Here is a 112673-nt window from a genome sequence, read left to right as displayed (position 1 = left end):
ACGGCCTGCACGTGACGCTGGGCACGATCATGCTGGCGGTGATCTGGTGCCGCGTGCTGAAGGGTCACTTCAACAAGGAACACCACTTCGCCTTCGAGGCGGTGGCGTGGTACTGGCACTTCGTGGACGTGGTGTGGCTGGGCCTGTTCCTGTTCGTCTACATCCTGTAATCAAGGGCTTCAGGTCCTGACTGATTCGCCTGGATTTCGCTGAAGCAAGGCGCAGTGCCCTGGCACGAAAAGGCTCGATGAAGGGGGAGCCCGATGGAACGAAGTGCGTCACGATGGGTGTGGCTGGGAGTCTGCGCGTCGATGGTCTGCGCAGGCGCGGTGCAGGCCGGCGAGTGCAAGCTGGCCAAGTACGGCACCTTGCCGGTGGAGGTGGTCGGCGAGCGGGCCACCACGCAGATCAAGATCAACGGTGTCGATACGCGCCTCATCCTTGATACGGGCGCGGAATTCAACTTCATGTCGCGTGCCAATGCGGATGCGCTGGGGCTCAGGCTCTATCCCGCGCCGTTCGGGTTCCACATGGGCGGTGTCGGTGGCAGCGCCAGTGCCCAGATTGCCAAGATCAAGGACTTCGGCCTGCTCGGTACGGATTTCCATGACATCCCCTTTTTGGTCGGCGGGTCGGACTCCGGAGAGGGTTTGCTGGGCGCCAGCTTGCTTGACGTGGTGGATCTCGAAATCGATCTGGCTCAGGGCAAGTTGACGCTGTTCAAGTCGGACGGCTGCGGCAAAACGGAGTTGGCCTACTGGGCCACGGGTCGTAGTTACAACGTCGCCGATTTGCAACCCAGCGCCAACCGGTACGACAACCGCAGCTTTGTCGACGTAACGATCAACGGCAAGGTGGTGCACGCCCTACTGGACACCGGGGCTCCGGTCACCGTGCTCGGCCGGCGCGCCGCCGAACGTGTGGGCATTGATCTGAATGGGCCGGGCGTGAAGGCGGGCGGCGGCACCCACGGCATCGGCACCAAGACCTACCGGACCTGGATCGTGCCGATCGACACGTTCTCGGTAGGCACCGAAACGATCCAGCACAGCCAGATGCAGGTGATGGACGGCAATATCGGCAACGGCTCGACCGACATGCTGCTGGGCATCGATTTCGTCCTGGCCCATCACATGTATATCGCCAACAGCCAGGGAAAGATCTATTTCACCTACAACGGCGGCCGTGTGTTTGCGCTGGACACCAAATCGATCGGCGCCAACGAGCCGGCCGATGCCGCGGCGAGCGACGCAGGCGACGAACCCAGGACGGCGGCCGACTATGCGTTGCGTGGGCAGGCGCGACTGGCGCGCGGTGAATTGGCGAATGCGCAGTCCGACCTGGATGCGGCGATACGGCTGGCCCCGAGCAGTGCCGACGACTATCTGATACGCGCCCGCATCCTGCTCGCCGAGAAGCACCGTGACGCGGCGTTGGGCGACCTGGACAAGGCGCTGGACCTCGACCCGAAAAATCTCGATGCGTTGCTGCTGCGGGCCCGGCTGCGGTACGGGAAAAAGGACGAAGCTGGCGTCGAGGCGGACATCGCGGCTGCGCGCCAGCTCGCGCCGTCCGGCTCGATGCAGTCCTATGCCATCGCGTCCCTGTATGTGGCCATCGACCAGCCGGCCAATGCCCTGCCTTTGCTGGACGACTGGATTAGTGCGCATAACGCTGACGCTACGCTCGGCGGTGCGCTCAACGCGCGCTGCTGGGCGCGTGCGCTGGCCAACCAGGCGCTGGACGATGCCCTGCGAGATTGCCGCAAGGCGATCAAGCGCGATGGCAATCGTGCGGCTTACCTGGATAGCCTCGGCATGGTCTACCTGCGGATGGGCAACAACGCCGAAGCGATCAAGGCATATCAGGAGGCCCTCGCCCAGTCGCCGCACGAGGCATGGTCGCATTACGGCCTAGGCCTGGCCGAGTTGCATAACGGCCAGGCCGATGCTGGCAAGGCCGATCTGGCAACGGCGCGCTCGCTCGACTCGCAGATCGATGCGAGTGGCGCCAGGTTCGGCCTGGTTGCGCCGGACATGCCATCGGGCAACCGGGCTTCCGGCGAGCAGCCTTCCAACTAGCCTAGCGTTGAGCCGTACCGGCATCGACCGTCCGTCTGGGTCGGTCCTTGCGCGTCCTGTCGATGAGCAGGGGTACTGGCATCCTTCCATGCCAACGCTTCAGATCATATGGCCGGTCGATGCCAGACCTTGGGAGTGCAGACGAGTCGACCGTCGTCGCGGCCGCTACAATCAACCAGCACCGCCTACGTCGTGCGGTTGCAGCCAGCCCATCCAGATGCCGAACACGACCATGCCGATCAGCAGCAGCGACAGCGCGATGCGGCGGGTCAGCGCCCAGGCCATGCGCTTGTCGTCGTGCTTGTCGGTCATCATGTAGTACAGCGCCTGGCCGAGGCTGAAAATCACCACCAGCAACACCACCACCACCGCGTATTTGTAGATGGGGCCCACGTGACTGATCCGGTCGATTCTGTTGCAGCGAGTATACCGACCGGGGGCCGTACGTCGTGCTAGGCGGATTCCGCCGCCCGCCGTGGTGGGCCATCGCGCTGACCGTCGCGGCTGCCGTGCTTTTCGTGCGGCTGGGTTTCTGGCAGCTGCATCGCGCCGCGTACAAGGACGACCTGCTGCGACGCTATGCCGCGGCCGCCGTGGCGCCGCCGCAGCCATTCGACCTGGTGGCGCTGCAGCCGCCGCCCGATGCCTACCCGCGCGTGCAGGTGCAGGGCAGTTACCTCGCGGACCGCGTCTACCTGCTCGACAACCCGAAGCACGACGACCTCGGCGGCGTGGAGGTCTACGTGCCGTTCCGCCCACGAGGCGGAGACCGCCTGCTGCTGGCGGATCTCGGCTTCCTGCCAGGCAATGGCACTGGCGCGGCACCGCAACTGCCGCCACTGCCGCAAGGCATGCAGAGCTTGCGCGGCCTCTACCTGCCGTCGCCGGGGCACGGCATCGAGATGGGCGGCAACGCGTTGCCGCGGCAGGCGCATTGGCCGAAGACCACGATCTATCTGGACATGGGCCAGATCGCCGCCGACCTCGGCGACAAGCTCTATCCGCGCGTGCTGGCACTGGATGCCGATCCGTCGTCGATCTACGTGCGCGTGCATGCGCTGGATTTCGGCGACATGCCGCCGGCGCGGCACCGCGCCTATGCGTTCCAGTGGTTTTCCTTTGCGATTGCCGTGGTGGTGATCCTGCTGGCGTTGAACCGCAGGCGCGGTTCGCGTCGTCGTTCCTGACTTTCCGGATGTCCCTATGAATGCTGTCGATCCCGTCGCGTTGCGCAAGAGCCGCATGAAGCTGTTGCTGGTCGCCTCGATCTTCGCCGCGCCTCTCGTTCTGGCGATGGCGCTCACGCTGGCCGGCTGGCAACCTACTGCGAAGGGCAACGGCCTGCCGGTCACGCCGCAACGCAATTTCGCCCAGGAACAACTGCCGGTGCACATGGCGGACGGCGGTACCTGGGCATGGCATGACAGCGAACCGCGGCTCACCCTCGTGGCGCTGCCCGGGCCAGGTTGCGCCGCGCATTGCTACGAAGTGCTGACCGCGATGGCCAAGGCACGCGTGATGCTCAACCGCAACCAGTCGAGGCTGCGCTTGCTGTACGTGGGTACGCCGCCCGCCGATGCCGCGCAACGCGGCGGCATGGCGAACTACTGGAAGCTCGGTACGGACACGGACGGCAAGCTGGCGCAATGGCGTCCGCAGCAGCCGGACAGCGTCGGGGCGTTGCTGGTGGAGTCCGATGGCACGGCGCTGGCGAGTTATCCTGCCGGTTTCGATGCCTCCGGGCTGGCCCAGGATCTGCAGAAGGTCGTCAAGTGAAGTCGTTGCACGTGCGGAAAATCCTGCGCTGGCTGTCGTTGCTGGCGGCCGTGTTCGCGTTCGGACTGGTGATGTTCGGTGCCTTCGTGCGCCTGTCCAACGCCGGCCTATCCTGTCCGGACTGGCCCACCTGCTACGGCCAGGCGACCTGGCCGCAGCACGCGCAGGCGGTGGCCAAGGCGGATGCCGCCTTCCCCGACCGCCCCTATGAGGCGCACAAGGCCTGGCGCGAGCAGGTGCACCGCATGCTGGCCGGCACGCTGGGCGTGCTGGTGCTCGGGTTGGCGCTCGGCGTGGCGTGGCGCGACCGGCGCATTCGCATGCAGGTGATCGCGGCTGCGGTGTGTGCGGCACTGGGCGTGACGCTGTACATGCGCGGCGAGTACGCGGTTTCGTCGATGCTGTCCGCCCTGGCAATCCTGCTGCCCATGCTGGGCGCATGGCGATTGCACGCCGATGGCGCGCGCCGCGTGGTCGTGCTTGCGCTGGCGGTCATCATCTTCCAGGCCATGCTCGGCATGTGGACGGTGACCTTGCTGCTGAAGCCGATCGTGGTGACCGGGCACCTGCTGGGCGGCATGACCACGTTCGCCTTGCTGGGCTATGCCGCCGTGCGTTTTGCCGGCGTCGGTGCAGCGGACGACGGCTTGGCGGAACTGCGCAAGCTGGTGGTCATCGGCATCGTGCTGCTGGCTTGCCAGATCGCGCTGGGCGGCTGGACCTCGTCGAACTACGCGGCGCTGGCCTGCGGCTTCGGCGATGCGGCGTTCCCGCAATGCCTGGGTCAGTGGTGGCCGCCGGCCGACTATCACCAGGGCTTCGTTCTTTGGCGCGGCATCGGCGTGGACTTCGAAGGAGGCATCCTCGACCAGGACGCGCGCACCGCGATCCAGATGGTGCACCGTATCGGCGCCCTGGTGGTGTTCTGCTATCTCGGCTGGCTGTCGCACCGGCTGGCACGGCGCGGCCTGCGCTGGTGCGGCATCGCGATGGGCGTGGCGCTGGTCTGCCAGGTGCTGCTGGGCATCAGCAACGTACACTTCGGCCTGCCGCTGCCGGTGGCCACTGCACATAACGGCATGGCGGCACTGCTGCTGTTCACGCTGGTGGCGACGCTGGCGCGTACGCAGCGCAGGCCGACCGCATTCGGAGCGATGGCATGAGCGTGCTGGGCGAATACCTGCAACTGACCAAGCCGCGCGTGGTCGCGCTGCTGGTGTTCTGCGCGGTGATCGGCATGTTCCTCGCGGTGCCGGGCATTCCGCCGTGGCGCGCGCTGGTGTGGGGCACGCTGGGCATCTGGCTGGCCTCCGGCTCCGCGGCGGCGTTCAACCACCTGATCGACCAGCGCATCGACAAGCTGATGGCGCGCACCGCGCGGCGGCCGCTGGCCACCGGCCATCTCAAGCCGTGGCAGGTGCTGGTGTTCGCCGTGGTGATGGGCGTCGTGTCGATGCTGATTCTGGCGTTGCTGGTGAACGGCCTCACCGCATGGCTCACCTTCGGCGGCCTGATCGGCTACGCACTGGTGTACACGGCTTACCTCAAGCGCGCCACGCCGCAGAACATCGTGATCGGCGGCCTCGCCGGCGCTATTCCGCCAGTGCTGGGCTGGACCGCGGTGACCGGCGCGCTGCATCCGTTCGCGCTGCAGCTCTGCCTGATCATCTTCGTGTGGACGCCGCCGCACTTCTGGGCGCTGGCGATTTTCCGCCGCGAGGATTACGCACGCGCCGGCGTGCCGATGTTGCCGGTGACCCATGGCGTGGCGTACACGCGTTGGCAGGTGCTGTTCTACACGGTGCTGCTGGTGCTGGTGACCCTGCTGCCTGCGATCACCGGCTGCAGCGGCTGGCTCTACCTCGGCGGTGCGGTGGTGCTGGGTGCGGGCTTCCTGTACTACGCGATCCGCCTGCTGAACCCGCCGGACGAGTTCTTCGCCATGCGCGTGTTCAAGTACTCCATCGTCTACCTAATGGCGCTGTTCGCTTTCCTGCTCGTCGACCACTGGGTGACCGAGCCGTTGCGGCAGGGGCTGGCGTTCCACCGATTGGGCTGACCGATTCGTCTTTCATGCGTTGACTCGGTCGCCGCCACCCCGCAAAATAGATGGGTCGCGCGACTGTGCCATCGTCGCCGGCATCCTGTCCTGACTAACCAAGGCATATGGACGTTTACCCTAGTCGCAACGTCGACATCCGCTCGCATCGGGTGCCGGCAATGCATAACAAGCTGAACGCCTGCGGCAGCCGCCAGCGGTCGGCCGGTCTTTTCCTCGACTAGGAAACGCCGGCCCATCCTCGACGGCGTCGCACGCCGCAACCGAGGAGATGGGCCCATGAAGCTCCTTCGCGATTTCTTTCGTCTGCGGACTCCCCGCCGCAGCCTGTCCGTCGCACGTCGCGATGCGCGTCGCCGTGTCTACGTGGTGACCGTGCCGGCGCCGCTGGCCGCGTCGGCCGCCGAGCCGCAACGCAAGGCCGAGGCGCGCGCCGCCGCGCCGTTGTCGTCATCCCGTCATCTGCAGCTGGCTCACTGATGCACGCGCGCGTGCCCCGCAGGTGCTGGCCTCCGCCAGTGCGTCGGGCGCACGGTCTGCGTCCGGCGGCCTGCCTGGCCGCCGCGAGCCACCCATCCGGCGTTCCGTCCAGCTAACCCGGCCCTTGCGCCGACACGCTGCCGCGGCGCGCGACACCACCAAGAACGGTAGCGATCCATGAGCAAGTCCTTCTCCCGCTCGACCGTCAAGGCTGCGGCCGCGGCGCATGTGCCTGCGGCACAGGAAGCGTTCCGCGACAACGACAGCCTGCTGGTCATGCTCGAGACTTCGCTGCACGGTCTGGACGAGGAGAGCATCACCGAGCGGTTGGACCGCGACGGCGCCAACGAGGTGTCGCACGAGAAGCCGCCGCACTGGTCGGTGCAGCTGCTGCGCGCCCTGAAGAACCCGTTCATCGTGGTGCTGGTGATACTGGCGATAGTGGAACTGGTCACCTCGCCGGACGATCCTTCCGGCCCGATCATCATCGGCGTGATGGTGGCGATCAGCGTGGTGCTCAGCTTCACGCAGGAATACCGTTCCTCGCGCGCCGCGGAAAAGCTCAAGGCGATGGTGCGCAACACCGCCACCGTCACGCGCCGCGCCTCGGACGGGCACAGCGAGCGGATCGAAGTGCCGGTAGGCGAGCTGGTGGTGGGCGACATCGTGCATCTGGCCGCCGGCGACATGGTGCCGGCGGACCTGCGCCTGCTGGCCGCGAAGGACCTGTTCATCAGCCAGGCCATCCTCACCGGCGAATCGCTGCCGGTGGAAAAGGCAGCCCCGGCGCAGGCGCACGCGGTGGAGGGCGGCGCGCACGGCACGCAGCAGGGCAATCCGCTGGATTTGCCGACCGTGGGCTACATGGGCACCAACGTGATCTCCGGTACCGCCACCGCCGTGGTGGTTGCCACCGGTGCGCGCAGCTACCTCGGCTCGCTGGCGCACAGCATGAGCGGGCAGCAGGTGCAGACCAGCTTCGACCTCGGCGTGCGCAGCGTGAGCTGGCTGCTGATCCGCTTCATGCTGGTGATGGTGCCGGTGGTGCTGGGCATCCAGTGGTACAAGCAGGGCTTCCTCAACGCGCTGACCTTCGCGCTGTCGGTGGCGGTGGGTCTGACGCCGGAGATGCTGCCGCTGATCGTCACCGCGAATCTCGCCAAGGGCGCGATCGCGATGTCGAAGCGCAAGGTGGTGGTGAAGCGCCTCAACGCGATCCAGAACTTCGGCGCGATGGACGTGCTGTGCACCGACAAGACCGGCACGCTCACGCTGGACAAGATCGTGCTGGAGCGCCACCTCGACCTCGACGGCGAGGATTCGGAAGACGCGCTGGAATACGGCTACCTCAACAGCCACTTCCAGACCGGCCTGAAGAACCTGATGGACAAGGCCGTGCTGTCGCACCGCGACCTGGAGCCGATCGTCGCGCGCTACCGCGTGGTGGACGAGATCCCGTTCGACTTCCAGCGCCGCCGCATGTCGGTGGTGCTGGCCCAGGGCGACGACGGCAGGCATCTGCTGGTGTGCAAGGGTGCGGTGGAGGAAATGCTCTCCATCTGCTCCACAGAGCGCCGCGGCGACGAGATCATTCCGATGACCGACGCGCGCCGCCAGGAAATCAAGGCGATGACGCGCCACCTCAACGAGGATGGCCTGCGCGTGCTGGTGGTGGCGATCAAGCAGGAGGATCCGCACAGCCGCGCCTACGGCGTGGCCGACGAAGCCGGCCTCACCGCCGTGGGTTGCCTGGCCTTCCTCGATCCGCCCAAGGACACCGCGGCCACCGCGATCGCCGCGCTGCATCACCACGGCGTCGAAGTGAAGGTGATCACCGGCGACAACGAAGCGGTGACGCGCAAGATCTGCCGCGAGGTGGGCCTGGACGTGGAGCATTCCGCGCAGGGCCGCGATGTCGAGCCGCTGGACGACGATGCGCTCGACGAACTGGTTAGGCGCACCACGGTGTTCGCCAAGATGTCGCCGCTGCAGAAGGCGCGCGTGGTGAAGTCGCTGCGCCGCCAGGGCCACACCGTGGGCTTCCTCGGCGACGGCATCAACGATGCGCCGGCGCTGCGCGAGGCCGACGTGGGCATCTCGGTGGATACCGCGACCGACATCGCCAAGGAATCGGCCGACATCATCCTGCTGGAAAAGAACCTGATGGTGCTGGAGGAGGGCGTGCTCGAGGGCCGCATCACCTTCGGCAACATCATCAAGTACATCAAGATGACCGCCAGCTCGAACTTCGGCAACGTGCTGAGCATGATGGTGGCGAGCGTCTTCCTACCGTTCGTGCCGCTGCTGCCGCTGCAGATCCTGGTGCTCAACCTGCTGTACGACATCTCGCAGCTGTCGATCCCGTTCGACCGCATGGACGAGGAATACCTGCGCAAGCCGCGCAAGTGGGATGCCAGCGACATCGGCCGCTTCATGTTCTGGATCGGCCCGACCAGCTCGATCTTCGACATGACCACGTTCGCGCTGCTGTGGTACGTGTTCGGCGCGAACGGCCCGGCGCACCAGGACCTGTTCCAGTCGGGCTGGTTCATCGAGAGCCTGCTGACGCAGACGCTGGTGGTGCACATGATCCGCACGCGCAAGATTCCGTTCCTGCAGAGCGTGGCGGCGGCGCCGGTGCTGGGACTGACCACGGCGATCATCGCGATCGGCATGATCATTCCGTTCACGGCCGTGGGCGCCAAGCTCGGCATGGTGCACCTGCCTGATGCCTACTTCGGCTGGCTGGCCGCCACCGTCGTCGCCTACTGCGCGCTGACGCAGCTGGTGAAGGTCATCTACATCCGGCGCTTCGAACGCTGGCTTTGACTCGACTCTCGCCCCTTCGAGGGTGAGAGTCGCCCTCGCCGTTCGCCCTGGACCGAGTCCGGGCAAATCTCTGCGCGGGCTCGCAAGGGCGCCGCGGGGGTACGGCATCCATGGCGCTTTCCTGCGCACGCCTGCCGATGCAAGCTACGGCAGGCGTGAACGCCGCGCAGGCGCCGTGCCCGTTCCGCTTCGGCGTGGCGCAAGCCGCGCCCCGATTCCATTCGGAGATCATCATGAAAGGAACCCTGATCCTGCTGGATATCGCAGGCTACGTGGCCCTGCTGCTGTGGGGCACGCACATGGTCACCAGCGGCGTGCTGCGCGGCTACGGCAGCGCGCTGCGCCGCTGGCTGGGGCGCTACCTCAGCCATCGTCCCGCCGCGTTCTGCTTCGGCCTGGCCATGACCGCGCTGCTGCAGAGCAGTACCGCCACCGGCATGATGGCCACCTCGTTCGCGGCGAACGGTTTCCTCGGCCTGGTGCCGGGGCTGGTGGTGATGCTGGGCGCGAACGTGGGCACCACGCTGGTAGTGCAGCTGCTGTCGTTCGACGTCGCGCTGGTGGCGCCGGTGCTGGTGCTGCTCGGTTTCCTGGTGTATCGCCGCAGCGACGATGCTCGCTTCGAGAACCTGGGCCGCTGCGCGATCGGCCTGGGCCTGATGCTGCTGGCGCTGCACATGCTGGTGGTTTCGATGGCGCCGGTGGAGGACACCGCGCTGCTGCGCACGGCACTGCACAGCCTTGCCAGCGAACCGGTGATGGCGGTGCTGGTGGCGGCGCTGCTCACCTGGGCCTGCCATTCCAGCGTGGCGGTGGTGCTGCTGATCGTCTCCCTGGCCACCACCAACGTGGTCGATGCGCAAGGCGCGCTGGCGCTGGTGCTGGGCGCCAACCTCGGCGGCACCCTGCCGGCGCTGCTCGACGCCAGCACGCCGGTGGCGCGCCGCCTGCCGCTGGGCAACCTGCTGGTGCGCGCCTTCGGCTGCGTGGTCTGCCTGCCGCTGCTGCAGCCGCTGACTACATTGCTGGCTCATCTGGGCGATTCGCCGGCGCGCATGGCGGTGAACTTCCACACGGCGTTCAATCTTGTCCTGGCGCTGCTGTTCATCCTGCCGGTGCAGCGACTGGCGCAATTGCTGGTGCGTCTGCTGCCCGATCCGCCGAAGCCGGCCGACGCCGGGCTGCCGCAATACCTGGACGAGGGTGCGCTGGACGCCGCCAACGTGGCGCTGGCCAACGCCGCGCGCGAAGCGATGCGCATGGGCGACATGGTGGAGAACATGCTCAAGGGTCTCGTCGAGGTGTTCGGCAAGGACGACCGCGCACGCGCGGCGGCGATCGGCCGGATGGATGCGGTGCTCGACCGCCTCGGCGTGGCCATCCGCGAATACCTCGCCGAGCTGGGCAACGAGGCGTTGAACGAGGAGGACGGCGAGCGCAGCCAGGAGATCCTCGGCTTCGTCATCAACATCGAGCACGTGGGCGACATCACCGCCAACAACCTGATGGAGTTCGCGGCCAAGAAAGTCGCGAGCGGGCAGGACTTCAGCGCCGACGACATCCAGGACCTGGCGCGCATGCACGCGCAGGTGATGGAAAGCCTGCAGCTGGCCTGGGCGGTGTTCCTGCGCAGCGACGTGCGCGCGGCGCAGCAGCTGGTGGCGCGCAAAGAGGTGCTGTGGCGGCTGGAGAACGAGATCTCCGAACGGCACATCCGCGCTCTGCGCGAGCGCCGCGACGACGGCGGTGCGGGGGATGTCTACCTGCGCATCCTGCGCGACCTCAAGCGCATCCACTCGCATCTCGCGGCGCTGGCGTATCCGGTGCTGGAGCGTGCCGGCCTGCTGCAGGACCGCCTGCGCGATGCCGCGCAGGCGGGTGCCGCATCGCGCTGAGCGCTCAGCCTGCGGGACGCACGTCCAGCGTCATCGCGTGGAAGTCCATCGTCACCACGCTGTGCGCGAAGAGCGGGTTGCCCACGGTGGCCTCGAACAGGCCATCCGGCTGGTGCACCGGGTTCTTGCCCGAGCCGACGAAGTAGACCGTGGGGTTCGTGCCCAGCAGACGACGGTCGGCGAAGCCCAGGCTGCGGGCCGTCGAAGCCAGCATCTCGACCCCGCTGTCGGTGTATTGGAACAGCTTGGGCGTGCCCTGCTTGTGCAGATCGAGCCCGGCGAGCGCGGCGTCGTAGACCACCATGGTGCCGGTATACATGGTGTCGATCTGCGCATGCACCGGATGGCCGTCGACGGTGAAGGGTCCGCCGACCACGATGGGTGGCCCGTAATGGCCGAAGTGGATCAGCTGCAGCGTACCGGTGCTGTGCGCCGCGACAGTGCCGGCAGCGACGGGCGCGGAGATCCGCAGCAGATGATGCGGATAATCGATCTGCAGGACGCGGTCCTTGAACGCGGTATAGGCCAGCGTGCCGTCGGCTGGCAGGGGGGCGGGGCCGAAATTCGCCGGGCCGGCCACGGCGAATTCCACCGGGAGCGACGCCTTGCCGAGCATGAGCACGTGCCGTCCGCCATCTTGGAAGTCCGGCAACGGCTTGCCGTCGCGTAGTACCGGCGTGGTCTGCCATGCCATCGACTTGGCGGCGTCGGCCAGCATGAACGAGTCGGTGTCGCCGGTATCCAGTACCAGCGTGCGCGGCGATCCGCCGTCGATGCCGGCCTGGAAGCAGATCATGCCGCTGCAATCATGGAAGGGCACCACGGCGGCGAATTGCGGCGCGGTCTCGGCGGCGCAGAGCGAGGTCACCAGGGGCGTTGCGGCGAGTGCGGCGAGGGCAAGCAGAACCTTTCTGGACATGACCAGTACTCCTGCATGGGGAGTGGACAGTTCAGTGCGGCGGCGGCGGCGCTACCAGTGCGGGAAGTCATCGGCAGCCGTGCGACGGCGTCGCCGGCTGGATTCCGAGCGATTGGGGATGCCCTAGACGAAGCTCAATCGTCCTGGCTGATGCGTTGGCGACTGTGCCGCCACCACAGCCACAGCACGCACAGCAGCACCAAACCGACCAGCAGCCACAGGCTGTTCTGGCCCCGGTGCATCCATTTCATCAGCCACACGTGGTTGTCGGCGCCGAAGTAACCCAGGTACACCCATACCGGCACGCTGATCAGCGCGGCCAGGGTGTCGATCAGCAGGAAGCGCAGCAGCGACACCTGCCGCGTGGCGCCGGCCGTGGCGTAGATGGTGGTACGCATGCCGGGCAGGAAGCGGGCGACGAACAGCACGCGGTTGCCGTAGCGCGCGAACTTGTGCTTCACCATCTCGTAGCGTTCCGGCGGCAGTACGCGCGCCACCCAGCGCCACTTGAGCATGCGCGCGCCGTAATGGTGGCCGAGCATGAACACGGTGGCGTCGCCCAGCAGCACGCCGACCATGCACATCGCGAACATCACGTGCACGTTGGCGTAGCCCAGCCCCGCGATCACGCCGCCGGCGACCAGGGTGACGTCTTCCGGAAGCGGCAGGCCGAGGCCGCAGATCATCAGTGCGATCCACACCGCCACGTAGCCGTTCTCGGCGAAGATCGTGATCAGTCGTTCAAGCAGATCCATCAGCGTCCCAGAGATGCGTGGGCCTGCATGTTCCCATATTCGGCGTGACGGACGGCATCGGCATCAATCGGGGGATGCGGCCGTCGGTCGGACGCGCGCGGCCAGCAGGTCGCGCAGTTCGGTCTTCTCGGCATCGTCGAGCGGGCCGCCGCGCATCTTCGCGACCAGCGCTTCGCGGCGCAGGGCCACGGCCTGTTCGTCCATGCGCGCCAGCGCCTCCATGAACTCGGTGCGCTGCGCTTCCGGCTCGCCCACCACGGCGGCGGCCATCAGTTTTTGCAGCGCGGGATATTCCGTGCGCTCGGCGAAATGTTCCACCAGCCGCGCCGGGTTGATGCCGGGGCGGCTGCGGGCGAGGTCGAGCAGTTCGGCGAGCAGGGGGACGCCGGGCTTGTCCAGCCGCAGGAAGCGATAGGGCTTCTCCACCTGGTCCGCCATGCCGGGCTGGGCCAGCAGCAGGGCGATGGCGCTGCGTACCAGCGAGCGCTGCGCGGCCACGGGCCGCTGCACGGGTGCGGCGGCATGGGCTGCGAGGCGTGCGCTTGCGCCGCTGCGCCGTTCCAATTCCTGCGCCATGAGGTCGCGGAACGCGCCGTCGGGCAGCCGCGCGATCTGCGGTCGCGCACGCTCGGCGAGGCGCGCGCGGCCGTCGAGGCTGGCCATGTCCACGTCGCGCGACAGTTCGTCGAAGAAATAGTCGGAAAGCGGCGTGGCGTTCTTCAGGCGCTGCTCGAAACCGCCCTTGCCCTCCTTGCGCACCAGCGTGTCCGGGTCCTCGCCTTCGGGCAGGAACAGGAAATAGGCCTGGCGTCCGTCGCGTAGCCGCGGCAAGGCGGCGTCCAGCGCTTTCCAGGCGGCCGCACGGCCGGCACGGTCGCCATCGAAGCAGAACACCACGTCGGGCGCGGCGCGGAACAGCAGCTCGGTGTGCTCGGGCGTGGTGGCGGTGCCCAGCGTGGCCACCGCGATGGGCAGGCCGGCCTGGTGCAGCGCGATCACGTCCATGTAGCCCTCCACCACCACGATGCGCTCGAGCTTGGGGTTGGCCTGCTTCACCTGCCACAGCGCGAACAGCTCGCGTCCCTTGTGGAACAGCGGCGTCTCGGGCGAGTTGAGGTATTTCGGCGACTGCTCCGAACTCAGCACGCGGCCGCCGAACGCGATCACGCGCCCGCGGCGGTCGAGGATGGGGAACATGAGGCGTTCGCGGAAGCGGTCGTACTTGCTGCCGCGCTCGCCGGTGGAAACCATGCCGGCCTCGGTCAGCAGCTCCATGCGCCGGGGGCTGTTGCCCAGCGCCTTGGTGACGCCGTCGTAGCCGGCCGGTGCCCAGCCGAGGCGGAAGTGCGCGATGGTGTCCGCGTCCAGCCCGCGCTTCTTGCAGTACGCCTGTGCCTCGGCGTTGCGCGGCAGCTGCTCCTGGTACCAGCGCGCGCTGGCGTCGAGCAGGGCGTAGAGGTCGGTCTTGTCCTCGCGCGGGCGGTCGTCGCGGCCACCCTCGCGCGGTACGGTGAGGCCCACCGACTGCGCCAGTTCCTCCACTGCGTCGGGGAACTCCAGCCGCTCGTAATCCATCAGGAACTTGATCGCGCTGCCGTGCGCGCCGCAGCCGAAGCAGTGGAAGAACTGTTTGGCGGGGCTGACGTAGAACGAGGGCGTGCGCTCGTCGTGGAACGGACAGCACGCTGTCCACTCGCGTCCCGCTTTCTTCAACGGCACGCGCCGCTCGATCACGTCGACGATGTCGACACGGGCGAGCAGTTCGTCGATGAAGCTGTCGGGGATGAGTCCGCGCATAGATTGCCTAGTTTAGGCCATGGGGGCTAAGCGGCCACGCATGGGTGGCGGGGCGGCCAATTCGCGGGGCGGGGCAGGGCAACGCCGGCATCGCTGGTTAGCATGGGCAAGGCTTCGGCGGGGAGACGGATGATGGGGGACATTCCGGCAGTGCGCTTCCGCGCAGCCACGGCCCAGGACGCGGCTGCCGCGGTACCGCTGATCCACAGTTCCGGCCCCGCCGCATTCGACTACGTGTTCGCGGTACCGGGGCGCAGCACGGCGCAGGCCTTCCTGCACCGCGCCTTCGCCGATGGTGCGGGCGAGTTCGGCTGGCGCAACCACATCGTGGGCGAACTGGAAGGCGTGGTGGTGGCGGCCGGCGCGGGTTTCGGCGCCGAGACGGCGCTGGCGTTCACGCTGGCGGCGGCGCGGCAGATCCTCGCGCATTACGGCCTGCGCCATGCGCCCGGCGTGATCGTGCGCGGCCTCAGGGTGGAACGGGTGATCCCGCCGCCGTCGCGCGGCATGCACTATCTCGCGCACCTTGGCGTATCGCCCATCCTGCGCGGCCAGGGCATCGGGAAGGCCTTGATCGACGAGTTGATCCGGCGCGGCGTGCAGGCCGGCCGCAACCGCATGGTGCTAGATGTGGCCGTCAGCAATCCGCGTGCGCAGGCGCTGTACGCGCGGCAGGGGTTCGAGGTGACCGGCGAGCAGGCATCCGCCCTGGCCAACGCGCAGGGCGCGGTGCCGGGACATCGGCGCATGGAGCGCGTGGTGGACCGGTAGCGTCCACCCCTTCTTCCTTCCTGGAGGAGAAGGAGCGGACGAACCGATGGATCGCACCGCCGGCATGCGGCGGTGCGATGGTGTCTCCGGCCGGGTGCTACAGGATGTGGAACACCCCGATCACGGCCAGCACGGCGATCAGGAACAGGATCAGGAAGATCGCGAACAGGAATTTGGCGATGGTGGCGGCCGCGCCGGAAATGCCGCGGAAACCGAGCATGCCGGTGACCAGCGAAACGATGGCGAAGATGATGGCCCACTTGAGCATGCATTCCTCCTGCGGCCATGGGCCGCGCGCGAAAGGGTGCCGGGCGATGCCCTGACCCTTCCGCTTGTAACAATGCATTCGTGAACGCGGTGCATGTGGATGGCGGGCGATGGCCCGCCATCCACATGCAGCCGCAGTCACCGTCGCGGTATGGCGGCAGTTACGGCCATTCGCGCGATCGATGCGCGGCGCCGCGACGGTTATCGGTGCTTCAGCCGGCCAGCTTCGCCTTGATCAGGGTCGAAACCTTGCCCATGTCGGCGCGGCCGGCGGCCTTCTCCTTCACGGCGGCGACCACCTTGCCCATGTCGCGCGGCGAGCTGGCGCCGGTGGCGGCGATGGCCTCGGCGATCAGCGCGTCCAGTTCGGCGTCGTCGAGCTGGGTGGGCAGGTAGGTCTGGATCACCGCCATTTCGGCGCGCTCGACCTCGGCGAGGTCCTCGCGGTTGCCGGCGACGTACTGGCTCACCGAATCCTTGCGCTGCTTGAGCATCTTCTCCAGCACGGCCAGGGTCTGGGCGTCGTCCAGTTCGATGCGCTCGTCCACCTCGCGCTGCTTGACCGCTGCGAGGATCAGCCGGATCACGCCGAGGCGATGCTTGTCGCCGCCGCGCATGGCGGCCTTCATGTCGTCGGTGAGTTGCTGCTTGAGCGTCATGGCGAGGGTCCCGGTGGGTGGATTGGCGATTCTACGGAAACGACAAAACCGGCGTTGCCTTGCGGCAACGCCGGCCAGTCGAATCCGGATGCGTGCGGCGGCAGCGGAAGTCGCGCCAGCCGCGTGTCCTGCCTGTGCGGCGCGCAGGCGCCGCAGCAAACTCAGTACAGCCGGGTCTTGCGCGAAACGTCGCGCGACAGACGGCGCAGGTGACGCTTCACCGCGGCAGCACGCTTGCGCTTGCGCTCCTGGGTCGGCTTTTCGTAGAACTCGCGCTTGCGGGTTTCGGCCAGGACGCCGGCCTTTTCGCAGGTACGCTTGAAACGACGCAGCGCGACTTCGAACGGCTCGTTCTCGCGGACTTTGACGTTGGGCATGGATACTCCGGGTGTTAATCTGTCCCGCTTCCGGGACTGTTGAATACAGCGAGCCGCGAAGTATACCGTGACGTACGAGAAATTTTCAAAGCCCCAGCCAGAAACCGAGGCCCGGCTGCCCGTGACGGGCAAGCCGGTGCTTGGCATCGAGACTTCCTGCGACGAAACCGGCGTGGCGATCCTGCGCTGGGAGCCGGACGCGCCGGGCCAGGGCCTGCTGGCCCACACCCTGTACAGCCAGATCAAGCTGCACGCCGACTACGGCGGCGTGGTGCCGGAACTGGCCAGCCGCGACCACGTGCGCAAGCTGCTGCCGCTGGTGCGCGAGGCGCTGGCCCAGGCCGGGATGACGCCGGCCGACCTCGGCGGCGTGGCCTACACCGCCGGCCCCGGCCTGGTCGGCGCCCTGCTGGTGGGCGCGGCGGCCGGACGGGCGCTGGCCTGGGCGCTGGGCGTGCCGGCGATCGGCGTGCACCACATGGAGGGCCACCTGCTGGCGCCCCTGCTGGAAGAAGACCCGCCAAAGCCGCCCTTCGTCGCCCTGCTGGTTTCCGGCGGCCACTCGCTGCTGGTCCAGGTGAAGGCCATCGGCGAATACACCATCCTCGGCGACACGCTGGACGATGCCGCCGGCGAGGCCTTTGACAAGACCGCCAAGCTGATGGGGCTGCCGTATCCTGGCGGCCCGGCGCTGGCCAAGCTGGCCGAGCAGGGCCGGCCCGGTACGTTCCGCTTCTCGCGGCCGATGACCGACCGGCCGGGGCTGGATTTCAGTTTCTCCGGGCTCAAGACGCAGGTGCTGCTGGCCTGGCAGCGTTCCGACCAGAGCGATCAGACCCGCGCCGACATTGCCCGCGGGTTCGAGGAGGCCATCGTCGACACCCTGGTCATCAAGTGCCGCCGTGCGCTGGAGGCTGCCGGTGCGCAGCGGCTGGTGATCGCCGGTGGCGTGGGCGCGAACCGCCGCCTGCGCGCCGAGCTGGCGGCGGCGGGCGAAAAGGACGGGTTCCGCACTTATTTCCCGCGTCTGGCGTTCTGCACCGACAACGGCGCGATGATCGCGCTGGCCGGCGCGATCCGCCTCGCCAGCGGCCAGCATCAGGGCGAGGCGGTCGAGGTGCGTCCACGCTGGAACCTGGAAGACCTGCCGGCGGCCTGATACCCGCGTTGTAGGAGCGCATCCTGTGTGCGATTGCCTTGCGCTTGCTTCGATCAGGGCAAAAGGCAGTCGCGCCTAGAGTGGGCTCTTAATACGTGCCTGGGCTCGCGGTTCACCACTGCGTGCGGCCGGGCAGCAGGCCCTGCAGTTCCGCATCGGTGAGGTTGCGCCACTGGCCCGGTTTCAGGTGCCCGAGCTTCACATTGACGATGCGCACGCGGCGCAGCTGGGTCACGCGGTAGCCGAACGCCGCCGCCATCAGGCGGATCTGTCGGTTCAGGCCCTGCGTGAGCACGATGGCGAAGCCGAACTTGGCGATCTTGCGCGTGCGGCAGGGCTTGGTCATCTGGCCGTGCACGCGCACGCCGCGCGCCATGCCGGCGAGGAACTCCTCGGTGACCGGCTTGTTCACCGCCACCAGGTATTCCTTCTCGTGGTTGTTCTCCGCGCGCAGGATCTCGTTGACGATGTCGCCGTTGCTGGTGAGCAGGATCAGTCCTTCCGAATCCTTGTCCAGCCGGCCGATGGGAAAGATGCGCTGCGCGTGGTCGACGAAATCGACGATGTTGTCCTTCACCGTGGCGTCGGTGGTGCAGGTGATGCCCACCGGCTTGTTCAGCGCGATGTAGGTGGCCTTCTTGGCGGCGGGCGTGGCGGCGAGGATGCGCGCCTTGACGAGCTCGCCGTCCACGCGCACCTCGTCGCCTTCCAGCGCTTTGGCGCCGGTGCCCACGACTTCGCCGTTGATGGTGACGCGGCCCGCCACGAGCCATTCGTCCGCTTCGCGGCGCGAGCAGAGGCCCGCTTCGCTGATGTATTTGTTCACGCGCATGGAGCAGTGCTTTCCTGTGGCAGCCGTCCCGCTCGCTTCGCGGCTCGCGGGCAGGCCGGTCTCGCCGGTCTGGTCTGCCTATTGTGGATGCAGGCAGGTTTTCCTGCATGGGTGCGCGGTGCGGCCCTGTCGCCGAAGTGCGGGCGGTGCTAGAAAGAGCGCTCCAATCGCATGGGAGACAGGGGATGGCTGGCAAGTTCGCCCGCAGTTGGGCACTGATGAAGGCAAGCACAGGGGTGTTGCGTTCGGACAAGTCGCTGCTGGTGTTCCCGCTGCTGGCGGGCGTGTGCAGTGTGATAGTCGCGGCGAGCTTCCTGGTTCCCGTGGTGCTGGCGATGGTCGGCCATCACGCCGATGTGGACGAGCGCCATTTCTCGCCGCTGTACTACGTCGTGCTCTTTGCGTTTTACCTTGTGCAGTATTTCGTGATCGCTTTTTTCAATACCGCGCTGGTCGGCGTGGCGCTTGCGCGTTTGCGTGGGGAGCCCGCCAGCATGGCCGACGGCTTTGCGTTGGCGCGCTCGCGGGTGGGCAGCATCTTCGGTTATGCGCTGATCGCCGCCACCGTGGGCCTGCTGCTGCGCATGCTGCAGGAGCGGCTGGGCCTGATCGGCCGTTTCGTGGTGGGCCTGCTCGGCCTGGCGTGGACGGTGGCCACGTTCCTGGTGGTGCCGGTGCTGGCCAGCGAAGGCATCGGCCCGATGGACGCGGTGAAGCGCAGCGCCGAACTGCTCAAGGGAACCTGGGGCGAGAACCTGATCGGCAACGCGGGGCTGGGTGTGGTGTTCGGCCTGGTGATCTTCCTGGTGGTGCTGCTTTTCGGTGCGCTGATGGTCGGCGCGGCGGCCACCCAGTCGGTCGTCGCCATGGCGCTGACCGGTGCGCTGGCGGTGGTCGCCTTCATCCTGCTGGGCCTGGTGCAATCCACCCTGCAAGGCATCTACTCCGCCGCGCTGTACCGCTATGCCGAGGCGGGCGAGGTGGGCGGCGGTTTCGATCAGGCGCTGCTGGAATCGGCATTCCGGCCCAAGCGCTGATTCACACCGTGAGCGTGCGCCCGCCGTCGACGCGGATGATCTGACCGGTCACGTAGGGTGCGTCGCGCAGCAGCCACAGCACGGCGCCGGCCACGTCTTCGGGCGAGCCGGCGCGTTGCATCGGGGTGCGCGCGAGCATGGCCTGCTGGTCATCGTACGGCTTGCCGTCGCTGGGCCACAGCACGGCGCCGGGCGCCACCCCGTTGACGCGTATTTCGGGGGCGAGGTCCAGCGCCAGCGCGCGCGTCATCGCCGCCAGCGCGGCCTTGGCCATGCAATAGACCGGATGGTTCGCCAGTGCGCGCTCGGCGTAGATGTCCACCAGGTTGACGATGGCGCCGCGCGATGCGCGCAGCGCGGGCATCGCAGCTTGCGCGAGGAAGAACGGCGCCTGCGCGTTCGACGCGAAAAGTTCGTTCCACTGCGCGACGCTGACTGTGCCCATGGGTGTGGGGAAGAACGCCGAGGCGTTGTTGACCAGCGCATCGAGACGGCCGAAGTGCGCGAGCGCGGCGTCCGTCAGCATAGCCGGCGCCTGCGGATCGGCCAGCTCGGCCTGCAGCACGAGCGTGCTGTGGGTGCGTCCGCGTTCCAGTTCGGCAGCCAGCGACTCGGCTTCGGCCCGCGAGCGCCGGCAGTGCAGCACGAGGTCGTAGCCGGCGGCATGCAGGGTGCGCGCGATCACCGCGCCCACGCGCTTGCCGGCACCGGTGATCAGGGCGACGGGGCGTTCGTGGCGAGGCGGCATGCGGTGGGTCCTGCACGAGTCGGATGGCGAGAGCTTGCCGGATAGTCGCCCGCGCGTCACTCACGCATCGTCGGAAGGACGGCGTTTGCGCGTGACGGCCTTGCGCGCCGCGCCGGCCAATTTGCGGGCACGCGAGGGCGGCCGTGGCGCCGCTACCTCGGCGGGTGCGTCGCCGCCTTCGTGCTCGATGCCGTGGCTGAACAGTTCGATGGTGGTGGCGGCCACCTGTCCGGTGTCGTAGTAGGCGTAGGCGCCCACGCCCAGCGCACCGATCACCGGCAGCCAGCGCGACATGCCTTCGCCCAGGGCGCGCTGGCTGAGCTTCACGCCGAGCTGCTTGGAGATGCGCTCCACCACGGCGAACGACATGCGGCGGAACAGCAGGCGATCGCCCATGCGCACTACCAGGTCACGGAAGGCCTGCGCGGCCGTGTGGCGGAACAGGCAGTACAGCATCTGTTCGCGGCCCAGTTCGGTGTGCCGGCCGTAGGCGGCGGCGATGTCGCTGACCATCTGCGCCTGGATCTTCCAGATCGCCATCAGCTCCGGCAGCACGGTGAGCCAGCCCAGCGGCCCCGGTGGCAGCGCCAGCGTGCCGGAGGTGAGTGCGGCGCGCTGCGCTGCGCGGCTGGCGATCTGGCGCGCCTTCGCCTGCGGGTCGTCGGCGCCTTCCACCTTGCTGACCGGGATGCGACTGATGAAGTCGAGGATGGCCTGGGTGATCCGGTTCGCCTCCTCCTGTCCACCGATCACGGCGGGAACCTGGCGGCTGCCGCTGGACTTGTCGGACTCGCTCATGGCGCAACTCCGTGTAGTGCTGAGCGGCCAGTCTAGGGTGGCGGCATGAAGCCCGGATCAATGGCCGCGTGTCGACCATGACTTGTGGCCCGTGTCGGGCTGGGTTCCATCTAGGTAATGTTATAACATTACAGTTCATAACCCGGCCGCCCAGCCGGATCGCCGCCTCCCCGGAATCGGAATCCCGACCCATGAAGTTTTCCCCGCTTGCCCTGAGTCTTGCTGCTGCGCTGTGCGCGACCTCCGTCCACGCGCGTGCCGATGACGTCACGCTTGTCCCTGCTCCTGCCACCACCGGCGGCACGACCACCAGCGGTACGACGGACGGCGACGACAGCCAGCAGGCCACACGCAACAAGCGTGCGCCGAAGGTGCAGAACCTTGGCGCGATCAGCGTCACCGCGGCGCTCGACCAGGCGCGCAACGCGCTGTCGCCGGATACCGGCTCCAGCCAATACGTGATCGACTCGAAGGACATCCAGGCGCTGCCGCTGGGCGCCTCCACGCCGCTGAACCAGGTCGTGCTGCAGGCGCCGGGCGTGGTGCAGGATTCCTACGGCGGCCTGCACGTGCGCGGCGACCACGCGAACCTGCAGTACCGCATCAACGGCGTGATCATCCCCGAATCCATCTCCGGCTTCGGCCAGACGCTGGATGCGCGCGCGATCCAGAGCGTGAGCCTGCTCGACGGCGCCCTGCCCGCGGAATACGGCCTGCGCACCGCCGCCGTGGTCGACATCACCACCAAGAGCGGCGCCGACCTCGGCAACGGCGGCAGCATCGGCGTCACCGGCGGTTCGTTCGGTACGTTCAATCCCAACGTTTCGCTGTGGGGCAACAGCGGCAACTGGAGCGCGTACTTCACCGCGAACTACCTGCAGAACGATGTCGGCATCGAGAACCCCACCGCCAGCCGCACGCCGATCCACGACCACACCAACCAGGTCAAGGGTTTCGGCGACATCACCTACCTGATCGACAACGACACGCGGCTGAGCTTCATGTTCGGCTTCGCCAACAACCGCTTCGAGATCCCGGACAACCCGGGTCAGACACCGCAGTTCGGCTATCTCGACGTGACCAACTTCAACTCCGCCGACTTGAACGAGCAGCAGGACGAGCAGACCCGTTTCGGCGTGCTCTCGCTGCAGGGCAAGCTGGGCGGCACCGACTACCAGGTCTCGCTGGGCCAGCGCTACAGCGGCCTGCAGTACCTGCCCGACGACATCGGGGACCTGATGTTCAACGGCGTGGCTGGCGCCATCAACCAGGCCGATCGGCAGAGCACGCTGCAGGCGGATTTCTCCACGCCGCTGAGCGACACCCACATCCTGCGCTACGGCATCTACGGCAGCTACGACCGCGCCGCCACCAACACCAACTCGCTGGTGTTCCCGGCCGACGCCGATGGCGCGCAGACCAGCACCACGCCGCTCGGCATCTTCACCAGCGACCAGATCGTCGCCAAGACCTGGTCCGCCTATGTGCAGGACGAATGGAGCATCGGCCAGAACTGGACGGTGAACTACGGCCTGCGCGGCGACGAATACAAAGCTTTCAACACCACCCAGAGCCAGCTCAGTCCGCGCATCGGCGTGGTCTGGCAGGCCGGCGAGAACACCACCATTCATGCCGGCTACTCGCGCTACTTCACGCCGCCGGCCACCGAGATGATCACCGCCGCGAACATCGAGGCCTTCACCGGCACCACCAATGCGGTGAAGGACTATGGCGACAACGAGCCGCTGGCCGAACGCTCCGACTATTTCGATGCCGGCATCTCGCAGAACATCGGCAGCGACTGGACGCTGGGTCTGGACACCTACTACCGCAAGGTGAATCGCCTGCAGGACGAAGGGCAGTTCGGCACCGCGCTGATCTACTCCACCTTCAATTACCGCCTGGGTCGCGTGGCCGGCACGGAGTTCACCGCCAACTTCAACGACGGCCCGTGGTCGGCCTACTTCAACTTCGCCTGGAGCAAGGCGATGGGCAAGGACGTGATGACCAGCCAGTACAACTTCGACCCGGCGGAGCTGGCGTACATCGCGGCCAACTACATCTACCTGGACCACGACCAGAAATACACTTCTTCCGGCGGCATCAGCTACACCCTGGGCGACGGCACCAAGTTCGGCGCCGACTACCTGTTCGGCTCGGGCCTGCGTCGCGACTATGTGTCGCCGGACGGTAGCAGCATTCCGAATGGCGCCAGCATGCCCGCCTACTTCCAGCTCAACCTCGACGTCTCGCACGACTTCACCTTCGACCACTTCGGCAAGCTGCACACCCAGCTGGCGCTGATCAACGCGCTGGATCGCACCTACGAGCTGCGCGATGGCACCGGCGTCGGCGTGGGCGCACCGCAGTACGGACCGCGCCGCGGGCTGTACCTAAGCCTGCAGAAGGATTTCTGACGCAGCGGGGCGGCGCCGTAACCGGACTCCGGTTACGGCGTGCTTGACCGTTCGGTCGCGCCGAACGCGCGGCCTGCCTTTTCCTGCGCCACTACGTCGCGCCACCAGCGGCTACCGGTGCGCGGCGCATCGATGTCGAAGCGTTCGCCCATCACCGGCGTGGCGATGCGGATGCCCTGTGCGTTGCCCAGTTCCAGCACGCGCTTGAACGGCTCGAACCATGCGTGCATGGACAGGTCGAAGGTGCCGTTGTGAATCGGCAACAGCCAGTTCCCGCGCAGATCCGCGTGCGCCTGCACCGTCTCTTCCGGTTGCATGTGCACGTAGGGCCACTCGACGTTGTAAGCGCCGGTTTCCATCAGGGTGAGGTCGAACGGTCCGAAGCGCCGGCCGATCTCGGCGAACCCCGCGAAGTAGCCGCTGTCGCCGCTGAAGAACACGCGACGTTGGCCATCGTCGATCACCCACGAGCACCATAGCGTGCGGTTGCCGTCGTGCAGGCCGCGTCCGGAGAAGTGCTGCGCCGGCGTGGCGGTGAAGCGCACGCCATCGACTTCGATGCCCTGCCACCAGTCGAACTGGCGCACCTTGTCCCTGGGTACGCCCCATTCGACCAGCCGGTCGCCGACACCCAGCGGCGTGAGGAACACGTCAACCTTGCCCATCAAGGCCTTGATCGCGGCATGGTCCAGGTGGTCGTAGTGGTCGTGCGAAAGGATCACGCCACGGATCGGAGGCAGCGCGTCGATGGCGATCGGCGGCGCGTGAAAACGCTTTGGCCCTAGCCACGAAAAGGGCGATGCGCGCCGCGAGAACACCGGATCGGTCAGCCACCATTGGCCGCGCAGCTTGAGCAGCAGCGTCGAGTGGCCCAGCCGATACAGGCTGCGATCCGGCGCTGCATCGAGCTCCGCCCGCGTCAGCTTGCGCACCGGGATCGGTGCTCGCGGACGCGTGTTCGAGGGCTTCTCGAAGAAAACCTCCCACATCAGTTTCCAGCGCGATTTGCTGTGCGCCAGCGCCGGCCGCGGAGCGAGGTTGCGGAAACGGCCATCGGCGGAGCGCAGCGATGCGGTGCCGTCATTGCCTGATGCGAGCGAGCCGGTGGAATCGGTCATGGCGATCTGTCCTGCGGGTTTTCGGCGCAAGCCGCGCGAGTGGCGGATTTGCCGATGCGTCGATGATCACGTGGGGATGGATCCGGACGATGCAAGGCAGCCGCGATGCCGCATGGGCATTCCGCCTGCGTACCGCTCGAGGCTCACTCGCGACGTGCGGCGCGCGGACTGGTTCCTGTCCATCGCTTGAACGCACGCGAGAACGCCGCCGGTTCGGCGAACCCGACCAGATAGGCCACCTGGTTTACCGAGGCCTTCTTTCCGCTCAGATAGTGAAGCGCCATCCTATGGCGCAGTTCGTCGAGTAGTTTCGTGAAAGTGGTGTCTTCCGCCTTCAATCTGCGGAACAGGGTCTGCCGGCTCAGTCCGAGCATCCTGGCCACCCGGTCGATGCCGATGTCGCCGGTATGAAGCATGGGGATGAGCAGGCTTTCGATGTGCCCGCGCAGGGTGGTCGAGCTTTCAAGGCGATCGAGCAAGGCCTGGGCGCGTTCGCTGAGAATGCCGAAGACGTAGCGCGACGGCTGTTCGATGCGCTCGGACAACCATGCATCGCTCGCCATCACCACCGCGTTCCGGTCGCTGTCGAATGTCACGGGCACCTGAAAGATGCGTGCGTACTCGTCACGATATGCCGGCGCGGAGTGCGTCACGTGAATCGCCTCGATGAGCGGCTTCTCTCCCTGCGTGCGACGTGCCATGCAGACCAGGCGCGCAAAGCTGGATTCGGTGAGTTCGGGGAAGTCGTTGGGATTGCCTCGCGTATCGATCAGCCAGAGCCGGCCGGCCTTGCGCTCGAGGAGGTGGCGGCTCCCTTTGGTCAATCCGTCCACATCCACGACGAGCCGTTCGTAGCGGTTCCACTGCGCGAAGGCTTCGGCCCCTGTTTCGCTGGCCATGCACAGCAGGCCGACGATGGATATCTCGGCTAGGTCGAACGTCTCGCCGAAGTGCAGCGCGAGCGCGGGATCACCGCTGAGTGTCTGGCCCGCGCGCATGAGGGCCACGTAACTGGCTAACGGCAAGCGGTTGTCCGGATCCTGCAATTGCTGCGGATCGATGCCGCACGCTTGGGTCAGCGCTTTCCGATTGGCGCCTTTCGACACCGCGAGATTCATCAGGGCATGCGCGATTCCCGCAGCAATGGTGGCGCTGGCCATGGCCCGTACGTCCCGGATGGAATGCCGCGATGTTACCCAGGATCACGTTCCTGATTCATGCGGCCATGTCTGCGCGAAGGGACGCTGCATAAGATCGCCACATCCGGGCGAGGCAGCAGGCTCCGCCCATGACGCAACCTCGATGCGCGGAGACGGGGGCTGGGACATGAGCGATCGATACGGTGCCGCAGTGCAAATCCGCTATGCCCGGACCGCCGGGTTTGTCTACCTGCTGCTGATCGTGCTCTACATGGGCGGCCAGTACTTGATTTCGCATGTCGTGGGATCAGGGGATTTCGCCGAGCGTCTCGCACGCATCGCCGAAGGGCAAACGCTTTATCGGGCTGCGCTGGTGCTGCAGTTGCTGGCATCCGTATTCACGGTGCTGCTGGCGTATGCCTTGTATGTGGTCCTGAAGCCCGTGAACGAACGCATCGCGCGCATGGCGCTGTACTGGCGGCTTGGCGAGGCCTTTTGCTGCGTGACCGCGTTCATCTCTTTCGGCACGCTCAGCCTGCAGGCCGATCCCGAATACCTGCGGTCCTTTGGCTCGGCGAAGCTGCAAGCCGCGGTCGACCTGGCCAGGGCTGCGGATTTCGCATCGTTCAATATCGCGACCCTGCTCTTCGGTTTCGGTTCCACCCTCTTCTTCTATCTGTTCATGCAAACACGCTATATCCCGCGCCCGCTTTCCGCGTTTGGGGTGTTTGCGTCGGTCGTCGCCTTGCTGACCAGTCTCGGTGATCTTGTATTTCCTGCCTGGTCGCACGCGATCCAGATGGGCTGGCTGCCTATCTTCCTTGCAGAGATCACGACTGGCATCTGGTTGCTGGCGCGTGGCGTGAAGGTCGCCTCGTCGCCTGTAGCCGCATTTGAATCTTCGGTACCAGGATAGAAGGCATGGACTGGCCCTGAATCGGCTAGTCCGCCTCGAATGCCCCGCGCACCCATTGCATGCATGCGCTGGCGGCCGGGCCGTCGTAGCTGACCACATCGAAGCGGCAGGAACGCTGCGCGTGTTGCGGGTGGGCGGCCAGCCACAGTTGTGCGGTGCGGATCAGTTTGTCCTGCTTGCCGCGCGTGACCGAGGCGAGCGCATTGCCGTGGCCGGCCCGCACGCGGTAGCGCACCTCGACGAACACCACGGTGTCACGGTCCAGCATCACCAGGTCGAGTTCGCCATGGCGTGTGGTGTAGTTGCGGGCGAGGGGTTTCAAGCCGGCGCGTTCGAGCTCGACGCTGGCGCGTTGCTCGAAACCGGCGCCGGTAGCGCGCATCAGTGGACGGAGGATGCAGCCGCCGGTTGCGCGCCGCTGCCGGCGGGCGCGGGTGTGCTGCCGGACGAAGCCGGCAGGTCGTCCACCTGCAGGTCGCCGCTGAGCGGGCGGGCGACCCCGTTCTGGAATTTCGCCCAGGTCAGAACGCGGCTGATGCGGCCGAACTGGTCGGCGGTGAGCTGGCCGCTGGCGCCAGGCAGGTAGCTGCCCGGATGGTCGTGCAGCCAGTCGAGGTAGGGCAGCAGATTCCATGCGTCCATGCCGAACGCGAACAAGCGTGCGTTGCCGTCGCGCGCGGTGGGCAGCAGGGTGGCGACGTCGTCATGGTTCGGCAGTCCGGGCTGGGCATTGAACAGCCACGGGGCGTCGCAGAACTCCACGCCGTTGAGGTCGCCGTCGGCGGTGGGGTTGTCGTTGCCGGCATAGATGTGCGAGGTGCCGAACACCGGCAAGGTGATCTTGGCGAGCTGCAGCTGCGGCATCAGCAGACGCGCCTGCTCGGGACGCATGCTGATGAAGATGCCGGCGTCGCTGCCTGCGCCAGCCAGGCCCAGCTGGGCGATGGTGGCGGCGTAGTTGGCACCCCCAGTGGGCAGGGTGGCCATGCCGGTCACGTTGCCGCCACGGGCCTGCAGTTCGGCCTTGAAGGCGTTGGCGGCGCGCTGGGCGAAGTCGTCGCTGGAGATCACCACGTAGGCTTGGTGCAACCCGCGATCGACCATGTGGTCGGCAGCCTGGGCGCCCTCGGTATCGGGCAGCAGGCCGAATTCGCTGGCGCCGCTGGCAGGGAGCTGCTTGCCGTCCGCATGGTTCAGCGCCAGCACCGGCACCGGCAGCGTGGCTTGGGTAAACACCGCGGCGACCGCGCCGCGAGTGAGCGGACCGACCACGAGCTGCGCGCCGTCGCTCACGGCTTGTTGATAAGCCTTGGTCGCGCCGTTGGCGGTGCCCTCGGTGTCGTAGATGTGCACCGAGGCGCGCGGAGCATGGGTGCGCGCGCTCTCGGCGTAGGCGGCGAAGAAGCCCTCGAGGATCGCGTTGCCCGCGCCGGCATAGGGGCCGCTCTGCGGCAGCAGCAAGGCCACGTGGGCGGGCATCTTGTAGCCCTCGCGCACATCGGCGTTGGCGCCCGGCAGCAGGGTGCCCACCGGCTGCTGCAGGGAAGGCGTGGGCTGCGCCACGGCGACGCCGAGCTGACTCAGCGCTTCGTTCGTCCAGGACAGCATGGGATCGCCAGCGCTCATCGCGGCAGCGCGCTGTTTGAGCGAGGCCACGTTGAGCTTGGTCAGTTCGGCCAGGATCTGCTTGCGGTTTTCCGCGCGGTCCAGCCCCTGCAGTTTGTCGTCCATCTGCACGCGGGTGCGGGCGGCGCCCCAGTGGTCGCCGGTGGCGGCTTGCGCGCGAGCGCGCAGTTCGTACATGCGCAGTTGCAGCGCGTTCGGCACGGCGACGGTGGGTTGGGTGGTGAGCCGCAACGCGGTGGCGTCGTCGTGGTGGCGCAGCGCGAGTTCGGCGCGCAGCAGGTCGAAGCGGACGGTGTCGTCGCCCTGCAGGTTTTCGCGCTTGATCAGCGCCAGCGTGGGTGCGGCATCGTCGATGCGGCCTTCTTCGCGCCACGACTCCGCGGCGAGCAGGCGGTAATGGTCGGCGCGGTCGCCGTATTGCGATGCCAGCGCGAGCCAAGCCTGTGCGGCCTGGTCGAACTGGCCCTGCTGCACCAGGGATGCAGCGCTGTCCGCGGCGGTGGTTTCGGCGGCCGAAGGCTTCGTGTTGCCGGGGACGCAACTGCTCAGGACCAATGCGCAGGCCAGCAGCAGGACGGGGCCAAAGGTCGACAGGGAAGGCCGGGGGACGGGGCGCAGGCGCATCGGTACTCTCAATGTCGGCATGTTTGCGTCGAGTGTGCGCGATGATAGCCCATCGTTTCCGTGATCCGGGCCAGCAGGAGCTTGCGCATGTCATCCGTTCAACCCGGCTGCCTGTGGGTGGTCGCCACGCCGATCGGTCATCGCGACGACTTCTCCGCGCGCGCCATTGCCACGCTGCGCGAGGTGGCGGTGATCGCCGCCGAGGACACGCGCCACAGCAAGCCGCTGTTGCTCCATCACAACATCGCCACGCCGATGGTCGCCTTGCACGATCACAACGAGCGCGAGGTGGTGGACGCCATCGTGCGGCGCCTGCAGGGCGGCGAGTCGGTGGCGCTGATTTCCGATGCGGGCACGCCGCTGATTTCCGATCCCGGGTTCCGGCTGGTGCGCGCGGCGCGTGCCGCCGGTGTGCGGTGTGCGCCGGTGCCCGGCGCCTGCGCAGCCATCGCGGCGTTGTCGGTGGCAGGGATGCCCAGCGACCGCTTCGTATTCGAAGGTTTCCTGCCGCCGAAATCCGCGGCGCGCCGTGCGCGCCTGCAAGAGCTGGCGGGCGAGCCGCGCACGCTGATCTTCTACGAATCGTCGCATCGCGTGGCGGAGAGCCTTGCCGATATGCGCGCGGTATTCGGCGACGAACGCGAAGCGGTGCTGGCGCGCGAACTCACCAAGATGTTCGAGACGGTGATCGGCGAGCCGCTGGCGCAGCTTGCGGAACGTGTGGCGAACGATCCCGATCAGCAGCGCGGCGAATGCGTGCTCCTCGTCGCCGGCCGTGGCGAAGAAACCGATGCGAAGCTGGCGGAAGGGCAGCGCATCTTCGCCATCCTGCGCGAGGAATTGCCGCCGGCGAAGGCGGCGAAGCTGGCTGCGGCGATCAGCGGCGCGCCGCGCAAGGCCTTGTACGAATCCTGAGGCGGCGCATGCAGCGCGCTTTTCGGCGCGCCGGCCACTACAATGGGAGGCGGAGTCGGCCGGACAGTCGCGTCGCACGCGAGTGCGTCGAGGAAAGTCCGGGCTCCACAGGGCAGAGTGCCAGGTAACGCCTGGGCGGTGCGAACCGACGGCCAGTGCAACAGAAAGCAAACCGCCGATGGCCCGCAAGGGCACAGGTAAGGGTGAAACGGTGCGGTAAGAGCGCACCGCGCGCGGGGCCAACGCCGCGTGGCACGGTAAACCCCACTCGGAGCAAGACCAAATAGGGGAACGATAACGCGGCCCGCGTTGTTCCCGGGTAGGTTGCTGGAGCCAGGCGGCGACGCCTGGCCGAGAGGAATGACTGTCGCGCCGCAAGGCGTACAGAACCCGGCTTATAGGCCGACTCCACCCTCTGATCTCCCCTAACCCCCGGCGCATATGTGCGCCGGGGGCTGGATACGCACGCGCATGGAGCGGGATGAACGACGGTTCATGCCCTGGCCGGCCCGGTCGGTTGTCCGGAAGGGTTTCAACCCTCGTCGCACCAAATACTTTTTGGAAAAATTTCCCTGTATTCAAATACCTTGGGAATGTTTCTCAGAAAGTGCTGGAAACACAGTCACAACTTCGCCTTTCTCCTTGATTCACAAGCAAAAATCCCTTGACAGTCTCAGGGGGCGAGACTATCGTGGATTTCAGTGTGAAATCGTGGGTAATCGTGGAGTCTGTTCGTGTTTCAGGGCGAAACCGCCATCACTGTCGACGACAAGGGCCGGCTGGCCATACCGACCGCATACCGCGAGTTGGTGGCGGGCGCCTGCGCGAACCGGCTGGTGATCACCTACAACCCGTTCGAGCTGGGCTGCCTGTGGCTGTTCCCGCATGACGAGTGGGCAAAGGTGCGCGATCAGGTCAATGCGCTGCCCAAGGTCAAGGCCGCCCATCGCGACATGCAGATGAAGCTGGTGGGTGCCGCGACCGTGGTCGAACCGGACAGCGCCGCGCGAATCCTGCTGCCAGCCAGCCAGCGTTCGGCGGCGGGCATCGAGAAGAAGGCGGTGCTGCTGGGCATGGGCAACAAGTTCGAGCTTTGGAGCGAACAGGCCCACCTGGCCAAGATCCGCCAGACCATCGGCGAAGACGAAATCACCAACGACATGGCCGCGCTGCAGCTGTAAGCGCGGCACGCGGATTGGCGGACGGGCAAAGGGACGGGAGGTGCGGCATGGCCGAATTGCGGCACATCCCGGTAATGCTGGACGAAGCGATGGAGGGCCTTGCCGTGCAGGCAGGCGGGCGTTATTTGGATGGCACGTTTGGACGCGGCGGTCACGCCCGCGCCGTGCTGTCGCGCCTCGGCCCCGACGGTCGCCTGCTGCTGATGGACCGCGATCCGCAGGCGATTGCCGAAGCACGCAAGTCGTTCGCCGGCGAACCGCGCGTGACGATACGCCACGCCAATTTCTCCAGCATGGCCGAGTGGGACGAAACCGCCGCAGGGCTGGACGGCGTGCTGCTCGACCTCGGCGTGTCTTCGCCGCAGCTGGACGAAGCCGCACGCGGCTTCAGCTTCATGGCCGATGCGCCGCTGGACATGCGCATGGACACCAGCCAGGGCGAAAGCGCGGCGGATTTCCTCGCGCACGCCAGCGAGCGCGAGATCGCCGACGTGCTGTGGCAGTTCGGCGAAGAGCGTTTCAGCCGCAAGATCGCCCGCGCCATCGTCGAGCGGCGCGCGGAAAACCCGATCGCGCGCACCGGCGAGCTGGCCGCGCTGATCGAGCGCGTGGTGGGCCGGCGCGAACCGGGCAAGCACCCGGCCACGCGCAGCTTTCAGGCGCTGCGCATCCGCGTGAACGGCGAGCTGGATGCCGTGCAGCGCGGCCTGGATGCGGCGCTGTCGCGGCTGAAGCCCGGCGGCCGGCTGGCGGTCATCAGTTTCCATTCGCTGGAAGACCGCATCGTCAAGCAGTTCATCCGCGATCACGCCGGCCGGGTGCAGGGCAGCCGCCGCGGGCCGCCGGTGGCGGCGAAACCGGCCGAACTGGCTGCGGTGGGCAAGGCCCAGTTTCCTTCCGACGCGGAGCTGGCGGTGAATCCGCGCGCCCGCTCGGCCGTACTGCGGGTGGCCGAAAAGCTGCCGACGGCAGGTGACGCATGAAGGCGATCCAGACCGTCCTCATGCTGGCCCTGCTGGCCGCCACGATCGCCAGCGCGATCAGTGTGGTGTGGGCGCGCCATGAAGGCCGCGTGCTGTTCGTGCAGCTGACCGCGCTGCAGAACGAGCGCGACGCCATCAACATCGATTACGGCCGGCTCGAACTCGAGCAGGCCACGTTCGCCGAGCCGCGCCGCATCGACGAAGAAGCCCGGCAGCAGCTGGGCATGGTCGATCCCAGCCCGCAGAACATACGGTTGCTGCGCCGATGACGAAGTGGCGCGACCGCATCCGTCCGCAGCCGCAGCGCGCCACGTCGCCGAGCCGGCGACGCGGCGCGGGTCCCAGTGCGCGCAAGCGCATGGTGCTGGTGGTGGGCGTACTTGGCCTGATCTCGCTGGGCCTGGTGGCGCGCGCGTTCGATCTGCAGGTGGTGCGCAAGCAGTTCTACCAGAAGCAGGGCGATGCGCGTTTCCTGCGCGAAGTGCCGATCCCGGTATCGCGCGGCACCATCTTCGACCGCAACGGCGAACCGCTGGCGGTGTCCACGCCGGTCACCTCGATCTGGGCCAACCCGGCCGTGCTGCTGGCGAATTCCGACCGCATTCCCGCGTTGGCCAAGGCGCTGGGCGGCGATCCGCAGCAGATCGAGCAATACCTGGAGCAGCGCTCCGACCGCGAGTTCGTCTACCTGCGCCGGCAGATGCCGCCGGAGGCGGCTCAGACCGTGCTCGACCTGGACATTCCGGGCGTCAACGGGCAGCGCGAATTCAAGCGCTTCTACCCGTCGGGCGAAGTGACCGCGCACGTCCTCGGCGTCACCAACATCGACGATCACGGCCAGGAAGGCCTGGAGCTGGCGTACGACGACTGGCTGGCCGGCAAGCCCGGCATCAAGCGCGTGATCCGCGACGGCAAGGGCCACGAGGTGGAAACCCTGGAGCAGGTGCGCGCACCCAAGCCGGGCCAGAACCTCACCCTCAGCATCGACCGCGGCATCCAGTTCCTCGCCTACAACGAACTGAAGAACACGCTGGACAAGTTCAACGCCGCCTCCGGTTCGATGGTGGTGATGGACGTGCACACCGGCGAGATCCTGGCGATGGCCAGCCTGCCCACCTACAACCCGAACGCCCTGGCCGGAAGCAAGCCGGTGCAGCGGCGCAACCGCGCGGTCACCGACGTGGTGGAGCCGGGTTCCACCATGAAGGCGTTCACGCTGGCCGCGGCGCTGTCCAGCGGCAAGTACACGCCCACCGGGCCGGCCATCGATACCGGCAACGGCCACTGGTTCTTCTACGGCCACGACATCCACGACGACGATCCGAACGGCGTGCTCACGCCCACCGGCGTGCTTACCCGTTCGAGCAACGTGGGCGCGGCGAAGATCGCGATGACGCTCGACACGTCGCTGATGTACAACACCTATCGCGCCTTCGGCTTCGGCAACAGTACCGGCAGCGGCTTTCCCGGCGAATCGTCGGGCTTGCTCCGCGTGGGGCGCGACTGGCGTCCGCTGGAAAAGGCCATCATGGCCTACGGCTACGGCCTCAACGTCACGCCGCTGCAGCTGGTCACGGGCTACGCCACCATCGCCGACGGCGGCGTGATGCACACGCCCACCTTCATCAAGGGCGACGACAGCCCGGGCAAGCAGATCATCTCGCCCACGGTGGCGCACGAACTGGTCAGCATGCTGGAGACGGTGACCGGTCCCAACAGCACCGGCGCGAACGCGCGCATCGCGAACTACAGCGTGGCGGGCAAGACCGGCACCTCGCATCAGGCGATCGCCGGCGGTTACGCCAAGGACACCTACAACTCGCTGTTCGCCGGCATCGTGCCGGCCAGCAATCCGCAGCTGGTGGCGGTGGTGGTGATCAACGGCACCACCAAGGGCGGCTATTTCGGCGGCACCGTATCGGCGCCGGTGTTCGCGTCGGTCATGAGTGGTGCGGTCCGTCTGCTCGACATTCCGCCGGACAACATCGGCCGCTGGTACGTGGGCGGTCCGCTGCAGGGCAATGGCGGCCTGGTCGGCAGCCAGACGCCGGCGCCGCCGCCTTCGGCCAACGACGTGCCGGTGCACGAGGCGCCGGTCGACGAAGCGCCGGTGGAAGGAGGCGCGCCATGAACATCGGCCACCTCGACCAACTGCTGCTCGGCATCGCGGACGCGCCGCTGGCGGCCAACCCGGGCGCCTCGCGCATCGTGGTGTCCGGGCTGACGCTGGACTCGCGCAAGGTACGCCGCGGCGACGCGTTCTTTGCCTTGCGCGGCACGCAAGGCCATGGCATCCAGTTCGCCGCCAGCGCGGTGCAGCGCGGCGCGGCCGTGGTGCTGGCCGAGGCGCCGGCCGTCGAGACCGCGCCGTTGGACGTGCCGGTGCTGTGGATCGACGGCCTGCACGGGCAGGTCGGCGAAATCGCCTCGCGCTTCCATGGCCGTCCGTCCGAAGAGTTGCGCGTGGTCGGCGTCACCGGCACCAATGGCAAGACGTCCACCGTGCAGTTGCTGGCGCAGGCGTTGGAATTCCTCGGCCATCGCGCCGCCACCATCGGCACGCTGGGCGCGGGTCTGCATGGCCGGCTGCGCGAAGGCGAGCGCACTACGCCGGATGCGATCAGCGTGCATGGCCTGCTCGCCGAATTCCGCGATGCCGGTGCTACCCACGTGGCGATGGAGGTGTCCTCGCACGCGCTGGAACAGGACCGGGTCGGTGCGGTGGATTTCGAAGTCGCCGCGTTCACCAACCTCACCCGCGATCATCTCGACTACCACGGCAGCATGGAGGCCTACGGCGAGGCCAAGGCCAAGTTGTTCGCGTGGCCGGGTCTGCGCGCCGCGGTCATCAACGGCGACGACGCGTTCGGCGCGCAGTTGCTGGAGCGGCTGCCCGCGGAGGTGCGCGCACTGCGCGTCAGCGCGAAGGGCGATGCGGCGGCGGACGTGGCGGCGAGCAACGTGGTCAGTTCCGCCGAAGGCCTGGCCTTCGTGCTGCGCACGCCTTGGGGCACGCATACGTTGAAGAGCCACTTGCTTGGCTTGTTCAACGTGGCCAACCTGCTCACTGTCGCGGCCTGCCTTGGCGCGCTGGGCGAGCCGTTCGAGCGCATCGTCGCCGCGCTGGAAAAGCTGCAGCCGGTCAATGGCCGCATGAGCCGGCTTGGCGGGCGCAACGGGTTGCCGCTGGTGGTGGTGGATTACGCGCACACGCCCGACGCGCTGGAGCAGGTGCTGAGCGCCGTGCGCGCACACTGCCGCGGGCGGTTGATCTGCGTGTTCGGTTGCGGCGGCGAGCGCGATGCGGGCAAGCGCCCGCTGATGGGCGCCATCGCGGCGCGTCTGGCGGATGTAGCCATCGTCACCGACGACAATCCGCGCGGCGAGAACGGCGATGCCATCGTGGCGCAGATCGTGGCCGGCATGGGCGGGGCGCGCGAATACGGCGTGCAGCGCGACCGCGCCGCCGCCATCGGCCAGGCGCTGGACATGGCCGCGGCCAACGACGTGGTGGTGATCGCCGGCAAGGGCCACGAGACTTATCAGGAAGGCGCCGGCGGCAAGCGCCCGTTCGACGACATGCTGGTCGCGCGTGCGGCACTGGAGCGTCGCGCATGATGCAACTCGGCACCATCGCGATGTGGACGCATGGCCATCTGCTCGGCGACGACGCCGCGGTGAACGGCGTGGCCATCGACACGCGCAAACTCAAGCCGGGCGACCTGTTCGCCGCCTTCAAAGGCGAGCACGTGGACGGCCACGACTATCTCGCCCAGGCCCACGCTGCCGGCGCTGCCGGTGCGCTGGTGGCGCGCAAAGTGGACAGTCCGTTGCCGCAGGTGCTGGTGGACGACGTGGAAGTGGCGCTGGGCGATCTCGCCAGCGCGGTACGTGCGCAGCGCCACGCGCGGGTGATCGGCATCACCGGTTCCAACGGCAAGACCACGGTGAAGACGCTGACCGCCTCGATCCTGTCGCTGCACGGGCGCACCCACGTCAACACCGGCAGCTACAACAACGAGATCGGCCTGCCGCTGACCTTGCTGGCGATGCCGGAGGACACCGAATACGCGGTGCTGGAGATGGGCGCGGGCAAGCCGGGCGACATCGCCTACCTCGCTGCCATCGCGCGGCCCGATATCGGCCTCGTCAACATCATCGCGCCCGCGCACCTTGAGCGCATGGGCAGCGTGGAAGGCGTGGCCGAAACCAAGGGCGCGCTGTACCAGGCGCTGCCCGCGGACGGTGTGGCGATCATCAATGCGGACGATGCGTTCGCCGGCTTTTTCGCGGGCCTCGCGGGAGGGCGGAACGTGCTGCGCTTCGGCCTGGAACATCAGGTCGACATTGGGGCGGAGGATGTGCAGCCGCGCGCGGACGGCTCGCGCTTCGTGCTCGTCACCCCGCAAGGCAAGGCGGCAGTGAATCTGACCTTGCCCGGTCGCCACAACGTGGCCAATGCGCTGGCGGCCGCGTCGATCGCGCTGGCGCTGGAAGTGCCGCTCGCCACCATCGTGGCAGGGCTGGAAAAGGCCAGTGCAGTCGCAGGCCGCCTGCGCCGCATCGCGTTGCCGGGCGGCGGCATGTTGGTCGACGACAGCTACAACGCCAATCCCAGCTCGATGGCCGCGGCGATCGACACGCTGGCGCTGGCGCAGGGCGAACGCTGGCTGGTGCTGGGCGACATGGCCGAGCTCGGTGCCGATGCGCGCGCGCTGCATGCCGGCGTGGGCGCGAAGGCGCGCGAACGGGGCATCGAGCGCCTCTTCGCGGTCGGCCCGCTGGGTGAGGCGGCAGTCGAGGCTTTCGGCGTCGGCGGCGAACACTTCGCGGACAAGGCGAACCTGATCGCCGCGCTGAAGGCCGGCCTGCACGGTGGCGTGACCTGCCTGGTCAAGGGTTCGCATTCGGCGGGCATGGAACACGTCGTGAAGGCGCTCGAAGGCGCGGTCAAGAAGGAGGGCGCATCCGATGCTGCTTGAACTCGCGGACTGGATGGCGCGGCACTTCACCACGCTGCATCTGTTCCAGTACATCACCTTCCGCACCATCATGGCCGCGCTTACCGCGCTGGCGGTGTCGCTGCTGCTGGGCCCGGCACTGATCCGCAAGCTCGCCGCGCTGAAGGCGGGGCAGGTGGTGCGCAGCGACGGTCCACAGTCGCATCTGTCCAAGGCCGGCACGCCGACCATGGGCGGCGTGATGATTCTGCTCGCGGTGAGCGTCGCCACCCTGCTGTGGGCCGACCTGCACAACCGTTACGTGTGGGTGGTGCTGGCGGTGATGGTGAGCTTCGGCCTGATCGGTTTCTACGACGATTACCGCAAGCTGGTGCTGAAGGACAGCCGTGGCCTCGCCTCGCGCTGGAAGTATTTCTGGCAGTCGGTGTTCGGCCTGGGCGCGGCGCTGTTCCTGTATTTCACCGCGCCGCACGCCGTAGGCAATGTGCCGGTGGCGGAGACGGCGCTGTTCGTCCCCCTGTTCAAGCACGTGGCGATTCCGCTGGGCGTGCTGTTCGTGGTGGTGGCGTATTTCATCGTGGTGGGTTTCTCCAACGCGGTGAACCTCACCGACGGCCTCGACGGCCTCGCCATCATGCCCACCGTGCTGGTGTCCGGCGCGCTGGGTCTGTTCGCCTATGTCGCCGGCAACAAGGTGTTCTCCGAATACCTCGGTATCCCCTCGATTCCCGGCGCGGGCGAACTGGCGATCTACTGCGGCGCGCTGGCCGGGGCCGGGTTGGGTTTTCTGTGGTTCAACACGTATCCGGCACAGGTGTTCATGGGCGACGTGGGCGCGCTGGCCATCGGCGCGGCGTTGGGCTGCATCGCAGTGATCGTGCGGCAGGAGATCGTGCTGCTGGTGATGGGCGGCGTGTTCGTGCTGGAAACCGCCTCGGTGATGATCCAGGTGGTCAGCTTCAAGACCACCGGCAAGCGCGTGTTCCGCATGGCGCCGATCCACCATCACTTTGAGTTGAAGGGCTGGCCCGAGCCGCGGGTGATCGTGCGCTTCTGGATCATCAGCGTCGTGCTGGTGCTGGTCGGCCTTGCCACGTTGAAGGTGCGCTGAGATGTTCGGCTTCGGCACGGAACAGGCGATCAAGCGGCAGGGTCCGCGCGGCAGCTTCGACCCGTGGTTGCTGGTCGCGCTGGTCGGGCTGGTCAGTGTCGGCCTGGTGATGGTGACGTCCAGTTCCATCGCGGTGGCCGACACCAGCCACATGGGCGCGTTCTATTACCTGAAGAAGGATCTGCTGTTCCTGACGCTGGGCGTGCTGGCGGCCGGCCTGGCGATGCGCACCGAACTCAAGCTGTTGGAGAAGAACGCCTTCCCGTTGCTGGCGTTGGCGTTCGTGCTGCTGCTGGCCGTGTTCGTGCCGCATTTCGGCATGCGCATCAACGGCGCGCGGCGCTGGCTCAACCTGGGGATCACCAGCTTCCAGCCGGTGGAGGCGGTGAAGCTGATCCTCGTGGTGTACATGGCGAGCTACCTCGTGCGCCGCCGCGACGACATCGAGACGACCTTCCTCGGCCTCATCAAGCCGATCGCGGTTGCCGGCATCCTCGTGCTTTTGTTGCTGGCGCAGCCCGACTTCGGTTCGGCCACGCTGGTGATTTCGGTGACCATCGCGATGGTGTGGCTGGGTGGCGCAAAGCCGATCTATCTGTGCGTGATGGGTCTGCCGCTGATGCCGCTGCTGTACATCGCGGCCACCGGCGAAAGCTACCGCGTGAAGCGGCTCACTTCCTTCATGAACCCGTGGGAGCATCCGTTCACCGACGGCTTCCAGCTCACGCAGTCGCTGATGGCGATCGGGCGCGGCGAGTGGACGGGCGTGGGCCTAGGTTCCAGCGTGCTGAAACTCTCCTACCTGCCCGAGGCGCACACCGACTTCATCTTCGCGGTGATCGGCGAGGAGCTGGGCCTGGTCGGCGTGATACTGGTGATGGGCCTGTTCGCGCTGGCGGTGGGCCGCGGCCTGGTGATGGGCCTGAAGGGCGTCGAAGTGGGCCAGCGTTTCGCCGGCTATGTCGCGTTCGGCATCTCGCTGATGCTGGCGATGCAGGCCATCGTGTCGGTGGGCGTGAACCTCGGCGCGTTGCCCACCAAGGGCCTGACCCTGCCGCTCATCAGCTACGGCGGTTCGTCGATGGCGTTGACTTGCGCGATGGCCGGTGTGCTGCTGCGCGCCACGTACGAAATCAACCGCGCGCTGGACGCGCGCGAGTCGGTGCGCCGCCGCCCGGATGCGCCGCTGGCGGCCCAGGCCGGCGAAACCGCGTCGCTGCCGGTGGGAGAGATGGCATGAACGCCGACTCCCGTCCCGTGCTCATCATGGCCGGCGGCACCGGCGGCCACATCTTCCCCGGCCTCGCCGTGGCCGAAACGCTGCGCGCGCAGGGCGTGCCGGTGGCGTGGCTGGGCGCGGTCGGCGGCATGGAGACGAAGGTGGTGCCGGCGCACGGCATCGAGCTGCACGAAATCCGCGTGGGCGGCTTGCGCGGCAAGGGCTGGAAGACGCGGCTCGCCGCGCCGCTGATGCTGGCGCGCGCGCTGTTGTCCGCACTCGGCGTGCTGCGCAGGCTGAAGCCGCGCAGCGTGCTGTCGATGGGCGGCTATGTGGCCGGCCCCGGCGGCCTGGCTGCGCAGCTGTTGCATCGCCCGTTGCTGGTGCATGAGCAGAATCGCGTGGCCGGTTTCACCAACCGCAAGCTCGCCGCGCGTGCGCAGCGCGTGCTCGCGGGTTTTTCCGATGCGCTTCCCGATGCAGAATGGGTAGGCAATCCGGTGCGTGCCGCCATCGCTACGCTGGCGGCGCCGGCGCAGCGGTTCGCGGGGCGTAGCGGACGCACGCACCTGCTGGTGCTCGGCGGCAGCCTCGGTGCCCGCGCGCTGAACCTCGCATTGCCGCAGGCGCTGGCACTGTTGCCGCCGGAGCGGCGTCCCGAAGTGCTGCACCAATGCGGCAACCGCGGCATCGACGAGGCGCGCGAGGCTTACGCGAAAGCCGGTGTCGAAGCGCAGGTGGTGCCCTTCATCGAAGACATGGCAGGCACCTACGCCTGGGCCGACCTCGCCGTCTGCCGCGCCGGTGCGCTCACGCTGGCCGAACTCACCGCGGCCGGTCTCGGTGCGGTGCTGGTGCCGTTCCCGCACGCGGTGGACGACCACCAGACCCGCAACGCCGAGGCACTGCTCGCCGCCGGTGCCGCCGAATTGATTCAGGAACGCGATTTGAACGTGGAACGACTTGCGCAGCGTCTGGACACGCTGCTCGCCGACCGTGCGCAACTGCTCGCCATGGCCGAGGCCGCGCGCACGCTGGCCAAGCCCGACGCGGCGGACACCATCGCCCGCGCCTGCATGGAGGTGGCCGCATGACGCCGCGTCGCCTCCTAGCGCACGAAGACTTGATGTCGACCTTCCGCCGCGTGCATTTCATCGGCATCGGCGGCGTGGGCATGAGCGGCATCGCCGAGGTGCTGCACAACCTCGGTTACGCGGTGTCGGGTTCGGACAAGTCCAACTCGCCCACCGCGCAGCGCCTGGCGCAGCTCGGCCTGGTGGTGCACGTGGGCCACGATGCCGCGAACGTGGGCGACGCCGACGTGGTGGTGACTTCGAGCGCGATCCACGCGGACAACCCCGAGCTGCGTGCCGCGCGCGCAGCTCGTATCCCGGTGATCCCGCGCGCGGAGATGCTGGGCGAGCTGATGCGCTTCCGTCGCGGCATCGCCATCGCCGGCACGCACGGCAAGACCACCACCACCAGCCTGGCCGCCAGCGTGCTGGCCGAGGCGAATTACGATCCCACCTTCGTGATCGGCGGCCAGCTGAATGCCGCGGGCGCCAACGCACGGCTGGGCACCGGGCAGTACCTGGTCGCGGAAGCCGACGAATCGGACGGTTCCTTCCTGTTGCTGTCGCCGGTCATCGCGGCAGTCACCAACATCGACGCCGATCACCTGGAGAACTACCACGGCGATTTCGCCGAGGTGAAGAAGGCTTTCGGCGATTTCCTGCACCGTCTGCCGTTCTACGGTCTCGCCGTGCTGTGCGTGGACGACGCCGAAGTGGCGCAGCTGGCGAAGACCACCACGCGCCGCGTGATGACCTACGGCATCGCCAGCGCGGATGCCGACGTGCGCGCCTCGAACGTGGTGCAGAGCGGCTTCCAGATGAGCTTCGACCTGCACCTGCCGGGCCGTGCGGAGCCGCTGCCCGTGACGTTGAACCTGCCGGGCCGGCACAACGTGCTCAACGCGTTGGCCGCCGCCAGCATCGGCTGGCAGCTGGGTGTCGGTGCGGAAGCGATCGCGCACGCACTGGCGAATTTCCAGGGTGTGGGTCGGCGCTTCCATCGCCGCGGCGAACTGGCGTTGGACAAGGGCGCAGCGCTGCTGGTGGACGATTACGGCCACCACCCCAGCGAGCTGGCTGCAGTGTTTGCCGCGGCACGCGGCGGCTGGCCGGAGCGCCGCCTCGTGGTCGGTTTCCAGCCGCACCGCTACAGCCGCACACGCGATCTGCTGGACGACTTCGCCAACGTGCTGGCCGAGGCTGACGTACTGGTGCTGACGGACGTCTATCCGGCCGGCGAGGCGCCGATCGCCGGCGCCGACGGCCGCGCACTGGCGCGTGCGGTACGCGCGCGCGGCAAGGTCGACCCGGTGCTGGTCGATCACCCGCGCGAACTCAAGGACACCTTGCCGGCGCTGTTGCGCGACGGCGATCTGCTGCTGCTGCTCGGCGCCGGCGACATCGGCGCGGCGGCCGTGGAACTGGCGCAGCTGGGCCAACTCAAGACCAAGGGCGCCGCGTGATGGCAACGAATTCCCAAACCCGCATTTCCAACCCCGTCGAGTTCGGCCGTGTCGCCGTGGTGATGGGCGGCAGCTCGGCCGAGCGCGAGGTGTCGCTGGACTCGGGCCGCAACGTGCTGGCGGCGCTGAAGGCGCGCGGCGTGGACGCGCATGCCATCGACGGCATCCCCGCGCTGCTCGATGCGCTGCGCGCGGGCCACTTCGCACGCGTGTTCAACATCCTGCACGGCCAGCACGGCGGCGGCGAGGACGGCGTGCTGCAGGGCGCGCTGGAATCGCTGAAGGTGCCGTACACCGGTTCGGGCGTGCTGGGTTCCGCGCTGTCGATGGACAAGACGCGCTCCAAGCGCGTGTGGCAGTCGCTGGGACTGCCCACGCCGAAGTTCGTGGCGCTGCCGCGCGGTGCCGATGCCGTGGCGGTGCACGCTGCGGCGCGCGAGATCGGCTTCCCGCTCATCGTGAAGCCGGCTTGCGAGGGTTCCAGCGTGGGCGTGACCCGCGTGTTCGAGGAGGCGCAGCTGGACAGCGCGGTCGAACTGGCGGCGAAGTATCCCGGCGATCTGCTGATGGAGACGCTGATCGAAGGCGACGAACTCACCGTCGGCATCCTCGGTCGCGAAGTGCTGCCTTCCATCCACATCGTGCCGAAGGGCGCGTTCTACGACTACAACGCGAAGTACATCGCCGAAGACACGCAGTACCTGTGCCCCGGGCTGCAGGGCGACGCCGAAAACGCGCTGCGCACGCTGGCGCTGACCGCGTTCGACGCGCTGGGCTGCGCCGGTTGGGGCCGCGTGGACGTGATGCGCGACCGCCAGGGCCGCAACTGGCTGCTGGAAGTGAACACCGCACCCGGCATGACCTCGCACTCGCTGGTGCCCAAGGCGGCCCGCACCGCCGGCATCGACTACGAAGCGCTGTGCTGGCGCGTGCTGGAAACGAGTTTCCGGGAGGGTGCATGAGGGGAAGCGCCCGCCTCGTTGCCTGGTGCCTGGTCGCTGCCCTGCTGGCGCTGCCCATCGTGGGCGTGCTGAACGGCTGGTTCGCGGCCAACCGCTGGCCGGTGACGCAGCTCACCGTGCAGGGCGAGTTCAAGCACGTGGGCATGGAGCAGATCCGTGCCGCGGTGCTGCCGCGCCTCGGCAAGGGCTTCTTCGCGCTGAACCTCGACAACGTGCAGCAGGCCGTGGCGGCGCTGCCCTGGGTGGAATCGGTGGAGGCGCGCAAGCGCTGGCCGGACACCCTGCAGCTGCGCGTGATCGAGCGCCAGCCGTTCGCGCGCTGGAACGAGAAGCAGCTCATCAGCCGGCAGGGCAAGGTGTTCGACGCGCCGGTCAATGCCGCCGACACCGCCACGCTGCCCGACCTGCAGGGGCCGGACGACCGCCTGGCCGAGGTGGTGAGTTTCTATGCCGACGTGGGCAAGGCCTTCGCCGGTACCCATCTCTCGATCAACGGCGTGGCGCTGACCGCGCGCGGCAGCTGGAGCGTCACCACGACCAGCGGCGCGCGCATCGTGATCGGCGACCGCGATCTCGCCGGCGACCGGTTGCGCCGCTTCCTCGATGTCTATCCGCAAATGATGGCCGGTCACGACCAGGGTTTCGTCTACGCCGATCTGCGCTACGCCAACGGCTTCGCCGTGCGCTGGCCGCAGCAGGCGCCAATCACCACCAAGGCCGCGACCACGCGCCGCTCATGAGAACGCTGCCTATGAAGACGCGCAACGACAAGCAACTGGTGGTGGGCCTCGATATCGGCACCTCCAAGGTGACTGCCATCGTGGGCGAATACGAGCCGGGCGAGCCGATCACCGTGATCGGGATGGGCACCCACGTCTCGCGCGGCATGCGCAAGGGCATGGTGGTGGACATCGAATCCACCGTGCACTCGATCCAGCACGCGGTGCAGGAAGCCGAGCTGATGGCCGGCTGCGACATCCGCGCCGTCACCGCCTCGATTTCCGGCAGCCATCTGGAGACGCGCAACTCGCACGGCAATGCGGCGATCCGCGACCGCGAAGTGACGCCCAACGACCTCGACCAGGTGCTGGAGGCGGCTAGCGCGGTGGCGATCCCGGCTGACCGCGAAGTGCTCTACAAGGAGTCACAGGAATACCGCATCGACGGCCAGGACGGCATCCGCTCGCCGGTGGGCATGAGCGGCGTGCGGCTGGAGGCCAACGTGCACCTGGTCACCGGCGCGGCGACGGCGGTGCAGAACATCCGCAAGTCGATCCAGCGCTGCGGCCTGTCGGTGGACGAACTGGTGCCGTCGGCGGTGGCCAGTGCGCGGGCGGTGCTCACCCCCGACGAGCGCGAGCTGGGCGTGTGCCTGGTCGACATCGGCGCGGGCACCACCGACATCGCGATCTACACGCAGGGCTCGATCCGCTACACCGCGTCGCTGCCCATCGGCGGCGACCAGATCACCGGCGACATCACCTATGCCGTGCAGACCCCGACCGCGCACGCGGAGGAAATCAAGATCAAGTACGCCTGCGCGCTGACCGGGCTGGCGCACGCCGACGAGACCATCCAGGTCCCCAGCGTGGGCGACCGGCCGCCGCGCCGGCTGGCGCGGCAGGCGCTGGCGCAGAGCGTGCAGGCGCGCTACGAGGAAATCTTCGAGATGGTGCAGGACAAGCTGCGCAGTTCCGGCTACGACAGCCTGGTGGCGGCCGGCGTGGTGCTCACCGGCGGCGCCTCGCAGATGGAAGGTGCGCTGGAGCTGGCCGAGGAGATCTTCCACAAGATGGTGCGCCTCGGCGTGCCGCAGGAAATCAGCGGCCTCGGCGAAGTCATCAGCAGTCCGCTGCATGCCACGGGCGCGGGCCTGTTGCTGCACGGCTCGCGCCACAACGCGCCGGTGCGCGGCAGCGGCGGGTCGCTCGGTCAGGTCGGCGGCGTGATCGGCAAGTGGAGCAGCTGGTTCAAGAAGAACTTCTAGCGGTACGCCGGCGGGCGTTCGGCTGGAAGCGGCAGGTTTTTGGCGGCGCAGGAGGCGCAGCCGCGGGCGACGGGATAGTTGCCCACCACCGTGGAGCGGCAGGAGCCGCCTCCCGCGGTTACAACGACAACAACTCTGGAGGACGGGAAATGTTCGAACTGATCGAGAAACTCGCACCAAACGCAGTCATCAAGGTCATCGGCGTGGGCGGCGGCGGCGGCAACGCCGTGGCGCACATGATCAACGCCAACATCGAAGGCGTGGAGTTCATCGTCGCCAACACCGACGCGCAGGCGATGAGCAGCTGCAACTCGCGTACCCACCTGCAACTGGGTGCGAACGTCACCAAGGGCCTGGGCGCGGGCGCCAATCCCGAGGTCGGCCGCCAGGCAGCGCTGGAGGACCGCGAACGCATCGAGGCGATGCTGGAAGGTGCCGACATGGTGTTCATCACCGCCGGCATGGGCGGCGGCACCGGTACCGGCGCCGCGCCGGTGGTGGCGCAGCTGGCCAAGGAGAAGGGCATCCTCACGGTGGCCGTGGTCACCAAGCCGTTCCCGTTCGAGGGTCGCCGCCGCATGCAGGTCGCCCAGAAGGGCATCGAAGACCTGTCGCAGCATGTCGATTCGCTGATCACCGTGCCGAACGAGAAGCTGATCAGCGTGCTGGGCCGCGAGGTCACGCTCGTCAACGCGTTCAAGGCCGCCAACAACGTGCTGCAGGGCGCGGTGCAGGGCATCGCCGACCTCATCACGGCGCCGGGCCTCATCAACGTCGACTTCGCCGACGTGCGCACCGTGATGAGCGAAATGGGCCTCGCCATGATGGGTACCGGTGTCGCTAGCGGCGACGACCGCGCCCAGGCCGCGGCCGAGCAGGCGATCAAGAACCCGCTGCTGGAGGACGTCAACCTCAACGGCGCCTGCGGCATCCTGGTCAACGTCACCGCCGGCCCCAACCTCACCATGCGCGAATTCGACGAGATCGGCCGCGTCATCAACGACTTCGCCAGCGAAGACGCCACTGTGGTGATCGGCACCTCGCTCGATGCGGAGCTGAAGGACGAAGTGCGCGTCACCGTGGTCGCCACCGGCCTCAACCGTGCCCCCTCGCGCCAGAGCGTGCGCACGGTGGAGCAGCGGCAGGTGGAGATGCGTGCGCGTCCGCGCCCGGTGGTGCTGCGTACCGGTACCGGCAACGAAGTGGTGGACTACGCCCAGCCGGAACAGGTGTTCAGCGCCAATCCGCGCAGCGACGCGCCGGTCAAGGGCCAGGATAGCGGCCCGGATTACCTGGATATTCCCGCCTTCCTGCGCCGTCAGGCCGACTGAAGTGGCAGGTGCCTGAACCTGGCACCCACTACTTGTTAAAAGGAATTGAACGAACGCCTGTCAAATGGGTCAGAGTTGAAACATGCAGGGTGGATTCGGGGCTGGTGTCACGATTCGACGGCTTGGCTGTAAGCGAACCGTCGTTTGGTGCGTTCGGGCTTGAATTCCGCAAGACGATGCGACAAGGAAGCGCATGATCCGCCGTTCCGGGCTCCGGCCCCGAGCTGCGGTCCATCGCCCCGGCGCCGGAAATCCCGTCCCGGCCCGGGGTGATGTGTCGTCTCCGCTCGCTGATCGGGCGGCCGCAGGGACATGTTTCATGGTGCGTGCCCGGCTGGGCGCGCAATGGCTCGACCAGACTGTACGGTACGGTTTGCTATTGCAGCTGGTTAAAACTGTGTTAGCATCCGCCCCGGAATGGCTGCTACTTGGCAGGTACCAACAACAATGATCAAGCAGCGCACGCTCAAAAACATCATCCGCGCCACCGGCGTGGGCCTGCACACCGGCGACAAGGTGTACATGACCCTGCGACCCGCCGCACCCAACACCGGCATCGTGTTCCGCCGCACGGACCTCAATCCGCCGGTGGACATCCGTGCCCGTCAGGACAACGTCGGCGATACCCGTCTTTCCACCACGCTGGTGAACGGCGACGTGCGCGTCGCCACGGTCGAGCATCTGCTCTCCGCGATGGCCGGCCTCGGCATCGACAATGCCTACGTGGATCTGTCGGCTCCCGAAGTGCCGATCATGGACGGCAGTGCCGGCCCCTTCGTATTCCTGCTGCAATCCGCGGGCATCGAAGAGCAGAACGTCGCCAAGCGCTTCATCCGCATCAAGAAGCCGGTGAAGGTGCAGGAAGGCGACAAGTGGGCCAGCTTCGAGCCGTTCGAGGGCTTCAAGGTCGGCTTCTCGATCGAGTTCAACCACCCGATCATCAGCAAGCGCACTTCGCGCGCCGAGATCGACTTCTCCACCACCTCGTTCGTGAAGGAAGTGAGCCGCGCGCGGACCTTCGGCTTCATGCGCGACATCGAGATGCTGCGCGAACACAACCTCGCGCTGGGCGGCTCGATGGACAATGCCGTGGTGCTGGACGATTACCGCGTGCTGAACGAAGACGGCCTGCGCTACGAGGACGAGTTCGTCAAGCACAAGATCCTCGACGCCATCGGCGATCTCTACCTGCTGGGCCACAGCCTGATCGGCGCCTACCACGCGCACAAGTCCGGCCATGAGCTCAACAACAAGCTGCTGCGCACCCTGATGGCCGACGCCTCGGCCTGGGAAGAAGTCAGCTACCAGGACGATCCGGCGACCTCGCCGATCTCCTACGCCCATCCCGCTCAGGCGATCTGACCGCTTCGTTTCGCCGCGGACCAACCGGTCGGCAAGAACAGAAAGGCCGCCGTATCGTGAGATGCGGCGGCCTTTTAACTTGTAGCGTGGCCAGCATCCGGTGCCCGTTGGATTCCGGCGATCGAGATGACTGTGGACTCAGTGCGAGGGTTTGCCAGGTTCGGCCAGCGCAGCCAATTGCCCGAACAGTTCCTTCCATTCGGGGTCGGTCGTGGCCGCTGCAGCGGCGCGCAGATGGCTGGCGGCGGTAGGCGACAACGTACGCGTGCGTTCGGGCTCCAGCTCGATTTTCGGAAGCGGGCTTACCTTTATGCCGATGGTTTCCGCGCGGATGTCGAGGCTGCGGGCGGCGGCGAGAATCTGCGCCTGCAGCAGGCGCAACCGCGTGGCCCAGGCAGGCGTGCTGGCCAGGAACAGCAGCCGTCCGCCACGCAGGTTCGCGAAGCGCACCTGGTCGCGCAGCGGCAACGGCAGCGTCTGGCGCAGTGCGCGGTCCAGCGCGTCCAGCGCGGCGGCCTTGTTGGCGAGGCTGGCGAAGGAGCCGCAGGCATCAAGCGCCTGTGGGCCGCGGGATGGGGTGGCGCGGGACATGGACCGATGGTTCCGGGTAGGGCGTGCTTCGATGATACCCGCGCGCCACCCTTGAATCCTCCGGCCGATGCCGCCATGCCGGGAGTCGGGCGGGTTGGCCATGCTGCCTGCCGTCCGAGCCCCTGTAGTAACATGTCCGTTTGGTCTGCGCCAAGGCGCGGCCTCGTGTCCACGTCATCCGGAAGATCGATGTTCAATCGCGTCCTCACCAGCATCTTCGGCAGCCGCAACGAGCGCGTGCTGCGTCAGTTGTCGCGCATCGTGACGCGCATCAATGCGCTGGAACCCGAATACGAGAAGCTGGACGACGAGGCGCTGCGCGGCAAGACCGTCGAGTTCAAGCAGCGCGTCGCCGGCGGCGAGTCGCTGGACAAGCTGCTGCCCGAGGCGTTCGCGGTGGTGCGCGAGGGCGCCAAGCGCGTGCTCGGCATGCGCCACTACGACGTGCAGCTGATCGGCGGCATGGTGCTGCACCAGGGCAAGATCGCCGAGATGCGCACCGGCGAAGGCAAGACCCTGGTGGGCACGCTGCCGGTGTACCTCAACGCGCTGGAAGGCAAGGGCGTGCACGTGGTCACGGTGAACGACTACCTGGCCCGCCGCGACTCGGCGCAGATGGGCAAGCTGTACAGCTTCCTCGGCCTCACCACCGACGTGGTGTGGCCGGGCATGGACCATGCCGACAAGCACAAGGCCTATGCCGCCGACATTACCTACGGCACCAACAACGAGTTCGGCTTCGATTACCTGCGCGACAACATGGCGCTCAGCAAGGAGCAGCGCTACCAGCGCGGCCTCAACTACGCCATCGTCGACGAGGTGGACTCGATCCTGATCGACGAGGCGCGCACCCCGCTGATCATCTCCGGCCCGGCCGAGGATTCGCCGCAGCTCTACATCGCGGTGAACAAGATCGTGCCGCGCATGATCCGCCAGAAAGAGGAAGAGAGCGAAGGCGACTTCTGGGTCGATGAAAAGCAGAAGCAGGTGCACCTCTCCGAGGACGGCATGCAGCATGCCGACGAGCTGCTGCGCGAAACCGGCGTCATCAGCGAAGACAGCGGCCTGTACGATTCCAAGAACCTTGCGGTGGTGCACCACCTCAACGCCGCGCTGCGCGCCAACGCGATCTACCAGCGCGACGTGGACTACATCGTGCGCGATGGCGAAGTCATCATCGTCGACGAATTCACCGGCCGTACCCTGCCGGGCCGCCGCTGGTCGGATGGTCTGCACCAGGCGGTCGAGGCGAAGGAAGGCGTGCCGATCCAGCGCGAAAACCAGACGCTGGCCACGGTGACGTTCCAGAACCTGTTCCGCATGTACAAGAAGCTGGCCGGCATGACCGGCACGGCCGACACCGAGGCGTTCGAGTTCCAGAGCATCTACGGCCTGGAAGTGGTGGTGATCCCCACCCACAAGCCGATGATCCGCAAGGACAACGCCGACCTGGTCTTCCTCGGCCAGCAGGCCAAGTACAACTCGGTGATCGAGGACATCAAGGATTGCCACAAGCGCGGCCAGCCCGTGCTGGTGGGCACCACGTCCATCGAAGTGTCCGAGCTGCTGTCCAACCAGCTGCGCGCGCAGAAGATCCCGCACGAAGTGCTGAACGCCAAGCAGCACGAGCGCGAGGCGCACATCGTTGCCCAGGCCGGTGCGCCGGGTTCGGTCACCATCGCCACCAACATGGCCGGTCGCGGTACCGACATCGTGCTCGGCGGCAGCCTCGAGGCCGCGCTGGCCGCGCTGCCGGCCGAAGCCACGGATGCCGACCGCACCCGCGTCAAGAGCGAGTGGAAGAAGCTGCACGAGCAGGTGCTGGCCGCCGGCGGCCTGCACATCATCGGCACCGAACGGCACGAGTCGCGCCGCATCGACAACCAGCTGCGTGGCCGCTCGGGCCGCCAGGGCGATCCGGGTTCGTCGCGCTTCTTCCTTTCGCTGGAAGACAACCTGCTGCGCATCTTCGGCGGCGAAGGCCTGATCCGCTGGATGAAGCGCTTCGGCATGAAGGAAAACGACGCGCTCGAAGACAAGATGATCAGCCGCCAGATCGAGAAGGCGCAGCGCAAGGTCGAGCAGCACAACTTCGACATCCGCAAGCACCTGCTCGAATTCGACGACGTCGCCAACGACCAGCGCAAGGTGATCTACCGCCAGCGCGACGAGCTGCTGGAGGGCGAGGACGTTTCCGCCACCGTGGCCGACGTGCGCAACGACGTGGTGGAGAGCATGGTGCGCGACCACGTGCCGCCGGACAGCATCGATGAGCAGTGGGATATCCCGGGACTCGACCGCAGCCTGGAAAGCAGGTTCGGTCTGTCGATGGATCTGCCGCACTGGCTGGAGCAGCAGAAGGAAGCCGACGCGGGGATCATCCTCGAGCACGTGCGTGGTGGCGTGGATGGGTTGTTCCAGGCCAAGGAAGCCCAGGTCGGCGCCGAGACCATGCGTGCGCTGGAGAAGCACATCATGCTCACCGTGGTGGACAACGCCTGGAAGGAGCATCTGGCCAACATGGACTACCTGCGCCAGGGCATCTACCTGGTGGGTTACGCGCAGCAGGATCCCAAGCAGGCGTTCAAGCGCGAGTCGTTCCGGCTGTTCTCCGACATGCTCGACCGCATCAAGGGCGAAGTGGTGCAGATGCTGGCGCGCATCCGCATCCGCAGCGAGGAGGAAGTCGCTGCGATGGAAGCCGAACAGCAGCGCCTCGCCGAGAATCTGCAGCGCCAGATGCTGGCTAGCGGCGGTGGCGCACCCGGTGGCGGCCTCGAAGCCGCTGCGGCTGCCGGTACGAGCGGCGCGCCGCAACTGCAGCAGCCCGACGGCGCGCGGGTGGGTCGCAACGATCCCTGTCCTTGCGGATCGGGCAAGAAGTACAAGCACTGCCACGGTCAGCTGAACTGATCGCGCGGGGGCGCGCACACAGAAACGGCCGGGGCGACCCGGCCGTTTTTGTTTGTAGGAACGACTGGATCAGTCCGATCGCCGGGCCACGAACATCGCCGATTCGAGCCTGAAGTCCAGCGTTGCCGGGTCGATTTGATAGTAGGCACGCACCTCGTCGGGCGCATGCGCGAACAATTGCCGTATCGCCGCTTCCAGCACGGGCGGCGTGCGCATGCGTGCGAGCCAGCTGGCGAAGCCGATGTCCAGGCGCCAGTCGTGCTCGTCCTGCAGGTCGAAGCCGGCATCGGCGAGCATGGCGCGCCATTCGGCGCGGCCGTAGTCGCGCACGTGCGAGGTGTCGCGCAACAGTTCGACGGCCTGCAGATGGCTGTCCAGCAGTGCCGCATGCGGGCCCTGCGGGCCCACCACGTCGATCAGGCACAGCGTGCCGCCGGGAGCGAGTACGCGCGCGGCTTCGCGCAATGCGGCCGCCGGATCGCCCCAGTGATGGGCGCTGTAGCGGCTGGCGACGAAGGCGAAGCTGCCGTCGGCGAAGGGCAATTTTTCGGCGGAGCCGTGCTGCACGCGTACCGATGCCAGGCCGCGCGCGGCGGCGGCCTGCGACACCACGTCGAGCATCTCGCGAGAGAGATCGTAAGCCACCACTTCGGCGGCGTGCGGCGCCATCGCGAAGCTGGCGTGGCCCGCGCCGCAACCGAGGTCGAGTGCGGTGGCGCCGCCGGCCACGCGGGCGGCAAGCTCGGCGAGCTGGACGAGGTCGCGACCCTGCGCGTGCACGCTGCTGGTCAGGTAGGCCTGCGCCTGCGATCCGAACTGCTGGACGACGGCACCTTGGTGTTCCATCGGGACGGCTCCTGCGGGTGGGGAGCGATCACGCTAGCACGCGTAGTCAATCCGCGCCGGGTACCCGCTTGCGTTCCGGTTCGGCGGCGACGGTGGTGTATTGCGGCTCCTCGCCGTCCAGCCGCAGCGCGGTGAGCTGGCCGCCCCACACGCAGCCGGTGTCGATCGCATACACGCCGAGACCGGCAAAGCGACCGAGCGCGGACCAGTGGCCGCAGACGATGCGCGTCTCGCGCCGGCGCATGCCGGGCACCTCGAACCACGGATACAGCCCGGGCCGTTGCGTGCCAGGCTCGCCCTTCGCTTCGAAGTCGATGCGCCCGTTGACGTCGCAATAGCGCATGCGGGTGAGCAGGTTGATCGTGGCGCGGTGGCGGTCCAGGCCCTGCAGGCGGCTCGACCAGCCGGCCGGGCGGTTGCCGAACAGGTTGCGCAGGATGCGCGGATGGCGCGGGCTGGAGAGTTCGCGTTCGACCTCCTGTGCGGCCCGCTGTGCCTGGCGCAGCGTCCACACGGGTGCGAGGCCGGCATGGATCATCGTCCAGCCGAGCGCCTCGTCGTGATGCAGCAGTTTCTGCGAACGCAGCCATTCGAACAGCACCGGCGCGTCGTCGGCGAACAGTACTTCGCGCAGTTCCGGATTCACTTTGGCCTGCGCCTCGGGCTTGCGCAGCGCGATCGCCAGCAGGCTCAGGTCATGGTTGCCTAACGTGACGACGCATTGCTCGCGCAGGCTGTGGATCAACCGCAGCGTGGCCAGCGATTCGCCGCCGCGGTTCACCAGGTCGCCGCAGAACCACAGCCGATCGTTGGCCGGGTCGAAGCGCAGCTTGTCGAGCAGGCGCTGCAGTTCCGGGTAGCAGCCCTGCACGTCTCCGATTGCGTAAGTGGCCATCCTTGCTCAGCCGTCAGTGCAGCGTTCGGGGAATGGATAGCGTGAACGACGGAATCGGTGCCTCGAAACGGGTGCCGTCGTCGGCCACCATCTGGTAGCTGCCGCCCATGATCCCGACCGGCGTCTCCAGCACGGCGCCGGAGGTGTACTCGTAATCGTCGCCCGGCCGCATCCAGGGTTGTTCGCCCACCACGCCGTCGCCGCGCACCTCCTCCACCTTGCCGTTGGCGTCGGTGATCACCCAGTGCCGGGCCAGCAGCTGCGCGGGCACGCTGCCGGTGTTGCGCAGGGTGATGGTGTAGGCAAACGCGTAGCGGTTGTCGTCGGGTCGGGACTGGTCGGCGACGAATCGGCTGCTGACCTGCACGTCGATCGTGTAGGGATTGTTTTCGCTCATGCGACGATTGTACGGGCGAACGCCGGTTCGCGCAGCGTCGCGAACAGGTGAAGGTCAGCGCGCGGCGAGCCGCTTCGCCAGTCGCACGAAGTCTTCCGGCGCCAGCGTTTCGGCGCGCGCCTTGGGGTCCACATCGGCTTCACGGATGGCGTCGCTGTCGAGCAGCGGCTTGAGCGCGTTGCTGAGCGTCTTGCGGCGCTGGCCGAAGGCGGCCTTCACCACGTCGTACAGGAGCGCGGGATCGGCGTCGTGGCGTTCGTGCGGCGCCAGCGGCACCACGCGCACCACCGCCGAATCCACCTTCGGCGGCGGACGGAACGCCTCCGGCGGCACTTCGAACAGCGGCACCACGCGGCAGGCCAGCTGGAGCATCACCGACAGGCGGCCATACACCTTGCTGCCCGGCTCCGCGGCCATGCGGTCGACCACTTCCTTCTGCAGCATGAAGTGCATGTCCTCGATGGCGGACGCGTGCTCCACGCAATGGAACAGGATCGGACTGGAGATGTAGTAGGGCAGGTTGCCGGCGATGCGCAGGCGCTCCACGCCTTGACGATGCGCCAGCGCGGCGAAGTCCACCTTGAGCACGTCGGCGTGGATCACGGCGAGTTCGCCCACGCTGGCCGCACGGTCTTTCAGTGCGGGGATCAGGTCGGTGTCCAGCTCGATCGCGGTGAGCGAGTGCGCGGCCGCCAGCAGTGGCAGCGTGAGCGCGCCTTCGCCGGGGCCGATCTCCACGAGGAAATCGCCGGCGCGCGGCGCGATGGCGCGCACGATGTCGTCGATGTAGCGGCGATCATGCAGAAAGTGCTGGCCGAAGCTTTTCTTGGGGCGGGCGGGAGCGTGGTTCATGCGGAATGGGCGGCGAGTTCCAGAGCCATGTTCGCGGCGGCAATCAGGCTGGACGGATCGGCGCGACCCGTGCCGGCTAGATCGAGCGCGGTGCCATGGTCGACCGAGGTGCGGATGAAAGGCAGGCCGAGGGTGAGGTTGACGGTGCGGTCGAAGGCTTCGCTCTTGAGCACCGGCAACGCCTGGTCGTGATACATCGCCAGCACTGCGTCGTAGCGTGGGCGCTGGGCGGGCACGAAGGCGGTATCGGCCGGCAACGGGCCGATCAGTGCCATGCCTTCGGCGCGCAGCGCGTTCAGCAGCGGGATGATGGTGTCCAGTTCCTCGCGGCCGAGATGGCCACCCTCGCCGGCGTGCGGATTGAGGCCCAGCACGGCGATGCGCGGCGCGGCAATGCCGAACTTCGCGCGCAGTTCCGCGTGCACGATGCGCAGCGTGCGCTCCAGCGATTCGCGCGTGATGGCGGCCGGTACCGCGCCCAGCGGCAGGTGCGTGGTGGCCAGCGCCACGCGCAGTTCGGGGCTGGCCAACATCATCACCACGTCGGCGTTGGCGCGTTCGGCGAAGAATTCGGTGTGGCCGCTGAAGCGGATGCCGGCTTCGTTGATCGAGGCCTTTTGCAGCGGCGCGGTGACCACGGCGGCGTAGCGGCCGGCCATGCAGCCGTCGGCGGCTTCGGCCAGCGTGGCGAGCACGTGATGCGCATTGCGTGGATCGGGTTGGCCCGGAACCTCTTCGGTACCCAGCGGCACATGGTGCACGCGCAGGCTGCCAGGCTCGCGGTACTCCCGCTGAGTGCCGTCATCGTCGATCAGTGCGATGCGCAGGCCGCAACGGGCGGCAGCGCGGGCGAGCAGATCGCGATCGGTGATGGCCACCAGGTCGGCCGCCAGCGGCGTGGCGGCCAGTCGCGCGATCAGTTCCGGACCGACGCCTGCCGGCTCACCAGCGGTGACGGCGAGCCGGGGGAGCGCCATGCCGGCGGCTCCCGGTCAGGAGGATTTTCCGGCGCCGGCCGGGGTGTTGGTGTCGTCGCGCAGCTCGGGCACCAGCACCTTGATGTAGGCGTTGGCGCGCAGGTCGCGCAGGAAGTCGTCGTAGGCCTGCTCCGCCTTGCGGTTGCCGATGGCCTGGCGGGCCTGGTCGCGTGCCATCTGGGTGGTCAGGTCGCTCTGGCGCGTACCCAGCAGCTGCATGATGTCCCAGCTGCCGTCGCCGGTCTGGAAGGGCTTGGAGACCTCGTTGTCCTTCAGCTGGCTGATCTGCTGGGTGACGACGGTGCCCCAGGCGTCCTGGGCGAACCAGCCCATGTCGCCGCCGATGTTGGCGGTGGTGTCGTCCTTGGAGTTGTCCTTGGCCAGCTTGGCGAAGTCGGCATGCTTGTTGACGATCTGGTCGTACAGCTCCTGCGCCTTCTGCTGCGCCTGATCGGACGTCATCAGCTCGCTGGGCTTGATGAGGATCTGGCGTGCGTGGTACTCGGTGACGATCTGCTTGGACGGCTCGCGCTGGCCGATCAGCTTGAGGATGTGGAAGCCGGTGGGGCCGCGCAGCGCGGAGCTGACGTCGCCGGGCTTCATGTTGGCCACGGTGTCGGCGAAGGCGGGCGGCACCTCGTCCATGCGGCGCCAGCCGAGGTCGCCGCCGTCCAGCGCGTCGGGCGCGTCGGAGTAGCGGATGGCCGCGGCGTGGAAGTCCATGCCGCCCTTGATCGCATTGATCGCCTGCTCGGCCTTGGCCGCGGAAGCCTGGATCGCGGCGGCGTCGGCTCCGCTGGGGATGCTGACCTGGATATGCGCCAGATGGATCTCGCCGGCCTTGTAGTTCGGGCTGGCGAGCAGGTTGTCGATTTCGCTGTCGGTGACCGATACCGAGTCGTGCACCACGCTCTGGTGGAGCTGCTGCACGGTCAGCTGGTCGGCGAGCTGCTGGCGGAAGGCGCCAAAGTCCTGCCCGGTGTGCTCGACCTCGGTGCGCAACTGGTCGGGGGTCATCTTGTTCTGCTGCGCCACCTGGGCCACGGCCTGGTCGACCTGGTTGTCGGAGACGTGCACGCCCTGGTCGTCCGCCTTCTGCAGCTGCAGCCGCATCAGGATCAGGCGATCCAGCACCTGCTTCTGCAGCACGTCCTGCGGCGGCAGCTGGCCGGGCTGGCTGGCGTACTGCTGCTGGATCGCATGCACGGCGTTGTCGAGCTCGCTTTGCAGGATCACGTCCTCGTTCACCACGGCCACGATGCGGTCCAGCTGGTTGGGCGACGAGGTGACGCCCGCGCCGGCATTCGGCAGCAGCTGGGCATGCGCAGGCAGCGCGAGCGCGAACACGACGATGGACAGGAGCGGGGCGAGGAATCGCTTCATCAGGGAGCAGCCAAAAGAGGGATACAGCGGATTATTGATAGCCGAGAATATCACGGCGCAGCAGGGGATCGATCTGGCCGCTGGTGGAGCCCAGGCCCTTGAAGATCACCTGGAACATCACGACGTTGTCGCGCAGGTTGGCCGGCCCGGTCACCGGCACGGTCGGCGCGACGCCGTAGTAACCCTGGTTCACGTAACTGCGGTCGACCAGCTGCAGGGTCACGCAGCAGCTGTCGTATTCCACGCCGGCTACGGCTTCGATGGTGCCCTTCAGCGAGTTGGTCACGCCCTTGAGCGGTTCCGCATACGTCCACGAGCCGATCAGGCGCCAGCGGTCGGACAGGGGATAGACACCCGAAACGGTGTATTGATCCATCAGCCCCTGGCGGTAGCGGTAGGCGAAGTTGATTATGCCGTCCGTGCCCACACGCCCCTGCAGCTGGAACATCGCCATCTGCGTGTCGTGGGTATTGGGGGACCACTGGTAGGAGGTGCTGGCGCGCCAGCGGTCGTTGAGCTGCATGTCGATCTGGGCGACGTAGGCCGAGCCGCTCCAGTCGGTGATGGGCGCCACGGTGTTCGAGCCGATCGGCATCTGCACCCGCTGCGGGGTGAAATAGCGGATCTGGCCGAAGCTGGCAGACAACTGTTCCACGCCGCTGTCGTCGAGCAGGCGGGTGGTGATGGCGGCCGTGAGGTTGTTCGCGTTCATCTGGCGGTCGGCGCCGGCGAACTGGTTGGTGGAGAACAGCTGCCAGTAGTCGAACGTCATCAGCGCACTGTCGAACAGCGGCAGGTTGTTCTGATCGCGGTATGGCGCGTACAGGTAATACAACCGCGGTTCCAGCGTCTGCGTGTAGTCGTTGCCGAACAGCGAGATGTTGCGGTCGAACACCAGACCGCTGTCCACGTCGACGATGGGCATCGAGCGGCTGGGCGACTGCTGGGTGAAGGGCGACGACAGGCCGCTGCCGAGCAGGCCGAAGTAGCCGTACTGCTGGTAGCCGTTGCTGAGCTGGTAGTCGGTATAGCGCCATTCCACGCGTGGGCGCACGAACCAGCCCTGCGTACCGAAGTCCGCGGCCAGGTAGGGTTGCAGGTCCTCGCGGTTGCCTTCCACATAGCCGGGCTTGCGGAACGCAACGAACTGGTTGTTCATGCCGAATTCGAGCCAGTTATTGATCGGCCAGTCGAAGTTGAAATTGCCGTACGGCAACTGCCGGTAGGGCAGCGACGCATCGGTGAGGAACGGGTTCATGTTCTGGTAGGCGTCGCCGCCTACCGATGCGTTCCACCACGCAGTCCCCCACTTCCCACTGCCAGCCACCTGGGCGTTGGAGGTGAGTATGTAGATCGGCGGGCCGCCCAGTTGGTTCCCGAAGTCGTAGAAGAAATTGTTGTCCGAGCTACGGTCGATCGAAGTGGTGAAATTCCAACTGCCCCACAGGTGGGTGGTGTCCTTGATGGTGTAGCGGTAGCGGTCCGTGCCGGGCGTGTTGGCGGTGGTGCCCACGTCGTTCGTGCCGTGGTCGTTCGGCAGGTACTGCACGTCGAACGTGCCGTTGCTGCCGGGCAGCAGGTAGCGGAATTCGGTGTCCAGCATCACGCCGCGCGAGGTGTAGATGCGCGGGTCCAGCGTGGCGTCGTAGTTCGGCGCCAGGTTCAGGTAGAACGGCGCGCTGAGGACATAGCCCGAGTGGCCGCTGTGGCCGATGACCGGGTAAAGGAAGCCGGTCTTGCGCCGGTTGTCGAGCGGGAAACTGAACCAGGGCAGATACAGCAGCGGCACGTTGCCGACACGGAAAGTGGAGTCGCGCGCCACGCCCACGCCGTTGACCTTGTCCATCACGATGGACTGGCCGCGAAATTCCCACAGATGGTGGCCGACATCGCAAGTGGAATAGGTGGCCTGCGTGTAGCGGGTGTGCTGGACGTCGAGCTCCTGCGCCTGGCGGGCCACGCCGTTGCCGCGCGAAGTCAGCATCTGGTAGCGCACGTCGTCGGCGATACCGACGCCCGAGGCGTCGTTGCCGCGTGCGTGCGTGGAGGACATCAGCTGCGCGTAGTCCTGGTAGCGCACATTGCCGCGTGCGTCGTAGTCGGTGGTGTCGTCGTTGTAGTCAACCGTGTCCGCCTGCAGCCGTTGATCAGCTCGATCCATGCGTACATCGCCGGTCAAGTGATAGACCGTCTGGTCGGCGCTGTCGACGTGCTTCGCCGACACATAGGTCTTGCTGGTTTCGCGGGCGCCGCTGTCCTTGCTCAGCGTGGGGTCGTAGAACTCCAGCATGGCGTTGGGGTGGCACATGACGTAGTTGTACGGACGCGGCGGGCAGGTGAAGGAGCCCAGCGGACAGGCCTGTTCGCTGCCGTCCAGCGAGGTGCTGCGATGCGGGCCGCCGCTACCGGCTTCGGCCGGGCCGCCGATCAGGGCGAGGGCAGCGGCAACCGCCAGCAGGCGGCGTGGAGGGAGCTTGCGCGTCACAATGGAAACCCGGCGGTCGTGTGGTCGGTAAAGCTAGCAGAAACGCCCCAGATCAGGCAGACACAAAGGCTGCCGGAGGCAATCGAGGATTCAGGCATGAACGAACCCGGGCTGGTCAGGAGCGACGCCGAATGGCGCGCCGAATTGAGCCCCGAGCAGTATGCGGTATGCCGCTGCTCGGCCACCGAGCCGCCTTTCAGCGGCAAGTGGTATCGCCACCACGCCGAAGGAACCTACGTGTGCGCGGCCTGCCGCAGCGTACTGTTCGGTTCGGACAGCAAGTACGATTCCGGTTCCGGTTGGCCCAGCTTCTGGCAGCCGCTGATCCCGGCCGCGGTATCCAGCCACGACGACGACAGTCACGGTATGCGCCGCATCGAGGTGCGTTGCGCGCATTGCGACTCGCATCTTGGCCACCTGTTCCCTGACGGCCCGCGGCCTACCGGACTGCGCTATTGCATCAATTCGGCGGCGCTGGATTTCGTGCCGGAGTGAGCTTGGGGGATGATTTTTGCAATCATCGATGATTGCAGAATCAAACGGGCGGCCATCCTTGGCCGCACTGCTCAATCCATCAACGCTTCGACGTGCGCCGACGCGCTGGCCGCCAATGCGGCGAGGTCGTAGCCGCCTTCCAGCGTCGAGACCAGCCGGCCATCGGCATGGCGGTTCGCCAGCTCGACCAGCTTCGCGGTGATCCAGGCGTAGTCCTCGCTGCCCAGGCAGAGGTTGGCCAGCGGATCGCGCTGGTGCGCGTCGAAACCCGCCGACACCAGCACCAGCTGCGGCCTGAAGGCGTGCAGCCGCGGCAGTAGGTCGCCCTCCCATAGTTCGCGGAACAGGTAGGGGCCGTCGCCGGCCGACAGCGGGCGGTTGAGGATGTTGCCCTCGCCGCGCTCGTCCGGATGGCCGGTGCCCGGGTACAGCGGCATCTCGTGGCTGGAGGCGAACAGCACGCGTGGCTCGCGCCAGAAGATGTCCTGGGTGCCGTTGCCGTGGTGCACGTCGAAATCGGCGATGGCGACGCGTTTCAGCCCGTGCGCCGCCAGCGCATGGGCTGCGGCCACCGCCACGTTGTTGAACAGGCAGAAGCCCATCGCCGATTCGCGCGTGGCGTGATGGCCGGGCGGACGCACCGCGCAGAACGCGCGGCGCACGTGGCCGCCGTCGAGCACGGCATCCACCGCGGCCACCGCCGCGCCCGCCGCACGCAGAGCGGCCTCGGCGGAACCGGGCGAGAGCACGGTGTCCTCGTCCAGCCGCCGCGTTTCGCCTTCGGGCACGGCGGCGAGCATGCGTTCGACGTGGTCCGCCGCATGCACGCGCAGGAGTTGCTCGCGGCTGGCGCGCGGGGCTTCCACGCGATCCAGGGCGGCGTAGCGGTCGTGGTCGAGCGCGCGCAGCACGGCAGTCAGGCGAGCAGCCACCTCGGGATTGCCGGGGCCGTTGTCGTGCCCCAGGCAGGCGGGGTGCGTGTACAGCCGCAGCATGGCGGCTGCCTCAGCCGGCGGAGGGCTTGCGCCGCCGCTCGTGCTGCCACAGCACTTCGCCGTGGCCGCCGCTGCGGGCCAGCACGCGGCACAGCACGAACAGCAAGTCGGAAAGGCGGTTGAGGTAGCGCTGCGTCTGCGGGCGCACGTCGGGTTCGTCCCGGCGCAGCGCGATCACCTCGCGCTCGGCGCGGCGGCACACGGTACGCGCCAGATGGCAGCATGAAGCGGCCATGCCGCCGCCGGGCAGGATGAAGTCCTTCAGCGGCGGCAGCGGTTCGTTGAAGGCGTCCAGCACGCTTTCCAGCCGCGTGATGTCGGCATCCTCGATCATCGCCATGCCGGGGATGCACAGTTCGCCGCCGAGGTCGAACAGCTCGTGCTGGATCTGGGTCAGCGCCTCGCGTACCGCATCGTCCACGCCCGGGCAGGCCAGCACCATGCCGATGGTGCTGTTGAGCTCGTCCACGGTGCCGTAGGCGGCCACCCGCGGGGAGTCCTTCTGCACGCGCGAGCCGTCGCCCAGTCCCGTGCTGCCGTCGTCACCCGTACGCGTATAGATCTTGGAGAGGCGGTTGCCCACGTCAGTGCTTGGCGTGCGCGCCGTGCTGCGACAGGCGCGACAGCTGCACTGCCAGCACGTGCACCACCGCACCGAGTCCGACGTAGAGGGAAGTGCCGCCAAGGAAGGGCAGGTACCAGTCGCCGAGGTTGGCGAACCATGCGCCGAAGCTGCGCGGCGCCGGCACGCTGGCGCTGATCCAGTAGAAGCTGCCGTTGGAGATCAGGTAGCAAGCGCCTTCGGTGACGAGCAGCGCGGCGACGGCAAGGCCCAGCGTGCGCAGGTCGAGACCCGACTGCCGCTTCGCCAGCCAGCTGCCGCCCAGCCACAACGCGCCGTAGGACGGCACCAGGAACCAGTAGGCCGCCGAGACGCAGTAGTGGTCCCAGAAATTGATGCCCATGCCGGAGATGACGAAGTAATCCACCAGCACCGCCTCGGCCATCAGCAGCGGGAAGGCCCAGCGTCCCTGGCCGCGCAGCCAGAAGCCGGCGAGGAAGAACACGCCCCACGAGGCATCCCACAACGCGTGGTGCAGCAGCGAGGGATGGAAGCGGGTGACGCCCATCACCAGGGCCAAGGCCAGGAAGATGGCCAGGCGTCGGGTCGTTGTGGTTGCCATGTGTACTCCGTGCAGCGCAGCTGGATTCAGACGCACAGTTTAGCCCAAGAGCCCGCCCGCGAGCCCTGTGCCCATGCGGCTGGCGATGCTGGACAGGTTCCGGGGCAGCCGGCGCGATGCGATGGCGCGTATCATCCCGCGCATGAATTCCTCCGCATCTCCTGCTGGCGGCGTGCTGATCGTCGGCGGTGGCCTGGTCGGCGCCAGCCTCGCCATCGCGCTGGATGCCGCCGGCGTGGCCGCCACCCTGGTCGAAGCCGCCGCGCCGCGCGCCGACGCCCAGCCCAGTTACGACGAGCGCAACCTCGCGCTGGCCCGCGCCACCGTCAACGGCCTCGCCGCCATCGGCGTGTGGCCGTACGCCGCCGCGCAGGCCACGGCCATCCGCCATATCCACGTCAGCCGCGCCGGCGAGTTCGGCAGTGCACGCATCGATGCGGCCAGGCACGGCGTCGATGCGTTGGGCTGGACGCTGCCCGCGCGCGAACTGGGCGTGGCCCTGCTGCGCCGGCTGGATACCTGCACGCGGCTGACCCGACTCGCGCCCGCGAAACTGGAGGCGCTGGAAATGCAGGCCGTCGGCTGGCGCGCACGCATCCGTACCGCCGACGGCGAGCGAACGGTCGACGCCGCGCTGCTGGTGGGCGCTGACGGCACCGAATCCTTCGTGCGTGCGCAGCTGGGCATCGAAGCCGAGCGGCTCGATTACGAGCAGACCCTGTTCGTCGCCACCGTCACGCCCGAACGCGCCCACGCGGGCCGCGCCTTCGAGCGTTTCTCCGATCAAGGCCCGGTGGCGCTGCTGCCGCTGGCGCAGGGGCGCTGCGGGCTGGTGCTCACCGTGCCCGCCGAACAGGCCGATGCCGTGGCGGCCATGGACGACGATGCTTTCGCCGCGCTGGCGCAACAACGCTTCGGGTGGCGGCTGGGCCGCCTCGCGCGGCCCGGCAGACGCTATCCGTATGCGATCCATCGCGTAGCCGCGCGGCGGCTCACCGGCCCGCGCGCGGTGCTGGTGGGCAACGCGGCGCAGACCGTGCACCCCATCGGCGCGCAAGGTTTCAACCTCGGCCTGCGCGATGCGCTGACTCTCGCCGAGTTGGTCGCCGCGGCGGACGATCCCGGTGCTCCCGGCTTGCTTGAGCGCTACGCCGCACGGCGCGAACCGGACCGCGAGGGCACGATGGCGATGAGCCACGCCCTGGTGCGCCTGGCCTGCCTCGAACAGCCGATGCTCGCGCCGCTGCGCTCGCTGGCGCTGCTCGCCAATGACCGTTTCGCGCCCTTGCAGGACCGCCTGGCGCGGCACGGCATGGGCTTCCGCGGCGAACCGCCGCGCGCGGTGCTGGAGCGCCTGCCATGAGCGCCCCCGCCGAACGCCGGCGCGCACCTTCGCTGGACGTCGCCGTGGTCGGCGGCGGCATGGTGGGTGCTGCTGCCGCGCTGGCGCTGGCCAAAGCCGGCTTCGCCACCGCTTTGCTGGAGGCGCGTGCTCCGCAGCCCTGGAACGCCACCGACGAGGTGGACCTTCGCGTGGTGGGGCTGGCGCCGTCGTCGATCGCCTTGCTGGATGGGCTGGGCGTCTGGACGTCCATTCGCGAGTCGCGCTCCGGTCCCTACTCGCATATGCACGTGTGGGACGGCGAAAGCGGCGCGGCCATCGATTTCGACGCGGCGGACGAAGGCCGCGACCTGCTCGGCCACATCGTCGAGAACAGCCTGGTGCAGTGGGAACTCTGGCAGGCGCTGCAGTCCGCGGGCGTGCGCCGGCTGTGCCCTGCCGAAGTGCGTGGTTTCGAGGCGCGCGAGGATCGCGTGACGCTGGAACTGGCCGGCGGCGAAAGCCTGTCCGCGCGCCTGCTGGTGGCTGCCGACGGCGCCGCCTCGCCGTTGCGCGACATGGCCGGCATCGGCACCCGCGGTCACGACTACGCGCAGCGTGCGGTAGTGGCCCATGTCGTCACCGAGCGGGCGCACGAACGGACGGCGTGGCAACGTTTCCTGCCTACCGGCCCGCTGGCCCTGTTGCCGCTGGCCGACGGGCGCAGCTCCATCGTGTGGTCGTTGCCCGAGGACGAGGCGCAGCGCGTGTTGGCACTGGACGATGCCGGTTTCATGCAGGCGCTGGGTGTCGCCAGCGATTTCCGTTTGGGGCGGATCGTATCCACCACGAAACGCGCCGCTTTCCCGCTCAGGCTGCAGCTGGCGGAAAGTTATCAGGCCGAGCGCTTCGTGCTGCTGGGCGATGCCGCGCATGCCGTGCACCCGCTGGCCGGCCAGGGCGTGAACCTGGGCCTGCGCGACGTGGCCGAACTGCGCGACGCGCTGGTCGAAGCGCACGACGCCGGTCGCGATTTCGCCGCGCCGCACGTGCTGCGCCGCTATGCGCGCCGCCGGCGCAGCGCCGACACGCTGGACGCGCGCGGCTTCGATGCGCTGGCGCGCATTTATGCGTGGCAGGCGCCGCCGCTGGTCGCCGCGCGGGGCATCGGCGTACGTCTGCTCGACCGGCTGGCGCCGCTGAAGCGCCGCATCGCGCGACATGCCGCCGGACTTTGATGCTTTCTTTTGGCGTTCGTCCGTGAACGCGGAAATCAAACGGGCGGCATCCTTGGCCGCACTCTTCACGAAAAGCCGCTACTAGCCGAGTCTCGCCGCTAATCAGGTTTCATATGAGGGAGGGTTACGCCATGCGCCACATCCGTTGTCTTGCCGCATTCCTGCTTGCCGGTTTCGCCTTCGCCGCACAGGCGAAGATGGTGCAGCGCCCGGTGGAGTGGACCCAGGGCGGCACGCGCTTCCACAGCGTGCTGGTCTACGACGACGCCAGCGGCGCGAAACGCCCCGGCCTGGTGATGGTGCCGAACTGGTTCGGCGTGAACGACGAGGCGATCAAGAAGGCGGAAATGATCGCGGGCAAGGATTACGTGATCCTGCTCACCGACATGTACGGCGCCAACGTGCGCCCGCAACTGGACAACGACGCGCAGGCGCAGGCTGCCGTCAAGCCGCTGTACGCGAACCGCGCGTTGATGCGCTCGCGCATCAACGAGGCGCTGGCGCAGCTCAGGCTGCAGGCGAAGGATGCGCCCATCGATACCGCCAGGCTCGCCGCGATCGGCTTCTGCTTCGGCGGTGCAGCGGTGCTGGACCTGGCCCGCAGCGGTGCCGACGTCGCTGCGGTGGCGTCCTTCCATGGCGACCTCTCCACCGACGATGCGTCGATGGCGAAACACATCAAGGCCCGCGTGCTGGCGATGAACGGCGCCGACGACACGTGGACGATGAAGGACGCCGACAAGTTCATGGACGAGATGCGCCAGAGCCCTGCCGCCTGGCAGTTCGTGGTGCTGGGCCACGCGGTGCATTGCTTCACCGAGGAAGGCGAGAATGCGCCCGGCTGCAAGTACGACGCGAAGGCAGCGGCGCGTTCCTATCGCTTGATGCATGCGTGGCTGGACGAGGCGTTTGCGGGACGCGATTGATCGCTTCGCTGGATCGCCTGCCGGCGGCGCGGCTTCGCTGGCAGGCGTTTAAGGCGTGGCTTCGTGGGGGCGGCGGCCCGATGGCGCGCTCAAATGCACCAGGCGCAGGCAGCCGATCAGAAGCGCCAGCGCACCCGGCTCGCAGTTGTAGAGCTGCAGCGCGAACGCTCCCAGCGCAGCGGCCAGCCATGCCAGCGCCCGTGTGCGGCGCAGCAGCGAGAGCGCGGCGACGATGACGGCGGCAATGCCGTAAACCTCGTAGAGAAAGCCCATCACCAGCGCCTGCCGCAGCGGGCACCAGGCAGGCGCCTGTGTCGAGGTGCACAGATCCGCCAGCGCGGGCTGCTCGATCAGGCCGTAGCGCAGCCATGCGGCGCCGAGGCCGACCAGCGCGATCAGCAGCCAGGGAATCAACGCGCGTATTTTCATCCGTGGTCTCCGTGGGACATCGGCAGCCGGATTTCCGCCGCCAGCGCGAGATGGTCGGAGAACGCCTGTGGCAGTGTCCATACTTTTTCCACTGCCACCGTGGACGAGGTGAGGATGTGATCAAGCGCCCGCTTCGGTTTCCAGCTCGGGAAAGTAGGCGTGGCCTGCACGGGCGGCTGCAGCCGCGAGCGCGCGAACAGCTGGCGCATCTCCGGACTCCCCACGTCGGTGTTGAGGTCGCCCATCAGCACGGCATGCGGATGGTCTTCGAGGATCTCCGCGATGAAGCCCAGTTGCCGCGTGCGCGTGAGGGCACCCAGCGAGAGGTGGGCGATGATCACGGTCAGCGCATGTTCGCCGGTACCGAAACGCACCAGCAGCGCGCCGCGTCCGCGGCCGGGCAGCGGATAGTCCAGCACCGTGCTGGGTTCGATGCGGCTGATGAGGCCGTTGGCGGTGTGCGACAGGCCCGCCACCGGCCGGTTCGGCTGGTGGCTCCAGAACGGCATGCCGGCGGCTTCGGCGAGATAGCGCGTCTGGTTGAGGAAGCCGGAACGCAGGCTGCCGGCATCGGCTTCCTGCAGGCCGATCACGTCGAACTGCGGCAGCAGCGCGGCGAGACGGTCGAGATTGTCGATCTTGCGGCGTCCCGGCAGCACGGCGGTGAGGCTGCGGGTGACGTATTCGCTGTAACGCTGCACGCTGGCGCCGGCGAGGATGTTGCAGCTCAGCAGGCGCAGCTGGCGTTTGGCGTGGAGGGGAGCGGTACGTTCCATGGGGCCGTGTACGGTACACGCACAAGGCCGCAGCGGACGTGAACGTCCGTTGCGGCTCCTGTCGGGGGGATTACTTGCCGGCCTTGTTCGCCGCGTCCAGTTCGCGCTTGGCCAGCCACTGCGCCACTTTGGACAGCTCGTCCAGCGTCTTCACCTGCGTCACGCGGTACTTGCCGTCGATCACGAGCGTAGGCGTCCCGTCCACGCCCCATTTCCGGATCAGGTCCAGGTCGGCCTTCAGCTTGGCGGTCGCTTCCGGCGAGTTGGCGAGGCGCATGAACTCGGCCCGGTTCACGCCCTGGCTGGCGTAGAAGTCGGCGAGGTCGTCCAGCGAGTTCATCGGATAGTTCTGGACGAACTTTGCCTGGAACAGCTGGAGGTGCGTGCGATCCACCACGCCCAGCTTGTCCGCGGCGTAGTAGGCGCGTGCGAACGGCAGCCACTCGTCGCTGAAGGGCGCGGGCACCAGTTCGAACTTCACGCCGGGCGGCAGCGATTTCTTCAGCTTCTCGGCGATGGGCGAGAACTCGGCGCAGTGGATGCAGGCATAGGAGAACACCTCGGCCACTTCCACCTTGCCCTCGCTGCTGTAGCGCTGGTACGGCGCCGGCAGGGTCACGTATTGGTCACCCTCGGTGTACGGCGCCGAGGCGCTGGTGCTGGATTGCGCGGTGCAGGCAGCCGTCAGCAGAAGGCCGGCGAACAGGGTCAAGGTGCGCAGGGAGGCGAGATGCTTCATCGGTGAGTGCTCGGCAAGACGGTAGGGATGCGATGCGCCGGCTTACTTGCCGGCGGCTTCCTTGGCGACCAGCCACTGGATCACCTGGATCGTGCGCTGCGCCCCGCCTGCGTCGTGCGGCGAGACGCGGTACTTGCCATCGACCACGAGGTTGGGGGTTTCGTTCACGCCGTAGGCCTTCTGCATGTCGTCGGCCTGCTTCATCTTGGTGTTCACCGAGAAGGAGTTGGCCACCGCCACGAACTCCTTGGGATCGACGCCGAACTTGGCATAGAACTTGGCGATGTCCTCGATCGTGGGCCACGCGCCCTTGGGCTTGGGCTGGCCGGTGGAAAGGTCGTAGGTGGCCGTTTCGCCGGTCTTCCAGGTGGCGTCGTAGAACGCGTCGTGGGCCTTGGCGCGCACGCCCAGCGCCTCGGCGGCGAAGTACGCGCGCTGGTAGACCACCCAGTTTTCGTCGGGGCGCATCGACGAGGGCAGGTAGTGCACCACGGCGTTCGCGGGCAGGCTCTTCTCGATCTGGTCCATGAAGCCGTGGAAGGCGTTGCAGGCCGGGCAGGCGTAGGAGAACACCTCCAGCACCTCGATCTTGTCGGTGGGGATGTACTTGGGCTGGGCCGGGTCGATGCGGTAGTAATCCTTGCCTTCGACGAACTGGCCGTTGTCCACGAAGGGCAGGGCCGAGGCCGCGGGCTTGGCGGCGGCCGTCGCCGTGGCTGCCGCGGCCGGTGCGGCGGCGCTGGCGCTCGCAGCCGGTTGGGCGGCTGCAGTGCTGGCCGGTGCCGGCGCAGTCGCGGCAGGCTTGGCGGCGGAGCTAGTGGCCGCAGGCGTGCTCGGCGCCGCGGTGCCGTTGTCGGAGGATTGGCCGCAGGCGGTCAGCGCCAGCAGGGCGGCGCACAGGAACGGCAGACGCTTCAACATGGAATTACCTCGGGGTGGGTAGAGCAATGGCAGGCTCCGGCCGCGGCCGGTGCCGCCGTAGTCGTCGATCAGGGAGTGGCGGAAGGCTGTGGCAGGTCGCCGGCGGTGGCGGGGTGCAGGCCTTCGATGTAGCTGGCCACGGCGGTGATGTCGCCGGCGTCCAGCTTCTGGGCGATGCCGGGCATGATCTGCGAGTGCGCATCCGTGCCCCAGGCGCCGCCGTCGTGCCAGGCCTTCAGCACGGATTCGATGTACTGGGCATGCTGGCTCGCCAGTTGCGGAAACTCCGCGCCGGGATTGCCGCGGCCGTCGATGCTATGGCAGGCCATGCAGGCAGGGATGCCGCGCTTCACGTCGCCCTCGCGGAACAGTTGCTGGCCGTGCTCGACCAGCGCCTGGTCGGCCACGCCGGGCAGCGCGGTCTTGCTGGCGAAGTACGCGCCGATGTCGTGCATGTCCTGTTCGGACAGCGGCGTGGCCATGCCCAGCATGATCGGGTTCTGGCGCTTGCCGCTCTTGAAGTTCTCGAGCTGGTGGGCGATGTACTGCTCGCTCTGGCCGGCCAGCTTGGGGTACTGCGGGTCGGTGGAGTTGCCGTCCATGCCATGGCAGGCACCGCAGGCGGCGGCCTTGCCCTGGCCCGCGGTGGCATCGCCCGGCTTGGTCGCCGTCTCGGCAGTGGCCGCGGCAGCGGCGGGTGCCGGCGCGGCCGAAGCGGCGGCGGCAGGATGGGCGGTCGTAGCGGCCTTGGCCGGTGCGGACTGCGCCATCGCCGCACCCGCGGTCAAGGCGAAGAGCAGGGCTGCGGCGGAGCCCAACGCAGCGGGTCGAAAACCTGCGAACCGAAAACCCATACACTTCCCCTCTCAGAAACTGTCGAAGGCTGCCATCGCCGGTCGGTATCGGCGCCACGGGCAGAAACCATCGGATTATCCCCATGCCTTCGCGCTCCGGTCAAACCATGTCCAATCCACTGCAAGGCGCGCATTTCGTACTCGCCGCCCACCGCGTCAACCAACTACCCGCCGATCAAGGTGCCGAGGTGGCGTTCGCCGGCCGTTCCAATGCGGGCAAGTCCAGCGCGCTCAACGCGCTGACTGGCCACAAGGGGCTGGCGCGCACCTCCAAGACCCCGGGCCGTACCCAGCAGATGGTGGCGTTCGCGCTGCCGCCGCTGGTGCAGGGCGCAGGCGAGGCGCCGCTAGTCGCGCGCCTGATCGACCTGCCCGGCTACGGCTACGCCAAGGTGCCCGAGGAACTGCGCGCGCACTGGAGGCAGGAAATCGACGTTTACCTGCATCGCCGGCAAAGCCTGCGCGGCGTGGTGCTGATCGCCGACATCCGCCATCCGCTCAAGGAGTTCGACCGGATGATGCTGGACTTCTGCTTCGCCACTGGTCTGCCTTGCCACCTCCTGCTGACCAAGGCCGACAAGCTGTCGCGCAACCAGGCCGCGCAGGCGCTGGCGGCGATGCGCGAGAGTTTCCCGGACGGCCTGCATGCCACCGCGCAGGTGTTTTCCTCGCCCGCCGGTACCGGCGTGGGGGATGCGCGCGAGCGCGTGGCGGAATTGCTGCGCACGCCGCGCGGGTGATGCCGGCGGAGCGAAGTGCGCGGCTAGGCCGCCAGGTGCTCCATGAACACCGCGCACAGCGCCTCCATGCCGGCGCGGTCGTCGGCGTCGAAGCGCGCGATCACCGGGCTGTCCACGTCCCATACGCCCAGCAGGCTGCCGTCGGCCTTCACCAGCGGCACCACGATTTCCGATTGCGAGGCAGCGTCGCAGGCGATGTGGCCGTCGAAGGCGTTGACGTCGCGCACCAGCTGGGTCTGCCCTGTCTGCGCTGCGGTACCGCACACGCCCTTGCCCAGCGCGATGCGGATGCAGGCGGGCTTGCCCTGGAACGGGCCGACCACCAGCTCGGTGCCGTCGTACAGGTAGAAGCCGCACCAGTTGAGGTCGGGCAGGCTGTGGAACACCAGGGCGGAAAAGTTCGCCGCGTTCGCGACCAGGTTGCTTTCGCCGGCGAGCAGGCCGCGCGCCTGTTGCGCGAGGTCGGCGTAATGCTCGTGCTTGCTGGTGGCGTGGTTGGTCTTGATTTCGAACATGACGGAGCGGCCCGGTTGTTGCAGACTGATGCGACAAGATGGGATATCGACGGCTTACGCACAAGGGGAATCGCATGAGTGGGCAGCGTGAGACGGCACGGGAAGGGCGCATCGAGGCGCACCGGCTGGACGGTTTCATCGATGCCGTCTTCGCTTTCGCGGTAAGCGTGCTGGCGATCGCGGGCGCCGAGGTTCCACACAGCCTGCACGACCTGATGGTGGCGCTGAGCCGGATCCCCGCCTTTGCCTGCAGTTTCGCGACGCTGATGCTGTTCTGGCACCGGCATGTGCAATGGCGCGACCGGTTCCGCACGCACGACACCTTCAGCATCGTGCTGAGCCTGGCGCTGGTGTTCTTCGCCCTGATCTTCGTGTATCCGCTCGATATGCTGTTCTCGTCGATGTTCAACGCGATTTACGCGGCCTTCGCGCACGCGGACATGCCCGAGGCGCCCCAGATCACCAGCGTTTCGCAGGTGAAGGCGCTCTACATCTGTTATGGCCTGGCCTACGGCTGCATGGCAGGCTGCCTGGCCTGCCTGTACCGGCACAGCATCCGGCGCATGCAGGGCGGACGCGTGGAGCACATCGAGGCGCGGGAGGTCTATTACATCCAGCTGGGCTCGATGCTGGTGGCGCTGATTTCGCTGGTGGCAGCGTTGGTTCTACCGGTCAGCGGGGCCTGGAGCGCAGTGCCCGGATGCCTCTACGCGCTGCTGACGGCGGTGTACTGGATCACGGGCAACTGGTCGCGCCGGGAGCTGGCGCGCGCGGCATGACGGCTGCCGCATGGTTCATCGCCGGCACCGACACCGGCATTGGCAAGACGCATGCCGCCTGCACGCTGTTGCATGCCTTGCGTGCGGCGGATCTTCGCGCCACCGGCATGAAGCCGGTCGCCAGCGGCTGCATGGAAACGGCGCACGGCCTGCGGAACGAAGACGCGCTGGCCTTGCGCGACGCCAGCAGCGCACCGTTGCCGCCGTACGAGCACAGCAACCCGGTGGCGCTGCGCGATGCCTTGTCGCCGCACCTCGCGGCGGCGCATGAGGGCGCGACGATCGCGTTGCCGCCCCTGCGCACTGCGTTCGATGTGCTGTGCGCCGGGCACGATGCCGTGGTGGTGGAAGGCGTGGGCGGCTGGCGGGTGCCGCTGGCACCGGGTCTGTTCGCCTCCGACATTCCCGGGCAATGGGGCTTGCCGGTGATCCTGGTGGTGGGTTTGCGGCTGGGCTGCCTCAACCATGCGCTGCTCAGCGCGGAGGCGGTGCGCGCCGATGGCTGCCGGCTTGCCGGGTGGATCGCCAACCGCGTCGATCCCGCGATGGAGGCGGTGGAGGAGAATCTCGCCACCCTGCGCGAGCTTTTGCCTGCGCCCTGCCTCGGCGTGTTGCCATATGGCGTGGCGCCGGCGCAGGCTTTCACGGAAATCGAACTCACCGTCCTGGCAAGCTGAGTTCACAAGGAGGGTCCATGAGCAGCCGCAACCACTATTACCTCACCATCGCCGACCTCGTGCATGCGCGCGGCAGCGATGCGGCCTTGAGCTGGGATGGTGCCGGCCCCGCCGATTTCGCCGCCGCCCTGCAGGAGGCGCTGCGCACCCGCACGTTGTTCGAGCGCTGGCAGGCGGCGCAGCCGGATCCGGACGCAGTCGATCCGTCGCTGGGCACCACCGATACGCAGGCACAGGTGCAGGCACGTGTGGTCGACCTGCACGTCGAGGCGGATGTGCTCACCAGCCTGCCGATGGGCCTGCTGCGCCAGCGCCTGAACTGGCTGATCGGCTCGGCGTGGCAGTTGCGCGACGTGCGTCCCGCCTGATCCGCGCCCGCCGTTTTCGCTGCGCTGCGGCTGGCGGAGCCGCGGCGCTGTCGTTACATTCGGCGGCCAGTTTCTTTTCTGTTCGCGCCTCGCGCGCACCCATCGGGAATTTCGCATGCTTCGCTTACGCACTCTCGTGATCGCCACCAGCATCGTCCTCGCCGCCTGCTCGCAGGGTTCGAACGAAGGCAGCCAGCCGGCGCCGGCTTCCACCGCACCGGCCAAGCCCGCGAGCGCCGCCGCGCCGGTGGCCGATGCGAACGCCGCCAATCCGTTCTTCGCTGCCAGCACGCTGCCGTTCCAGGCGCCGCTGTTCGACAAGATCAAGGACAGCGACTACCAGCCGGCGATCGAGAAGGGGATGGCCGACCAGCTCGCCGAATGGCAGAAGATCGCCGACGACTCCGACGCGCCCACCTTCGAGAACACCTACGTGGCGCTGGAGAAGAGCGGTGCGCTGCTCACCCGCGTGCTGGAGACGTTCAACGGTGTCACTTCGGCCAACACCGACGACACCCTGCAGAAGGTGCAGGAGGAAGAGGCGCCCAAGCTTGCCGCACACATGGACGCGCTGTACCTCGACGGCAAGCTGTTCGACCGCGTGCAGAAGGTGTACGACGCGCGCGCCACGCTCAACCTCGATCCCGAATCGCTGCGCCTGGTCGAAGTGACCTACCGCCAGTTCGTGCACAACGGCGCCAAGCTGTCCGATGCCGACAAGGCCAAGCTGAAAGCGCTCAACCAGCAGGAATCCACGCTGGAAGCGCAGTTCAACAACAAGCTGCTCGCCGCCGCGAAGGACGGTGCGTTGGTGGTGGACGACAAGGCCAAGCTGGCCGGGCTGTCGGACGAGGACATTGCCGCCGCCGCGCAGGCCGCGAAGGATCGCGGGCTGGCCGGCAAGTGGGTGATCGTGCTGCAGAACACCACGCAGCAGCCGGCGCTGCAGTCCCTGAGCGACCGCGACACCCGCAAGGCGCTGTTCGAGGCCTCGTGGAACCGCGCCGAGAAGGGCAACGCCGACGACACGCGCGACATCATCGAGCAGCTCGCGCAGCTGCGCGCGCAGGAGGCCAAGTTGCTGGGCTTCCCGAACTACGCCGCGTGGACGCTGCAGGACCAGATGGCGAAGACGCCGGAAGCGGCGATGGGCTTCATGGAAAAGCTAGCGCCCGCCGCCGTGGCCCGCGCCAAGCAGGAGGCCGCCGAGATCCAGGCGCAGATCGACAAGGACCAGGCCGCGCTGCACCAGCCCACCTTCAAGCTGGAGCCGTGGGATTGGCAGTACTACGCCGAGCAGGTGCGCAAGGCCAAGTACGACCTCGACGAATCGCAGATCAAGCCGTATTTCGAGTTGAACAACGTGCTGCAGAACGGCGTGTTCTATGCCGCCAACCAGCTCTACGGCCTCACCTTCAAGGAGCGCCATGACATTCCGGTGTACAACCCGGACGTGCGCGTGTTCGAAGTGTTCGACAAGGACGGCAAGTCGCTGGCGCTGTGGTACTGCGACTACTTCAAGCGCGACAACAAGAACGGCGGCGCTTGGATGGACAACTTCGTCGGCCAGTCTAAGCTGCTGGGCACCAAGCCGGTGATCTACAACGTCGCCAACTTCACCAAGCCTGCGGCGGGCCAGCCGGCGCTGCTGTCGTGGGACGACGTGGTCACCATGTTCCACGAGTTCGGCCACGCCCTGCACGGTATGTTCGCCGACGAGCAGTACCCCACCCTGTCCGGCACCGCCACCGCGCGCGACTTCGTGGAGTTCCCCTCGCAGTTCAACGAGCACTGGGCCAGCAATTCCAAAGTGTTCGCGAACTTCGCCAAGAACTACCAGACCGGTGCGCCGATGCCGCAGCCGCTGGTGGACAAGATGCAGAAGGCCGGCAAGTTCAACAGTGGCTACGCCATGACCGAACTGGTGGCCGCCGCCATGCTCGACATGAACTGGCATATGCTCGGCGCCGACGCGCCCAAGCAGGATACGGACAAGTTCGAGGCCGCGTCGCTGAAGAAGGACGGCGTTGACCTCAGCTACGTGCCGCCGCGCTACCGTTCCAGCTACTTCCTGCACATCTGGAGCAACGGCTATTCCGCCGGCTACTACGCTTACCTGTGGACGCAGATGCTGGCCGACGATGCCTTCGTGAACTTCAAGGAACACGGTGGCCTCACCGCCGAGAACGGCCAGCGCTTCCGCGACATGATCCTCTCGCGCGGCAATACCGTGGAACTGTCCAAGCTCTACAAGGACTGGCGCGGCCAGGATCCCAGCATCGAGCCGATGCTGGAGAACCGTGGCCTGAAGGATGCGCCGAAGAAGTAAATCGACGCGTTCCGCTCCACGAAAAAGGCCGGCGATGCCGGCCTTTTTCGTGGACGTTGCTCAATACGCGAATTCCTTGAACACCGGGTCCACGCTGCCGCCCCAGGCGCCATGGAAGAGTTCCAGCTTGCGCTCGGCGGGTGTCTGGCCGGCTTCGACGATTTCGAGCAGCGGCTCGAGGTAGATGCGTTCGTCGGCGTCGTTGCGGTTGAGCCTGGCCCGGCGCGCCAGGCCGTGGGCGGCGATCTTCAGCGTTTCGCTCGCGAGGTCGCGCACGGTGCCGTGGCGGAAGGGCAGTTTCAGCGCTTCCTTCGGCACGCCGTTGCGCAGCGCGTGGCGCTCGGCCATGGAGAAATCCTTGACCAGGTCCCACGCCGCATCCAGCGCCTCGTCGTCATAGAGCAGGCCCACCCACAGCGCGGGCAGCGCGCACAGGCGGTTCCACGGACCGCCGTCGGCGCCGCGCATTTCCAGGTACTGCTTGAGCCGCACCTCGGGGAAGGCGGTGGTGAGGTGGTCGGCCCAGTCCTTCATGGTGGCTTTTACGCCCGGCGCTGCAGAGAGCTCGCCGGCCATGAAGCGCTTGAAGTCCTGCCCGGCTAGGTCGATGTAGCGGCCGTCCTGGTAGCTGAAGTACATCGGCACGTCCAGCGCGTAGTCCACGTAGCGCTCGTAGCCGAAGCCGTCCTCGAACACGAAGTCCAGCATGCCGGTGCGGTCGGCGTCGGTGTCTTCCCACACGTGCGAGCGGAAGGATTGGTAGCCGTTCGGACGTCCGTCCGTGAACGGCGAATCGGCGAACAGCGCGGTGGCGATGGGCTGCAGGGCGAGGCTGGCGCGGAATTTCTTCACCATGTCCGCTTCGCTGGAGAAGTCCAGGTTCACCTGCACCGTGCAGGTGCGCGTCATCATGTCCAGGCCGAGGCCGCCGACCTTGGGCATGTATTCGCGCATGATCTTGTAGCGGCCCTTGGGCATCCACGGCATTTCCTCGCGCCGCCACTTCGGCTGGAAGCCCATGCCGAGGAAGCCGACGCCCATCGGGTCGGCGATGGAGCGCACCTCGTCGAGGTGCTTGTTCACCTCGCAACAGGTCTGGTGGATGGTTTCCAGCGGCGCGCCGGAGAGTTCGAGCTGGCCGGCGGGCTCCAGCGTGATGTTGGCCTTGCCGCGGACGAGCGCCACCGGGAATTCGCCTTCGCGCGAAATCTCCCAGCCGTGCTGCGCGGCGATGCCTTCCAGCAGGGCACGGATGCCGCGCTCGCCTTCGTACGTGGGCGGCCGCAGGTCGTCGGTGCGGAAACCGAACTTCTCGTGCTCGGTGCCGATGCGCCAGGCCTCGCGCGGTTTTTCGCCGGCGGCGAGGTAGTCGATCAGTTGCTGGCGCCCTTCGATGGGCGTGCTCTTGACGGCGCTGGGGATGGACACGGGCGCAACCTCGCGGTGGGGAGCACCGACTATGGAGGCGCCACGCGGCCACGAAAAGGGGGTGACGGAAAATTTTTGTACGGGACGGTACAGGTGGCTGCCGGGCCAGCGTCAGTGGGCACCCGTCGCGGGGCAGGCCAGTCGTCGTATCAGCGTATCGGGCAGGTGGCTGCGCTTGCCGATGGAGGCGAGCGTGACGCCGGGTTTGCGGATGAGGCGGTCGCTCGCGCAGGCATCGGCGCCATGGTCGAGCAGGCGCTGCGTGACATCGGCGTAGCCCTGGATGACGGCTATGGTCAGGGCGTATGGGCCGCGCGAGGCATCCGGTTTCGGCGAAGCGGCGGCGCGGACCATGACGTCGGCGTGGTGGCGCAGGAGCACGTCGAGTGTCGCCGTGTCGTCGCAGTTGGAGGCGACGATCAGGGCCGGTCCGAAAAGATTGGCGCTGTTGTCCGTCAAACCCTGCGCCTGCAGCGTCTTGACCGTTGCCGGTCCTCCGAAACGCGGGTCGCGCCCCACTGCATCGAGCGTCTGGCGATAGAAGGCCTGCTTGAGCGGCGGCAGCAGTGCCGGGGCATCCACCGCCGCGCCATCGTCCAGCAGGCCGTCGGCCACGGCTGGCTGGTAGGCGCTGGATGCGGTGAGCATGGCGATCTGGCGCCAGCGCGCCTGCTCGGAGGCGGGCAGGGCGGCAAGACCCCGGCGCACCTGCGGCAGCTTGCCGTCGATGGCATCGACCATCACCGCGGCGACGGCGGGCGGAGCGTCGTAGACGTCCTGCAGCCACATGGAGCGAATCGTGGGCAGGGCCTGTCGGCAGATGTTGGTGTTGCCGTTGGCGGGCATCGATTCCGCGGCAATGGCGGGTTGCAGCACGCAAAGTGCGCAGGCGATCAGGGCGAGGCGAGCGGACATTTCGTGTTTCCTCGTCGGATTGAAGAGTTGGATTTCGGTCTTTGCAAACACTAGCTATGGCGGATGCCGCAGTTTTCGCAGGATCCAGGTCTTGGCCGGCATGCCCCAGCGCAGCTCAGCGCCCTGCAGCCGCCACGTTGGTTGTCAGCGTGCCAAACGCCTTGCCGATCTCTGCGTCGGTGAAGGCGCAGTGCCCCTGGCCGGTGGGTGTGAGCACGGTCAAAAGACGGGCATTGCCGGCCGCGCGTACCTGGTCCGGGTAGATGCCATGGAGCCGCGCGGGAATCGTTTGATCAAAGGCGTTCCACTCCATCACCACCGGCGCATCGATCCGGCCGGTGAGGGTGACATTGCGGCGGGCATAGGCCAGCGCCGCGGGCGGCGCGGCGTAGCGGTGTACGCGCCGATTGAAGGCCGTGTCGTCGCCAAAACCCTGGTAGACGGTCTTGCGGTTGTCCACGGGCATGCCGCCGGCACGCCGTTCCAGTTCGCGCAGCACCATGTAGTAGAGCGACAGCGTGGGCAGCGACTCGGGAGTCTCCTCCAGGCGCCGCTCCAGGATGGCGGCCTGTTCCGGATGCGCCTTCAGCGCCTGCGCGAATACTGCGGGCGGCACGAACGCGGGCGAGTCCGGGGCGGCCAGATCCGGCAACACGCCGGGAATCAGCGCATCAAAGGCAACCAGCGGCGTCAGCGAGCCGCGCGAAATCAATTCGGGCGTGGAGACCGTCGCGCCGCACATGAACAGTGCGCCCGCATAGGTGTGCGGATGGCGTTCGAGGCTCGCCGCCCCTTCGAGGGCACCCAGCGAAAACCCCACCAGGTACGTGCGGTGCGGGCGTCCGATGCTGCGCTCGACGAACTGGCGAAGCCGCTCGTTGTCGGCGATGGCATCGCCCACCGCCCATCCCTGCGACGCGTAGGCGCTTTGCGCGACCGCATAGCCTTGCTTGAGGAAGATGGCCGTTTCGTCGGCCGGCTTCATCGGCGTCGCCCGTGGCGCCCCTGCCGGCACGTAGCCGTGCATCAGCATGACCAGGTCGCCGTTCCAGCTCGCAGGGACGTCAATGCGATAAGGGGCGCCCTGGAGCGTGCCGGTATGGGTGTACGGCGGGGTGTCGGTGGCGGATGCAGCTGGAACAACCGTGCCGGCAGACGCAAGCAACACAACACACAGCAGGAACCGCTGAAACTGTCGCATGCCGTCGCCTTGGGAGGGTTGGGTCGGGCCACGTTAGCACACGGCAAATGCCTCGCTGCGACGCGTGGGCGGCCGCAAAAACGAACAGGCCGGCATGTGCCGGCCTGTTCCTGTTCCATCGAAGCGGATCAGCGCTTCATCGAATTGAAGAACTCGTCGTTGGACTTGGTGTTCTTCATCTTGTCGAGCATGAACTCCATCGCGGCCAGCTCGTCCATCGGGTGCAGCAGCTTCCGCAGGATCCAGATCTTGGCCAGCATGTCCGGCTCGATCAGCAGGTCCTCGCGGCGGGTGCCGGAACGGTTGATGTCGATGGCGGGGTAGACGCGCTTCTCGGAGATGCGGCGGGACAGGTGCACTTCCATGTTGCCGGTGCCCTTGAATTCCTCGTAGATCACCTCGTCCATCTTGCTGCCGGTGTCGATCAGCGCGGTGGCGATGATGGTGAGGCTGCCGCCTTCCTCCACGTTGCGCGCGGCGCCGAAGAAGCGCTTCGGCCGCTGCAGCGCGTTGGCGTCCACGCCGCCGGTGAGCACCTTGCCGGAGCTGGGCACCACGGTGTTGTAGGCGCGGGCGAGGCGGGTGATCGAGTCGAGCAGGATCACCACGTCGCGCTTGTGCTCGACCAGGCGTTTGGCGCGCTCGATCACCATCTCGGCGACCTGCACGTGGCGCACGGCGGGTTCGTCGAAGGTGGATGAGATGACCTCGGCGCGCACGGTGCGGGCGATTTCGGTCACTTCCTCCGGACGCTCGTCCACCAGCAGGATGATCAGGTGGGCGTCGGGATGGTTGTACTGGATCGCCTGCGCGATGTTCTGCAGCATCATCGTCTTGCCGGACTTCGGCTGCGAGACGATGAGGCCGCGCTGGCCGCGGCCGATCGGCGCTACCAGGTCCAAGATGCGGCCGGTGATGTCCTCGCTCGAACCGTTGCCGCGCTCCAGCTTGAATGCCTTGCGCGGGAACAGCGGGGTGAGGTTCTCGAACAGCATCTTGTTCTTGGACGCCTCCGGCGGATCGCCGTTGATGTCGTCCACGCGCAGCATCGCGAAGTAGCGCTCGCCTTCCTTGGGGTGGCGCACGCGCCCGGTGATGTAGTCGCCGTTGCGCAGATTGAAGCGGCGGATCTGGCTGGGGCTGACGTAGATGTCGTCGGGGCCGGCCAGGTAGCTTTCGTCGGCCGAGCGCAGGAAGCCGAAGCCGTCCTGCAGGATTTCCAGCACGCCTTCCGCCCAGATGCCGCCGCCGGAACGGGCGTGCGCCTTGAGGATGGAGAAGATCACGTCCTGGCGGCGCGCGCGCGCCACGCCTTCGCGGATGCCCAGCGACTCGGCGTAGGCCAGCAGCTGCGGCGCCTTCATGCGCTTCAGCTCGGTGAGGTTGATCAGGCGGTCGTCCGCGCCCGGGTCGGCGTTGTCGTCGTCCACCGGCAGGCCGTGCGGGTTGTTGTAGCGCGGATTGTTGTTGCCGCCGCCACTGCCGCCCTGCTGCTGGCGCTGCTGGTTGCGTTCATGGCGGCGACGACGGCCGCGGCCCTCGCGGTCGTTGCGGTTGTTCTGGCCCTGCTGCGGGTTCTGCGACTGGCCGCCTTCGCGCGCCTCGGGCGTGGCGGAAGCGGCGGGGTCGCTGGCCGGTGCGGCGGCGGGAGCCGGGCTCGGGGCAGGAGCCGGAGCTTCGGGCGGCGCTGCGCTGGGGCTTGCAGACGGCGCTTCGCCGGCAGGCTTGGCGCCGCGCGGCTGGCGACGCGGTGCGCGCGGACGCGACTCGGTCGAGGTCTCGGCGCCGCTGGCGTCGTTCGGGGTGGTGCTATCGGTATCGGACACGGGCAATCCTCGCGGGGCGCCGTTGGAAACAGGAGGGAAGTGTGCGTCGCGCCATTGAAGGGCGCAGGGGGAATCAGGAGGATTCCCGACGGACGCGCGGAATCTAGCACCCGCCGCGCGTAGCCGTAAAGCGGTGTACGGCGGCGGGTGATGAAACGGCGATCAGATCGCCTTGTCGATCATCTGGGCCAACTGGCCCTTGCTCACGGCGCCGATCTGGGTGGCCTCGACCTTGCCGTTCTTGAATACCATCAGGGTGGGGATGCCGCGCACGCCGTAGGTGCGGGGGGTCTTCTGGTTGTGGTCGATGTTGATCTTGGCGATGCGCAGCTTGCCCTGGTACTGGGTAGCCAGCTCGTCGAGGATGGGGGCGATGGCCTTGCACGGGCCGCACCATTCGGCCCAGAAGTCCAGCAGCACGGGGGTATCGGACTTCAGCACTTCCTGCTCGAAGGCGTCGTCGCTCACATGGGTAATCAGGTCGCTCACCGGGGTCTCCGAAAGAAGGGAGGAAGGAAGGTTCGGCGACCGCACGGCCTGCATCGGCTACACTGGGGCGCCCAAGAAGCGCGGGTCGAACCGGGAAAGAGGGGTCTGGCCATTGCGGCCGGGTGCCTCATTGCAACGTAACTCGGGGCGCGATTCAAGCGATTCAAGGGCAGCAGCGGACAGTTCCGTTGACATAGGCGAGACGATTCGGGCGTTTGCACCCGGGGTCGTCGAGTCCTTTCGCCTATGCCAGCGGGGCTGCCGGTTGCGTCGCCCCACCGCCCGGCGCCACGCGCCGCACATCCAACCGCTCCGCACGCGCCTCCCGCGACCGGAGCCGGGCCGGCCCACGCCTGCGCCCGCATCCCACTGGCTTTCCCTATCCATGTCGCAAACCGTACTCACCGATACCTTCTATACCAATTTCGACCTCCACCCATTGCTGCAGCAAGGCCTGGCCGAGGCCGGCTTCACCCGCTGCACGCCGATCCAGGAACTGACCCTGCCGGTGGCGCTCACCGGCCGCGACGTCGCCGGCCAGGCGCAGACCGGCACCGGCAAGACCTGCGCCTTCCTCGTCGCGCTGATGAACCGCCTGCTCACCACGCCGGCCGTGGCCGAGCGCAAGGACAGCGATCCGCGCGCCCTGGTGATCGCGCCCACCCGCGAGCTGGCGATCCAGATCGACAAGGACGCCCGCAACATCGGCCGCCACACCGGCCTCAAGACCGCCCTGATCTACGGCGGCGTGGACTACGACAAGCAGCGCCAGCAGCTGCATGACGGCTGCGACATCATCATCGCCACTCCGGGCCGCCTGCTCGACTACTACAAGCAGCAGGTGTTCGGCTTCAACGGTGTAGAGGTGATGGTGATCGACGAGGCCGACCGCATGTTCGACCTCGGCTTCATCAAGGACGTGCGCTACATCTTCCGCCGCCTGCCGGCGCGCGAGCAGCGCCAGGTGCTGCTGTTCTCCGCCACGCTCAGCCACCGCGTGCTGGAGCTGGCCTACGAGCACATGCACAACGCCGAGAAGCTGGTGGTGGAGAGCGACAACGTCACCGCCGACAAGGTGCGCCAGGTGGTGTACTTCCCGGCCAAGGAGGAGAAGCTGCCGCTGCTCCTGAACCTGATCGACAAGCACCAGCCCAAGCGCAGCATCATCTTCGTCAACACCAAGGCCGCGGCCGAGCGCGTCACCGACCGCGTGAAGCGGCACGGCTGCCGCGTCGGCGCCATCTCCGGCGACGTGCCGCAGCTCAAGCGCCAGAAGCTGCTGCAGCGTTTCCAGGACGGCCAGCTCGACATCCTGGTCGCCACCGACGTGGCCGCGCGCGGCCTGCATATCCCCGCGGTCAGCCATGTCTTCAACTACGACCTGCCGCAGGACGCGGAGGATTACGTGCACCGCATCGGCCGCACGGCGCGCCTCGGCGCCGAGGGCGATGCGATCAGCTTCGCCTGCGACCTGTACGCGATGAGCCTGCCGGACATCGAGACCTACATCGGCCAGAGCATCCCGGTGGCGGCCATCGAACCGGAGTTGCTGGTGATGCCGAAGCCGCGCGACGTCGACCCCGAATTCGCCGCGAATGCCGCCGCCGACAGCGCAGCGTTCGGCGACCGCGTGGAGCCGCGCCACGACGACAAGAAGGCCGGGCGCCCGCGCCGCGGCGGTCGTGCTGGCGAGGGCGGCTCGCGCGAAGGCCGTTCGCAGGAGTCGCGGCCGCCACGTGCGCCGCGCGTCGAACGCACCGAAGCGACCGACGCCCAGGCCACAGCGCCTGCCAGGCCGGTGGCGAACGGCGAGACCGCCGGTGCCGCGGGCGAGGGCGAACACAAGCGCCGCCGCCGTCGTGGCGGTCGCAATCGCCGTCGCGAGGGTGGCGACGTGGCGGCCAACGCCGTGCAGGGCCATTCACAGCAGGCATCCGCCGAGGGCGGCCGCCCGCCGCGTGGCGAGCGTCGCCCGCCGCGCGAGAACGCGGAAGCGGGTCGCCCCTCGCGGCAGGTCGCTGCCACCGCCGGCGAATCCGCGCATCCGAACAAGCCCAGCCTGTTCCGCCGCCTGACGCGCCTGTTCACCGGACGCTGACCGGGCCCGTCGCCGGGGCTGAACCGGCGACTGCTCGCGTTTGCGCATGCGGCGCGACCTTGCGCGCCGCATCCCTTATCCTTGTCGGCGTTACGACAGGCGGCGGGGACGCGCAGTGATCCAGTTCGATCAGGTGAGCAAGCATTACGCGGGCGGCCACGAGGCCCTTTCGCAGCTTTCCTTCACCGTGCCCACGGGCGAGATGGCCTTCGTGACCGGCCATTCCGGCGCGGGCAAGAGCACGCTGCTCAAGTTGCTCGGCGTGATCGAGCGGCCCAGCCACGGCATGATCACGGTGGACGGGCAGAACCTCGCCAAGGTGCGCGGTCGCGGCATACCCAAGCTGCGCCAGCGCATCGGCATGGTGTTCCAGAACCATCGCCTGCTGATGGATCGCACGGTGTTCGCCAACGTCGAGCTGCCGCTGACCATCGTCGGCATCTCGCGCCAGGAGCGTGCGCGGCGGGTGCGTGCGGCGCTGGAGAAGGTGGGGCTGCTTTCCTACGAGCGCCAATTGCCCGCCACGCTGTCCACCGGCGAGCAGCAGCGCGTGGGCATCGCCCGCGCCATCGTGGGTCGGCCTTCGCTGCTGATCGCCGACGAACCCACCGGCAATCTCGATCCGCAGCTCGCGCTGGAGATCATGGGCCTGTTCGCCGAATTCCAGCAGGTGGGCGCTACGGTGCTGATCGCCAGCCACGACCTGCCGCTGATCAAGCGCATGCGCAAGCGCGTGGTGGTGCTCGACCACGGCCGCCTGGTGGCCGACCTCGCCGCCGAGGAGGTGCTGTGAGCATGAACACGGAAGCCGCTACCGCGCCGCCGCGCAGCGAACCCACCCATACCCGCCGGGTATCCAGCTGGCGCGAGCACCATGGCTGGAGCGCCGCGGACAGCTTGCGCCGGCTCGCCGCGCGTCCGCTGGGCAGCCTGCTCACCATCGCGGTGATGGGCCTGGCGCTGGCGCTGCCGCTGGCCTTCTACCTGCTGCTGGGCAACGTGCAGCAGATGGGCCGGGCGCTGGGGCAGGATCAGGCGATCAACGTGTTCCTGCAGCCCGACCAGGGCGAATCGCAGGCGCAACTGCTGGCGAAGCAGCTGGGCGAGCGTTCCGACGTGGATGCCGTGACGGTGAAGACGCCGCAGCAGGGGCTGGACGAACTGGCGAAGATGCAGGGTTTCTCCGGTGCGCTGGACGCGCTGGACCAGAACCCGCTGCCCTACGTTCTGATGGTGCAGCCCAAGCCCGGCCTCGACGCATCCACGGTGGGGCGGCTGGTGAGCGACCTGCACGACATGCGCAGCGTGGCCCAGGTGCAGGACAGCGGCACCTGGCGGCAACGGCTGGACGCGCTGCTCGGCGTCGGCGACCGCGTGGTGCTGGCGTTGGCGCTGATGCTGGCGTTGGCCGCCCTGCTGGTCGTAGGAAACACGGTGCGGGTGGACATCGCCAGCCGCAGCGAGGAAATCGGTGTGTTGCTGCTGGTAGGGGCCAGCGGCGCCTTCGTGCGCCGGCCCTACCTCTATGCCGGCATCTGGTACGGCCTGTTCAGCGGCATCCTCGCTGCGCTGCTGGCGCTGGCGATCGAATTCGCGCTGAGCGAACCGGTTGCTCAATTGAGCCAGGCCTATGATGGCAAGCTGCACATCGATGGCCTGCCGCTGTGGCTGCTGCTGGCGACCCCTGTGGCCGCTGCGGTGCTGGGCTGGCTGGGGGCGCGGCTGGTCAGCGCATGGCAATTGCGCAAGGCGGTTTGAACGGTGATGTCGGGATCATGAGTACGAGTCTCAGCAATCGGCTGGTCAGCACCGAGCCGCGCGTGCTGGTGGTCGATGGTTCGCGCATGGTGCGGCAGCTGCTGGCCCGCATGCTGCAGGCCGAGTTGCCGGGCGTGGAAGTGGTCGGCTGCGGCAGCGGCGGCGAGGCGCAGCAATTGCTCCGCGAAGGCGTGTTCGATTTCATCACTGTGGCGCTGCGCCTGCCCGACATGGACGGCCTGGAACTGGCGCGCTTCGTGCGCGAATCTACCCCGCAGGCCTACGTGCCGATCGTGGTGGTGTCCGGCGACGTGGATGACCGCCTGCATCGGCGCACGCTGGGCGAGGACGTCACCGACTATTTCGACAAGTCGCTGGGCTTCCAGGCGCTGGCCGAATTCATCCGGGGCTACGTGCGTCCCGAGGGCAGCGCCGAGGGCGAGGTGCTGTACGTGGAGGACAGCCGCGTGGTGGCGTTGGCCACCCGCCGCATGCTGGAGAAATACGGCCTCACCGTGCATCACGTGGTCAGCGTGGAGGACGCGCTGGCGATGCTGGAAACCGCCCGGGTGCGCGGCGAGGTGGGCGCCGATGTAGTGCTCACCGACGTCAGCCTGAAGGGCGAGCTCACCGGCGGCGACCTGCTCGAGCGTATCCGCGGCGAGTTCGGCTACGGCAAGGGACGCTTGCCGGTGCTGGTGATGACCGGCGACGAGAATCCCGCCAACCAGGCCGCGCTGATCAAGGTGGGCGCCAACGACTTGGTGGAAAAGCCGGTGGACGAAAAACTGCTGACCACCAAGCTGCTGTTCCAGCTGCGCGTGGCGCGGCACCTGCGCCAGCGCGGTGCGGACGCATGAGCGAGGTGCGGCTGGAACCTTCGTGGAAGGCGCGCATCGGCGCCTACCTGCAGCGCCCCGAGATGCAGGCGCTGGCCGAATTCCTGCGCGCGGAAAAGCGCGCGGGCAAGGCGGTCTACCCACAGGGGGCCGAGATCTTCGCCGCGTTCGACCACACGCCGTTCGATGCCGTGCGCGTGGTGATCCTCGGGCAGGACCCGTACCACGGTCCCGGCCAGGCGCATGGCCTGTGCTTCTCGGTACGCCCGGGCGTGCAGACGCCGCCGTCGCTGGTGAACATCTTCAAGGAAATCGACCGCGATCTCGGCATCGCGCCGCCCGACCACAGCTGCCTCACGCCCTGGGCCGACCGCGGCGTGCTGCTGCTCAACGCCGTGCTCACGGTGGAGCGCGGCCTGGCCGCCTCTCATCAGGGCAAGGGCTGGGAGGGTTTCACCGACGCGGCCATCGACGCGCTCAACCGCGAGCGCGAAGGCCTGGTGTTCATGCTCTGGGGCAGCTATGCCCAGCGCAAGGGCCAGCTCATCGATACGCGCAGGCATTGCGTGCTGAAGAGCGTGCATCCCTCGCCGCTGTCGGCGCATCGCGGCTTCCTCGGCTGCGGGCATTTCTCCGCCGCCAACCGCTACCTGGAGAGCCAGGGGCAGGCGCCGATCGACTGGTCGTTGCCGCCGCGCGCCGCCTTGCCCGGCTGACCGATCAGCCCGTCAGTTCCGCCCACATCCGCAGCAGGTTCGCGTGCGAGCGGCTGATGGCGTCGAAGGTTTCGCTCTTGCCCTCGCGGCCGAAGATGTCGCGCTTGGCGCCTTCCAGGTCCCACAGCAGTTCGCGCCGGGCCGGGTCGCGCACCATGCTCTGCACCCAGATGATGGCCGCATCGCGCACGCCACGCGTCACCGGGCTGACGTGGTGGAGAGTGTTGGCCGGATAGGCGATGGCGCCGCCGGCGTCCAGCTTGAACTTGTATTCCATGCCGCCGCTGGCATGCGTCACCAGCTCGCCGCCGTCGTAGCTGCGCGGGTCCGAGATGAACACGGTGATGGCGATGTCGGTGCGTACTGCATTGCCCATGCCGCCCATCACTGGTGAATCGACATGCGCGCCGTACTCCATGCCGCCCGCGTAGCGGTTGAACAGCGGCTGGGTATTCGCCGCCGGCAGCAATGCCGCCTGCAGCAGCGCATTGCGCTGGAAGGCAGGGCGCACGATGTTCGCCATGCGCGCGTAGTTCGCGCTGCCGGTGTCGATCTGCTGGTTCTTCTTCACGGTACGCGCCGACCAGCCGGCGGTGGCGGAGCCATCGACGAAAGGGGCGGATTGCAGTTCGGCGCGCAGCGCGGCCAGCTCCTGGGCGGTCAGCACATCGGGTACACAGACGATCAAGCAGATTCCCCTCGCGGCGTGGCGTGTCCCGGCATTGTAGTGAGAACCGTCCCGCGACCGTTTCAAGCCCTGCCGAACGGCCCATGCCGGGCCTCGCCGCGGGGTGCAGGATGGACAAACGATCCGTATTCCTGTACGATTCGGTTTACTAAAGGCCGTGAACTATCCGCGGCTTTAGCACTCCAAGCACCAGAGTGCTAACCTGAAGTCCTTGTACTGGAGGTTTTCCATGTCCCAAGCCTTGGCGACCATCCCCTCGACGCTGCCCAGCGTGGTCGGCAGCCTGGATGCCTACATCTCGGCCGTGCACCGCATCCCGGTGCTGAGCCAGGATGAGGAGCAGGACCTGTCGCGCCGCTACAACGAGCAGGAAGACCTGCCGGCGGCGAAGAAGCTGGTGATGTCGCACCTGCGTTTCGTGGTGCACGTGGCGCGTGGCTATTCCGGCTACGGCCTGCAGCTCGCCGACCTGATCCAGGAAGGCAACATCGGCCTGATGAAGGCGGTGAAGCGTTTCGACCCCGACCAGGGCGTGCGCCTGGTCAGCTTCGCGGTGCACTGGATCCGTGCCGAGATGCACGAATTCATCCTGAAGAACTGGCGCATCGTGAAGGTCGCCACCACCAAGGCGCAGCGCAAGCTGTTCTTCAACCTGCGCAAGAGCAAGAAGCGCCTGGGCTGGATGAATGCCGAGGAAGTGCGCACGGTGGCGAAGGACCTGGGCGTGCCCGAGGCCACGGTGCGCGAGATGGAATCGCGTCTGTCCGGCCGCGACATCGGCTTCGAAGCCCCGGCGGACGCCGAGGACGACGCCAAGCCGGCACCGGAGGCCTTCCTGGTCGACGAAGGCGCCGATCCGTACGACAACCTCGCCGAAGCCGACCAGAGCGACAACCAGCTCAATACTCTGTCGAGTGCGCTGCGCAACCTGGACGAACGTTCGCGCCACATCATCCAGCGCCGCTGGCTGGACGAGGACAAGGCCACACTGCAGGAACTGGCCGACCAATACGGCGTCTCCGCCGAGCGCATCCGCCAGGTCGAGGCGAACGCGATGAAGAAGATGCGCGGGCTGTTCGCCGCCTGAGCGTCGAAGCGCACAATGGATGCGCAGCAGCAAACGGCCTCTGCACGAGGCCGTTTGCCGTTTGAGGCCTGCGCCACGACACGGGAACCCACGATGCCCCGCATCCTGGTCATCGAAGACGACGAAGTCACCGCACGCGAGATCGTCACGGAACTCGCCGCGCACGGCATGGTGGCGGACTGGGCCGCCACCGGCTGCGCGGGTCTCGAGTACGCCTCGGCCGGCACTTACGACCTCATCACGCTGGACCGCATGCTGCCGGGCATGAGCGGCATCGATGTCATCACCGCGCTGCGCGAGCGCCGCGTGGAGACACCGGTGCTGATGATCAGCGCGCTGAGCGAAGTGGACGAGCGCGTGCGCGGCCTGCGCGCGGGCGGCGACGACTATCTCACCAAGCCGTTCGCGCCGGACGAGATGGCGGCGCGAGTCGAGGTGCTGTTGCGGCGGCATCAGCCGCAGGCGGAGAATCGCCTGCGCGTGGCCGACCTCGAGCTCGACCTGGTGCGGCACGTGGCCTATCGCGGCGGCCAGCCGCTTTCGCTCTTGCCCACGGAATACCGGCTGCTGGAGTTCCTCATGCGCAATTCCGGCCAGGTGCTCAGCCGCACGATGATCTTCGAACACGTCTGGGGCTTCCATTTCGATCCGGGCACCAACGTGATCGACGTGCACATCGGCCGCCTGCGCCGCAAGATCGACGTCGCGGGTCTGCCTGCGCTGATCCGCACCGTGCGCGGCTCGGGGTATCGCCTTGCGCCCGCTGATTGACGTCTGGCGCTCGGCCACCTCGCGCCTGATCCTGATCTACGGCGCGTTGTTCGTGGTGTGGAGCGTAGTGCTGCTGGGCGCGACCCAGTGGGAAAGCTCGCGCTACCTCACCCATGTGCTCGACCAGATCGTGTCGCAGCGCATGGAGTACCTCATGCAGATGGACATGCAGCACCTGCCGCAGGCGGTGGATGCCGCGGGCACGCTCGATCCTCACGGCATCATGTCTGCAGGGCTGTTCGATGCGCAGGGCAAGCCACTGGCCGGCAACATCGCCAGCCTGCCGCAGGACCTGGTGGCGGATGGCAGGCTGCATCCGCTGCCCAAGGGCGTGGTGCGCACCGATCGCCTGCACAGGGACGTCGGCGCGCGCGCGATGGGGCAACGCCTCGCCAATGGCGAACTGCTGGTGCTGGCCAAGGACACCAGCACGATCGACGGACTGGGCGCGATCATCCGCCGCACCCTGCTGTGGGGCCTGTCGTTGACCGTGATTCCCGGCCTGCTCGGCGGTCTTCTGCTCAGCCGCGGCCCGGCGCGGCGCATCCGCGAAATCCAGCTGGCCACCGAGCCGATCCAGCGCGGCGACCTCACCAAGCGCCTGCCGGTGAGCCGGCGCGGCGACGAGCTGGACGTGCTGGCCGGCATCGTCAACACCATGCTGGGCGAGATCGAACGCCTGATGGGCGAGGTGAAGGGCGTCTGCGACAACATCGCGCACGACCTGCGCACGCCGCTGACGCGCCTGCGCGCGCGGCTGTACCGGGCGCAGCAGCAATTGGACGGGCGACCCGAAGCCACGCTGGTGGAGGCCTGCGTCGCCGATATCGATGCCGTGCTGACGCGCTTCCGCGCCTTGCTGCGCGTATCCGAGCTGGAAGACCGGCATCGCAGCGCCTGCTTCAGCGAGGTGGACTTGGAGCGCGTGCTGCAACAGGTGCACGATTTCTACGCGCCGCTGGCCGAGGACCGCGGCCTGCGCTTCCTGCTGGAACTGGCTCCCCTGGCGCCGTTGCGCGGCGATGCGCACCTCCTGTTCGAGGCGTTCGCCAACCTGGTCGGCAACGCGATCAAGTTCACTCCCGCCGGTGGCCGTGTGCTGTTGCGTGCGCGGATGGAGCGCAGCGGTCCCCGCGTGGACGTGCTGGATGGCGGCCCCGGCATTCCCACCGACGAACGCGGCGCGGTGACGCGGCGTTTCTACCGCGGCGACAACAGCCGCAGCACGCCGGGTTCGGGCCTGGGTCTCAGCATCGTCAGCGCCATCGTGCGCCTGCATGGCTACGTGCTGGAGATCGGCGACGGTGAAGGCGGCGGTGCGTGCATCAGCATGCATTGCCTGACGGAAGCGGCGGTCGAAGCGGCTTAGATCCCGGGTCCTTGCGTTGTCTGCGGGAGTAAAGAGCCGTCCAGATGAAATTATCTTCATGCAGGCGGGCGCGCTCCGCGGGGGCATGCGTGGGAAAATTACCGCGATGCAACATCGGCGCTTGGAATCCCCCGCATGCTAGATCTAGTCCGGATCGCGCTTTCGCGACCGTATACCTTCGTCGTCCTCGCCCTGCTCACTCTCATCACCGGCACGCTCGCAGCCATGCGCATGCCGGTGGACATCTTCCCGAGCATCAACATCCCGGTGATCGCGGTGGCCTGGCAGTACACCGGCCTGCCGCCCGACCAGATGGCCGGCCGTATTGATACGCCGTTCGAGCGCGCGCTCACTACCACGGTGGACGACATCGAACACATCGAGGCGAACTCGTACAGCACCTTCGGCATCATCAAGATCTTCTTCCACCCGGGCGCCAACATCGCGGTCGCCAACGCCCAGGTCACCGCCTTTGCGCAGACCATGCTGAAGCAGTTGCCGCCGGGCGCCACGCCGCCGTTGATCCTCAACTACAGCGCCTCCACCGTGCCCATCATCCAGCTGGCGCTGTCGGGCAAGGGGCTGAACGAGCAGAACCTGACCGACATCGGCATCAACCAGGTGCGCACCCGCCTCGTCACGGTGGAGGGTGCCGGCATCCCGTACCCGTTCGGCGGCCGGACGCCGCAGGTGATGTTCGACCTCGACCCCGCCGCATTGCAGGCGCGCGGCCTCACCGGCAACGACGTCGCCAATGCGCTGGCCGCGCAGAACCTGCTGACGCCGGTGGGCACGCAGAAGGTCGGCAACACCGAGTACGTGGTCGACCTCAACAACGCACCGTCCGGGTTGGAGGACTTGGCCAACCTGCCGATCAAATCGGTGAACGGGGCGATGGTCTACATGCGCGACGTGGCCAACGTGCACTTCGGCAGCGCGGTGCAGACCAACATGGTGCACGTGGACGGCAGCCGCTCGGTGCTGCTCAGCGTGTTCAAGACCGGCGCCACCTCCACGCTGGACATCATCAGCGGCATCAAGAACATGCTGGGCGTGCTCAAGCCCATGCTGCCCGACGCGCTGGAGGTCAAGCCGATCGGTGACCAGTCGGTGTTCGTCACCGCGGCGGTGACCGGCGTGATCCGCGAGGGCGTGATCGCGGCGGCGCTGACCAGCCTGATGATCCTGCTGTTCCTCGGCAGCTGGCGCTCGACGGTCATCATCGCCGTGTCGATTCCGCTGGCGGTGCTGGGTTCGGTGGCGATCCTCGCGGCGATGGGCCAGACGCTCAACATCATGACGCTGGGCGGCCTGGCGCTGGCGGTGGGCATCCTGGTGGACGACGCCACGGTGACCATCGAGAACATCAACTGGCATCTCGAGCACGGCAAGGACGTGGAGACCTCGATCATCGACGGCGCGGCGCAGATCGTGACGCCGGCCTTCGTGTCGCTGCTCTGCATCTGCATCGTGTTCGTGCCGATGTTCTTCCTCGAAGGCGTCGCCCGCTACCTGTTCGTGCCGATGGCCGAAGCGGTGATGTTCGCGATGATCTGCTCGTTCATCCTGTCGCGCACGCTGGTGCCGACGATGGCGAACTACCTGCTGAAGGCGCACGCGCCCGGCGTGGGCGCACATGGCGACGACGGCACGCACGCGCCGTCGCGCAATCCGCTGGTGCGCTTCCAGCGCGGCTTCGAGGCGCGCTTCGAGAAGATCCGCGCCGGCTACCACGGCATGCTCGGGCTGGCGCTGAATCATCGCCGCGTGTTCGTGATGGGTTTCCTCGCCTTCGTGGTGGTGTCGTTCGGGCTCACGCCGTTCCTCGGTCGCAACTTTTTCCCGTCGGTGGATGCCGGCCAGATGCTGATCCACGTGCGCGTGCGCGTCGGCACGCGGCTGGAGGACACGGCGGCGCAGTTCAGCCGCATCGAGCAGAGCATCCGCCAGATCATCCCGCCCAAGGACCTGGAAACGGTGGCGGACAATGTCGGCGCGCCCTTCCTGTCCTCGATCAACACGATCTACAACAACACCGGCACCATCGGCGAACAGGACGGCGACATCCAGATCGCGCTGCGCGAGGGCCATGCGCCGACGGATGATTACGTGAAGCGCCTGCGCGAGGAGCTGCCGAAGCGCTTCCCCGGCGTGACCTTCGCGTTCCTGCCGGCGGACATCGTCAGTCAGATCCTCAACTTCGGCACGCCGGCGCCGATCGAGCTGCAGGTGCGCGGCCGCGACCTGCCGCAGGACTTCGCCTATGCCAACAAGCTGCTGGCGCAGATCCGGCGCGTCACCGGCGTGGCCGACGCGCGCATCCAGCAGTCGCAATCGCTGCCCACGGTGAAGGTGAACCTCGACCGCACGCGTGCGCAGTACACCGGGACCACGGCGCGCGACGTCACCAACAGCATGGTGGTGAACCTCGCCGGCAGCAGCCAGGTGGCGCCGACCTATTGGCTCAACCCGAAGAACGGCATCACCTATCCCATCGTGATGCAGACGCCGCAGTACCGGCTGGACAGCTCCGCCGCGCTGGCCGACCTGCCGGTCAACGCCAGCGGCAATCCGAGCACGGTGCTCGGCGGTATCGCCGACATCAAGTACGGCCGCGCCGATGCGGTGTTTTCGGAATACGACATCCAGCCGATGGTGCAGATCTTCGCCAGCACGCAGGGGCGCGACCTCGGCGCGGTGGCGGCGGACATCCAGAAGATCATAGCCGCCAACGCCAAGGATGCGCCCAAGGGCTCCACCGTGGTGCTGCGCGGTCAGGTGCAGACCATGAACAGCGCGTTCTCGGGCCTGCTGTTCGGCCTGCTCGGCGCGATCGTGCTGATCTACTTCCTGATCGTGGTGAACTTCCAGTCGTGGGCGGATCCGTTCGTGATCATCACCGCGTTGCCCGCCGCGTTGGCCGGCATCATCTGGATGCTGTTCGCCACGCACACCACGTTGTCGGTGCCAGCGCTCACCGGCGCGATCATGTGCATGGGCGTGGCCACCGCCAACTCGATCCTGGTGGTGAGTTTCTGCCGCGAGCGGCTGCACGTGCATGGCGATTCGGTGCGCGCCGCGCTCGAAGCCGGCTTCACCCGTTTCCGTCCGGTCTGCATGACCGCGCTGGCGATGGTCATCGGCATGCTGCCGATGGCGATGGCCCTGGGCGAGGGCGGCGAGCAGAACGCGCCGCTCGGCCGCGCGGTGATCGGCGGCCTGGTGTTCGCCACCGTGTCCACCCTGCTCTTCGTCCCAGTCGTATTCAGCATCATCCATCGGCGCTATGGCGAGAAGCATGCGTCGCAAGGCCATTCCGGAGAGATCCATGTCACAGCTTGATCCGCACCCCCAGCCGCAAGCCGCGCCGCGCGGTCTGCGCACGGCTGGCATTGCCGCCGCCGTGGTGGCCGCGATCGTCGTCGTCTATGGTCTGGTCAGCCGCGTGCACGGCACGGAACAGATGCGCGACTGGACGCAGCAGCAGGCGCTGCCGGTGGTCACGCTGGTGCAGCCGGAAACGGCCGCGGGCCAGCCCTCCCTACAACTGCCGGGCCGCCTGCAGGCGTTCGTGAGCGCGCCGATCTACGCCCGCGTTTCCGGCTACCTCAAGAGCTGGAACACCGACATCGGTGCGCACGTGAAAAAGGGCGACCTGCTCGGCACCATCGAAACGCCGGATGTCGACCAGCAGCTCGCGCAGGCGCAGGCCAGCCTCGGCGTGGCGCAGGCCAACGCGAAACTGGCGCAGATCAGTGCCAAGCGCTGGCAGGCGATGGCCGGTACCGACGCGGTCGCGCAGCAGGACATCGACCAGCGCACCAGCGCGCAGAACGCGGCCGAGGCGCAGGTGAAGGCCGCGCAGGCTCAGGTCGACCAGCTCGAAGTGGAGAAGGGTTTCGCCAGGCTCGTCGCGCCGTTCGACGGCACCGTCACCGCGCGCGACACCGACGTGGGTGCGCTCATCAACGTCGGCAGCGGCGCGGGTCCGGAACTGTTCGTGGTGTCCGATACCAGCAAGCTGCGTCTCTACGTCAACGTGCCGCAGAACTACGTGCCGCAGGTGCCCAAGGGCACGCACGCCGTGCTGCGCGTGCCGGAGCATCCGGGCCAGACCTACACGGCCACCGTGCTCGACTCGGCGGGGGCGGTCAGCGCCTCCAGCGGCACCACCCTGATGCAGCTGCTGGTGGACAACGCCAAGGGCGAGCTGATGCCCGGTGGTTTCGCCAGCGTGGATCTGGCGCTCGGTGCGGCCCATACCAATCTGAGCGTGCCGTCCAGCGCGCTGGTCTTCAACGGCAACGGCATGCAGGTGGCTACGCTGGGTGCCGACGACAGCGTTACGTTCAAGCAGGTGACCGTGCTGCGCGACGATGGCAAGCGGGCGGTGATCGGTTCCGGCCTCGAAGCGGGCGACAAGGTGATCGACAGTCCGCCGGACGGCATCGGCACGGGTGACCACGTGCGTGTGGCCGAGCAGTCGAAGGCGGGCGATTCCCATGCGAAGGGCTGACCGCCTCCTGCTCGCGCTGCCGATGGCCGCGGCGCTGGCCGGCTGCAATCTGGCGCCGGCCTACAAGGTGCCAGCCACGCCGGTTGCCGCGCAGTACAGGGACACCGGTCCGTGGGTGCAGGCACAGCCGGCGGATCAACTGCCGCGTGCGGACTGGTGGTCGCTGTACGGCGACCCGCAGCTCGACCAGCTGCAGCAGCGCCTGCTTGCCAACAACGCCGACCTCGCCGCCGCGCTGGCGCATTACCAGCAGGCGCAGGCGCTGTTCCGCGAAGCGCGCTCCGGCTATTTCCCGCAGATCGGCGCCGGTGCGGGTGCCGTGCGCCAGCGCCAGTCCGACAACGCGCCCTTGCGTGGCGCCACGTCGCCGGCGGACTACGACACCTATACCGCGGGCGCACAGCTCAGCTACGAAGTGGATCTGTGGGGACAGGTGCGCGACACCGTCGCCGCAGGCAGGGACGAGGCGCAGGCCACGGCGGCCGACCTCGCCTCCGTGCAGCTCAGCCTGCAGGCGCAACTTGCCGACAACTATCTCGCACTGCGCGGCCTCGACCAGCAGCTGCAGCTGCTGCAGCAAAGCATCGACGCCTACCAGAAGGCACTGCATCTCACCCAGCAGCTGCACAACGGCGGCATCGTCTCCGGCCTGGACGTGGCGCGCGCGCAGACGCAGCTGTCCACGGTGAAATCGCAGTGGTCGCAGACCGTGGCCCAGCGCGAGGCGATGCAGGACGCCATTGCCGTGCTGGTGGGCGAATCTGCCTCGGAGTTCAGCCTGCCGGCGCAGACGGCGGCCGTCCCGTTGCCGCAGATTCCGGTGGCGGTGCCGTCGACCCTGCTGCAGCGGCGTCCCGACATCGCCGCGGCCGAACGCCGCACCGCCGAAGCCAATGCCGAAATCGGCGTGGCGCGCTCGGCCTACTTCCCGTCGCTCACGCTGGATGCCCAGGGCGGTTTCCTCAGCAAGCGCTACGCCGACCTGCTCACCGCGCCCAACCATGTCTGGGCGATCGGCCCCTCGCTGCTGTTCGACATTTTCGACGGCGGCAAGCGCAAGGCACAGGTGGCAGCCGCCAAGGCCGCGGCGGATGAGGCCGGTGCGAAATACCGTGGCGTGGTGCTCGGCGCCTTCCAGCAAGTGCAGGACAACCTCGCCCAGCTCGATCGCCTCGGTTCGGCCATGGTCGATCAGCAGGCCGCCTCGACCGCCGCGCAACGCTCGCTGGATCTGGCGATGAAGCAGTACAAGGTCGGCGCCACCAGCTATCTCGATGTGGTGCAGGCGCAGACCGCGGCACTGCAGGCGCAGAGCGGTGTGCTGAGCCTGGGTACGCAGCAGCTGCGCGCCAGCGTGCAACTCATTCGTGCATTGGGCGGCGGTTGGTCGCGTGCGCAACTGGCGCAGAAACCCGTGCACGGTGGCGGGACGACGGCCGGCGGTTGATGCCGGCTGTCGTGCGTGCGCTCACTCCTGATCCGCGCGTCCGCCGGTGCCGGTGATGATTCGCGCGTGGCGCTCCTGGGTCCAGTAGGCCATCGCCCAGTCCAGCATCACCACCAGTCGGTTGCGGAAGCCGATCAGAAACCAGATGTGCGCGCCCAGCCAGATCCACCAGGCCAGCAGGCCGGATAGCCGCAGTTTGCCGAACTGCGCCACTGCCGCCATGCGGCCGATGGTGGCCAGCGATCCGGCATCGCGATAGCGGAACGGCATGGCGCGGGTATCGCCGCGCAGGCGGGCGGCAAGCAGGCGGCCGACGTGCAGGCCCATCTGCTTGGCCGCGGGCGCCACGCCCGGTACGGGGCGGCCGTCCTGCTGCACGCTGGCGAGATCGCCCAGCACGAATACCTCGGGATGGCCGGGCAGGCTGAGATCGGCCTGCACCTGTACGCGGCCGGCGCGATCCAGCGGCGCATCGAGCATGCGGCCCAGCGGCGAGGCGGCCACACCCGCGGCCCACAGCACGGTGCGCGCCGCGATGCGCTGGCCGCCCAGCGCCACACTTTCATTGTCCACCGCGGTCACGGCTTGGCCCAGGCGCACCTGCACGCCGAGCTGCTCCAGCTGCCGCTGCGCCTTGGCCGACAGCTCGGGATCGAACGCCGCCAGCACGCGTGGTCCCGCTTCCACCAGCAGGATGTTGGCCGTGCGCGGCTGCGCGCGGCGGAATTCGCCGCTGAGCGTGTGCCGGGCGATCTCGGCCAGCGTGCCGGCCAGCTCCACGCCGGTGGCGCCGCCACCCACCACCACGAAGTTGAGCCATGCCTGGCGGCGCACGGGATCGTCTTCCTGCTCGGCACGCTCGAACGCGGTGAGCACGCGGCGGCGGATCGCCAGCGCGTCGTCCAGCGACTTCAGGCCCGGCGCGTTGGCGGCCCAGTCGTCGTGGCCGAAATACGCATGCGTGGCGCCGGTGGCGACGATCAGCCAGTCGTAATCCAGCCGCTCGCGATGCAGCTGCACCTGGCGCTGCGCGAGATCGATGCCGATAGCCTCGTCCATCAGCACGGTGACGTTGCGCTGGTGGCGAAGGATCTGCCGCAGGGGCGCGGCGATCGATGGTGCCGACAGCCCGGCGGTGGCGACCTGGTACAGCAGCGGCTGGAACAGGTGATGGTTGTGGCGATCCACCAGCGTGATGCGCGCCGCGATGGAGGCCAGGCTGCGCGTGGCGGTGAGTCCACCGAAGCCGCCGCCGAGTATCACGATGTGGGGCAGTGCATCGGGCATGGCGAGATTCCTTGGGCACTGCCCGCCATTGTAGGCCACGCCATGGCGGCTCGAAGCCGCAGACTGCAACGCGTCCGTCAGTGATCCGCCGATCCCCAGCCCGGCGGCATCACGATGAGCAGCATCCGCTTCTTCCACGAATCCGCATGCCGGATATCGCGCCAGAGCAGGCTGAGTTCACCGAAGTAGGTGTCGGTGAAATTGTTGGGCTTCTGCGGCCGGCTCAAGCCATAGCGGGGCCGCACTTCGGGAATCTCGCGGCGCAGCGTGCCGAACAGCTTGTCCCAGATCGGCAACGCGTTGCAGTAGTTCGTGTCGATGTATTCCGGGTTGCTGGAGTGATGCACGCGATGGTCCGAAGGCATCAGCAGCAGCGTGTCGAGGAAGCTGCCGGACTTGCCGGACGGCCAGAGCTCCTCGCTGAAATGGATCAGCGATCCCCAGCATGCGTCGATCACCATGCACAGGATCAGCAGCTCCATCGGCACGCCCAGGATCGAGCAGATCGCCGTGCGTATGAAGTTCGCATAGGTCCCCTGCAGGAAGAAGGCGGCGAAGATCACGCCGAGATTCATGTGCGTGGGTGCATGGTGCGGCGAGTGCAGCACCCACAGCAGCCGCACCTTGTGGCAGGTCCAGTGGTAGACGAAGTGGCTCAGCTCCCACACGACATAGGCGTAGAAGAACCAGACGACATGCAGCGGCGCGGTGAACGGCGCGAACGCGGCGAAATGCCGTTGCGTCCACAGGAATACGTCGATGTTGATCAGCAGGCCGAGGACCCAGTTGAACGCGTACATCAGCACGGGGATCTTGTAGACCGCATAGAGCCTGTTCGGCGAGCGATGGTAGGCCCAGGCGAGAAAGGCGATCTCGCACATCAGGATTGCGGGGAAGATCGGCGAGACGACCGCTTCGATGCCCTGGATGCTCTTGAACGATGCCAGCGTCAGGTGATGCGCGGAACGCAGCGTCTCGAGGCCGCCAAGGCCGAAGAAGTTGACCAGCGCTTCGGGCAGTTTCATGCGGCCTCCCATCGTCGTCCGCCCGATGCTAGCGCGATGTGGAATTTGCCGGGGCGAGCACGCCCTCAGTAGAGATCGATGGGATCCACGTCTAGCGACCAGCGCACCCTGCGCGCGGAAGGCAGGCGCGCGAGTTGCGCGGCCCATGGACGCAGCGCGGCGTGGAGTTCGCGGCGGCCGGCGGCCTCCAGCAGCAGTTGGCCACGCTGGCGTCCGGCGCGCAACGGCATCGGCGCGGGCATGGGACCGGCGATCTGCAGGCCATGATTGGCGGGCAGCGCGCCGCAGGCCTCGGCGAGGAAGGCGTCGACTGCGTCGCGCTGTGTGGCCTCGGCGCGCAGCAGCACTTGGTGCGCGAACGGCGGCAGCATGCCTTGCCGCCGTTCGGCGAGCAGGGTCTGCGCGGCGGCGGCATAGCCTTGGGCAAGCAGCTGGCGCAGCAGCAGGTGATCCGGGTGATGGGTCTGCAGCAGCACGCGGCCGGGCTTGGCGGCGCGGCCGGCGCGGCCCGCCACCTGCACCAGCTGCTGTGCCAGCCGCTCGCTGGCGCGGAAATCCACGCTGAGCAGGCCCTCGTCCACGCCGACGATGGCGACGAGGGTGAGGTTGGGCAGGTCGTGGCCCTTGGCCAGCATCTGGGTGCCGACGAGGATCGCGGGCTTCGCCTCGTCGCGGAGATCGCCCAGCAGTTGCTCGAAGGCATCGCGACGGCGCGTGGTTTCGCGGTCGATGCGCAGCACGGGCACGTCGGGGAAGCGCGCGGTCAGTGCTTCTTCCAGTCGTTCGGTGCCCTGGCCCTGCGGCTTCAGTTCGCCGGCGCCACAACTCGGGCATGCGGTGGGAATGCGCGCGTGATGGTCGCAGTGGTGGCAGATCAGCGTGCGCCGCCCGGCGTGCAGGGTCATCGGGTGCTCGCAGCGCGGGCAGTCGGCGTGCCAGCCGCAGGCGTGGCAGTACAGCACGGGGGCGTAGCCGCGGCGGTTCTTGAACACCAGCACCTGTTCGCCGCGCGCCACGGTGTCCGCCACGGCGGCGAGCAGGGTGGGCGAGAGGCCGTGTTCCAGCCGTTGCGCGCGCATGTCCACGATCTGCACCGTAGGCGCGCGCACCGCCCCGGGACGCGCGCGGAGGTGCAGCGCGCGATAGCGGCCGGCTTCCACGTTGGCCAACGATTCCAGCGAAGGCGTGCCCGAGCCCAGCAGCACCGGCACGCCCAGCGCGCGGGCGCGCACCACGGCAAGATCGCGCGCGTGGTAGCGGAAACCCTCCTGCTGCTTGTAGGCGCCGTCGTGCTCCTCATCCACGATCACCAGGCCGGCATGCGGCAGCGGCGTGAACACTGCGGAGCGGGTGCCGAGTATCACCTTGGCCTCGCCCTGGCGTGCGCGCAGCCATGCACGCGCGCGTTCGCCTTCTGCGAGGTTGGAGTGGATCACCTCCACCGGCACGCCCAGACGTTCGCGCAGGCGGCGCAGCGTCTGCGGGGCGAGGCCGATTTCCGGCACCAGCAGCAGCGCCTGTTTGCCTTGCGCCAGTACGCGCTCGATCAGGGCGAGGTACACCTCGGTCTTGCCGCTGCCGGTGACACCGTCGAGCAGGAAGGGCTGGTAGCCGCCGAGGTTCGCCGCCACGGCGTCCACGGCCTGCTGCTGTTCCTCGCTGAGCGCGGGTGCGTTGCGCGTGGGGGTGTCGGTGCCGGCGCTGCGCTCGCCGCGTTCGACGAGTCCGGCGGCAAGCAGTCGCCGCGCCGCCGCGCGCCAGTCGGGCAGGCAGGCATCCAGTTCGGCGGCGCTCAACGCGCCGCCGGCGAGTTCGGCGAGCAGGGCGCGACTGCCGCCGCGACGGCTGCCGGCGTCCAGAGCACTGCGCCCGGTCGTGGTGAGCGACCAGCATTCCTCGCCCAGCGCAGGCAGCGGCTTGGCTTCGCGGAGCGCCAACGGCAGCGCGTTGGCGTAGGCCTCGCCGGGTGCGGCGAGCCAATAGTCGGCCGCCCAGGCCAGGGTCTGCATCAGTTCGGCGTCGAGCAGCGGCGATTCGTCCAGCAGGCGTATCGCACGCTTGAGCTTGCCCGTGCCTACCGAGGCTTCCACGCCGGTATCCACCACCACGCCCACGGCCTGGCTGCGCCCGAAGGGCACTAGTACCCGGCAGCCCGGCTGCACGTCGCCACCCGCGGCAGGTGGCAGGTAATCGAACAGGGTAGGCAGGGGTACCGGCAGGGCGACCCGCAAGACGGCGGACATCATGGTCGGCAGTTTAACGGTGAGGTCCATCCCGCCGAAGCCGCATTCTCCGCGCGCAGGTCGGATGGCGCTGGGCTTGCGGCGACTTGTTGCCTGTAGGTCGAGAAATCGGACGCAAGTCACTCTGCGGTGCAGGTTTTTCTGCTTATCCACAAAGCCTGTGGAAAAGTCTGTGGACGAGACGGGGACGAGGGGCGCCGAAGCGCATGGCGTCGCCCTTGGCGACGTTCTGGACACGTTTTGGTCACGTAAAAAAGTGTTTCTTTATCAATGTGTTGAAAATTTCGTCCAGCGCGCATTCATAAAGTTGCCAAACGGGAGGGGGCGCCTTGACAGCCCCATGACGCTGTGCAAAACCGCTGCCGGCGGTGTCCGGAGCTCAGTTCGCCACCCCCAGCGCAACCGCGCTGATCAGCACGAAAAGCAGCAGCCAGAAGTAGAACCAGCCGACGCACCAGTACTTCAGCAGGGTCATGGGCCAGCCCTGCCGGTAGATGCGTTTCTGCATCAGGAGCAGGTAGATCGGGGCCCACCACAGCAGGATCGTGCGCAGCCACCGCAAGGGGTAGTCGACCCATGCCGCATGCGGCACCAGCCAGACACCCAGCAGGTACAGCAGCATGTAAAGCAGCAGCCATAGGAACAGGAAAGCATGGCTGTGCAGCGCCACGATCAGGTGTTCCATGTAGAGCCGCCGCTTGAACACGTAAAACAGTTCGAGCAGCAGGGCGAACACCGGCACCAGCACGAACATGGCCGCGGGCAGCTTGCCGAAGACGCCGCCGATCATGCGATCCTCGGCGGCCTGGCGGACTTCCGGGCTGCCGTGTCGGTAGTCGCGCACATTGTCCACGAAGTGCTGGCGCATGAGCGCCAGTCGCCGGTTGGCGAAATCCGGCAACCAGCCGATCTGCAGCGGCCGCATCGACTCGCCGGTTTCGCCGCGATCGACCGTCGGGGCCGACGCGCTGGACGCGGGCAGCGGCTGGGCATGCAGTTCGACCAGCCGCTTGTTGGCGGCAGTGCGCAGGAGCTGTTTGTCGGTGCTGACGGTGGCGGCCATCGTGTCGCTGCCCAGAGTCTCCACGGCATCGAGGGCATTGAGCTTCTTGTCGAGCAGCTCTTGCACTTCGTCCGCGCTGGTGGCTTGCGCGAAGTCGCTGCCGCGGTCGCTCAGCACTTTCTGCTGGTGCTGCGAGAGGCCTTGGTCGATGGCCGACGAGGTCGTCAGGTGCAGCACGAAGAAGCACAGCAGACTCAGCACGAACATCAGCCGGAACGGCGCGATGTAGCGCATGCGGCGGCCGGAAAAATATTCCAGGGTCAGGAAACCGGGCTTGAGGAACAAAGGCGGCAGCGTATGCACGATGCGGCTGTCGATGTGCAGCACCGTTTCCATGGTCTCCTCGACCATGTGGTGCATGGGCTTGAGCACGCTGTGCACGGACTGGCCGCATTCGTGGCAGAACTCGCCCACCAAAGGCGTCGTGCAGTTGGCGCAGTACTGGCCTTCGTGGCTGACCAGGGATTTCATTGCGTGCCCCTCTTGGCGTTGCAGCCTGCGATCTTGGCACAGCAGGAGTCCGTCATGACGCCTCGGCTAGAATAGATGTGTCATGAAAGCCTTTCTCCCCGAGCGTGCCCGCGTGCGGCACGAAATCGGCGCCACGGTGCGCCTTGCCCTGCCGCTGATCCTGGCGCAGTTGGCCGCGGTCGGCAGCAACGTGATCGATGCGGTGCTCTCCGGCCACGTGGGCGCCCATGTGCTGGGTGCGGTGGCGGTGGGCGCCAGCATCTGGTCGCTGGCCATCGTCAGCGGCATCGGCATGATGATGGCGGTGCCGCCCTCGGTGGCGCAGCTCGATGGCGCAGGCAGGCGGGGCGAAGTCGGTGCCGTGTTCCGCCAGGCCTTGTGGCTGGCGCTGGGGATGGGAGCGCTGCTGTGGTTCGCGGTGCGCCATGCGGGGCCGTTGATCGACCTGATCGGCGTGACGCCCAGCCTGCGCAACGACGTGCTGCGTTTCCTGTTCGCGATCAGCTGGGGTGCGCCCGCGCTGACCTGTTATTTCGCCCTGCGCGGCCTGTCCGAGGGACTCTCGTTGACTCGGCCGTCGATGTACTTCAGCTTCGGCGGCCTCCTGCTCTTGATCCCGCTGGGCTACGTGATGATGTTCGGCAAGCTGGGCATTCCGCCGCAGGGCGCGCACGGTTGCGGTATCGCCACCGCCACTGCGCTGTGGCTGGAGATGCTGGGTTTCCTGGTGTACGTGCTGAAGCACCGCAACTACCGGGGACTGAACCTGTTCGAGCATTTCGAGCGGCCGGACTGGCGGCGCATCGGCGCGTTGCTGCACGTGGGGGCGCCGATGGCGGTGACCCTGCTGGCCGAGGGTGGCCTGTTCGTGGCCACCGCGCTCGTCATCAGCACGCTAGGCGAAGACGTGATCGCCAGCCACCAGGTGGCGCTCAACGTCGCCACGCTGTTCTTCATGGTGCCGCTGGGTCTGGCGATGGCGATCACCGTGCGCGTGGGCAACGCGGTGGGCCGCGGCGATGCGCGCGGCGTGCGCTATGCCGGTTTCTGCGGCATCGGCCTGACCCTGGTCACGCAGATGGTGTCCGCCGCGGCCATGCTGGTGCTGCCGCACCTGATCGCCACCCTGTACACGCGCGATGCGAAGGTGATCGCGTTGGCGGCGCAGCTGATCGTGCTGGCCGGGCTGTTCCAGTTTTCCGACGGCATCCAGGTGGCCTCGAACGGCGCGCTGCGCGGGCTCAAGGACACCCGCGTGCCGATGGCGATCACGCTGTTCGCGTACTGGTGCGTGGGCATGCCAGCCGGGTGGTGGCTGGCTTTCCATCGCGGCATGGGCGCGCGCGGCATGTGGATGGGCCTGATCGCCGGCCTTTCGGTGGCGGCGGTGATGCTGTTCGTGCGCTTCTGGCGCAGCGCCTGGCGCGAGCGCTGGCGAGCGCATCAGCCGGTGCCGGAAGAGGCCCTGGCGCAAGCCTGACGCGCCGCCGCGCGAACGGCTACGCTAGCGGTCATCTGCAAGGAGCCTGCAATCATGCCGCCACCCCCGATGCCTTCCCGCCCCTCGCCGTCGCCGATGGCGACGCCGCCGCGCCGCAATGGCTTCTGGGCAGTGCTGTGCGGTATCGGTCGCGGCATCAACGTGGTGCGGCTGCTGATCGTCAACGCGGTGTTCTTCTTCCTCCTCTTTATCGTGTTGCTGGCGATCGTCGGCGGCATCGCCGCCAGCCACACGAAGACCGCCGTGCTGGACGGCAGCGTGCTGGTGCTGCAGCCCGAAGGCCAGCTGGTCGAGCAGTACAGCGTCGATCCGCTGCAGCGCACGCTGGCGAAGCTCTCCGGCGGCAAGACCCAGCAGGTGCAATTGCGCGACCTGGTGGACGCCATCGATGGCGCGGCGAAGGACAAGCGCATCAGCCGCATCCTGCTGCTGCCGGACGAACTGCATGCCGGCGGTTTCGCCGCGTTGCGCGAAGTGGGTGCGGCGCTTGACCGTTTCCGCGCCACCGGCAAACCGGTGATCGCCTGGGCGGCGAGTCTCGACCAGGGCCAGTATTACCTGGCCGTCCATGCCGACCGCGTCCTGCTCGATCCGCAGGGCGGCCTGATGCTCACCGGGCTCGCCAACTACCGGCTGTTCTACAAGGACCTGCTCGACAAGCTGGGCGTGGACGTGCACCTGTTCCGCGTGGGCCAATTCAAGAGCGCGGCCGAGCCGTACATCCTCGATCACGCCTCGCCGGCGTCGAAGGAGGCGGACGGCTTCTGGATGGGGGGACTGTGGGACGAGTACCTCGCCGAGGTGGCGAAGCTGCGCAAGCTCGATCCGGCGACGCTACGCGCCGACGTGGACAACCTGCCGCAGACCATCGCGAGCACCCAGGGCGATCTTGCCCAGCTCGCGCTCAACGAACACCTGATCGACGGCACCGCGACTCGCGCCCAACTGCTGGCATCGTTGCGCGAACAGGGCGTACCTGCCGCGAAGAACGGCCATGGCTTCCGTTCCATCGATCTTGCCCATTACACCGCGGACACGCAGAAGGATGCGGACCCCTTCGCTCACGGCGTGACCGTGGTGGTGGCAGAGGGCGAGATCGCCGGCGGCAAGCAGCAGCCGGGTTCCATCGGCGGCGAATCCACCGCGGCGCTGATCCGCGCCGCGCGCGAGGACAAGCGCACCGAGGCCTTGGTGTTGCGCGTGAATTCGCCCGGCGGCGAAGTCTACGCCGCCGAACAGATCCGCCGCGAGGTGGCGCTGACCCGCGAGGCCGGCATCCCGGTGGTGGTATCGATGGGCGACGTCGCCGCCAGCGGCGGCTACTGGATCTCGATGAACGCCGACCGCATCGTCGCCGAGCCGAACACCATCACCGGCTCCATCGGCATCTTCGGCATGTACTACTCGGTGCCGAACACGCTGGCCAAGCTCGGCGTCCAGAGCGACGGCGTGGCGACGGGGCCGATGGCCGGCGCCTTCGACATCACCCGGCCGCTCGATCCCAGGGTGGGTTCGGTGATCCAGGCGATCATCGACAAGGGCTATCGCGACTTCGTGGGCGGCGTGGCCAAGGCACGCGGCAAGAGCTTCGACGCCGTCGACGCCATCGCGCAGGGCCGCGTGTGGACGGGCAGCCAGGCGCTGGACCGCGGCCTGGTGGATCAGCTCGGCGGCCTCGGCGATGCGGAGGACGCAGCGGCCAAGCTGGCCAAGCTGGGCACGGACTATTCCGTGCGCTACCAGCAGGCGCCGATGGGCGTCGTCGAAAGTTTTCTGGTCGGCTTCGGCCAGAGCGCCAGTGTCGAGTTGCTGCAGAGCTGGGGCCTGCGCCTGCCGCCGTGGTTCGCCCAGGTGCATGCGATGGTGGCGCCGGAGCTGTCGCTGCTGCGCAACGCGAAAGCCGGTACGCCGAACGTCTACGCCTACTGCTTCTGCTCGCCGACGCCCTGATTTCCTTGCCTCGGGGACTGGTCCCCGAGGCGGCGGGCGTGACGGGACGGTTGGGGCTCTATGGCTGCGCCACCGCTGCGTCGTACCACTCGCCGTGGCGCGTCACGCGTATCGGCATGCCGAACGCTTCGCCCAGCGTCGCATTGGTGAGCGTGGCGGCCTTGTCGCCTTCGCGCAGCGTGCGGCCATGCTTCAGGAGGAGCACCCGCTCGATCTCGGGCAGGATTTCCTCGACGTGGTGGGTCACCAGCAGCAAGGTGGTGCCGCCGCGTGCCAGCGTGCGCAGGGTTTCCAGAAAGCGGCGGCGGCTGACGAGATCCAGGCCCGCGCAGGGTTCGTCCAGCAGCAGCGCGCGCGGGCGGTGCACCAGGGCGCGGGCGATCAGCACGCGGCGCGCCTCGCCGGTGGACAGGCTGGCCATCTCGCGGCCGATCAGGTGGCCGGCATCGAGCTGCTCCAGCGCCTCGCGCGCGCGTTCGCGCATGGTGGCGGTGACTTCGTGATTGAGCCATAGCCCGCGCGAAGAGAAGAAGCCGGATACCACCGCGTCGAACACTTCAAGCGGCGTGTCGGTGGTGTAGTCGCGTTGCAGCGCCGGCGAGACGATGCCGAGCAGCCCGCGCAGTTCGGCAACGTTCCAACGGTCGCGGCCGAACACGCGCACCGGGCTGCGGCCGTCGCTGGGCGCCAGCGGGTAGAGCTGACGCCCGATGAGTTGCACCAAGGTGGATTTGCCCGAGCCGTTGGCGCCGAGGATGGCGGTATGCCGGCCGGCTTCCACGCGCAGGCTGAGGCGGTCGAGCGCGGGATGGTCGCCGCGCATCACGGTGGCGGCATCGATTTCGATCAGTGGTGGTTGGGCGATGTTGGCATCCATGCGTGGAACGATGCCGGCAAACATCGATACGTGCAAGACATTTGGCCGTCTTGACGGCCAAATGCGATCACTGCGTCTGTGCGTCGATCTGCTTGCTCTGGTCGGCGGCCTGCTTGTTCGCCATTTTCTGCACGTCCTTCGCGCGCTGTTCGTCGGCCTTCATCGCATCCCACGGTGTGGCGACGCGGCTGCTGGCCGCGGCGGCAGGCTGCGCGATGGGTTCCGGCGGTTTGCCGGAGCAGGCGGTGAGGGCGAGCAGGCACAGCAGCGGCAGCAGGGTTTTCATCGCGCGAATCTCTCGTTGGCTGGCGCGGAGTGTCCCGCCGCGAGGCTCCGCGGGCAAGGCCATCGTGTAAGCTCGTCGCATGAACAGCCGCATCGACGCTTGGCAACTGCGCGGTCATACCGCCCTGGTCACGGGCGCCAGCAAGGGCATCGGCCATGCCACTGCCCGGGAGCTGGCCGCGCGAGGCGCGAACCTGCTGCTGGTGGCGCGCGACGAGGATTATCTCGAGCAGGTGCGCGTGGAGCTCGCCGACGAGAACGAAGGCATCGAGGTCTACGCGCTGGCGGTCGATCTCGCCGAGGCGGAGGACCGCCTTGCCGTGTTCGACTGGGTGGCCGATCTCGGCCTGCCGCTGTCGCTGCTGGTCAACAACGCCGGCGGCAACGTGCCCAAGGCAGCGCTGGAATACGGCGACGACTACCGCGCGATCTTCGAGCTGAACCTGTTTGCCGCGTTCGAGATGTGCCGGCTGGCGCATCCGCAGCTGGTGCAGCATGCGAACGCGGCCATCGTCAACGTAGGTTCGGTGTCCGGCATCACCCACGTGCGCACCGGCGCGCCCTATGGCATGAGCAAGGCCGCGCTGCATCAGCTCACCCGCAACCTCGCGGCGGAATGGGCGGTGGACGGCATCCGCGTCAACGCGGTGGCGCCGTGGTACATCCGCACACAGCGCACCGATCCCGCGCTGGCCGACGGCGATTACCTGGAGGAAGTGCTGGACCGCACGCCGCTGCGCCGCATCGGCGAGCCCGAGGAGGTGGCGGCAGCCATCACCTTCCTGTGCCTGCCCGCGGCGAGCTACATCACCGGGCAGGTGCTGGGCGTGGACGGCGGCTTTCTCAACTACGGGTTTTGAGCGGCAGGCACGACGGCTTGGCGGAGGCTCCCGCTCAGAGGTCGGGCTCGTGCTCCTCGGCGGCGAAGCCCAGGGTTACCGCGCCTTCGCCCACGTTGACCATGCCGGTGATGCTCATCGGCGCCTCCAGCAAGGTGACGCCGCATTCCTCGCAGGCCGCACGCAGCCCCGCGTAACCGGGCAGATGCGACAGCACGGCCAGGTCGCCGCCGTAGCTCGCACAGACCACCGGCACGAGCAGGCCGGCGCGCACGCGGGCGGCGGCGTAGTCGAACAACTGCTGCGCGCCCTGTTCGAAGCCGCGCGCTTTGCCCACCGGTCCCGTCTCGCCGCGAAAGCAGCGCAGGATGGGCTTGATGTCCAACGCCGACCCCAGCATTGCGCTGAACAGGCCCACGCTGCGGTCGTTCTTTTTCTTGGCGCGCGCGCGCAGGTAATAAAGGTCGCGCGGCATCATGTAGGCGTAGGTGTGGTTGGCGACGAAGTTGACCCGTTCGCGGATCATCGCGGGATTCTCGTCCGCCGCGATCATGCGTGCCGCTTCCCACACCGCCGGCGCAGTGCCGGCGAACAGGCTGCGCGTGTCGATCACCCGCATGAGGAACGGCCCCGCTATGCCGGCCGGCTCGCGCACCGCGCGATAGCCGCGCAGCACCGCGAAGCTGGCGCGCATCACGTTATCGTGGATGGGGCTGCGCGTGGCGGTGACGGTGAGGCAGAACACGCAGTCGTGCTCGATCACCAGGCGGTCGAGGAACAGTTTCTGCACCTCTTCGGCCGTGGTCGGTTCGGTTTCCGCGGAATGGCTGCGGTTGCCGAGACGTCGGCTGATGAAGCGCTGGATTTCGGCGGGATTGCGGTCGTCGGTGAAGGTCTCGTCGTTCACCTTGATGGTGATCGGCAAGACCAGGATGCCGTGCTGCTCCAGGAACTCCTGCGGAAGGTCGCAGGACGCGTCAATCGTCAGTCCCATGCGCATGTGCCATACCCCCTGTGTCATGCCACCTGCAATGACGCTCGCAAGATAACACGGCGTTGTGCGGGTCGGTTGCAGCCATAATGACCGGCGAATCTAAAGAGGGTTCCCGCCGGCGTGGCGTCGCCGGCACACAACGGACAAGGCAATGCCAATGAAAGAAAAACAAGAGATCGTCGCCAACTGGCTTCCGCGCTACACGGGTACGCCGCTGGAGGCGTTCGGCCGATACATCCTGCTTACCAATTTCGGCCATTACGTGGATCTGTTCGCCGAATGGCACGGCGTGGAGGTGCACGGCCGCGATCGCCCCATGCCCAACGCCACTGCCGACGGCATCACCCTGATCAACTTCGGCATGGGCAGCCCCAATGCCGCCACCGTGATGGACCTGCTCGGTGCGATCGAGCCGCAGGCCGCGTTGTTCCTGGGCAAGTGTGGCGGGCTCAAAAAGAAGAACCAGATCGGCGACCTGGTTCTGCCGATCGCAGCGATCCGTGGCGAAGGCACCAGCAACGACTACCTGCCGCCCGAAGTGCCGGCGCTCCCCGCGTTCCAGTTGCAGCGCGGCGTCTCCACCATGATCCGCGACCTGGGTCACGACTACTGGACCGGCACCGTCTACACCACCAACCGCCGCGTCTGGGAGCACGACGAGGCGTTCAAGGAGCGCCTGCGCCAAACGCGCAGCATGGCGATCGACATGGAAACCGCCACCATCTTCGCCGCCGGCTTCGCCAACGAGATCCCCTGCGGCGCACTGTTGCTGGTGTCCGACCAGCCGATGATCCCCGAGGGCGTGAAGACCGAGGCCAGCGACCGCACGGTCACCGAGAAATTTGTCGAGGCGCATATCCGCATCGGCATCGAGGCGCTGAAGCTGGTTCGCCGCAACGGCCGCAGTGTGAAGCACCTGCGCTTCGAGGAAGACGGCGACGGGGAGTGACTCCCGCAGGTGGCGTTTGTCTCGATGTGTGTAAACAGCGTGGCCATGGACGGCCGTGTTCTTACGGCAATTTCGCAGAAAAACACGTTCTGCACCGCCGATATATGAGGCGGTGCGTTAGTGTCCTTAGCAGCAAGGCGTTACTGGCGTGTCGTACACAGTGGCAAATTCGTAATTAATTATGTTTATGAGTTGCTACGCATTATTTTTCGATATTCGCTGACAAATCGCACTTAATTTGCGATTCAAGATGTCAAGAAATTGTTGACAGTTGCCATTCATAAAAACTGGATTAAAAATAGCTGAAGCTTTCATCTGTAACGGATGGGGTGGATTTCAGCGGGCAGTGATCGCGGGATCACAGGCAGATCCCGATCCCTCGTCACTGTGCTACTAGAGTTGAAGATTTATGCCTGATTCACAGGCATGCAAAGGCGTCACAGCCATCCAGTGCAAACCGGATGCGGCGAGGTCATTAATCCAACTGCCCGTGGGGCTGTTTTTGGGGAGATTGAAATGAACAAAAGCTTCGAACGAGGATTGCAATATCGCCGCACCGCACTGGCCACCGCACTGGCAGTTGGCTTGGGTGTGACTGGTCTGGCCTATGGCCAGGCGACGACCGGTTCGGTGTTCGGTACCGCACCGGTGTCGGCGGGCGAAACGGTGCGTATCGTCAACAACCAGACGGGTCTTACTCGCGAAGTGGCGGTGGACAGTACGGGCCGCTTCGGCGCCAACCAACTGCCGGTGGGTGACTACACCGTATCGCTGATGCAAGGTGGAAACGTGATCGCTTCGCGCGACCACGTGCAGGTGAGTGTGGCTGGCGGTGCCGCGGTGCCGTTTACCGCCGCCGAAGCGGGCAAGAACGTGCAGAACCTCTCCAGCGTGACCGTCACGGCCAACTCGGTGCCGGCGATCGACGTGTCCTCGACGCGCCAGACCTCGGTGATTACCGCGAAGGATCTGAAGACGTTGCCGCTGGCCCATAACGCCGAATCGATCGCCCTGTTGGCGCCTGGTGTGGCTGCCGGCAATAGCGGTTTGGGCACTGGTCCGGCCGGTACGCCGTTGGTCTCCTTTGGTGGCGATTCGGTGGTGGAGAACGCGTACTACATTAACGGCTTCAATACCACCGACCCGGTGGGCAACGCAGGCGGCATCGCCCTGCCGTACTTCGCCATCGCCGAACAGCAAACCATCACCTCGGGCTACGGCGCCGAATACGGCCGCTCCACCGGCGGCGTGATCAGCCAGGTGGGTGCCCGCGGCGGCAACGACTGGCATGCCGGCCTGTATGCCACCTTTGCGCCGAGCTGGGCGCAGACCGGTTACGACAATGAGTATTTCGCCAATCCCGCATCCACTACCGCGGGTCAGCAGTATGGCGACATTTACGAGAACCGTCGCCAGAACAGCAGTTGGAGCACGGTGTACGACGCCTACCTGTCCGGTCCGCTGATCAAGGACACGCTGTTCTTCTACATCACTGGCGAGATCGAGCACGACAATACCAAGACCACGGGTTCGGTCGACGATCCGTACTACTTCACTCACGGCACTACCTTGCCCAAGTTCTACGGCAAGCTGGATTGGAACATCAACGACAGCAACACGTTGGAGTACACCAACATCCAGTCCAAGGTGAACGACCAGTTCCACAACACCTACAACTACGACTACAACACGAACTCCATCGGCGGCTTCGCGGCCGTTGACAATCCGATCTACGCCAGCAAGTTCAATGTCAACATCCTGAAGTACACCTCGTACATCACCGACAACCTTACGCTGAGCGTGCTGGCCGGCAAGATGAAGAGCACGTACTACAGCCAGATGGATAACTACCCCGGCTTGGATCCGTCGCTTCCAGGTATTCTCAATGTTTACAACCAGAACCCAGATGTTCCTGGCTCGGGCAGTACGAATCCCAATCCGGACACTATCGCTTCCGGGGATCACAAATCTTCGGAAAATAATTTCCGCCTGGATTTGGACTGGAAACTGGGGAACCATGACCTGCGGTTTGGTATAGACAACCAGCGTAGCACGGATATTGACGATGGCACATTGAGCCAGTGGTCGTATAACGGTGTAGCCACACCTTCGCCGGGCTACCGTTGGCAATACGAAGTAATGTCCAACCCTGCCAATCCGAATGTGCTCTGCAATAACGTCGGTCAGTGCGTTAGCAGTGCGGTGACGGCCGCCAATCCCAATGGGTACTACGCCCAGAAGACCGTGTATGGCGGTGTAGCGTCGTTCACGGTGCAGCAGAAGGCGCAGTACATCGAGGACAACTGGCAGGTCAGCCCGAACCTGCTGTTGAACCTGGGTCTGCGCAATGACCAGTTCACCAACTACAACGGCGACAACATCCCCTACATCCGCATGACCAAGCCGCAGTGGGCGCCGCGCTTGGGCTTCAGCTGGGATATCTTCGGCGACAGCAGCGCCAAGCTGTACGGCAACGTGGGGCGCTACTATCTCGCGCTGCCCGCGGGCTTGGGTGCCCGCATGGCGGGTACGAACAGCTACCTCAGCCAGTACTACACCTATACGTCCATCGATGCGAATGGCGTGCCGCAGGGGCTGCAGCAGCTTCAGGTGTCCGGACCGGGGATCACCAATCCTTACCAGCAGATCTCGCCCGATGGCGAGCTGGGTACGCCGAAGGATCCGAAGGTGGTCGCTGCGGCCAGCCTGAAGCCGATGTACCAGGACGAGTACGTGCTGGGCTTCCAGAAAGCGTTCAATGCATTCGGTCAGTCGCTGGTGTGGACCTCACAGGCCACTTGGTCGAAGATGAAGGACATCATCGACGACACGGGCACCATCAACCTGCCGGCCGATGCGGCGGCCAGTCTGGCGGGCCAGGAATCGGACGTGCTGGTCAATCCGGGCCGCAGCAATACCTTGCGCTATTTGTCGACTGATGGCACCTACAAGACCTTCACTTGGAATCCCAAGACGGCATCAGACGGTACTGTGACCGGGTTCCCGGCAGCTTTCCGTAACTATTACAGCCTGGAAGAGTCGCTGGAGCATCCGTGGGACGGCAAGTGGATGGGCAAGATCGACTACGTGTTCGCCCGCAGCTACGGCACCACGGAAGGCCCGACAGACTCGGCGGTTGGCCAGATAAGTAACGCCTCCGGCGCGGCGGGTGGTCATGCGTCCGGCTCGATCACTGAGGCGTGGGACTTCCCCGCGCTGATGCAGTACTCGAACGGCGATCTGCCGAACATGCACAAGCACACCTTGAAGGCCTATGGCACGTATGCCATCACGCCGGAGTGGCTGGTCAGCGGCTCGTACATCATCCAGTCGGGTGCACCGATCACCTGCCTGGGCTACTGGGGGCCGAGCGAGTCTGACGTGGACGGTTACGGCGAGGCTTACCACTGGTGCGGCGGCCAGCCCTCGCGCCCAGGTGATGCGGGCAATACACCGTGGACCCATCAGCTGAACCTGGGTCTGAGCTACATTCCGGCCTGGGCGGGCAAGCACCTGACTCTCCAAGTTCAGGTCCAGAACGTGTTCAATGAGCAGAAGGCCACGGCTTACATCAGCACCTATGGTTCGACCGCCTCGCCGGATCCGACGTACCTGCTACCAGTAAGCACAGAGCTTCCGCGCTATGCCCAGTTCAGCGTGAAGTACGACTGGTAAGGCGCATTCTCCAACCTCATGCCGCTGCGACTGGCGGCATGAGGGAAGGGAAGATGAAACGAACAAGGCCGCCGGGTAACCGGCGGCCTTGTTCGTTTCAACCTATTCGTCTCA

Annotated in this window: 100 protein-coding genes and 1 other RNA gene (1 of these 101 running past the window's edge); 57 read left to right on the top strand and 44 right to left on the bottom strand. The window is 67.2% G+C overall.

All coding sequences use genetic code 11. From position 1 onward, the window contains the following. Nucleotides 1-170, top strand: the final stretch of a protein-coding gene (locus IHE46_RS11100) for a cytochrome c oxidase subunit 3 (RefSeq protein ID WP_192164708.1). The gene continues 718 nt to the left of window position 1, outside the view; the window shows 170 of its 888 coding nt (coding positions 719-888); its start codon lies beyond the left edge, outside the window; it ends in the stop codon at nucleotides 168-170. Between the two features lie 141 nt (nucleotides 171-311). Next, nucleotides 312-2081: an aspartyl protease family protein gene (locus IHE46_RS11095; RefSeq protein WP_192164822.1), complete on the top strand. Its 1770-nt coding sequence runs from the start codon at nucleotides 312-314 to the stop codon at nucleotides 2079-2081. Between the two features lie 171 nt (nucleotides 2082-2252). On the opposite strand, the gene IHE46_RS11090 is transcribed toward IHE46_RS11095, so the two are convergent. After that, nucleotides 2253-2474, bottom strand: a complete 222-nt coding sequence (locus IHE46_RS11090) for a twin transmembrane helix small protein (RefSeq protein WP_192164707.1) — start codon at nucleotides 2472-2474, stop codon at nucleotides 2253-2255. A gap of 56 nt (nucleotides 2475-2530) precedes the next feature. Between IHE46_RS11090 and IHE46_RS11085 the strand changes: the two genes are divergently transcribed. From IHE46_RS11085 to IHE46_RS11055, 7 genes are all read left to right on the top strand, one after another. Next, nucleotides 2531-3268 carry an SURF1 family protein gene (locus IHE46_RS11085; protein WP_192164706.1) on the top strand — a complete coding sequence of 246 codons (738 nt, stop codon included), beginning with the start codon at nucleotides 2531-2533 and terminating at the stop codon, nucleotides 3266-3268. Nucleotides 3269-3284: 16 nt separating this feature from the next. Continuing rightward, complete coding sequence (locus IHE46_RS11080) at nucleotides 3285-3857, top strand: hypothetical protein (RefSeq protein WP_192164705.1); 573 nt, start codon at nucleotides 3285-3287, stop codon at nucleotides 3855-3857. Next, complete coding sequence (locus IHE46_RS11075; protein ID WP_343230018.1) at nucleotides 3854-5020, top strand: COX15/CtaA family protein; 1167 nt, start codon at nucleotides 3854-3856, stop codon at nucleotides 5018-5020. Before IHE46_RS11080 ends, IHE46_RS11075 begins: the two co-directional genes overlap by 4 nt. Beyond that, nucleotides 5017-5916 carry a heme o synthase gene (gene cyoE / locus IHE46_RS11070; protein ID WP_192164704.1) on the top strand — a complete coding sequence of 300 codons (900 nt, stop codon included), beginning with the start codon at nucleotides 5017-5019 and terminating at the stop codon, nucleotides 5914-5916. The genes IHE46_RS11075 and cyoE overlap by 4 nt, the downstream gene beginning before the upstream one ends. 279 nt (nucleotides 5917-6195) lie before the next feature. Next, a complete protein-coding gene (locus tag IHE46_RS11065; RefSeq protein WP_192164703.1) occupies nucleotides 6196-6396 on the top strand; it encodes a hypothetical protein in 201 nt (66 codons plus the stop codon). Between the two features lie 177 nt (nucleotides 6397-6573). Beyond that, entirely contained in the window at nucleotides 6574-9225 is a 2652-nt protein-coding gene (gene mgtA, locus IHE46_RS11060; protein WP_192164702.1) for a magnesium-translocating P-type ATPase, read from the top strand. Nucleotides 9226-9335: 110 nt separating this feature from the next. Beyond that, nucleotides 9336-11120 carry a Na/Pi cotransporter family protein gene (locus IHE46_RS11055; RefSeq protein WP_225562994.1) on the top strand — a complete coding sequence of 595 codons (1785 nt, stop codon included), beginning with the start codon at nucleotides 9336-9338 and terminating at the stop codon, nucleotides 11118-11120. A gap of 4 nt (nucleotides 11121-11124) precedes the next feature. Here IHE46_RS11055 and IHE46_RS11050 read toward each other — a convergent pair whose 3' ends face one another. From IHE46_RS11050 to dnaG, 3 genes are all read right to left on the bottom strand, one after another. Next, entirely contained in the window at nucleotides 11125-12039 is a 915-nt protein-coding gene (locus IHE46_RS11050; RefSeq protein WP_192164701.1) for a hypothetical protein, read from the bottom strand. A gap of 134 nt (nucleotides 12040-12173) precedes the next feature. Beyond that, nucleotides 12174-12794 carry a DedA family protein gene (locus tag IHE46_RS11045; protein WP_192164700.1) on the bottom strand — a complete coding sequence of 207 codons (621 nt, stop codon included), beginning with the start codon at nucleotides 12792-12794 and terminating at the stop codon, nucleotides 12174-12176. A gap of 63 nt (nucleotides 12795-12857) precedes the next feature. Next, nucleotides 12858-14591, bottom strand: a complete 1734-nt coding sequence (dnaG, locus tag IHE46_RS11040) for a DNA primase (protein ID WP_192164699.1) — start codon at nucleotides 14589-14591, stop codon at nucleotides 12858-12860. 132 nt (nucleotides 14592-14723) lie between these two features. Between dnaG and IHE46_RS11035 the strand changes: the two genes are divergently transcribed. Then, nucleotides 14724-15362 carry an N-acetyltransferase gene (locus tag IHE46_RS11035; RefSeq protein WP_192164698.1) on the top strand — a complete coding sequence of 213 codons (639 nt, stop codon included), beginning with the start codon at nucleotides 14724-14726 and terminating at the stop codon, nucleotides 15360-15362. 97 nt (nucleotides 15363-15459) lie between these two features. Here the strand turns inward: IHE46_RS11035 and IHE46_RS11030 are convergent, their stop codons facing one another. The 3 genes from IHE46_RS11030 to rpsU all read right to left on the bottom strand — a co-directional run bounded on the left by IHE46_RS11030 (nucleotide 15460) and on the right by rpsU (nucleotide 16665). After that, a complete protein-coding gene (locus tag IHE46_RS11030; RefSeq protein ID WP_192164697.1) occupies nucleotides 15460-15630 on the bottom strand; it encodes a DUF1328 domain-containing protein in 171 nt (56 codons plus the stop codon). Between the two features lie 211 nt (nucleotides 15631-15841). Further along, nucleotides 15842-16288: a GatB/YqeY domain-containing protein gene (locus tag IHE46_RS11025; RefSeq protein ID WP_192164696.1), complete on the bottom strand. Its 447-nt coding sequence runs from the start codon at nucleotides 16286-16288 to the stop codon at nucleotides 15842-15844. 161 nt (nucleotides 16289-16449) lie between these two features. Beyond that, a complete protein-coding gene (rpsU, locus tag IHE46_RS11020; protein ID WP_192107573.1) occupies nucleotides 16450-16665 on the bottom strand; it encodes a 30S ribosomal protein S21 in 216 nt (71 codons plus the stop codon). 136 nt (nucleotides 16666-16801) lie between these two features. Here rpsU and tsaD point away from each other — a divergent pair, with 136 nt between their 5' ends. Further along, complete coding sequence (gene tsaD, locus IHE46_RS11015) at nucleotides 16802-17824, top strand: tRNA (adenosine(37)-N6)-threonylcarbamoyltransferase complex transferase subunit TsaD (protein WP_192164819.1); 1023 nt, start codon at nucleotides 16802-16804, stop codon at nucleotides 17822-17824. A 112-nt stretch (nucleotides 17825-17936) separates the two neighbouring features. Here the strand turns inward: tsaD and IHE46_RS11010 are convergent, their stop codons facing one another. Continuing rightward, a complete protein-coding gene (locus IHE46_RS11010) occupies nucleotides 17937-18656 on the bottom strand; it encodes a pseudouridine synthase (RefSeq protein WP_192164695.1) in 720 nt (239 codons plus the stop codon). Nucleotides 18657-18841: 185 nt separating this feature from the next. On the opposite strand from IHE46_RS11010, the gene IHE46_RS11005 reads away from it, so the two are divergent. After that, nucleotides 18842-19693, top strand: a complete 852-nt coding sequence (locus IHE46_RS11005) for a DUF6159 family protein (protein WP_192164694.1) — start codon at nucleotides 18842-18844, stop codon at nucleotides 19691-19693. Nucleotide 19694: 1 nt separating this feature from the next. Here the strand turns inward: IHE46_RS11005 and IHE46_RS11000 are convergent, their stop codons facing one another. Both IHE46_RS11000 and IHE46_RS10995 read right to left on the bottom strand, forming a co-directional pair. After that, nucleotides 19695-20441, bottom strand: a complete 747-nt coding sequence (locus IHE46_RS11000; RefSeq protein ID WP_192164693.1) for a pteridine reductase — start codon at nucleotides 20439-20441, stop codon at nucleotides 19695-19697. A gap of 60 nt (nucleotides 20442-20501) precedes the next feature. Beyond that, on the bottom strand, nucleotides 20502-21239 hold the full coding sequence (locus IHE46_RS10995) for a hypothetical protein (RefSeq protein WP_192164692.1): 738 nt from the start codon (nucleotides 21237-21239) through the stop codon (nucleotides 20502-20504). A 191-nt stretch (nucleotides 21240-21430) separates the two neighbouring features. Between IHE46_RS10995 and IHE46_RS10990 the strand changes: the two genes are divergently transcribed. Next, a complete protein-coding gene (locus IHE46_RS10990) occupies nucleotides 21431-23656 on the top strand; it encodes a TonB-dependent receptor (protein ID WP_192164691.1) in 2226 nt (741 codons plus the stop codon). Between the two features lie 32 nt (nucleotides 23657-23688). Here IHE46_RS10990 and IHE46_RS10985 read toward each other — a convergent pair whose 3' ends face one another. Together IHE46_RS10985 and IHE46_RS10980 are read right to left on the bottom strand one after the other, a co-directional pair. Then, entirely contained in the window at nucleotides 23689-24774 is a 1086-nt protein-coding gene (locus IHE46_RS10985; protein WP_192164690.1) for an MBL fold metallo-hydrolase, read from the bottom strand. Nucleotides 24775-24917: 143 nt separating this feature from the next. Beyond that, nucleotides 24918-25934 (bottom strand): AraC family transcriptional regulator, encoded by a 1017-nt coding sequence (locus tag IHE46_RS10980; protein WP_192164689.1) that lies wholly within the window; start codon nucleotides 25932-25934, stop codon nucleotides 24918-24920. Nucleotides 25935-26100: 166 nt separating this feature from the next. Here IHE46_RS10980 and IHE46_RS10975 point away from each other — a divergent pair, with 166 nt between their 5' ends. Then, on the top strand, nucleotides 26101-26829 hold the full coding sequence (locus IHE46_RS10975; RefSeq protein ID WP_192164688.1) for a DUF4386 domain-containing protein: 729 nt from the start codon (nucleotides 26101-26103) through the stop codon (nucleotides 26827-26829). Between the two features lie 25 nt (nucleotides 26830-26854). Here the strand turns inward: IHE46_RS10975 and IHE46_RS10970 are convergent, their stop codons facing one another. Continuing rightward, nucleotides 26855-27211, bottom strand: a complete 357-nt coding sequence (locus tag IHE46_RS10970) for a YraN family protein (protein ID WP_192164687.1) — start codon at nucleotides 27209-27211, stop codon at nucleotides 26855-26857. Next, the gene (locus IHE46_RS10965; RefSeq protein ID WP_192164686.1) at nucleotides 27211-29079 is read right to left on the bottom strand and encodes a penicillin-binding protein activator; all 1869 of its coding nucleotides are present in this window, start codon (nucleotides 29077-29079) and stop codon (nucleotides 27211-27213) included. Before IHE46_RS10965 ends, IHE46_RS10970 begins: the two co-directional genes overlap by 1 nt. 87 nt (nucleotides 29080-29166) lie before the next feature. Between IHE46_RS10965 and rsmI the strand changes: the two genes are divergently transcribed. The 17 genes from rsmI to lpxC all read left to right on the top strand — a co-directional run bounded on the left by rsmI (nucleotide 29167) and on the right by lpxC (nucleotide 47627). Continuing rightward, a complete protein-coding gene (gene rsmI / locus IHE46_RS10960; RefSeq protein ID WP_192164685.1) occupies nucleotides 29167-29994 on the top strand; it encodes a 16S rRNA (cytidine(1402)-2'-O)-methyltransferase in 828 nt (275 codons plus the stop codon). A gap of 51 nt (nucleotides 29995-30045) precedes the next feature. Continuing rightward, nucleotides 30046-30408, top strand: an RNA gene (rnpB, locus tag IHE46_RS10955) — RNase P RNA component class A. Nucleotides 30409-30728: 320 nt separating this feature from the next. Continuing rightward, entirely contained in the window at nucleotides 30729-31175 is a 447-nt protein-coding gene (mraZ, locus tag IHE46_RS10950; RefSeq protein WP_192164684.1) for a division/cell wall cluster transcriptional repressor MraZ, read from the top strand. Nucleotides 31176-31222: 47 nt separating this feature from the next. Then, nucleotides 31223-32158, top strand: coding sequence for a 16S rRNA (cytosine(1402)-N(4))-methyltransferase RsmH (rsmH, locus tag IHE46_RS10945; RefSeq protein WP_192164683.1), 936 nt, complete (start codon nucleotides 31223-31225; stop codon nucleotides 32156-32158). A gap of 5 nt (nucleotides 32159-32163) precedes the next feature. After that, the gene (gene ftsL, locus IHE46_RS10940) at nucleotides 32164-32427 is read left to right on the top strand and encodes a cell division protein FtsL (RefSeq protein ID WP_192164818.1); all 264 of its coding nucleotides are present in this window, start codon (nucleotides 32164-32166) and stop codon (nucleotides 32425-32427) included. After that, on the top strand, nucleotides 32424-34289 hold the full coding sequence (locus tag IHE46_RS10935; protein WP_225562992.1) for a penicillin-binding protein 2: 1866 nt from the start codon (nucleotides 32424-32426) through the stop codon (nucleotides 34287-34289). The genes ftsL and IHE46_RS10935 overlap by 4 nt, the downstream gene beginning before the upstream one ends. Continuing rightward, nucleotides 34286-35776 (top strand): UDP-N-acetylmuramoyl-L-alanyl-D-glutamate--2,6-diaminopimelate ligase, encoded by a 1491-nt coding sequence (locus IHE46_RS10930; RefSeq protein WP_192164682.1) that lies wholly within the window; start codon nucleotides 34286-34288, stop codon nucleotides 35774-35776. Before IHE46_RS10935 ends, IHE46_RS10930 begins: the two co-directional genes overlap by 4 nt. Then, a complete protein-coding gene (murF, locus tag IHE46_RS10925; RefSeq protein ID WP_192164681.1) occupies nucleotides 35773-37140 on the top strand; it encodes a UDP-N-acetylmuramoyl-tripeptide--D-alanyl-D-alanine ligase in 1368 nt (455 codons plus the stop codon). The genes IHE46_RS10930 and murF overlap by 4 nt, the downstream gene beginning before the upstream one ends. After that, nucleotides 37130-38230: a phospho-N-acetylmuramoyl-pentapeptide-transferase gene (gene mraY / locus IHE46_RS10920; protein ID WP_192164680.1), complete on the top strand. Its 1101-nt coding sequence runs from the start codon at nucleotides 37130-37132 to the stop codon at nucleotides 38228-38230. The genes murF and mraY overlap by 11 nt, the downstream gene beginning before the upstream one ends. Nucleotide 38231: 1 nt before the next feature. Continuing rightward, nucleotides 38232-39470 carry a putative lipid II flippase FtsW gene (gene ftsW, locus IHE46_RS10915; protein WP_192164679.1) on the top strand — a complete coding sequence of 413 codons (1239 nt, stop codon included), beginning with the start codon at nucleotides 38232-38234 and terminating at the stop codon, nucleotides 39468-39470. Then, nucleotides 39467-40543: an undecaprenyldiphospho-muramoylpentapeptide beta-N-acetylglucosaminyltransferase gene (gene murG / locus IHE46_RS10910; RefSeq protein ID WP_192164678.1), complete on the top strand. Its 1077-nt coding sequence runs from the start codon at nucleotides 39467-39469 to the stop codon at nucleotides 40541-40543. Before ftsW ends, murG begins: the two co-directional genes overlap by 4 nt. After that, nucleotides 40540-41985 carry a UDP-N-acetylmuramate--L-alanine ligase gene (murC, locus tag IHE46_RS10905; protein ID WP_192164677.1) on the top strand — a complete coding sequence of 482 codons (1446 nt, stop codon included), beginning with the start codon at nucleotides 40540-40542 and terminating at the stop codon, nucleotides 41983-41985. The genes murG and murC overlap by 4 nt, the downstream gene beginning before the upstream one ends. Beyond that, complete coding sequence (locus IHE46_RS10900) at nucleotides 41985-42947, top strand: D-alanine--D-alanine ligase (RefSeq protein WP_192164676.1); 963 nt, start codon at nucleotides 41985-41987, stop codon at nucleotides 42945-42947. The genes murC and IHE46_RS10900 overlap by 1 nt, the downstream gene beginning before the upstream one ends. Next, the gene (locus tag IHE46_RS10895) at nucleotides 42944-43687 is read left to right on the top strand and encodes a cell division protein FtsQ/DivIB (protein WP_192164675.1); all 744 of its coding nucleotides are present in this window, start codon (nucleotides 42944-42946) and stop codon (nucleotides 43685-43687) included. Before IHE46_RS10900 ends, IHE46_RS10895 begins: the two co-directional genes overlap by 4 nt. An 11-nt stretch (nucleotides 43688-43698) precedes the next feature. After that, nucleotides 43699-44934 (top strand): cell division protein FtsA, encoded by a 1236-nt coding sequence (ftsA, locus tag IHE46_RS10890; RefSeq protein ID WP_192164816.1) that lies wholly within the window; start codon nucleotides 43699-43701, stop codon nucleotides 44932-44934. Nucleotides 44935-45083: 149 nt separating this feature from the next. Then, entirely contained in the window at nucleotides 45084-46265 is a 1182-nt protein-coding gene (gene ftsZ / locus IHE46_RS10885; RefSeq protein WP_192164674.1) for a cell division protein FtsZ, read from the top strand. 447 nt (nucleotides 46266-46712) lie between these two features. Beyond that, nucleotides 46713-47627: a UDP-3-O-acyl-N-acetylglucosamine deacetylase gene (gene lpxC / locus IHE46_RS10880; protein WP_192164673.1), complete on the top strand. Its 915-nt coding sequence runs from the start codon at nucleotides 46713-46715 to the stop codon at nucleotides 47625-47627. 138 nt (nucleotides 47628-47765) lie between these two features. On the opposite strand, the gene IHE46_RS10875 is transcribed toward lpxC, so the two are convergent. Next, nucleotides 47766-48218, bottom strand: a complete 453-nt coding sequence (locus tag IHE46_RS10875) for a DciA family protein (protein ID WP_192164672.1) — start codon at nucleotides 48216-48218, stop codon at nucleotides 47766-47768. A gap of 189 nt (nucleotides 48219-48407) precedes the next feature. Here IHE46_RS10875 and secA point away from each other — a divergent pair, with 189 nt between their 5' ends. Continuing rightward, nucleotides 48408-51131, top strand: coding sequence for a preprotein translocase subunit SecA (gene secA / locus IHE46_RS10870; RefSeq protein WP_192164671.1), 2724 nt, complete (start codon nucleotides 48408-48410; stop codon nucleotides 51129-51131). A gap of 69 nt (nucleotides 51132-51200) precedes the next feature. Here the strand turns inward: secA and IHE46_RS10865 are convergent, their stop codons facing one another. The 7 genes from IHE46_RS10865 to lptD are packed head-to-tail and all read right to left on the bottom strand — an operon-like array spanning nucleotide 51201 to nucleotide 58966. Continuing rightward, nucleotides 51201-51977, bottom strand: coding sequence for a class I SAM-dependent methyltransferase (locus tag IHE46_RS10865; RefSeq protein WP_192164670.1), 777 nt, complete (start codon nucleotides 51975-51977; stop codon nucleotides 51201-51203). Between the two features lie 46 nt (nucleotides 51978-52023). After that, a complete protein-coding gene (locus IHE46_RS10860; protein WP_192164669.1) occupies nucleotides 52024-52872 on the bottom strand; it encodes a symmetrical bis(5'-nucleosyl)-tetraphosphatase in 849 nt (282 codons plus the stop codon). Nucleotides 52873-52885: 13 nt separating this feature from the next. Beyond that, on the bottom strand, nucleotides 52886-53269 hold the full coding sequence (gene apaG, locus IHE46_RS10855; RefSeq protein ID WP_192164668.1) for a Co2+/Mg2+ efflux protein ApaG: 384 nt from the start codon (nucleotides 53267-53269) through the stop codon (nucleotides 52886-52888). 54 nt (nucleotides 53270-53323) lie between these two features. Further along, the gene (gene rsmA / locus IHE46_RS10850) at nucleotides 53324-54121 is read right to left on the bottom strand and encodes a 16S rRNA (adenine(1518)-N(6)/adenine(1519)-N(6))-dimethyltransferase RsmA (protein ID WP_192164667.1); all 798 of its coding nucleotides are present in this window, start codon (nucleotides 54119-54121) and stop codon (nucleotides 53324-53326) included. Further along, nucleotides 54118-55098 (bottom strand): 4-hydroxythreonine-4-phosphate dehydrogenase PdxA, encoded by a 981-nt coding sequence (gene pdxA / locus IHE46_RS10845; protein ID WP_192164666.1) that lies wholly within the window; start codon nucleotides 55096-55098, stop codon nucleotides 54118-54120. Before pdxA ends, rsmA begins: the two co-directional genes overlap by 4 nt. 15 nt (nucleotides 55099-55113) lie before the next feature. Next, entirely contained in the window at nucleotides 55114-56481 is a 1368-nt protein-coding gene (locus tag IHE46_RS10840) for a peptidylprolyl isomerase (protein ID WP_192164665.1), read from the bottom strand. A 31-nt stretch (nucleotides 56482-56512) separates the two neighbouring features. Next, a complete protein-coding gene (gene lptD / locus IHE46_RS10835; RefSeq protein ID WP_192164664.1) occupies nucleotides 56513-58966 on the bottom strand; it encodes an LPS assembly protein LptD in 2454 nt (817 codons plus the stop codon). 96 nt (nucleotides 58967-59062) lie between these two features. On the opposite strand from lptD, the gene msrB reads away from it, so the two are divergent. Next, nucleotides 59063-59461 (top strand): peptide-methionine (R)-S-oxide reductase MsrB, encoded by a 399-nt coding sequence (gene msrB / locus IHE46_RS10830; RefSeq protein WP_192164663.1) that lies wholly within the window; start codon nucleotides 59063-59065, stop codon nucleotides 59459-59461. A 71-nt stretch (nucleotides 59462-59532) separates the two neighbouring features. Here the strand turns inward: msrB and IHE46_RS10825 are convergent, their stop codons facing one another. From IHE46_RS10825 to IHE46_RS10815, 3 genes are read right to left on the bottom strand one after another with little or no spacing between them, the layout of a single operon-like run. Next, nucleotides 59533-60453 (bottom strand): histone deacetylase family protein, encoded by a 921-nt coding sequence (locus tag IHE46_RS10825; protein ID WP_225563007.1) that lies wholly within the window; start codon nucleotides 60451-60453, stop codon nucleotides 59533-59535. 13 nt (nucleotides 60454-60466) lie between these two features. Next, a complete protein-coding gene (locus IHE46_RS10820; protein ID WP_192164661.1) occupies nucleotides 60467-61039 on the bottom strand; it encodes a cob(I)yrinic acid a,c-diamide adenosyltransferase in 573 nt (190 codons plus the stop codon). A gap of 1 nt (nucleotide 61040) precedes the next feature. Beyond that, nucleotides 61041-61640: a hypothetical protein gene (locus tag IHE46_RS10815; protein ID WP_192164660.1), complete on the bottom strand. Its 600-nt coding sequence runs from the start codon at nucleotides 61638-61640 to the stop codon at nucleotides 61041-61043. Nucleotides 61641-61782: 142 nt separating this feature from the next. Between IHE46_RS10815 and ubiH the strand changes: the two genes are divergently transcribed. The 3 genes from ubiH to IHE46_RS10800 all read left to right on the top strand — a co-directional run bounded on the left by ubiH (nucleotide 61783) and on the right by IHE46_RS10800 (nucleotide 65125). After that, nucleotides 61783-63003, top strand: coding sequence for a 2-octaprenyl-6-methoxyphenyl hydroxylase (gene ubiH / locus IHE46_RS10810; RefSeq protein ID WP_192164815.1), 1221 nt, complete (start codon nucleotides 61783-61785; stop codon nucleotides 63001-63003). After that, nucleotides 63000-64199, top strand: coding sequence for a UbiH/UbiF/VisC/COQ6 family ubiquinone biosynthesis hydroxylase (locus tag IHE46_RS10805; protein ID WP_192164659.1), 1200 nt, complete (start codon nucleotides 63000-63002; stop codon nucleotides 64197-64199). The genes ubiH and IHE46_RS10805 overlap by 4 nt, the downstream gene beginning before the upstream one ends. 131 nt (nucleotides 64200-64330) lie before the next feature. Beyond that, nucleotides 64331-65125 carry a dienelactone hydrolase family protein gene (locus IHE46_RS10800; protein ID WP_192164658.1) on the top strand — a complete coding sequence of 265 codons (795 nt, stop codon included), beginning with the start codon at nucleotides 64331-64333 and terminating at the stop codon, nucleotides 65123-65125. A 48-nt stretch (nucleotides 65126-65173) separates the two neighbouring features. Here IHE46_RS10800 and IHE46_RS10795 read toward each other — a convergent pair whose 3' ends face one another. The 5 genes from IHE46_RS10795 to IHE46_RS10775 form a co-directional block, all read right to left on the bottom strand. After that, entirely contained in the window at nucleotides 65174-65554 is a 381-nt protein-coding gene (locus tag IHE46_RS10795) for a hypothetical protein (RefSeq protein WP_192164657.1), read from the bottom strand. Beyond that, nucleotides 65551-66330 (bottom strand): endonuclease/exonuclease/phosphatase family protein, encoded by a 780-nt coding sequence (locus IHE46_RS10790; protein ID WP_192164656.1) that lies wholly within the window; start codon nucleotides 66328-66330, stop codon nucleotides 65551-65553. Before IHE46_RS10790 ends, IHE46_RS10795 begins: the two co-directional genes overlap by 4 nt. Nucleotides 66331-66400: 70 nt before the next feature. After that, on the bottom strand, nucleotides 66401-67069 hold the full coding sequence (locus tag IHE46_RS10785; protein ID WP_192164655.1) for a thiol:disulfide interchange protein DsbA/DsbL: 669 nt from the start codon (nucleotides 67067-67069) through the stop codon (nucleotides 66401-66403). Between the two features lie 42 nt (nucleotides 67070-67111). Beyond that, complete coding sequence (locus IHE46_RS10780) at nucleotides 67112-67990, bottom strand: thiol:disulfide interchange protein DsbA/DsbL (RefSeq protein WP_192164654.1); 879 nt, start codon at nucleotides 67988-67990, stop codon at nucleotides 67112-67114. 68 nt (nucleotides 67991-68058) lie between these two features. After that, on the bottom strand, nucleotides 68059-68844 hold the full coding sequence (locus IHE46_RS10775) for a c-type cytochrome (protein ID WP_192164653.1): 786 nt from the start codon (nucleotides 68842-68844) through the stop codon (nucleotides 68059-68061). A gap of 107 nt (nucleotides 68845-68951) precedes the next feature. Between IHE46_RS10775 and yihA the strand changes: the two genes are divergently transcribed. Beyond that, on the top strand, nucleotides 68952-69584 hold the full coding sequence (yihA, locus tag IHE46_RS10770; protein WP_192164652.1) for a ribosome biogenesis GTP-binding protein YihA/YsxC: 633 nt from the start codon (nucleotides 68952-68954) through the stop codon (nucleotides 69582-69584). 23 nt (nucleotides 69585-69607) lie between these two features. On the opposite strand, the gene IHE46_RS10765 is transcribed toward yihA, so the two are convergent. Next, the gene (locus IHE46_RS10765; protein ID WP_192164651.1) at nucleotides 69608-70099 is read right to left on the bottom strand and encodes a GAF domain-containing protein; all 492 of its coding nucleotides are present in this window, start codon (nucleotides 70097-70099) and stop codon (nucleotides 69608-69610) included. Between the two features lie 74 nt (nucleotides 70100-70173). On the opposite strand from IHE46_RS10765, the gene IHE46_RS10760 reads away from it, so the two are divergent. From IHE46_RS10760 to dcp, 4 genes are all read left to right on the top strand, one after another. Further along, nucleotides 70174-70878, top strand: coding sequence for a TMEM175 family protein (locus IHE46_RS10760; protein ID WP_192164650.1), 705 nt, complete (start codon nucleotides 70174-70176; stop codon nucleotides 70876-70878). Beyond that, entirely contained in the window at nucleotides 70875-71555 is a 681-nt protein-coding gene (gene bioD, locus IHE46_RS10755; protein ID WP_192164649.1) for a dethiobiotin synthase, read from the top strand. The genes IHE46_RS10760 and bioD overlap by 4 nt, the downstream gene beginning before the upstream one ends. A gap of 17 nt (nucleotides 71556-71572) precedes the next feature. Continuing rightward, the gene (locus IHE46_RS10750; protein WP_192164648.1) at nucleotides 71573-71923 is read left to right on the top strand and encodes a hypothetical protein; all 351 of its coding nucleotides are present in this window, start codon (nucleotides 71573-71575) and stop codon (nucleotides 71921-71923) included. A 115-nt stretch (nucleotides 71924-72038) separates the two neighbouring features. Further along, nucleotides 72039-74252 carry a peptidyl-dipeptidase Dcp gene (dcp, locus tag IHE46_RS10745; RefSeq protein ID WP_192164647.1) on the top strand — a complete coding sequence of 738 codons (2214 nt, stop codon included), beginning with the start codon at nucleotides 72039-72041 and terminating at the stop codon, nucleotides 74250-74252. Between the two features lie 60 nt (nucleotides 74253-74312). On the opposite strand, the gene IHE46_RS10740 is transcribed toward dcp, so the two are convergent. The 5 genes from IHE46_RS10740 to trxA all read right to left on the bottom strand — a co-directional run bounded on the left by IHE46_RS10740 (nucleotide 74313) and on the right by trxA (nucleotide 80165). Further along, the gene (locus IHE46_RS10740; RefSeq protein WP_192164646.1) at nucleotides 74313-75680 is read right to left on the bottom strand and encodes a glutamate--cysteine ligase; all 1368 of its coding nucleotides are present in this window, start codon (nucleotides 75678-75680) and stop codon (nucleotides 74313-74315) included. 111 nt (nucleotides 75681-75791) lie between these two features. After that, entirely contained in the window at nucleotides 75792-76595 is an 804-nt protein-coding gene (locus IHE46_RS10735; protein WP_192164645.1) for a hypothetical protein, read from the bottom strand. A 115-nt stretch (nucleotides 76596-76710) separates the two neighbouring features. Further along, on the bottom strand, nucleotides 76711-77796 hold the full coding sequence (locus tag IHE46_RS10730; RefSeq protein ID WP_192164644.1) for a hypothetical protein: 1086 nt from the start codon (nucleotides 77794-77796) through the stop codon (nucleotides 76711-76713). A 128-nt stretch (nucleotides 77797-77924) separates the two neighbouring features. Then, complete coding sequence (rho, locus tag IHE46_RS10725) at nucleotides 77925-79622, bottom strand: transcription termination factor Rho (RefSeq protein ID WP_192164643.1); 1698 nt, start codon at nucleotides 79620-79622, stop codon at nucleotides 77925-77927. Between the two features lie 162 nt (nucleotides 79623-79784). Next, nucleotides 79785-80165 (bottom strand): thioredoxin TrxA, encoded by a 381-nt coding sequence (gene trxA / locus IHE46_RS10720; RefSeq protein ID WP_225562990.1) that lies wholly within the window; start codon nucleotides 80163-80165, stop codon nucleotides 79785-79787. A gap of 331 nt (nucleotides 80166-80496) precedes the next feature. On the opposite strand from trxA, the gene IHE46_RS10715 reads away from it, so the two are divergent. The 5 genes from IHE46_RS10715 to ung all read left to right on the top strand — a co-directional run bounded on the left by IHE46_RS10715 (nucleotide 80497) and on the right by ung (nucleotide 85522). Further along, complete coding sequence (locus IHE46_RS10715) at nucleotides 80497-82209, top strand: DEAD/DEAH box helicase (RefSeq protein ID WP_192164641.1); 1713 nt, start codon at nucleotides 80497-80499, stop codon at nucleotides 82207-82209. 115 nt (nucleotides 82210-82324) lie between these two features. Further along, nucleotides 82325-83002 carry a cell division ATP-binding protein FtsE gene (gene ftsE / locus IHE46_RS10710; protein ID WP_343230017.1) on the top strand — a complete coding sequence of 226 codons (678 nt, stop codon included), beginning with the start codon at nucleotides 82325-82327 and terminating at the stop codon, nucleotides 83000-83002. A 2-nt stretch (nucleotides 83003-83004) separates the two neighbouring features. Further along, on the top strand, nucleotides 83005-83967 hold the full coding sequence (gene ftsX, locus IHE46_RS10705; RefSeq protein WP_192164639.1) for a permease-like cell division protein FtsX: 963 nt from the start codon (nucleotides 83005-83007) through the stop codon (nucleotides 83965-83967). 17 nt (nucleotides 83968-83984) lie between these two features. Then, nucleotides 83985-84827 carry a response regulator gene (locus tag IHE46_RS10700; RefSeq protein ID WP_192164638.1) on the top strand — a complete coding sequence of 281 codons (843 nt, stop codon included), beginning with the start codon at nucleotides 83985-83987 and terminating at the stop codon, nucleotides 84825-84827. Continuing rightward, on the top strand, nucleotides 84824-85522 hold the full coding sequence (gene ung / locus IHE46_RS10695; protein WP_192164637.1) for a uracil-DNA glycosylase: 699 nt from the start codon (nucleotides 84824-84826) through the stop codon (nucleotides 85520-85522). Before IHE46_RS10700 ends, ung begins: the two co-directional genes overlap by 4 nt. Nucleotides 85523-85526: 4 nt before the next feature. On the opposite strand, the gene IHE46_RS10690 is transcribed toward ung, so the two are convergent. After that, nucleotides 85527-86210 (bottom strand): Fe2+-dependent dioxygenase, encoded by a 684-nt coding sequence (locus tag IHE46_RS10690; RefSeq protein ID WP_192164636.1) that lies wholly within the window; start codon nucleotides 86208-86210, stop codon nucleotides 85527-85529. 229 nt (nucleotides 86211-86439) lie between these two features. Here IHE46_RS10690 and rpoH point away from each other — a divergent pair, with 229 nt between their 5' ends. The 6 genes from rpoH (at nucleotide 86440) to IHE46_RS10660 (ending at nucleotide 95400) form a co-directional block, all read left to right on the top strand. Continuing rightward, nucleotides 86440-87297, top strand: coding sequence for an RNA polymerase sigma factor RpoH (gene rpoH / locus IHE46_RS10685; RefSeq protein ID WP_192164635.1), 858 nt, complete (start codon nucleotides 86440-86442; stop codon nucleotides 87295-87297). A gap of 93 nt (nucleotides 87298-87390) precedes the next feature. Further along, nucleotides 87391-88068, top strand: a complete 678-nt coding sequence (locus IHE46_RS10680; RefSeq protein ID WP_192164634.1) for a response regulator transcription factor — start codon at nucleotides 87391-87393, stop codon at nucleotides 88066-88068. After that, on the top strand, nucleotides 88052-89437 hold the full coding sequence (locus IHE46_RS10675) for a HAMP domain-containing sensor histidine kinase (RefSeq protein WP_225562989.1): 1386 nt from the start codon (nucleotides 88052-88054) through the stop codon (nucleotides 89435-89437). Before IHE46_RS10680 ends, IHE46_RS10675 begins: the two co-directional genes overlap by 17 nt. 135 nt (nucleotides 89438-89572) lie before the next feature. Beyond that, nucleotides 89573-92779 (top strand): efflux RND transporter permease subunit, encoded by a 3207-nt coding sequence (locus tag IHE46_RS10670; protein ID WP_192164633.1) that lies wholly within the window; start codon nucleotides 89573-89575, stop codon nucleotides 92777-92779. Next, complete coding sequence (locus IHE46_RS10665) at nucleotides 92766-93953, top strand: efflux RND transporter periplasmic adaptor subunit (protein WP_192164632.1); 1188 nt, start codon at nucleotides 92766-92768, stop codon at nucleotides 93951-93953. The genes IHE46_RS10670 and IHE46_RS10665 overlap by 14 nt, the downstream gene beginning before the upstream one ends. Beyond that, nucleotides 93940-95400: an efflux transporter outer membrane subunit gene (locus tag IHE46_RS10660; protein WP_192164631.1), complete on the top strand. Its 1461-nt coding sequence runs from the start codon at nucleotides 93940-93942 to the stop codon at nucleotides 95398-95400. The genes IHE46_RS10665 and IHE46_RS10660 overlap by 14 nt, the downstream gene beginning before the upstream one ends. A 21-nt stretch (nucleotides 95401-95421) precedes the next feature. Here the strand turns inward: IHE46_RS10660 and IHE46_RS10655 are convergent, their stop codons facing one another. The 4 genes from IHE46_RS10655 to IHE46_RS10640 form a co-directional block, all read right to left on the bottom strand. Continuing rightward, entirely contained in the window at nucleotides 95422-96687 is a 1266-nt protein-coding gene (locus IHE46_RS10655; protein WP_192164630.1) for an NAD(P)/FAD-dependent oxidoreductase, read from the bottom strand. 77 nt (nucleotides 96688-96764) lie between these two features. Further along, entirely contained in the window at nucleotides 96765-97712 is a 948-nt protein-coding gene (locus IHE46_RS10650) for a sterol desaturase family protein (RefSeq protein WP_192164629.1), read from the bottom strand. 65 nt (nucleotides 97713-97777) lie between these two features. Beyond that, on the bottom strand, nucleotides 97778-99955 hold the full coding sequence (locus IHE46_RS10645) for a primosomal protein N' (protein ID WP_192164813.1): 2178 nt from the start codon (nucleotides 99953-99955) through the stop codon (nucleotides 97778-97780). A 379-nt stretch (nucleotides 99956-100334) separates the two neighbouring features. Continuing rightward, nucleotides 100335-101489, bottom strand: a complete 1155-nt coding sequence (locus tag IHE46_RS10640; RefSeq protein WP_192164628.1) for a DUF3667 domain-containing protein — start codon at nucleotides 101487-101489, stop codon at nucleotides 100335-100337. Nucleotides 101490-101571: 82 nt separating this feature from the next. Here IHE46_RS10640 and IHE46_RS10635 point away from each other — a divergent pair, with 82 nt between their 5' ends. Together IHE46_RS10635 and sppA are read left to right on the top strand one after the other, a co-directional pair. Then, complete coding sequence (locus IHE46_RS10635) at nucleotides 101572-102969, top strand: MATE family efflux transporter (RefSeq protein ID WP_192164627.1); 1398 nt, start codon at nucleotides 101572-101574, stop codon at nucleotides 102967-102969. Between the two features lie 96 nt (nucleotides 102970-103065). Beyond that, the gene (gene sppA / locus IHE46_RS10630) at nucleotides 103066-104940 is read left to right on the top strand and encodes a signal peptide peptidase SppA (RefSeq protein ID WP_192164812.1); all 1875 of its coding nucleotides are present in this window, start codon (nucleotides 103066-103068) and stop codon (nucleotides 104938-104940) included. 58 nt (nucleotides 104941-104998) lie between these two features. Here the strand turns inward: sppA and IHE46_RS10625 are convergent, their stop codons facing one another. After that, the gene (locus IHE46_RS10625; RefSeq protein ID WP_192164626.1) at nucleotides 104999-105817 is read right to left on the bottom strand and encodes an ATP-binding cassette domain-containing protein; all 819 of its coding nucleotides are present in this window, start codon (nucleotides 105815-105817) and stop codon (nucleotides 104999-105001) included. 67 nt (nucleotides 105818-105884) lie between these two features. Then, a complete protein-coding gene (locus tag IHE46_RS10620; RefSeq protein ID WP_192164625.1) occupies nucleotides 105885-106103 on the bottom strand; it encodes a hypothetical protein in 219 nt (72 codons plus the stop codon). A gap of 79 nt (nucleotides 106104-106182) precedes the next feature. Here IHE46_RS10620 and IHE46_RS10615 point away from each other — a divergent pair, with 79 nt between their 5' ends. Next, the gene (locus IHE46_RS10615) at nucleotides 106183-106962 is read left to right on the top strand and encodes an SDR family oxidoreductase (protein ID WP_192164624.1); all 780 of its coding nucleotides are present in this window, start codon (nucleotides 106183-106185) and stop codon (nucleotides 106960-106962) included. A 34-nt stretch (nucleotides 106963-106996) separates the two neighbouring features. Here IHE46_RS10615 and IHE46_RS10610 read toward each other — a convergent pair whose 3' ends face one another. Continuing rightward, nucleotides 106997-107941, bottom strand: a complete 945-nt coding sequence (locus IHE46_RS10610) for a DegV family protein (protein WP_192164623.1) — start codon at nucleotides 107939-107941, stop codon at nucleotides 106997-106999. Between the two features lie 151 nt (nucleotides 107942-108092). Here IHE46_RS10610 and IHE46_RS10605 point away from each other — a divergent pair, with 151 nt between their 5' ends. Both IHE46_RS10605 and IHE46_RS10600 read left to right on the top strand, forming a co-directional pair. After that, complete coding sequence (locus IHE46_RS10605; RefSeq protein WP_192164622.1) at nucleotides 108093-108884, top strand: AMP nucleosidase; 792 nt, start codon at nucleotides 108093-108095, stop codon at nucleotides 108882-108884. Nucleotides 108885-109400: 516 nt separating this feature from the next. Continuing rightward, the gene (locus tag IHE46_RS10600; RefSeq protein ID WP_192164621.1) at nucleotides 109401-112559 is read left to right on the top strand and encodes a TonB-dependent receptor; all 3159 of its coding nucleotides are present in this window, start codon (nucleotides 109401-109403) and stop codon (nucleotides 112557-112559) included. Nucleotides 112560-112673 lie beyond the last annotated feature (114 nt).

Source organism: Rhodanobacter sp. DHG33, assembly GCF_014843005.1.
In the GTDB taxonomy this organism is placed as follows: Bacteria; Pseudomonadota; Gammaproteobacteria; order Xanthomonadales; family Rhodanobacteraceae; genus Rhodanobacter_A.
The sequence above is the reverse complement of the archived record's forward strand: the minus strand, read 5'-3'. Positions and strand labels throughout refer to the sequence as shown.

Excerpts from the sequence above, each read along its gene's own strand:
- IHE46_RS11095 (WP_192164822.1), top strand. The coding sequence starts at position 312 with ATGGTCTGCGCAGGCGCGGTGCAGGCCGGCGAGTGCAAGCTGGCCAAG.
- IHE46_RS11080 (WP_192164705.1), top strand. The coding sequence starts at position 3,285 with ATGAATGCTGTCGATCCCGTCGCGTTGCGCAAGAGCCGCATGAAGCTG.
- cyoE (WP_192164704.1), top strand. The coding sequence starts at position 5,017 with ATGAGCGTGCTGGGCGAATACCTGCAACTGACCAAGCCGCGCGTGGTC.
- IHE46_RS11065 (WP_192164703.1), top strand. The coding sequence starts at position 6,196 with ATGAAGCTCCTTCGCGATTTCTTTCGTCTGCGGACTCCCCGCCGCAGC.
- mgtA (WP_192164702.1), top strand. The coding sequence starts at position 6,574 with ATGAGCAAGTCCTTCTCCCGCTCGACCGTCAAGGCTGCGGCCGCGGCG.
- IHE46_RS11055 (WP_225562994.1), top strand. The coding sequence starts at position 9,336 with ATGGCGCTTTCCTGCGCACGCCTGCCGATGCAAGCTACGGCAGGCGTG.
- IHE46_RS11050 (WP_192164701.1), bottom strand. The coding sequence starts at position 12,039 with ATGTCCAGAAAGGTTCTGCTTGCCCTCGCCGCACTCGCCGCAACGCCC.
- IHE46_RS11045 (WP_192164700.1), bottom strand. The coding sequence starts at position 12,794 with ATGGATCTGCTTGAACGACTGATCACGATCTTCGCCGAGAACGGCTAC.
- dnaG (WP_192164699.1), bottom strand. The coding sequence starts at position 14,591 with ATGCGCGGACTCATCCCCGACAGCTTCATCGACGAACTGCTCGCCCGT.
- IHE46_RS11035 (WP_192164698.1), top strand. The coding sequence starts at position 14,724 with ATGGGGGACATTCCGGCAGTGCGCTTCCGCGCAGCCACGGCCCAGGAC.
- IHE46_RS11030 (WP_192164697.1), bottom strand. The coding sequence starts at position 15,630 with ATGCTCAAGTGGGCCATCATCTTCGCCATCGTTTCGCTGGTCACCGGC.
- IHE46_RS11025 (WP_192164696.1), bottom strand. The coding sequence starts at position 16,288 with ATGACGCTCAAGCAGCAACTCACCGACGACATGAAGGCCGCCATGCGC.
- rpsU (WP_192107573.1), bottom strand. The coding sequence starts at position 16,665 with ATGCCCAACGTCAAAGTCCGCGAGAACGAGCCGTTCGAAGTCGCGCTG.
- IHE46_RS11010 (WP_192164695.1), bottom strand. The coding sequence starts at position 18,656 with ATGCGCGTGAACAAATACATCAGCGAAGCGGGCCTCTGCTCGCGCCGC.
- IHE46_RS11005 (WP_192164694.1), top strand. The coding sequence starts at position 18,842 with ATGGCTGGCAAGTTCGCCCGCAGTTGGGCACTGATGAAGGCAAGCACA.
- IHE46_RS11000 (WP_192164693.1), bottom strand. The coding sequence starts at position 20,441 with ATGCCGCCTCGCCACGAACGCCCCGTCGCCCTGATCACCGGTGCCGGC.
- IHE46_RS10995 (WP_192164692.1), bottom strand. The coding sequence starts at position 21,239 with ATGAGCGAGTCCGACAAGTCCAGCGGCAGCCGCCAGGTTCCCGCCGTG.
- IHE46_RS10990 (WP_192164691.1), top strand. The coding sequence starts at position 21,431 with ATGAAGTTTTCCCCGCTTGCCCTGAGTCTTGCTGCTGCGCTGTGCGCG.
- IHE46_RS10985 (WP_192164690.1), bottom strand. The coding sequence starts at position 24,774 with ATGACCGATTCCACCGGCTCGCTCGCATCAGGCAATGACGGCACCGCA.
- IHE46_RS10980 (WP_192164689.1), bottom strand. The coding sequence starts at position 25,934 with ATGGCCAGCGCCACCATTGCTGCGGGAATCGCGCATGCCCTGATGAAT.
- IHE46_RS10975 (WP_192164688.1), top strand. The coding sequence starts at position 26,101 with ATGAGCGATCGATACGGTGCCGCAGTGCAAATCCGCTATGCCCGGACC.
- IHE46_RS10970 (WP_192164687.1), bottom strand. The coding sequence starts at position 27,211 with ATGCGCGCTACCGGCGCCGGTTTCGAGCAACGCGCCAGCGTCGAGCTC.
- IHE46_RS10965 (WP_192164686.1), bottom strand. The coding sequence starts at position 29,079 with ATGCGCCTGCGCCCCGTCCCCCGGCCTTCCCTGTCGACCTTTGGCCCC.
- rsmI (WP_192164685.1), top strand. The coding sequence starts at position 29,167 with ATGTCATCCGTTCAACCCGGCTGCCTGTGGGTGGTCGCCACGCCGATC.
- rsmH (WP_192164683.1), top strand. The coding sequence starts at position 31,223 with ATGGCCGAATTGCGGCACATCCCGGTAATGCTGGACGAAGCGATGGAG.
- IHE46_RS10935 (WP_225562992.1), top strand. The coding sequence starts at position 32,424 with ATGACGAAGTGGCGCGACCGCATCCGTCCGCAGCCGCAGCGCGCCACG.
- IHE46_RS10930 (WP_192164682.1), top strand. The coding sequence starts at position 34,286 with ATGAACATCGGCCACCTCGACCAACTGCTGCTCGGCATCGCGGACGCG.
- murF (WP_192164681.1), top strand. The coding sequence starts at position 35,773 with ATGATGCAACTCGGCACCATCGCGATGTGGACGCATGGCCATCTGCTC.
- mraY (WP_192164680.1), top strand. The coding sequence starts at position 37,130 with ATGCTGCTTGAACTCGCGGACTGGATGGCGCGGCACTTCACCACGCTG.
- ftsW (WP_192164679.1), top strand. The coding sequence starts at position 38,232 with ATGTTCGGCTTCGGCACGGAACAGGCGATCAAGCGGCAGGGTCCGCGC.
- murG (WP_192164678.1), top strand. The coding sequence starts at position 39,467 with ATGAACGCCGACTCCCGTCCCGTGCTCATCATGGCCGGCGGCACCGGC.
- murC (WP_192164677.1), top strand. The coding sequence starts at position 40,540 with ATGACGCCGCGTCGCCTCCTAGCGCACGAAGACTTGATGTCGACCTTC.
- IHE46_RS10900 (WP_192164676.1), top strand. The coding sequence starts at position 41,985 with ATGGCAACGAATTCCCAAACCCGCATTTCCAACCCCGTCGAGTTCGGC.
- IHE46_RS10895 (WP_192164675.1), top strand. The coding sequence starts at position 42,944 with ATGAGGGGAAGCGCCCGCCTCGTTGCCTGGTGCCTGGTCGCTGCCCTG.
- ftsA (WP_192164816.1), top strand. The coding sequence starts at position 43,699 with ATGAAGACGCGCAACGACAAGCAACTGGTGGTGGGCCTCGATATCGGC.
- ftsZ (WP_192164674.1), top strand. The coding sequence starts at position 45,084 with ATGTTCGAACTGATCGAGAAACTCGCACCAAACGCAGTCATCAAGGTC.
- lpxC (WP_192164673.1), top strand. The coding sequence starts at position 46,713 with ATGATCAAGCAGCGCACGCTCAAAAACATCATCCGCGCCACCGGCGTG.
- IHE46_RS10875 (WP_192164672.1), bottom strand. The coding sequence starts at position 48,218 with ATGTCCCGCGCCACCCCATCCCGCGGCCCACAGGCGCTTGATGCCTGC.
- secA (WP_192164671.1), top strand. The coding sequence starts at position 48,408 with ATGTTCAATCGCGTCCTCACCAGCATCTTCGGCAGCCGCAACGAGCGC.
- IHE46_RS10865 (WP_192164670.1), bottom strand. The coding sequence starts at position 51,977 with ATGGAACACCAAGGTGCCGTCGTCCAGCAGTTCGGATCGCAGGCGCAG.
- IHE46_RS10860 (WP_192164669.1), bottom strand. The coding sequence starts at position 52,872 with ATGGCCACTTACGCAATCGGAGACGTGCAGGGCTGCTACCCGGAACTG.
- apaG (WP_192164668.1), bottom strand. The coding sequence starts at position 53,269 with ATGAGCGAAAACAATCCCTACACGATCGACGTGCAGGTCAGCAGCCGA.
- rsmA (WP_192164667.1), bottom strand. The coding sequence starts at position 54,121 with ATGAACCACGCTCCCGCCCGCCCCAAGAAAAGCTTCGGCCAGCACTTT.
- pdxA (WP_192164666.1), bottom strand. The coding sequence starts at position 55,098 with ATGGCGCTCCCCCGGCTCGCCGTCACCGCTGGTGAGCCGGCAGGCGTC.
- IHE46_RS10840 (WP_192164665.1), bottom strand. The coding sequence starts at position 56,481 with ATGAAGCGATTCCTCGCCCCGCTCCTGTCCATCGTCGTGTTCGCGCTC.
- msrB (WP_192164663.1), top strand. The coding sequence starts at position 59,063 with ATGAACGAACCCGGGCTGGTCAGGAGCGACGCCGAATGGCGCGCCGAA.
- IHE46_RS10815 (WP_192164660.1), bottom strand. The coding sequence starts at position 61,640 with ATGGCAACCACAACGACCCGACGCCTGGCCATCTTCCTGGCCTTGGCC.
- ubiH (WP_192164815.1), top strand. The coding sequence starts at position 61,783 with ATGAATTCCTCCGCATCTCCTGCTGGCGGCGTGCTGATCGTCGGCGGT.
- IHE46_RS10805 (WP_192164659.1), top strand. The coding sequence starts at position 63,000 with ATGAGCGCCCCCGCCGAACGCCGGCGCGCACCTTCGCTGGACGTCGCC.
- IHE46_RS10800 (WP_192164658.1), top strand. The coding sequence starts at position 64,331 with ATGCGCCACATCCGTTGTCTTGCCGCATTCCTGCTTGCCGGTTTCGCC.
- IHE46_RS10795 (WP_192164657.1), bottom strand. The coding sequence starts at position 65,554 with ATGAAAATACGCGCGTTGATTCCCTGGCTGCTGATCGCGCTGGTCGGC.
- IHE46_RS10790 (WP_192164656.1), bottom strand. The coding sequence starts at position 66,330 with ATGGAACGTACCGCTCCCCTCCACGCCAAACGCCAGCTGCGCCTGCTG.
- IHE46_RS10785 (WP_192164655.1), bottom strand. The coding sequence starts at position 67,069 with ATGAAGCATCTCGCCTCCCTGCGCACCTTGACCCTGTTCGCCGGCCTT.
- IHE46_RS10780 (WP_192164654.1), bottom strand. The coding sequence starts at position 67,990 with ATGTTGAAGCGTCTGCCGTTCCTGTGCGCCGCCCTGCTGGCGCTGACC.
- IHE46_RS10775 (WP_192164653.1), bottom strand. The coding sequence starts at position 68,844 with ATGGGTTTTCGGTTCGCAGGTTTTCGACCCGCTGCGTTGGGCTCCGCC.
- yihA (WP_192164652.1), top strand. The coding sequence starts at position 68,952 with ATGTCCAATCCACTGCAAGGCGCGCATTTCGTACTCGCCGCCCACCGC.
- IHE46_RS10765 (WP_192164651.1), bottom strand. The coding sequence starts at position 70,099 with ATGTTCGAAATCAAGACCAACCACGCCACCAGCAAGCACGAGCATTAC.
- IHE46_RS10760 (WP_192164650.1), top strand. The coding sequence starts at position 70,174 with ATGAGTGGGCAGCGTGAGACGGCACGGGAAGGGCGCATCGAGGCGCAC.
- bioD (WP_192164649.1), top strand. The coding sequence starts at position 70,875 with ATGACGGCTGCCGCATGGTTCATCGCCGGCACCGACACCGGCATTGGC.
- IHE46_RS10750 (WP_192164648.1), top strand. The coding sequence starts at position 71,573 with ATGAGCAGCCGCAACCACTATTACCTCACCATCGCCGACCTCGTGCAT.
- dcp (WP_192164647.1), top strand. The coding sequence starts at position 72,039 with ATGCTTCGCTTACGCACTCTCGTGATCGCCACCAGCATCGTCCTCGCC.
- IHE46_RS10735 (WP_192164645.1), bottom strand. The coding sequence starts at position 76,595 with ATGTCCGCTCGCCTCGCCCTGATCGCCTGCGCACTTTGCGTGCTGCAA.
- IHE46_RS10730 (WP_192164644.1), bottom strand. The coding sequence starts at position 77,796 with ATGCGACAGTTTCAGCGGTTCCTGCTGTGTGTTGTGTTGCTTGCGTCT.
- trxA (WP_225562990.1), bottom strand. The coding sequence starts at position 80,165 with ATGCAGGCCGTGCGGTCGCCGAACCTTCCTTCCTCCCTTCTTTCGGAG.
- IHE46_RS10715 (WP_192164641.1), top strand. The coding sequence starts at position 80,497 with ATGTCGCAAACCGTACTCACCGATACCTTCTATACCAATTTCGACCTC.
- ftsX (WP_192164639.1), top strand. The coding sequence starts at position 83,005 with ATGAACACGGAAGCCGCTACCGCGCCGCCGCGCAGCGAACCCACCCAT.
- IHE46_RS10700 (WP_192164638.1), top strand. The coding sequence starts at position 83,985 with ATGAGTACGAGTCTCAGCAATCGGCTGGTCAGCACCGAGCCGCGCGTG.
- ung (WP_192164637.1), top strand. The coding sequence starts at position 84,824 with ATGAGCGAGGTGCGGCTGGAACCTTCGTGGAAGGCGCGCATCGGCGCC.
- rpoH (WP_192164635.1), top strand. The coding sequence starts at position 86,440 with ATGTCCCAAGCCTTGGCGACCATCCCCTCGACGCTGCCCAGCGTGGTC.
- IHE46_RS10680 (WP_192164634.1), top strand. The coding sequence starts at position 87,391 with ATGCCCCGCATCCTGGTCATCGAAGACGACGAAGTCACCGCACGCGAG.
- IHE46_RS10670 (WP_192164633.1), top strand. The coding sequence starts at position 89,573 with ATGCTAGATCTAGTCCGGATCGCGCTTTCGCGACCGTATACCTTCGTC.
- IHE46_RS10665 (WP_192164632.1), top strand. The coding sequence starts at position 92,766 with ATGTCACAGCTTGATCCGCACCCCCAGCCGCAAGCCGCGCCGCGCGGT.
- IHE46_RS10660 (WP_192164631.1), top strand. The coding sequence starts at position 93,940 with ATGCGAAGGGCTGACCGCCTCCTGCTCGCGCTGCCGATGGCCGCGGCG.
- IHE46_RS10655 (WP_192164630.1), bottom strand. The coding sequence starts at position 96,687 with ATGCCCGATGCACTGCCCCACATCGTGATACTCGGCGGCGGCTTCGGT.
- IHE46_RS10650 (WP_192164629.1), bottom strand. The coding sequence starts at position 97,712 with ATGAAACTGCCCGAAGCGCTGGTCAACTTCTTCGGCCTTGGCGGCCTC.
- IHE46_RS10645 (WP_192164813.1), bottom strand. The coding sequence starts at position 99,955 with ATGTCCGCCGTCTTGCGGGTCGCCCTGCCGGTACCCCTGCCTACCCTG.
- IHE46_RS10640 (WP_192164628.1), bottom strand. The coding sequence starts at position 101,489 with ATGAAATCCCTGGTCAGCCACGAAGGCCAGTACTGCGCCAACTGCACG.
- IHE46_RS10635 (WP_192164627.1), top strand. The coding sequence starts at position 101,572 with ATGAAAGCCTTTCTCCCCGAGCGTGCCCGCGTGCGGCACGAAATCGGC.
- sppA (WP_192164812.1), top strand. The coding sequence starts at position 103,066 with ATGGCGACGCCGCCGCGCCGCAATGGCTTCTGGGCAGTGCTGTGCGGT.
- IHE46_RS10625 (WP_192164626.1), bottom strand. The coding sequence starts at position 105,817 with ATGGATGCCAACATCGCCCAACCACCACTGATCGAAATCGATGCCGCC.
- IHE46_RS10620 (WP_192164625.1), bottom strand. The coding sequence starts at position 106,103 with ATGAAAACCCTGCTGCCGCTGCTGTGCCTGCTCGCCCTCACCGCCTGC.
- IHE46_RS10615 (WP_192164624.1), top strand. The coding sequence starts at position 106,183 with ATGAACAGCCGCATCGACGCTTGGCAACTGCGCGGTCATACCGCCCTG.
- IHE46_RS10610 (WP_192164623.1), bottom strand. The coding sequence starts at position 107,941 with ATGCGCATGGGACTGACGATTGACGCGTCCTGCGACCTTCCGCAGGAG.
- IHE46_RS10605 (WP_192164622.1), top strand. The coding sequence starts at position 108,093 with ATGAAAGAAAAACAAGAGATCGTCGCCAACTGGCTTCCGCGCTACACG.
- IHE46_RS10600 (WP_192164621.1), top strand. The coding sequence starts at position 109,401 with ATGAACAAAAGCTTCGAACGAGGATTGCAATATCGCCGCACCGCACTG.